At 68.0% G+C, this 112,003-nt stretch carries 107 protein-coding genes and 1 riboswitch (2 of these 108 only partly in view); of the genes, 44 read left to right on the top strand and 63 right to left on the bottom strand.

Features of this window, described 5'->3' with window-relative positions; translation table 11 throughout:
* The 3 genes from CDO44_RS12790 to CDO44_RS12780 form a co-directional block, all read left to right on the top strand.
* Positions 1-717 carry the 3' portion of a CaiB/BaiF CoA-transferase family protein gene (locus tag CDO44_RS12790; protein ID WP_087780583.1) on the top strand. Its footprint begins 423 nt before the window's first position, so only the last 717 of its 1,140 coding nucleotides appear in the window; the start codon falls outside the window, past its left edge; the stop codon is at positions 715-717.
* 166 nt (positions 718-883) lie between these two features.
* On the top strand, positions 884-1,153 hold the full coding sequence (locus CDO44_RS12785) for a helix-turn-helix domain-containing protein (protein WP_087780582.1): 270 nt from the start codon (positions 884-886) through the stop codon (positions 1,151-1,153).
* Complete coding sequence (locus tag CDO44_RS12780; protein ID WP_198951355.1) at positions 1,150-2,457, top strand: HipA domain-containing protein; 1,308 nt, start codon at positions 1,150-1,152, stop codon at positions 2,455-2,457. Before CDO44_RS12785 ends, CDO44_RS12780 begins: the two co-directional genes overlap by 4 nt.
* A 5-nt stretch (positions 2,458-2,462) precedes the next feature.
* Here CDO44_RS12780 and CDO44_RS12775 read toward each other — a convergent pair whose 3' ends face one another.
* The 7 genes from CDO44_RS12775 to CDO44_RS12745 form a co-directional block, all read right to left on the bottom strand.
* Entirely contained in the window at positions 2,463-2,804 is a 342-nt protein-coding gene (locus CDO44_RS12775; protein WP_087780581.1) for a response regulator transcription factor, read from the bottom strand.
* Between the two features lie 26 nt (positions 2,805-2,830).
* Entirely contained in the window at positions 2,831-3,817 is a 987-nt protein-coding gene (locus CDO44_RS12770; protein ID WP_087780580.1) for a Rieske 2Fe-2S domain-containing protein, read from the bottom strand.
* 213 nt (positions 3,818-4,030) lie between these two features.
* Positions 4,031-5,347, bottom strand: a complete 1,317-nt coding sequence (locus tag CDO44_RS12765; protein ID WP_087780579.1) for a TRAP transporter large permease — start codon at positions 5,345-5,347, stop codon at positions 4,031-4,033.
* On the bottom strand, positions 5,344-5,874 hold the full coding sequence (locus CDO44_RS12760; RefSeq protein ID WP_233146162.1) for a TRAP transporter small permease: 531 nt from the start codon (positions 5,872-5,874) through the stop codon (positions 5,344-5,346). Before CDO44_RS12760 ends, CDO44_RS12765 begins: the two co-directional genes overlap by 4 nt.
* On the bottom strand, positions 5,871-6,860 hold the full coding sequence (dctP, locus tag CDO44_RS12755; RefSeq protein ID WP_087780578.1) for a TRAP transporter substrate-binding protein DctP: 990 nt from the start codon (positions 6,858-6,860) through the stop codon (positions 5,871-5,873). Before dctP ends, CDO44_RS12760 begins: the two co-directional genes overlap by 4 nt.
* A gap of 149 nt (positions 6,861-7,009) precedes the next feature.
* Positions 7,010-8,614, bottom strand: coding sequence for an indolepyruvate oxidoreductase subunit beta family protein (locus CDO44_RS12750; RefSeq protein ID WP_087780644.1), 1,605 nt, complete (start codon positions 8,612-8,614; stop codon positions 7,010-7,012).
* A gap of 29 nt (positions 8,615-8,643) precedes the next feature.
* Positions 8,644-10,824: an indolepyruvate ferredoxin oxidoreductase subunit alpha gene (locus tag CDO44_RS12745; protein WP_087780577.1), complete on the bottom strand. Its 2,181-nt coding sequence runs from the start codon at positions 10,822-10,824 to the stop codon at positions 8,644-8,646.
* Between the two features lie 185 nt (positions 10,825-11,009).
* Here CDO44_RS12745 and CDO44_RS12740 point away from each other — a divergent pair, with 185 nt between their 5' ends.
* Entirely contained in the window at positions 11,010-12,023 is a 1,014-nt protein-coding gene (locus CDO44_RS12740) for a LysR family transcriptional regulator (protein WP_087780576.1), read from the top strand.
* Between the two features lie 28 nt (positions 12,024-12,051).
* On the opposite strand, the gene CDO44_RS12735 is transcribed toward CDO44_RS12740, so the two are convergent.
* Genes CDO44_RS12735 through CDO44_RS12705 form a run of 7 tightly spaced genes read right to left on the bottom strand, consistent with a single transcriptional unit; the run spans position 12,052 to position 16,815 of the window.
* Positions 12,052-12,798, bottom strand: a complete 747-nt coding sequence (locus tag CDO44_RS12735) for a 1-acyl-sn-glycerol-3-phosphate acyltransferase (protein ID WP_144389511.1) — start codon at positions 12,796-12,798, stop codon at positions 12,052-12,054.
* 20 nt (positions 12,799-12,818) lie between these two features.
* The gene (locus tag CDO44_RS12730; protein WP_087780574.1) at positions 12,819-14,111 is read right to left on the bottom strand and encodes a dihydroorotase; all 1,293 of its coding nucleotides are present in this window, start codon (positions 14,109-14,111) and stop codon (positions 12,819-12,821) included.
* Between the two features lie 4 nt (positions 14,112-14,115).
* A complete protein-coding gene (locus CDO44_RS12725; protein ID WP_087780573.1) occupies positions 14,116-15,063 on the bottom strand; it encodes an aspartate carbamoyltransferase catalytic subunit in 948 nt (315 codons plus the stop codon).
* Complete coding sequence (gene pyrR / locus CDO44_RS12720; RefSeq protein ID WP_087780572.1) at positions 15,056-15,595, bottom strand: bifunctional pyr operon transcriptional regulator/uracil phosphoribosyltransferase PyrR; 540 nt, start codon at positions 15,593-15,595, stop codon at positions 15,056-15,058. The genes CDO44_RS12725 and pyrR overlap by 8 nt, the downstream gene beginning before the upstream one ends.
* Positions 15,596-15,622: 27 nt before the next feature.
* Entirely contained in the window at positions 15,623-16,063 is a 441-nt protein-coding gene (gene ruvX / locus CDO44_RS12715) for a Holliday junction resolvase RuvX (RefSeq protein WP_087780571.1), read from the bottom strand.
* Positions 16,056-16,622 (bottom strand): YqgE/AlgH family protein, encoded by a 567-nt coding sequence (locus tag CDO44_RS12710; protein WP_087780570.1) that lies wholly within the window; start codon positions 16,620-16,622, stop codon positions 16,056-16,058. Before CDO44_RS12710 ends, ruvX begins: the two co-directional genes overlap by 8 nt.
* 28 nt (positions 16,623-16,650) lie before the next feature.
* Positions 16,651-16,815: a rubredoxin gene (locus tag CDO44_RS12705; RefSeq protein WP_087780643.1), complete on the bottom strand. Its 165-nt coding sequence runs from the start codon at positions 16,813-16,815 to the stop codon at positions 16,651-16,653.
* A 135-nt stretch (positions 16,816-16,950) separates the two neighbouring features.
* Between CDO44_RS12705 and CDO44_RS12700 the strand changes: the two genes are divergently transcribed.
* The 6 genes from CDO44_RS12700 to CDO44_RS12675 all read left to right on the top strand — a co-directional run bounded on the left by CDO44_RS12700 (position 16,951) and on the right by CDO44_RS12675 (position 23,498).
* Positions 16,951-17,841 carry a hydroxymethylpyrimidine/phosphomethylpyrimidine kinase gene (locus CDO44_RS12700; protein ID WP_087780569.1) on the top strand — a complete coding sequence of 297 codons (891 nt, stop codon included), beginning with the start codon at positions 16,951-16,953 and terminating at the stop codon, positions 17,839-17,841.
* Positions 17,838-18,545 carry a thiamine phosphate synthase gene (gene thiE, locus CDO44_RS12695; protein WP_233146161.1) on the top strand — a complete coding sequence of 236 codons (708 nt, stop codon included), beginning with the start codon at positions 17,838-17,840 and terminating at the stop codon, positions 18,543-18,545. Before CDO44_RS12700 ends, thiE begins: the two co-directional genes overlap by 4 nt.
* Before the next feature lie 2 nt (positions 18,546-18,547).
* Positions 18,548-19,831 carry a glutamate-1-semialdehyde 2,1-aminomutase gene (gene hemL, locus CDO44_RS12690; RefSeq protein ID WP_087780568.1) on the top strand — a complete coding sequence of 428 codons (1,284 nt, stop codon included), beginning with the start codon at positions 18,548-18,550 and terminating at the stop codon, positions 19,829-19,831.
* A 61-nt stretch (positions 19,832-19,892) separates the two neighbouring features.
* Positions 19,893-21,119, top strand: a complete 1,227-nt coding sequence (gene argJ / locus CDO44_RS12685) for a bifunctional glutamate N-acetyltransferase/amino-acid acetyltransferase ArgJ (RefSeq protein ID WP_087780567.1) — start codon at positions 19,893-19,895, stop codon at positions 21,117-21,119.
* Positions 21,120-21,380: 261 nt separating this feature from the next.
* Positions 21,381-22,277 carry an ATP-binding protein gene (locus CDO44_RS12680; protein WP_233146160.1) on the top strand — a complete coding sequence of 299 codons (897 nt, stop codon included), beginning with the start codon at positions 21,381-21,383 and terminating at the stop codon, positions 22,275-22,277.
* A 90-nt stretch (positions 22,278-22,367) separates the two neighbouring features.
* Entirely contained in the window at positions 22,368-23,498 is a 1,131-nt protein-coding gene (locus CDO44_RS12675) for a thiamine phosphate synthase (RefSeq protein ID WP_087780565.1), read from the top strand.
* A 14-nt stretch (positions 23,499-23,512) separates the two neighbouring features.
* On the opposite strand, the gene CDO44_RS12670 is transcribed toward CDO44_RS12675, so the two are convergent.
* A complete protein-coding gene (locus CDO44_RS12670; RefSeq protein ID WP_087780564.1) occupies positions 23,513-24,475 on the bottom strand; it encodes a tripartite tricarboxylate transporter substrate binding protein in 963 nt (320 codons plus the stop codon).
* 53 nt (positions 24,476-24,528) lie between these two features.
* Entirely contained in the window at positions 24,529-25,668 is a 1,140-nt protein-coding gene (locus tag CDO44_RS12665; protein WP_087780563.1) for an FAD-dependent monooxygenase, read from the bottom strand.
* Positions 25,669-25,825: 157 nt separating this feature from the next.
* Between CDO44_RS12665 and CDO44_RS12660 the strand changes: the two genes are divergently transcribed.
* Positions 25,826-26,734: a LysR substrate-binding domain-containing protein gene (locus CDO44_RS12660; RefSeq protein ID WP_087780562.1), complete on the top strand. Its 909-nt coding sequence runs from the start codon at positions 25,826-25,828 to the stop codon at positions 26,732-26,734.
* A gap of 6 nt (positions 26,735-26,740) precedes the next feature.
* Here CDO44_RS12660 and CDO44_RS12655 read toward each other — a convergent pair whose 3' ends face one another.
* The 3 genes from CDO44_RS12655 to CDO44_RS12645 all read right to left on the bottom strand — a co-directional run bounded on the left by CDO44_RS12655 (position 26,741) and on the right by CDO44_RS12645 (position 28,909).
* Complete coding sequence (locus CDO44_RS12655; RefSeq protein WP_087780561.1) at positions 26,741-26,956, bottom strand: DNA gyrase inhibitor YacG; 216 nt, start codon at positions 26,954-26,956, stop codon at positions 26,741-26,743.
* A 64-nt stretch (positions 26,957-27,020) separates the two neighbouring features.
* On the bottom strand, positions 27,021-27,776 hold the full coding sequence (gene zapD, locus CDO44_RS12650; RefSeq protein ID WP_087780560.1) for a cell division protein ZapD: 756 nt from the start codon (positions 27,774-27,776) through the stop codon (positions 27,021-27,023).
* A 167-nt stretch (positions 27,777-27,943) separates the two neighbouring features.
* Positions 27,944-28,909, bottom strand: coding sequence for a LysR family transcriptional regulator (locus tag CDO44_RS12645; protein ID WP_087780559.1), 966 nt, complete (start codon positions 28,907-28,909; stop codon positions 27,944-27,946).
* A 126-nt stretch (positions 28,910-29,035) separates the two neighbouring features.
* On the opposite strand from CDO44_RS12645, the gene CDO44_RS12640 reads away from it, so the two are divergent.
* Entirely contained in the window at positions 29,036-29,998 is a 963-nt protein-coding gene (locus CDO44_RS12640; protein WP_087780558.1) for a tripartite tricarboxylate transporter substrate binding protein, read from the top strand.
* A gap of 89 nt (positions 29,999-30,087) precedes the next feature.
* Here CDO44_RS12640 and coaE read toward each other — a convergent pair whose 3' ends face one another.
* Complete coding sequence (gene coaE, locus CDO44_RS12635; RefSeq protein ID WP_087780557.1) at positions 30,088-30,729, bottom strand: dephospho-CoA kinase; 642 nt, start codon at positions 30,727-30,729, stop codon at positions 30,088-30,090.
* Positions 30,723-31,574 (bottom strand): A24 family peptidase, encoded by an 852-nt coding sequence (locus CDO44_RS12630; protein WP_087780556.1) that lies wholly within the window; start codon positions 31,572-31,574, stop codon positions 30,723-30,725. Before CDO44_RS12630 ends, coaE begins: the two co-directional genes overlap by 7 nt.
* Before the next feature lie 192 nt (positions 31,575-31,766).
* Here CDO44_RS12630 and CDO44_RS12625 point away from each other — a divergent pair, with 192 nt between their 5' ends.
* Entirely contained in the window at positions 31,767-32,588 is an 822-nt protein-coding gene (locus CDO44_RS12625) for a copper resistance protein NlpE N-terminal domain-containing protein (RefSeq protein ID WP_087780555.1), read from the top strand.
* A 317-nt stretch (positions 32,589-32,905) separates the two neighbouring features.
* On the opposite strand, the gene CDO44_RS12620 is transcribed toward CDO44_RS12625, so the two are convergent.
* Positions 32,906-35,134: a TIM-barrel domain-containing protein gene (locus CDO44_RS12620; protein WP_087780554.1), complete on the bottom strand. Its 2,229-nt coding sequence runs from the start codon at positions 35,132-35,134 to the stop codon at positions 32,906-32,908.
* Between the two features lie 333 nt (positions 35,135-35,467).
* Positions 35,468-37,366 carry a bifunctional tRNA (5-methylaminomethyl-2-thiouridine)(34)-methyltransferase MnmD/FAD-dependent 5-carboxymethylaminomethyl-2-thiouridine(34) oxidoreductase MnmC gene (gene mnmC / locus CDO44_RS12615; protein ID WP_087780640.1) on the bottom strand — a complete coding sequence of 633 codons (1,899 nt, stop codon included), beginning with the start codon at positions 37,364-37,366 and terminating at the stop codon, positions 35,468-35,470.
* A gap of 73 nt (positions 37,367-37,439) precedes the next feature.
* Between mnmC and CDO44_RS12610 the strand changes: the two genes are divergently transcribed.
* The 3 genes from CDO44_RS12610 (at position 37,440) to CDO44_RS12600 (ending at position 39,482) form a co-directional block, all read left to right on the top strand.
* The gene (locus CDO44_RS12610; protein ID WP_198951353.1) at positions 37,440-38,312 is read left to right on the top strand and encodes an inositol monophosphatase family protein; all 873 of its coding nucleotides are present in this window, start codon (positions 37,440-37,442) and stop codon (positions 38,310-38,312) included.
* A gap of 109 nt (positions 38,313-38,421) precedes the next feature.
* The gene (locus tag CDO44_RS12605; RefSeq protein ID WP_087780553.1) at positions 38,422-39,138 is read left to right on the top strand and encodes a cysteine hydrolase family protein; all 717 of its coding nucleotides are present in this window, start codon (positions 38,422-38,424) and stop codon (positions 39,136-39,138) included.
* Complete coding sequence (locus CDO44_RS12600) at positions 39,135-39,482, top strand: cupin domain-containing protein (RefSeq protein WP_087780552.1); 348 nt, start codon at positions 39,135-39,137, stop codon at positions 39,480-39,482. The genes CDO44_RS12605 and CDO44_RS12600 overlap by 4 nt, the downstream gene beginning before the upstream one ends.
* 37 nt (positions 39,483-39,519) lie before the next feature.
* Here the strand turns inward: CDO44_RS12600 and CDO44_RS12595 are convergent, their stop codons facing one another.
* From CDO44_RS12595 to CDO44_RS12585, 3 genes are all read right to left on the bottom strand, one after another.
* On the bottom strand, positions 39,520-40,866 hold the full coding sequence (locus CDO44_RS12595; protein ID WP_087780551.1) for a phospholipase A: 1,347 nt from the start codon (positions 40,864-40,866) through the stop codon (positions 39,520-39,522).
* Between the two features lie 147 nt (positions 40,867-41,013).
* A complete protein-coding gene (locus tag CDO44_RS12590; protein ID WP_087780550.1) occupies positions 41,014-42,705 on the bottom strand; it encodes a long-chain-fatty-acid--CoA ligase in 1,692 nt (563 codons plus the stop codon).
* A gap of 41 nt (positions 42,706-42,746) precedes the next feature.
* The gene (locus tag CDO44_RS12585) at positions 42,747-43,922 is read right to left on the bottom strand and encodes an aminopeptidase (RefSeq protein WP_158213275.1); all 1,176 of its coding nucleotides are present in this window, start codon (positions 43,920-43,922) and stop codon (positions 42,747-42,749) included.
* Between the two features lie 170 nt (positions 43,923-44,092).
* Between CDO44_RS12585 and CDO44_RS12580 the strand changes: the two genes are divergently transcribed.
* Positions 44,093-45,298 carry a M20 aminoacylase family protein gene (locus CDO44_RS12580; RefSeq protein WP_087780548.1) on the top strand — a complete coding sequence of 402 codons (1,206 nt, stop codon included), beginning with the start codon at positions 44,093-44,095 and terminating at the stop codon, positions 45,296-45,298.
* Here CDO44_RS12580 and CDO44_RS12575 read toward each other — a convergent pair.
* Positions 45,264-46,547, bottom strand: coding sequence for a glycerate kinase (locus tag CDO44_RS12575; RefSeq protein WP_087780547.1), 1,284 nt, complete (start codon positions 46,545-46,547; stop codon positions 45,264-45,266). The genes CDO44_RS12580 and CDO44_RS12575 overlap by 35 nt on opposite strands.
* Positions 46,548-46,683: 136 nt before the next feature.
* Complete coding sequence (locus tag CDO44_RS12570) at positions 46,684-47,394, bottom strand: glutathione S-transferase N-terminal domain-containing protein (protein WP_087780546.1); 711 nt, start codon at positions 47,392-47,394, stop codon at positions 46,684-46,686.
* 110 nt (positions 47,395-47,504) lie between these two features.
* On the opposite strand from CDO44_RS12570, the gene CDO44_RS12565 reads away from it, so the two are divergent.
* On the top strand, positions 47,505-48,785 hold the full coding sequence (locus CDO44_RS12565; RefSeq protein ID WP_233146159.1) for a citrate synthase: 1,281 nt from the start codon (positions 47,505-47,507) through the stop codon (positions 48,783-48,785).
* A 3-nt stretch (positions 48,786-48,788) separates the two neighbouring features.
* On the opposite strand, the gene CDO44_RS12560 is transcribed toward CDO44_RS12565, so the two are convergent.
* Positions 48,789-49,688: an alpha/beta fold hydrolase gene (locus CDO44_RS12560; protein ID WP_087780545.1), complete on the bottom strand. Its 900-nt coding sequence runs from the start codon at positions 49,686-49,688 to the stop codon at positions 48,789-48,791.
* A 63-nt stretch (positions 49,689-49,751) separates the two neighbouring features.
* The gene (locus CDO44_RS12555) at positions 49,752-50,819 is read right to left on the bottom strand and encodes a tartrate dehydrogenase (protein ID WP_087780544.1); all 1,068 of its coding nucleotides are present in this window, start codon (positions 50,817-50,819) and stop codon (positions 49,752-49,754) included.
* A gap of 136 nt (positions 50,820-50,955) precedes the next feature.
* Between CDO44_RS12555 and CDO44_RS12550 the strand changes: the two genes are divergently transcribed.
* The 7 genes from CDO44_RS12550 (at position 50,956) to CDO44_RS12520 (ending at position 59,156) form a co-directional block, all read left to right on the top strand.
* Positions 50,956-51,876: a LysR family transcriptional regulator gene (locus tag CDO44_RS12550; RefSeq protein WP_087780543.1), complete on the top strand. Its 921-nt coding sequence runs from the start codon at positions 50,956-50,958 to the stop codon at positions 51,874-51,876.
* A gap of 261 nt (positions 51,877-52,137) precedes the next feature.
* Positions 52,138-53,514: an acyclic terpene utilization AtuA family protein gene (locus CDO44_RS12545; RefSeq protein WP_087780542.1), complete on the top strand. Its 1,377-nt coding sequence runs from the start codon at positions 52,138-52,140 to the stop codon at positions 53,512-53,514.
* 10 nt (positions 53,515-53,524) lie between these two features.
* Positions 53,525-53,839: a hypothetical protein gene (locus CDO44_RS12540; RefSeq protein WP_087780541.1), complete on the top strand. Its 315-nt coding sequence runs from the start codon at positions 53,525-53,527 to the stop codon at positions 53,837-53,839.
* Positions 53,836-55,434, top strand: a complete 1,599-nt coding sequence (locus tag CDO44_RS12535) for an acyl-CoA carboxylase subunit beta (RefSeq protein ID WP_087780540.1) — start codon at positions 53,836-53,838, stop codon at positions 55,432-55,434. Before CDO44_RS12540 ends, CDO44_RS12535 begins: the two co-directional genes overlap by 4 nt.
* Position 55,435: 1 nt before the next feature.
* On the top strand, positions 55,436-57,391 hold the full coding sequence (locus CDO44_RS12530) for a biotin carboxylase N-terminal domain-containing protein (RefSeq protein WP_087780539.1): 1,956 nt from the start codon (positions 55,436-55,438) through the stop codon (positions 57,389-57,391).
* 141 nt (positions 57,392-57,532) lie between these two features.
* Entirely contained in the window at positions 57,533-58,354 is an 822-nt protein-coding gene (locus CDO44_RS12525) for an IclR family transcriptional regulator (RefSeq protein WP_087780538.1), read from the top strand.
* Positions 58,344-59,156, top strand: a complete 813-nt coding sequence (locus CDO44_RS12520) for an IclR family transcriptional regulator (RefSeq protein ID WP_087780537.1) — start codon at positions 58,344-58,346, stop codon at positions 59,154-59,156. Before CDO44_RS12525 ends, CDO44_RS12520 begins: the two co-directional genes overlap by 11 nt.
* A gap of 7 nt (positions 59,157-59,163) precedes the next feature.
* Here the strand turns inward: CDO44_RS12520 and CDO44_RS12515 are convergent, their stop codons facing one another.
* From CDO44_RS12515 to CDO44_RS12465, 11 genes are all read right to left on the bottom strand, one after another.
* Entirely contained in the window at positions 59,164-59,940 is a 777-nt protein-coding gene (locus tag CDO44_RS12515; RefSeq protein WP_233146169.1) for an enoyl-CoA hydratase-related protein, read from the bottom strand.
* Between the two features lie 57 nt (positions 59,941-59,997).
* Positions 59,998-60,777, bottom strand: coding sequence for an enoyl-CoA hydratase/isomerase family protein (locus CDO44_RS12510; RefSeq protein ID WP_087780535.1), 780 nt, complete (start codon positions 60,775-60,777; stop codon positions 59,998-60,000).
* A gap of 36 nt (positions 60,778-60,813) precedes the next feature.
* Positions 60,814-61,776: a tripartite tricarboxylate transporter substrate binding protein gene (locus CDO44_RS12505; RefSeq protein WP_087780534.1), complete on the bottom strand. Its 963-nt coding sequence runs from the start codon at positions 61,774-61,776 to the stop codon at positions 60,814-60,816.
* A gap of 52 nt (positions 61,777-61,828) precedes the next feature.
* A complete protein-coding gene (locus tag CDO44_RS12500) occupies positions 61,829-62,329 on the bottom strand; it encodes a MaoC family dehydratase N-terminal domain-containing protein (protein WP_198951352.1) in 501 nt (166 codons plus the stop codon).
* A 22-nt stretch (positions 62,330-62,351) separates the two neighbouring features.
* Entirely contained in the window at positions 62,352-63,572 is a 1,221-nt protein-coding gene (locus CDO44_RS12495; protein WP_087780533.1) for a CaiB/BaiF CoA-transferase family protein, read from the bottom strand.
* Between the two features lie 712 nt (positions 63,573-64,284).
* Positions 64,285-65,019 carry an amino acid ABC transporter ATP-binding protein gene (locus CDO44_RS12490; RefSeq protein ID WP_087780532.1) on the bottom strand — a complete coding sequence of 245 codons (735 nt, stop codon included), beginning with the start codon at positions 65,017-65,019 and terminating at the stop codon, positions 64,285-64,287.
* Between the two features lie 31 nt (positions 65,020-65,050).
* A complete protein-coding gene (locus CDO44_RS12485) occupies positions 65,051-65,743 on the bottom strand; it encodes an amino acid ABC transporter permease (protein ID WP_087780531.1) in 693 nt (230 codons plus the stop codon).
* Between the two features lie 12 nt (positions 65,744-65,755).
* A complete protein-coding gene (locus CDO44_RS12480; protein WP_087780530.1) occupies positions 65,756-66,508 on the bottom strand; it encodes an amino acid ABC transporter permease in 753 nt (250 codons plus the stop codon).
* A gap of 132 nt (positions 66,509-66,640) precedes the next feature.
* A complete protein-coding gene (locus tag CDO44_RS12475; RefSeq protein WP_087780529.1) occupies positions 66,641-67,546 on the bottom strand; it encodes an amino acid ABC transporter substrate-binding protein in 906 nt (301 codons plus the stop codon).
* 208 nt (positions 67,547-67,754) lie between these two features.
* The gene (gene aspA / locus CDO44_RS12470) at positions 67,755-69,185 is read right to left on the bottom strand and encodes an aspartate ammonia-lyase (protein ID WP_087780528.1); all 1,431 of its coding nucleotides are present in this window, start codon (positions 69,183-69,185) and stop codon (positions 67,755-67,757) included.
* Between the two features lie 151 nt (positions 69,186-69,336).
* Entirely contained in the window at positions 69,337-70,248 is a 912-nt protein-coding gene (locus CDO44_RS12465) for a LysR family transcriptional regulator (protein WP_087780527.1), read from the bottom strand.
* 176 nt (positions 70,249-70,424) lie between these two features.
* Between CDO44_RS12465 and CDO44_RS12460 the strand changes: the two genes are divergently transcribed.
* Together CDO44_RS12460 and CDO44_RS12455 are read left to right on the top strand one after the other, a co-directional pair.
* Positions 70,425-70,796, top strand: a complete 372-nt coding sequence (locus tag CDO44_RS12460) for an acyl-CoA thioesterase (RefSeq protein WP_087780637.1) — start codon at positions 70,425-70,427, stop codon at positions 70,794-70,796.
* 251 nt (positions 70,797-71,047) lie between these two features.
* Positions 71,048-71,650, top strand: a complete 603-nt coding sequence (locus tag CDO44_RS12455; RefSeq protein ID WP_087780526.1) for a CoxG family protein — start codon at positions 71,048-71,050, stop codon at positions 71,648-71,650.
* Between the two features lie 7 nt (positions 71,651-71,657).
* On the opposite strand, the gene CDO44_RS12450 is transcribed toward CDO44_RS12455, so the two are convergent.
* A complete protein-coding gene (locus CDO44_RS12450; RefSeq protein ID WP_144389510.1) occupies positions 71,658-73,106 on the bottom strand; it encodes an MFS transporter in 1,449 nt (482 codons plus the stop codon).
* 124 nt (positions 73,107-73,230) lie between these two features.
* On the opposite strand from CDO44_RS12450, the gene CDO44_RS12445 reads away from it, so the two are divergent.
* Complete coding sequence (locus tag CDO44_RS12445) at positions 73,231-73,809, top strand: type 1 glutamine amidotransferase domain-containing protein (protein WP_087780525.1); 579 nt, start codon at positions 73,231-73,233, stop codon at positions 73,807-73,809.
* 30 nt (positions 73,810-73,839) lie between these two features.
* Here CDO44_RS12445 and CDO44_RS12440 read toward each other — a convergent pair whose 3' ends face one another.
* Complete coding sequence (locus tag CDO44_RS12440; protein WP_255407797.1) at positions 73,840-74,076, bottom strand: tripartite tricarboxylate transporter substrate-binding protein; 237 nt, start codon at positions 74,074-74,076, stop codon at positions 73,840-73,842.
* Between the two features lie 259 nt (positions 74,077-74,335).
* On the opposite strand from CDO44_RS12440, the gene CDO44_RS12435 reads away from it, so the two are divergent.
* The 5 genes from CDO44_RS12435 to CDO44_RS12415 all read left to right on the top strand — a co-directional run bounded on the left by CDO44_RS12435 (position 74,336) and on the right by CDO44_RS12415 (position 78,583).
* Positions 74,336-74,689: a YciI family protein gene (locus CDO44_RS12435; RefSeq protein ID WP_087780523.1), complete on the top strand. Its 354-nt coding sequence runs from the start codon at positions 74,336-74,338 to the stop codon at positions 74,687-74,689.
* Positions 74,690-74,813: 124 nt separating this feature from the next.
* On the top strand, positions 74,814-75,227 hold the full coding sequence (locus CDO44_RS12430; RefSeq protein ID WP_087780522.1) for a YciI family protein: 414 nt from the start codon (positions 74,814-74,816) through the stop codon (positions 75,225-75,227).
* 39 nt (positions 75,228-75,266) lie between these two features.
* The gene (locus tag CDO44_RS12425) at positions 75,267-75,674 is read left to right on the top strand and encodes a VOC family protein (protein WP_087780521.1); all 408 of its coding nucleotides are present in this window, start codon (positions 75,267-75,269) and stop codon (positions 75,672-75,674) included.
* Positions 75,675-75,678: 4 nt separating this feature from the next.
* Positions 75,679-76,971: an RNA polymerase sigma factor gene (locus tag CDO44_RS12420; protein WP_087780520.1), complete on the top strand. Its 1,293-nt coding sequence runs from the start codon at positions 75,679-75,681 to the stop codon at positions 76,969-76,971.
* 70 nt (positions 76,972-77,041) lie between these two features.
* Positions 77,042-78,583, top strand: a complete 1,542-nt coding sequence (locus CDO44_RS12415) for an MFS transporter (RefSeq protein WP_087780635.1) — start codon at positions 77,042-77,044, stop codon at positions 78,581-78,583.
* Positions 78,584-78,591: 8 nt separating this feature from the next.
* Here CDO44_RS12415 and CDO44_RS12410 read toward each other — a convergent pair whose 3' ends face one another.
* From CDO44_RS12410 to CDO44_RS12400, 3 genes are all read right to left on the bottom strand, one after another.
* Complete coding sequence (locus CDO44_RS12410) at positions 78,592-79,836, bottom strand: DUF445 domain-containing protein (protein ID WP_087780519.1); 1,245 nt, start codon at positions 79,834-79,836, stop codon at positions 78,592-78,594.
* A gap of 103 nt (positions 79,837-79,939) precedes the next feature.
* Complete coding sequence (locus CDO44_RS12405) at positions 79,940-82,498, bottom strand: PEP/pyruvate-binding domain-containing protein (RefSeq protein WP_087780518.1); 2,559 nt, start codon at positions 82,496-82,498, stop codon at positions 79,940-79,942.
* A complete protein-coding gene (locus CDO44_RS12400) occupies positions 82,495-83,151 on the bottom strand; it encodes a TetR/AcrR family transcriptional regulator (protein WP_087780517.1) in 657 nt (218 codons plus the stop codon). Before CDO44_RS12400 ends, CDO44_RS12405 begins: the two co-directional genes overlap by 4 nt.
* A 125-nt stretch (positions 83,152-83,276) precedes the next feature.
* Between CDO44_RS12400 and CDO44_RS12395 the strand changes: the two genes are divergently transcribed.
* The 4 genes from CDO44_RS12395 (at position 83,277) to CDO44_RS12380 (ending at position 86,053) form a co-directional block, all read left to right on the top strand.
* Positions 83,277-83,633, top strand: a complete 357-nt coding sequence (locus tag CDO44_RS12395) for a VOC family protein (RefSeq protein ID WP_087780634.1) — start codon at positions 83,277-83,279, stop codon at positions 83,631-83,633.
* Positions 83,620-84,291, top strand: a complete 672-nt coding sequence (locus CDO44_RS12390) for an HD domain-containing protein (protein WP_369824634.1) — start codon at positions 83,620-83,622, stop codon at positions 84,289-84,291. The genes CDO44_RS12395 and CDO44_RS12390 overlap by 14 nt, the downstream gene beginning before the upstream one ends.
* Before the next feature lie 73 nt (positions 84,292-84,364).
* Positions 84,365-85,054 carry a substrate-binding domain-containing protein gene (locus CDO44_RS12385; protein ID WP_087780515.1) on the top strand — a complete coding sequence of 230 codons (690 nt, stop codon included), beginning with the start codon at positions 84,365-84,367 and terminating at the stop codon, positions 85,052-85,054.
* Positions 85,055-85,102: 48 nt separating this feature from the next.
* Entirely contained in the window at positions 85,103-86,053 is a 951-nt protein-coding gene (locus tag CDO44_RS12380; protein ID WP_087780514.1) for a TIGR03571 family LLM class oxidoreductase, read from the top strand.
* 281 nt (positions 86,054-86,334) lie between these two features.
* Here CDO44_RS12380 and CDO44_RS12375 read toward each other — a convergent pair whose 3' ends face one another.
* From CDO44_RS12375 to CDO44_RS12355, 5 genes are all read right to left on the bottom strand, one after another.
* Positions 86,335-87,033, bottom strand: a complete 699-nt coding sequence (locus tag CDO44_RS12375) for an SDR family NAD(P)-dependent oxidoreductase (protein WP_087780633.1) — start codon at positions 87,031-87,033, stop codon at positions 86,335-86,337.
* Between the two features lie 10 nt (positions 87,034-87,043).
* A complete protein-coding gene (phhA, locus tag CDO44_RS12370; protein WP_087780513.1) occupies positions 87,044-87,931 on the bottom strand; it encodes a phenylalanine 4-monooxygenase in 888 nt (295 codons plus the stop codon).
* Positions 87,928-88,236, bottom strand: coding sequence for a 4a-hydroxytetrahydrobiopterin dehydratase (locus CDO44_RS12365; RefSeq protein ID WP_087780512.1), 309 nt, complete (start codon positions 88,234-88,236; stop codon positions 87,928-87,930). The genes phhA and CDO44_RS12365 overlap by 4 nt, the downstream gene beginning before the upstream one ends.
* A 90-nt stretch (positions 88,237-88,326) precedes the next feature.
* Positions 88,327-89,298 carry a tripartite tricarboxylate transporter substrate-binding protein gene (locus CDO44_RS12360; protein WP_158213274.1) on the bottom strand — a complete coding sequence of 324 codons (972 nt, stop codon included), beginning with the start codon at positions 89,296-89,298 and terminating at the stop codon, positions 88,327-88,329.
* 70 nt (positions 89,299-89,368) lie between these two features.
* Positions 89,369-90,799, bottom strand: a complete 1,431-nt coding sequence (locus CDO44_RS12355; protein WP_087780510.1) for a sulfatase-like hydrolase/transferase — start codon at positions 90,797-90,799, stop codon at positions 89,369-89,371.
* 217 nt (positions 90,800-91,016) lie between these two features.
* Here CDO44_RS12355 and CDO44_RS12350 point away from each other — a divergent pair, with 217 nt between their 5' ends.
* On the top strand, positions 91,017-91,514 hold the full coding sequence (locus CDO44_RS12350; protein WP_158213273.1) for a MarR family winged helix-turn-helix transcriptional regulator: 498 nt from the start codon (positions 91,017-91,019) through the stop codon (positions 91,512-91,514).
* Positions 91,515-91,562: 48 nt separating this feature from the next.
* On the opposite strand, the gene CDO44_RS12345 is transcribed toward CDO44_RS12350, so the two are convergent.
* From CDO44_RS12345 to CDO44_RS12325, 5 genes are all read right to left on the bottom strand, one after another.
* Positions 91,563-91,979: a putative signal transducing protein gene (locus CDO44_RS12345; RefSeq protein WP_087780508.1), complete on the bottom strand. Its 417-nt coding sequence runs from the start codon at positions 91,977-91,979 to the stop codon at positions 91,563-91,565.
* A 98-nt stretch (positions 91,980-92,077) separates the two neighbouring features.
* The gene (locus tag CDO44_RS12340) at positions 92,078-93,277 is read right to left on the bottom strand and encodes an acetyl-CoA C-acyltransferase (RefSeq protein WP_087780507.1); all 1,200 of its coding nucleotides are present in this window, start codon (positions 93,275-93,277) and stop codon (positions 92,078-92,080) included.
* A gap of 144 nt (positions 93,278-93,421) precedes the next feature.
* Positions 93,422-95,827, bottom strand: coding sequence for a 3-hydroxyacyl-CoA dehydrogenase/enoyl-CoA hydratase family protein (locus CDO44_RS12335; protein WP_087780506.1), 2,406 nt, complete (start codon positions 95,825-95,827; stop codon positions 93,422-93,424).
* A gap of 215 nt (positions 95,828-96,042) precedes the next feature.
* Positions 96,043-97,998, bottom strand: coding sequence for a bifunctional UDP-sugar hydrolase/5'-nucleotidase (locus CDO44_RS12330; RefSeq protein WP_087780505.1), 1,956 nt, complete (start codon positions 97,996-97,998; stop codon positions 96,043-96,045).
* 128 nt (positions 97,999-98,126) lie between these two features.
* Positions 98,127-98,687: a TMEM165/GDT1 family protein gene (locus CDO44_RS12325; protein WP_087780504.1), complete on the bottom strand. Its 561-nt coding sequence runs from the start codon at positions 98,685-98,687 to the stop codon at positions 98,127-98,129.
* Between the two features lie 46 nt (positions 98,688-98,733).
* Positions 98,734-98,871: riboswitch (yybP-ykoY riboswitch) on the bottom strand.
* A gap of 74 nt (positions 98,872-98,945) precedes the next feature.
* Between CDO44_RS12325 and CDO44_RS12320 the strand changes: the two genes are divergently transcribed.
* Both CDO44_RS12320 and CDO44_RS12315 read left to right on the top strand, forming a co-directional pair.
* Positions 98,946-99,725, top strand: a complete 780-nt coding sequence (locus tag CDO44_RS12320; RefSeq protein WP_087780503.1) for a M15 family metallopeptidase — start codon at positions 98,946-98,948, stop codon at positions 99,723-99,725.
* A gap of 44 nt (positions 99,726-99,769) precedes the next feature.
* Complete coding sequence (locus tag CDO44_RS12315) at positions 99,770-101,122, top strand: MFS transporter (RefSeq protein ID WP_087780502.1); 1,353 nt, start codon at positions 99,770-99,772, stop codon at positions 101,120-101,122.
* Here the strand turns inward: CDO44_RS12315 and CDO44_RS12310 are convergent.
* Positions 101,114-101,986 (bottom strand): endonuclease/exonuclease/phosphatase family protein, encoded by an 873-nt coding sequence (locus tag CDO44_RS12310; protein WP_087780501.1) that lies wholly within the window; start codon positions 101,984-101,986, stop codon positions 101,114-101,116. The genes CDO44_RS12315 and CDO44_RS12310 overlap by 9 nt on opposite strands.
* Positions 101,987-102,187: 201 nt before the next feature.
* Between CDO44_RS12310 and CDO44_RS12305 the strand changes: the two genes are divergently transcribed.
* A complete protein-coding gene (locus CDO44_RS12305; protein WP_087780500.1) occupies positions 102,188-102,748 on the top strand; it encodes an NADPH-dependent FMN reductase in 561 nt (186 codons plus the stop codon).
* A 196-nt stretch (positions 102,749-102,944) separates the two neighbouring features.
* On the opposite strand, the gene CDO44_RS12300 is transcribed toward CDO44_RS12305, so the two are convergent.
* Complete coding sequence (locus CDO44_RS12300) at positions 102,945-103,313, bottom strand: DUF423 domain-containing protein (protein ID WP_087780499.1); 369 nt, start codon at positions 103,311-103,313, stop codon at positions 102,945-102,947.
* A 53-nt stretch (positions 103,314-103,366) separates the two neighbouring features.
* Complete coding sequence (locus CDO44_RS12295; protein ID WP_087780498.1) at positions 103,367-103,789, bottom strand: VOC family protein; 423 nt, start codon at positions 103,787-103,789, stop codon at positions 103,367-103,369.
* 125 nt (positions 103,790-103,914) lie between these two features.
* On the opposite strand from CDO44_RS12295, the gene CDO44_RS12290 reads away from it, so the two are divergent.
* Entirely contained in the window at positions 103,915-104,805 is an 891-nt protein-coding gene (locus tag CDO44_RS12290; RefSeq protein ID WP_087780497.1) for a LysR family transcriptional regulator, read from the top strand.
* A gap of 75 nt (positions 104,806-104,880) precedes the next feature.
* A complete protein-coding gene (locus CDO44_RS12285) occupies positions 104,881-105,309 on the top strand; it encodes a VOC family protein (protein WP_087780496.1) in 429 nt (142 codons plus the stop codon).
* Between the two features lie 109 nt (positions 105,310-105,418).
* Here CDO44_RS12285 and CDO44_RS12280 read toward each other — a convergent pair whose 3' ends face one another.
* Genes CDO44_RS12280 through CDO44_RS12270 form a run of 3 tightly spaced genes read right to left on the bottom strand, consistent with a single transcriptional unit; the run spans position 105,419 to position 111,059 of the window.
* The gene (locus CDO44_RS12280; protein ID WP_087780495.1) at positions 105,419-106,837 is read right to left on the bottom strand and encodes an efflux transporter outer membrane subunit; all 1,419 of its coding nucleotides are present in this window, start codon (positions 106,835-106,837) and stop codon (positions 105,419-105,421) included.
* A 10-nt stretch (positions 106,838-106,847) separates the two neighbouring features.
* A complete protein-coding gene (locus CDO44_RS12275) occupies positions 106,848-109,931 on the bottom strand; it encodes a MexW/MexI family multidrug efflux RND transporter permease subunit (protein ID WP_087780494.1) in 3,084 nt (1,027 codons plus the stop codon).
* 18 nt (positions 109,932-109,949) lie between these two features.
* Positions 109,950-111,059 carry an efflux RND transporter periplasmic adaptor subunit gene (locus CDO44_RS12270; RefSeq protein ID WP_087780493.1) on the bottom strand — a complete coding sequence of 370 codons (1,110 nt, stop codon included), beginning with the start codon at positions 111,057-111,059 and terminating at the stop codon, positions 109,950-109,952.
* A 165-nt stretch (positions 111,060-111,224) separates the two neighbouring features.
* Between CDO44_RS12270 and CDO44_RS12265 the strand changes: the two genes are divergently transcribed.
* Complete coding sequence (locus CDO44_RS12265) at positions 111,225-111,851, top strand: metalloregulator ArsR/SmtB family transcription factor (protein WP_087780492.1); 627 nt, start codon at positions 111,225-111,227, stop codon at positions 111,849-111,851.
* A 121-nt stretch (positions 111,852-111,972) separates the two neighbouring features.
* On the opposite strand, the gene aspS is transcribed toward CDO44_RS12265, so the two are convergent.
* Positions 111,973-112,003: the 3' portion of an aspartate--tRNA ligase gene (gene aspS, locus CDO44_RS12260; RefSeq protein WP_087780491.1), read on the bottom strand. 1,769 nt of this gene lie beyond the right edge of the window; the window shows 31 of its 1,800 coding nt (coding positions 1,770-1,800); the start codon falls outside the window, past its right edge — the gene reads right to left on this strand; it ends in the stop codon at positions 111,973-111,975.

Below are 112,003 nucleotides of genomic sequence, written 5' to 3'. Positions count from 1 at the left end.
GCCATGGGCGATCCCGGGCATCCCCCGCCTCCGCCCTTGAACCTGGTCGCCGACTTCGGCGGCGGCGGCATGATGCTGGCCTTCGGAATCATGGCGGCCTTGTGGGAAAGCCGCCGCAGCGGACAGGGCCAAGTCGTGGATGCCGCCATGAGCGATGGCGCGGCGCTGCTGATGTCGATGCTGTACGGATACGCCGCCATGGAGCGCTGGCACCCGGGCCGGCGAGGCGGCAACTTCCTGGATGGCAGCGCGCCGTTCTATGCGGCCTATGCCTGCAAGGGCGGCGGCTTCGTTGCCGTGGCGGCGATCGAGGCGCCGTTCTATCAGGCGCTGGTCGAGGGTTGCGGCTTCGCCGATGACGAGGACTTCCGGCATCAATGGGACGAAGAGCGATGGCCGCGGCTCAAGCGCAAGCTGACCGCCGCCTTCCTGTGCAAGACGCGCGACCAGTGGCTCGCGGCGTTTGCCGGCGCCGATGCCTGCGTCACGCCCGTCCTGGATATGCGGGAGGCGCCGGGGCATCCCCACCACCTCGCCAGGCAGGCGTTCGTGGAAATCGAGGGGGTCGTCCAGCCCGCGCCGGCGCCGCGTTTTCTCCGGACTCCCGGGCAAGCGGGGACGATCCCGTCACCCGGCGAGCATGCCGATCTCATCCTGCGGGAACACGGCTATTCCGGGGACGCCATCGCCAGGATGCGCGAGCGGGGGGTCGTCTGACCCAGGGCAGGCCATCCCCAACGGAGGATGTCGATGGGTGAAATCCTTACAATCGCGAGGACTTCATACATGAAGGAAACTCGCCAACGAAATTCCGCACAATCTTGAGGATTTTGTTGTGCAGTTGGCTGACTTTTCATAGAATCCTCACTATCGTGAGGATTCTATGAAAATCACTCTCAAGAGTGCCGAGGAGCTCGGCCCTATCGTTCGCTCGGCCCGCAAAGCCCAGGGTATCCGGCAGGACGATGCCGCTGGCAGCATAGGCGTGAGCGAGAACTTTCTCGGCAAGATCGAGCGCGGCGGTGAAACCGTCCAGTGGGGCAAACTGTTCCAAGTGTTGAGGGGGTTGGGGATCGAAGTCATCCTCGACGTACCGGACGACACGGCGGAGCGAGTTGCCCGTGATATGGCGGCACGTGGAAACGGGCGATGATGCCGCGCACCCTGATCGTCAGCATCAACGAGTATCGTGTGGGCGAGCTTCGCGAACAGGACGGCCTCTGGGCCTTCCAATACAGCGAAGCCTGGCTGGCCTTTGGCGGACGGTACCCGTTGAGCCCGCATCTGCCCTTGCAGCCCGAGCCCTTGGTCGACGGAGCCACCGTACGCCCGGTGCAGTGGTACTTCGATAACCTGCTGCCGGAGGAGGGCCAGCGCACGCTATTGGCCGCGGACGCCCGGCTCGATACGGCAGATGCCTTTGGCCTGCTAGCCTACTACGGCGCCGAAACCGCCGGTTCGCTCGCGCTACTGCCTCCCGGCGCGCCACAGGAGGACACCGAAGATGCCCTGCGCCCCCTTTCCGACAAGGAGTTGTCGCAGCGCATCCGCCGGCTGCCGCGCGTCGCGCTGACTCATGGAGCGGTCAAGCGCATGTCGCTCGCCGGGGCGCAGCACAAGCTCGCCGTCGTCATACGCGACGATGTCCTGTATGAGCCCTCGGGCACCCTGCCGTCGCTGCAAATCCTGAAGCCCGAGCATCCGGATCCCGACTATCCCCACTGCGTCGTCAACGAATGGTTCGTGATGCGCCTAGCGGCCGAGTCCGGGCTGATCGTGCCGGCCGTACACCGACGCTACGTGCCGGAACCCGTCTACATCGTCGACCGGTTCGACCGCGCTTTGCGGGAAGGAAAGGCAATCCGCCTTCATGCCATCGATGCCTGCCAGCTTCTGGGGCTGGATCGCAGCTTCAAGTATGCGCAGGGGAGCATGGAAAACCTCGCCCGGCTGGCCGCCGCGTGCCGCAGCCCGGCCGTCGCGCGCACCCGGCTATTCAGCTGGCTGGTTTTCAATATGCTGACGGGCAACGGCGATGCGCACTTGAAGAACCTCAGCTTTCTGGTTTCGGCTACCGGCGTGCAGCCGGCTCCTCACTACGACCTGGTCAGCACCTCGGTCTACGAATCGCGCGCCTTCGACAAACAGGACTGGCCGCATGCCACCCGACTGGCATGGCCCATCCTGGATGCGCAGCGCTTCTCGCAAATCGATCGACGATTGATGATCGCAGCCGGAGGCGAGTTAGGAATAAATCGCGGTACATCGGAACGCCTGCTCGACACTTATCGGCGTCGCGTCGTCTCGGCAGCCGACAGCTTATGCAAGGCGTTCGAAGCCGAAGCAACAGGCGCGGACAGTCGCCGGGCTTTGGCTGCAGGGCGGGCGGGCGAAGCGCGCTGCGTGCGCGCGATCGTCCATACGGTGATACGAGAGATGGCCGGGCGCCTGGCCTGACCCGCCTACAACCCCGCCAGCCCCCGGGCCGCCACCACCGCCTCGGTCCGGTTGCGCACGTCGAGCGCGCGGAAGATCGCGGCCAGGTGGATCTTGACGGTTCCCTCGCTGATGCCGAGGTCGCGCGCGATGAGCTTGTTGGGCTTGCCCTGCGAGAGCAGGCGCAGCACGTCGATCTGCCGTTCGGTCAAGAGGCCGCGCAGCTGGTCCAGGGAGGTCGAGCGGCCGGCGCCGGGCGCCTCGGCGGACGGGGCCTGCGCGAAGGCAGGCTGGGCGGGCATGCCGGAGAGCATCATCTGCGGCACGAACACGCCGCCTGCCAGCACCAGCCGCACGGCCGACAGCATGACGTCCGGCGAATATGCCTTGGGGATTACCCCCCCACGGTGCCGCGCTGGACGAACTCGTTGATGCAGCCGTCCTCGAGCGCGACCAGCCCCGCCGCCCCCGTCAGGTTCGATTGCATGATCCGCATGGCCGACTGTTCCGGCGTATCCCGCTCGTAGCCCAGGAATATCCACATCAGTTCGGTCTTGTCCACGCCCTTGGGCACGAAAAAACGGATTGCCAGCGAATTCAGGGTGAACTGGAACACCACGTTGGGAAAGACGGTCTGGATGCTGTGCGTGATGCCGTCGTCGAACTCTTCCCACGCGTCCAGCAACTCGGGACCTTCGAGCGCGGAATCCCCGTGCTTGGCGCCGTACTTGGCCGAATGCACTTCGGCGGTGAGGTACTCCTTGTCCAGGTTGAACGTGGCTCGCTTCGAATAGCTGATGTGATGCCACTTGCGGTCCGAAAGGACGATGCCCCCGTAATTGCGCTCGATGAACGCGCTCATGCGCGGGCCGAGGAACTCGCCGAGGGGCGGCGTCTCGTCCGACAGCGTGCCGAATACCAGCCCGCAGAAGGTTTGCACGCGCACCGGCTGCAGCCGGTGCGCGGATACGTCGAAGTCCTCGGGCATGCCGCCCTTGCCGTTGACGCCCTTCTGGAAAGCGATGGACCGCAGCGATCCGTCCAGCCGGTACGACCAGGCGTGATAGACACAGGTCAGGTGCTTGACGCTGTCCCTGCTCTTGAGCGCGACCAGCGCGCCCTTGTGGGCGCAGCGATTGACCATCGCGTGAATGGCGCCATCATGATCGCGCGCCACGATTACCGGGGTCTCCCCCATCCACGAGGTCACGACGTCGCCCGGCTGGGGGATGTCCTGTTCGATACACAGGAACTGCCACACCGGGCCGCGGAAAATCCGCTGTTGTTCGCGCTCGTAGATCTCGCGGTCGGAAAAAACCTGGAACGGGACCCGGGCGACGCCTTCCTCGGGCCACCGGACCAGCACCTCTCCTGCCTCCATCGCGTTCTCCTATTCCGGAAACTTCTCCGGGACGAAGCGATGGTAGGCATTGGGGCGGTGGCGCGATAGCCACATAGCTGGAACTCATTATCCCATTAATGATGCAGATCGCATTCATTTCTGGGCCGCCACGGCTTGGCGGAGAATGTGGGAGGGACGGCCTGCCGGCGCTGCCCCCCAGGAGTCAGCGCCGGCAGGTGCCGGGCCGCGCCGCTACCCGATCCACTTCGGCAGCCAGGTCGCGATCCCTGGCACGAAGAACACCGCCCCAAGCAGCAGCAGGCTCATCACCACATAGGGCACGACCGCGACGAAGATGGTCCCCATGGACACCGTGGGCGGCGCCACGCCCCGCATGGTCATCAGCAGCAGGCCATGCGGAGGCAGCAGGAGCCCGAGCTGCATGCAGATGAGGAACATCACCCCGAACCAGACCGGGTCGATGCCGAGCACGTTGACGATGGGCATGAAGATGGGCAGCGTGATCATCATCATGCTGATCTGGTCGACGAAGATGCCGAGGAAGATCAGCATCAGCATCATGCCCAGCACGATCATGCCCGTGGACAGGCCCTGCCCGGTGATCATCTCCACCAGGCCGTTGCTCGCGCCCGAGAACGACAGTATCTGCGCGAACGTGGTGGCGCCCAGGATGATGAAGAGGATCATGCCCGAGATCGCCGCCGTGCCCTTGAGCGACTTGACCAGCGCCTCCCAGGTCAGCCGGCGGTACAGGACGGCCAGCAGCATGGTGGCGAACGAGCCGAGCGCGGCGCACTCGGTGGGCGTGGCCCAGCCCGCGGCCAGGGCGCCCACCACCACGCCGAAGATGGACAGCGTGGGCAGCACGTAGGCCACGAACAGGTTCCAGCGCTCCCAGCCGCGGCGCCGCTCGCCGGTATCGGCGGCGGGCGCCCAGCTGGGCGTGATGCGCACCCTCAGCACGATCCACAGCACGAAGGCCACCGACAGGATGATGCCCGGCATCACGCCGCCTATCAGCAGCTTGGAGATGGAAATGCCCGAGAGGGAGCCCAGCAGCACGGTCAGGGCCGACGGCGGTATCAGCATGTCGACCGCGCCGATGGCCATGATGGGGCCGGTCGCGATGCGCGGATGGTAGCCGCGGGCCAGCATGACGGGCAGCATCAGCGACCCGAGCATGGCGGTGGTGGCGATGGTCGAGCCCGAGATGGCGGAGAACACCGTGCCCGCCACGACGGCCACTACCGCCAGGCGCCCCGGCACCCGGGTGATGATGCGCTCGATGCCGTCGATCACCTTGAGGGCGAGCCCCGTATGGAACAGGACTTCGCCCATCAGCACGAACAGCGGGATGGGCGTGAGCGAGAAGGCGGCCACCGAGCTGACGCTGTTGCGCGCGAGCTGCATGAGCCCGATCTCGCCGCCCATGTAGAGCCAGGCGCCGACGATGTTGATAGTGATGAAGGTGAGCGCCACGGGCATGCCGATGAACAGCAGCACCGTGGATCCGCCCAGCAGGATCCAGGCCGCGATCTGCCAGCTCATGATGCGCTCACCGCTTCGTCGCGCGGGCCGATCTCGGCATGCCGCAGCCTGTGCATGCGGAACAGCATCTCGACCGCCAGCAGCACGAACACGACCGGCAGCGGCGCGAGCAGCCACCACTCGGGGGTGACCAGCGTCTTGATGTTGAGCGCGCCCGACTGGTAGCTGGCCCATGCCGACTGCGCGCCGTACCAGGCGATGGCGAGGCAGCACGCCAGGCCGATGAGGTCGCCGATCCACTCCAGGGTCCATGCCAGGCGGCGGGGAATGGCCTGCAGCACGATGTCGACCCGTATGTGCTGGCCCTGGCGCAGCAGCCAGGGAGCAATGCACAGCGTGAGCAGGTACAGCATGGCTTCGGAGACCTCGTTGCTCCAGGCCAGCCCGCGCGGCAAGCCGGGAATGGCGACGTTGCGCAACAGGACGTCGGCCACGATGACGAGCATCATGGCCAGCAGCAGGGCGCAGCCGGCGATGGCGAGCACCGCCAGCAGCCTGCCGTAGGCGGCGGACAGGCGTGCGATCATTGCTGGGTCCCGGGCACCTGCTTGGCCAGCAGCGACTTGAACCGCGCCGCCACTTCCGGGCTTTGCTTGGCAGCCGTCGCCCAGCCCACCTCGTAGGCCTGGGCGCGATAGCGCTTGGCGGTGGCTTCGTCGAACTTGATGGTCTGGATGCCGGCCTTGGCCTGGCGCGCGGTTTCTTCCTCGGCGTAGCGCGTCCAGAAGGTGTTCTGGGCCTCCAGCGCCAGCAGCTGCTTGTTGAGGTAGGCCAGTTGCGGCTGCGTCAGTTTCTTATAGGCCGGCAGGTTCATGATCAGCGAGACCTCGGCATCGTAGAAGCCGGGGTCGACGCGGAACTTGGTCTTCTCCTGCCAGTTCAGGTCGAAGATGCCGCCTATGGGCCAGCCGTAGCCGTCCACCACCCCGCGCTCGAGCGCGGTGTAGACCTCGCCCGGCGGCGTGGTGATGACGTTGGCGTTGAGCGCCTGGAAGAATTCGCGGTAGACCGGCGTGATGCGGATCTTCATCCCCGTCAGGTCCGGCTTGTCGATCTTCTTGTTGATGTACAGGTGGAACGGCTGGTGTTCGACCATGCGGGCAAGGTATTGCATGTTGCCCTTCTTGTTCCACACCTCGTTAATGGCCTCGAACGCGCCGTTCTTGCGCTGCTCGGCGATGGTGACCTCGCTGAGCTTGAGGAAGTCCGCCTCGGGCAGCACGTTGGTATAGAAGGCTCCGGTGTTCAGCGCGATGTCCACCACGCCGGTCTTGACGGCGTTGCCGACCTCGAACGGCGGCATGGTCTTGGGCCCGCCCAGGAAGTTGATCTGGAGCACGCCCTTGCCTTCTTCGTTGAACTTCTTGATCCACGCCTGCAGGTGGTGGACATAGATGCCGTTCTCGGGAAAGGCCGACACCAGGCGCAGCGTGCGCTCCTGCGCATGCGCGGCGCCTGCGGCCGCCGCGCAGAGCAAAAGTGTCGCGGCTGCCTTGAACACATGGAATTTCATGACTGTCTCCTGTCTGTTTTGTGGTTCATGAAGGCAACGAGCAGCCTCCCTGCGCGCCAGGCGCACCCCCCGGGAGGCGGCACCCGCGGAGCGGCAAGGCCGGCTCCGGGGCGCTCTGTTTCTGGGGTGGGCAGATCCATTTCGTAAGCCTAGATGGCGGCAAGCTTCTGTTCAAGGGCGCGCCCGGTATCGTCCGAGAGGGCGGCCTTGACCAGCGCCTGCAACCGCAAGTGCCCGTCGGAGGACGTCTTCAGCGCCGGCAACACGCCCATGATGCGCTGGAAATTGCCCCATCCGCGTACGTGCGTGTCTCCGTAGCCTTTGATGAGCCGCTGCGCCCGCGCGACCTCCAGGGCGAGCTCGGGCCGGCTGGCGGCCAGCGCGGCGATCTCCCGCAGCCACGACGCCATGCGCTCGCGTTCGACCTGGTAGCGCAGCGAACGGCGGCGCATGCCGCGCAGCGCGGCGACCATGTACAGCAGCAGATAGCCGCCCAGCGAACTGGTGCGCACTACCCTGCCCTTGCGCGTGAAGGCGCCCACGCAGGCGCGTGCCAGCCGGCTGCGCATCATCCACCGCCCCAGCGATGCCGGCATGGCGTCCGCCAGCTCCTCCAGGCGCGGGTGCATGAACTCGTTGATCTCCAGCTGCTGCGAGGGAGCCAGCCGCACCTCGGCGGCGACACGGGCAAAGCGGGCGCCGCGGGTCTTCAGGTCGGCCACGCGCGCCACGTCCTCGTAGGTCATCCACAGGGCGAGGTGGCGCGCTGTCTCCGACAGCACGTCGAGGCTTTCGGCGCCGCGATCGGGCAGCGCATCGAGCACCGGCCTGAGCCGGTCGAGGTACTCGCCGGCATAGGCGACGTCCTGATAGTCCGCGGCGCGTATCAAGCCCGCGCGCAGCACCGCGTGGCACTCCTCCGGGAACTCGCGGGCCATGCGCTCGTGCACGGCGGCCAGGCGCGGGCCGACGGCGTCCGGGAGGGAACGGCGGTCGTCCCGGACGGCCGGCAGCACCGCGCCGCCGTGTTGCGGCATGGCCGGCGAAGCGCCGCGGCGCACGGTCTTCTCGTCCATCACGGCGCCGGACCGCGCCGCGTTCGCCGCCACGTCGAAGCCCGCGGCGAATGCCCGCAGGCTGGCCTGCACGCCGACGCCGCCACGGCGGATGGCCTCTTCGAACTGCTCGCGCGAGAACGGCAAGGCGTCCGTGGCCGCCAGGGCGCCATAGAGCACCGGGCTGATGGGACCGCCGGCATCCTCCGCCATCCGGCTGAAGTCGGCGGCGACGAAACGGCGGGCGGCGGCGCGGCCGCCTTCGAGCAGGGCCGCCGAATCGACCCGGTCGTCGCCCATTGCCGTGCGCTCGGTCATGGAATACACCCGGTGCGTGGACGCGATGAGCGTGGTGCGGTCCTCGGACACCAGGCCGCGCTGCAGCGCCCGGCCGGCCTCCATCAATTCCGAGGCGATGACGATGTCGACCTCGCCCGGCACCGGCCCGAGCGCCATGACCGGGGCCTGCCCCTCCGGCACGTCCGCCTCGCGGAACATCTCGACGTAATAGACCGTGGCCCCCGTGCGCTGCGCCACGCCGGGCACCGACGTGGTCTGCGCCAGGTAGCCGTTGTGCTCGGCCAGGTCTACCAGCCAGTCGGCCAGCACCCCGCCCCCCTCGCCGCCCATGGCCAGGATGGCGATGGTGATGGCGCGCGGCGTGGCCGCCGCGGCGGCGCTGGGTTGCGCGGCATGCATGGCCGCCTGCGCCTGGACGTGATGGCCGTTCATGCCGCCAGCCCCTCCAGCCGCCGGTCGATGCGGCGCTGCAAGGCGCCGATGACGGCTTTCCTGATCCGCGCCCGGAACTTGTCCCAGGCGCTCGGATTGTTGATGATCTCGGCCCGGTAGAACGACGGGCACAACACCGCCGCATGCGATACCTCGCCGCACAGGCCGCAGCCGACGCAGCTGTCCACCACCGCCGCGACCGGATCGGTGCGCAGCGGATCGGGATTGTCGCGGATGGTGAGCGAGGGGCAACCGGAGAGCCGGATACAGGAGTGATCGCCGGTACAGGTGTCCGGGTCGACGCCGAAACGCTCGCGCACCACGCGCTTGCCCTCGCCTATCATCTTGCGCATCAGCGGCTTCACGCGCCGCTGCTTGTTGAGCATGCACTCGCTCTGGGCCACGACCACCTTGGGGCCTTTTTCCGGCGTGGTCAACGCCTCGCGCAGCGTATCGCGCATCTGCGCGACGCTATAGGTGCGCGTCACGGTCCGCACCCATTTCACGCCCACGCCGCGCACGGCTTTCTCAATCGGGTTGTTGGTGCTGCGGATGGGGTTCTCCGCCTTGGACGACAGCACGTCCTGCCCCCCCGTGGCGGCCGAGTAGCCGTTGTCCACCACCAGCAGCACGTTGTCGGTTTCGTTGAAGACGGCATTGCCCACGCCGCTGGTCAGTCCGTTGTGCCAGAAGCCGCCGTCGCCCATGATGGAAATCGTGCGCCGCGAGGTCTCGCGCGTGTTCAGGGCCGACGCGCCGGCCCATCCCAGGCCGTACCCCATGGTCGTCGCGCCCAGGTTGAACGGCGGCAGCACCGAAAACAGGTGGCAGCCGATGTCGCAGCTGATGTGGTGCCGCCCCAGTTCGCGCTCGACCAGCTTGATGGCGGTGAAGATCGGCCGTTCCGGGCATCCCGTGCAGAACGACGGCGGCCGTCCCTGCACCTGGTCGGCGGCGCGCTGGATGGCGAACGCCTTGGGATTGTCCGGCATGCGGGCAGGCGCGGCGGAACGGGCGGCCCGCGGCAGCGGCCTGCCATCGAGCAGCGCCGGCTCGTAGCGGCGCAGGTATTCCGCCAGCCCCTTGAGCAGCACCCCGCCCGTGTATTCGCCGGCCATCGGCAGCACGTCCTTGCCGTGCACGCGGGTGTTCAGGTCCGCGCGGCGCAGGATCGCATGGACCGCCTGCTCGATGTAATCGGGCTGCCCCTCTTCCACTATCAGGATGCTGCGCTTGCCCGCGCAGAAGCGGACGAACTCCTCGTCCACCAGCGGATAAGTCACGTTCAGCACGTACAGCGGTATCTGCGAACGGCCGAACGGATCGGCCAGCCCCAGCAGCTCCAGCGCCCGCAACACGCCGTTGTACATGCCGCCCTGCATGACGATGCCGACGTCGCGGGCGTCGGCGGCGAAGAACTCGTTCAGCCCATGGTCGACGATATAGCGCACGGCGGCCGGCCAGCGCTTGGCGATCTTCTCCTGCTCGTGCAGATAGGAGGCCGGCGGCAGCACGATGCGGTTGACGTCGCGCTCGGGATTCTCGATTGCGTCCTTGAGCGTATAGCCCGGGCGCTTGTTGGCCCGCGTCTTGAACCGGCCGTGCACGTGACAGGCGCGGATGCGCAATTGCAGCATGACCGGCGTGTTGCTGGCCTCGGACAACTCGAACCCCTGCTCGACCGCCCGCACCATGCTTTCCAGGTTCGGCCGCGGATCGAGCAGCCAGACCTGCGATTTCATCGCGAACGCATGCGAGCGTTCCTGCATGATGCTGGAGCCCTCGCCGTAATCCTCGCCCACGATCAGCAGCGCCCCGCCCGTCACGCCCCCCGAGGCCAGGTTGGCCAGCGCGTCGGAGGCCACGTTCGTGCCCACCGTCGACTTGAACGTGACCGCGCCCCGAAGCGGGTAATTCACCGACGCCGCCAGCGTCGCGGTCGCCGTCGCCTCCGAAGCGCTGTGCTCGAAATGCACCCCCAGCTCCGCGAGGATGTCATTGGCGTCGGTCAGCACGTCCATCAAGTGCGAAATCGGCGCGCCCTGGTAACCGGCCACATAAGACACCCCCGACTGCAACAGGGCCTTGGTGACCGCGAGTATCCCTTCCCCCCGGAACTCCTCGCCCTCGCCCAGCCTCAGCTTGCCGACTTCGTTCGCGAACGAACGCTCCGCCATTGTCCTGGTCTCCTCTTCATGGTGTCTGCGCACCATTCTTGTCCAGCAAGGCAGCCCAGGCTAATGGTTTTTTCGTATATTCCACATTGGTTTGGTGAATACCCCGTAGAATCCCTATAAGAATTATCCATTTAAGCCCGCCCCGGCACGGGCCGCCTCGAGAACCCGACCGGACGGACAGCAAAATGAACTTCCGACAACTGGACCTCAATCTGCTCCGCGTTCTGGTCGCCATCCACCAGACCCGCTCGGTCACCGCCGCCGGCAAGATGCTCGCCCTCTCGCAACCGGCCACCAGCAACGCCCTCGCCCGCCTGCGCTACTTTTTCGAAGACGAACTGTTCCTCCGCACTCCCCACGGCCTCATCCCCACCAGCGTCTGCGAACAAGTCGCCCCCGCCGTGGCCGCCGAACTGCGCTCCCTCGAAGCCCTCGTCACCGGCCGCGAGGAATTCGACCCCCGCCACAGCCACGCCGAATGGCGGGTCTCCATGTCAGACCTGGGCGAAATGACCTTCCTGCCCACGCTGGCCGCCGCCCTCCACGCCGAGGCGCCCCATACCCAGCTGACCAATGTCTCGGTCCTGGCCGACGACGTGGCCGCCGCCCTCGAAGCGCGCGAGATCGACTTCTCGATCGGCATCCTGCATCCCAAGCAGCGCGGCATCCAGGCCGACGTGCTGTTCCACGAACCCTACGTCGCCATTACCGCGCCCGACTGGACCCCGTTCCCCGAGCACAAAGGCAAGATACTCACGCCGAGCGAACTGGCATCGGCCTCGCTCCTGGTCGCCTCGCCCACCGCCACGTTCCACGACAGCGTGCGCGACATGCTGATGCGCATGAAACTCGACCACCGCATCGTGGTGCGGGCACTGCATTTCGGCGCCCTGCCGGAAGTCGTCATGAACTCGCGCATGCTGGCCATCGTGCCGACCACCTACGCGCGCAATGCCCAGGGCCGCTACGGCTTTAAGGTATGGACCCTGCCCTATGCGCCGTCCTACGACGTGCGGCTGATCTGGCACGCGAACACGGCGCGCGATCCGTCGCTGCAATGGGTACGGGCGCTGGTGCACCGGCTGTTCGCCCAGCCCATCCCGCGCAAGGGCAAGCGGGCCGCGGCAGGCAGCGAGGCGCCGGAGAACGTGCCCCGGCGCCGCCGGGCGCCGCGCGCGGAAGATCCGGCGCCTACGTGACGTGAACCGGATCGGGCAGCTCGCGACCCTACAGGCACACCTCGCGCCGAATGGCCTCCCGGACGCGGGCCGCCATCGCATGCCGATGGTCCTCGTCGCCCGCCTCGGGCAAGACGGGCGGCAGATAGACCACCTGCACGGCGACGCCGGTCGTGCCCAGCACGCGCCAGGCGTTGCCCAGCAGGCTTTCGTCCCCCACGTAGGCGGGCAGCGTGCTGCGTTCGCCATGCTGCAGGTAGCGCAAGGCGACCGGCTGCACCGGCACGCCGGCGCGGCGCGCGGGTTCGAACAGGCCGGCGTGGAAAGGCAGGACGTCCAGCCCGTCCGATGTGGTGCCCTCGGGAAAGAGCCCGATCAACTGGCCGCGATCGAAACGCTCGCGCATGGCTTGCGCCACGTAGTGCACCGCGCGCCGGCTGCCGCGCTCGATGAAGACGGTGCCCACGCCGGCAATCAGCCAGCCGAGCACGGGCCAGTCACGCAGCTCCCGCTTGCCGACGAAGATGGTGCAGCGCACGCTGCTGAGCGCGTAGATATCCAGCCACGACACGTGGTTGGCGATCAGCAGTGCCGGGCCATCCACCGGCGGCCGGCCGCTGACATAGACCCGAACGCCGCACCAGCGCAACAGCCAGCGTGACCACCAGCTGTTGATCCGGTCGCGCCGCGCCACGCTGAACCGCCGGAACACGGTGGCCAGCACGATGAGCCCGAATATCACCCACAGGGTGACGAGCAGGAAGCGCAGCGTGAACCGCAGTACGTGGACACTCAAAAGCAAGCCGGCACGCACGATCAGGCAGCCGTCTCATAGGCGACGTGGCCGGCCACGATGGTCGTCCGTACCTTGCCGGGCAACTCCATGCCGAGGAAGGGCGTGTGCTTGCCCTGGCTGACCAGGTTTTGCTCGCTGACCAGCCAATGCGCATCGAGGTCGACCAGGCACAGGTCGGCGAGCGATCCCACGCCCAGTTGTCCGCACGAGGCGAGCACCTTGGAGCCCAGCACGCGGGCGGGTTCGCTCGTGACCCGGGCGACAGCCCGGGAAACGGGCTGGTCCGTGTCCCGGGCCCACTTCAGGGCCAGCGACAGCAGCAGCTCCAGCCCGGTGGCGCCAGGCTCGGCCTCGCCGAACGGCAGCAGCTTGTAGTCCTCGTCCACCGGCGTGTGGTCCGAGCAGATGGCGTCGATGGTGCCGTCCGCCAGCGCGGCGCGGATGGCGTCGCGGTCGCGCTGGCCGCGCAGCGGCGGCGTCAGGCGGCAATGCGCGTCGAAATAGCCGATGTCGACGTCGGTCAGGTGCACGTGGTGGGCGCTGACGTCGCAAGTGACGGGCAGGCCCTCGGCGCGGGCCCGGCGCACCAGCTCGAGCCCCGCGGCGCTGGATATGCGGCACAGGTGCAGGCGCGCGCGGGTGGCGCGCTGCAGCTCGAACAGCGTGTGCAGCGCGATGGTCTCGGCCTGCTCGGGAATGCCCGAGAGCCCGAGGCGAGACGCCATGGCGCCGCTCGCCGCCACGCCCTCGCGCGCCAGCCACGGGTCTTCCGGCCGCAGCCACAGGGCGTAGTCGAAAGTGCGCGCGTATTGCATGGCGCGCAGCAGCACGTTGGTGTCGGTGACGGGCGCATCGGCCTGCGAGAACGCCACGCAGCCGGCCTCGGTGAGCTCGGCCATCTCGGTGATGACCTCGCCCTTCAGGCCGACGGTCATCGCGCCCAGCGGATAGACGTGAGACTGGTTGAGCTGGCGCGCGCGATGCTTGAGCATCTCGACCAGTCCCGGCTCGTCGAGCACCGGGTCGGTGTCGGGCGGCAGGACCAGGCTGGTCACGCCGCCGGCCAGCGCGGCTTGCAGCTCGGACTCAAGCGTGGCGCGGTGCTCGAAGCCCGGCTCGCGCAGGCGGGCCGACAGGTCCACCAGCCCCGGCAGCACGGCCAGCCCGCGGGCGTCGATGACCCGGTTGGGCACGAAGCCCGCGGGGGCCTGGCCGATGCCGACGATGCGGCCGGCGGCGATGTAGATGTCGTTGAGGGCGTCGACGCCGTTGGCCGGATCGATCAGGCGGCCGCCCTGGATGGATATTTTCATGGGGTCAGGCTCCTGCGACGATGCTCATGACGGCCATCCGGACCGCGATACCGAAGGTGACCTGGTTCAGGATGACGGCCTGCTTGCCGTCGGCCACCGGCGAATCGATCTCCACGCCCCGGTTCATCGGCCCCGGATGCATGACGATCGCATCGGGCTTGGCCAGCGCGAGCTTCTCCTGCGTCAGGCCGTAATGCTTGAAGTACTCCTGCGCCGAAGGCAGGAGCGCGCCGCGCATGCGCTCGTTCTGCAGGCGAAGCATGATGACCACGTCCACGCCCTTGAGTCCTTCCGCCATGTCGGTGAACACGCGCACGCCCATCTGCTCGAGGCCCGACGGCAGCAGCGTGAGCGGGCCGATGGCGCGCACCTCGGGCACGCCCAGCGTGGTCAGCGCGTGGATGTCCGAGCGCGCCACGCGCGAGTGCAGGATGTCGCCGACGATCGCCACCGTGAGCTTGGTGAAGTCCTTCTTGTAGTGGCGGATGGTGTACATGTCCAGCAGCCCCTGCGTGGGGTGCGCGTGGCGGCCGTCGCCCGCGTTGATCACGTGCACGTGGGGCGCCACGTGCTGGGCGATCAGGTGCGGTGCGCCGCTGGAGGCGTGCCGCACCACGAACAGGTCGGCCTGCATGGCCGACAGGTTGTTGATGGTGTCGAGCAGCGACTCGCCCTTGCTGGCGGAGGAGGCGTTGATGTTCAGGTTGTAGACGTCGGCCGACAGGCGCTTGGCCGCGATCTCGAAGGTGGTGCGGGTGCGCGTGGAGTTCTCGAAGAACAGGTTGAACACGCTCTTGCCGCGCAGCAGCGGCACTTTCTTGATGTCGCGGTCGGCCAGCGGCACGAACGATTCCGCGGTATCGAGGATGTGGTTCAGGATCGCGCGCGGCAATCCTTCCACGGTCAACAGGTGGGTAAGCTCGCCGTTGCTGTTGAGCTGCGGGTTACGCATGGGGCTGCTCCTGGGGCGGCAGGTTTTCGAAATCGATCTTGAACGCGTCGCCCACGCGCGACAGCACCAGGCTCTGGCCGGGCGGCAGCTCGACGGTGGCCGCGGCGATGTCGGCGGCCACCGGCAGCTCGCGCCCGCCGCGGTCCACCAGCACGGCCAGCTTGATGGAGGCCGGGCGCCCGTAGTCGAACAATTCGTTCATGGCGGCGCGTATGGTGCGGCCGGTGTAGAGCACGTCATCGACCAGGATGAGGTGCTTGTCGTCCACGTCGAAGGCGATGGCGGACGGCTTGACCTGTGGATGCAGGCCGATGCGGGCGAAATCGTCGCGGTAGAAGCTGATGTCGAGCTTGCCCGGCGCATCGGGCAGCCCGAGGTCGCGGTGCAGGCGGTCGGCGATCCACGAGCCGCCCGAATGAATGCCGACCAGGTGGGTGCGCCCGGCGGGCAGCGCGGCCATCAGGTTGCGCACGGCTTCGCGCAGCCGCGCATAGAGCGCCTCGGCATCGAGGTGGGTGGGGGTTGGGTTCATGGCAGTTCCGGGTGAAGAAAGCGGTCGTCAGCGCTGTTCGCCTGGAGGCGGGCGCGACATGGCGGGCGGACGGGCATCGAAATAGCTCTGCAGGATGATGGCGGCGGCCACTGCGTCCACGCGCAGGCCGCGGCCGGCCGCGCCCATTTCCGATTGCGCAGCGAGGCTGGTGCCGCGCTCGTCCACCAGTTCGACCGGCAATCCGTAGCGCCCCTGCAGCTGGTTGGCGAACCGGCGGCACAGGGCGGTCATGGGTTGCTCGCCGCCATCGGCGTCCAGGGCCAGCCCGACCACCAGCCGCGAGGGCTGCCATTCGCCCAGCAACTGTTCGATGCGGGCGAAGCGCGCCTCGCGCGTGGAATTGGCGAACACCTCGAGCGGACGCGCGTGCCCCGTCAACGTATTGCCGACGGCAACGCCGATGAACTGGGTTCCGTAGTCGAATGCGAGCAGCGTTTCGTCAGGCATGGCCGGCTTCGCCCGCCAGCATGATCGGGGCTATGCCCAGCAGCGCCAGCGCGGCGTCGAAACGCTCGCCCGGCGGCACGTTGAAGATGATGTCGGCGGTGGCCGACACGCTGAGCCAGGCATTCTCGGAGAGCTCGTCCTCGAGCTGGCCCGCGCCCCATCCCGCATAGCCCAGCGTGACCAGCATCTGGCCCGGCCCCTGCCCTTCGGACACGGCCTGCAGCACGTCGCGCGACGTGGTCAGGGCGAGATCCCCGACCTTGATGGAAGAGTTGTAGTCGCCCACCGGCGCATGCAGCACGAAACCGCGGTCGGTCTGCACCGGGCCGCCGAAGAAGACCGGCGACTCGGCCCGGGCGGAGTCGTCCAGCGACAATTCGATGCGCTCGAACAGTCCCGCCAGGGTGAGGTCGGTCGGCCGGTTGATGACCAGGCCCAGGGCGCCCTTGGGCGTATGTTCGCAGACGTAGATGACGGCGCCGGCAAAATTCGGATCCGCCATGCCTGGCATGGCGATCAGGAACTGATTCGTGAGATCGAAGTTGGCGCGCTCGCTCATACCGGGATTGTAATCGCCACTGAACGGCTCAGATCTCGACCATCTCAAAATCTTCCTTGCGGGCGCCGCACTCGGGACAAACCCAATTGGGCGGCACGTCTTCCCATTTGGTACCGGGAGGGATTCCCTCCTCCGGCAGGCCGGCCGCCTCGTCGTAGATCCAGCCGCAAATCAGACACATCCAGGTACGCATCATCGTCAATTATTACTGGGCCCCGCCCCCGCGAACCGGGAACCATCGGGCATCCATTAGAATCTCGCATCTTACCGAAACACCGTGGGCCGCGCCCGGTCCCCCGCCGGCGGGCCCGCTTTTCGAGATTTTTCGTTGCCAGCGCCCACGCCCCCCCTCGTTCTGACGTTCGCCCCCTCCGACCCCAGCGGCGGAGGCGGCATCCAGGCGGACCTGCTGACCTGTGCCAGCATGGGCTGCCATGCCTTGACCGTGCTGACCGGCTACACGGTGCAGGATTCGGCCGGACTGGAAGACGCCGAGGCCCTCGCGCCGGAGTGGATAGACGACCAGGCCCGCAGCCTCCTGGAGGACATGCCGGTACGCGCCTTCAAGATCGGCGGCCTGTTCTCGGCCGAGGCCGTGGCGGCGGTGGCCGAGATCCTGGCGGACTACTCGGCCGTGCCGGTCGTCCTCCACCTGGGCGCCGATCCGCCCGATGCGGACGACGCAGAGACCGAGGACTCGGCCGAGGAGATCATGGCCGCGACCATCGAGCTGCTGGTGCCGCAGGCCACCCTCGTCGTGGCCGACAGCCTGCGCCTGACGCAATTGGCGGCCGACGGACTGCTCGATACCGATACGCCCGACGAAACCGCGGCCCATGCGCTGCTGCGCCGCGGCGCGGCCTGGGTGCTGGCCACCGGCCTGCATCAGCCGGGCGAGATCGTGATCAATACCCTGCGGGGGGGCGGCGACACGGCGGCCGAACCTTCCGGCGAATACCGCTGGCCGCGCCTGCCCGGCAATTTCCGCGGCGCCGGCTCGACCCTGTCGGCGGCGCTGGCGGCACTGCTGGCCAGCGGCATGGAAGTGCGCGACGCCGTCCCGGAAGCCCAGGAATACACCTGGCAGGCGCTGGCGTCGGGTTTCCAGCCCGGCATGGGCCGCCTGCTTCCCGACCGGTTCTTCTGGGCGCGGCAAGGCGGCGACACCGCCGCCGAGACCGTCGAACCGAACGCCGGCCCCAGCAAGGACGCCTCATGAATCTGCCGGCCGAACCCGCCGCCACGCTGGCGAGCCCCATGCGGGGCCTGTACGGCATCACGCCCGAATGGGACGACACCGCACGGCTGGTGGCGGCCGTGGAGGCCGCCGCGCGCGGCGGCCTGCGGGCCGTGCAGCTGCGCCGCAAAGAGGCCGGGGCCGCCAAGCGGCTGGAGCAGGCGCGCGCCTTGCGCACCGCCTGCGACCGGCTCGGCGTGGTGCTCATCGTCAATGACGACTGGCGGCTGGCGCTCGATGCCGGGGCCGACGGCGTGCACCTGGGGCGCGACGACGGCGACATCGCCCAGGCCCGCCGCGCCGGGGGACCGGCGCTGCTGATCGGCGCGTCCTGCTATAACGAACCCGAGCGCGCCCGCGCCGCGCTGGCGGCAGGCGCCGACCACGTGGCCTTCGGCGCGGTGTTCGATTCGCCCACCAAGCCGGCCGCCGTGCGCGCGCCGCTGTCGTGCCTGGCCGAGGCGCGCCGACTGCGGTTGCCGGGTGACGGACAGCCGATCCGGCCCGCCATCGTCGCCATCGGCGGCATCACGCCGGCCAATGCCCGGCAGGCCGTGGCGGCGGGCGCGGACGCCCTGGCCGTCATCACCGCGCTGTTCGGCGCCGCCGACATCGAAGCGGCGGCGCGCGCCTTCGGCCAGGCCTGGACCGAAGACCCCGGCGGCAACGCCACTAGCAAGGCATGACCATGATACGCAACGCAGAACTCTTCGAACGCGCCTGCCGAACCATTCCCGGCGGCGTCAACTCGCCGGTGCGCGCCTTTCGTTCCGTCGGCGGCACACCGCCTTTCATCGAGCGCGCCGCCGGCCCGTACATCTGGGATGCCGACAAGAAGCAGTACATCGACTACGTCGGGTCCTGGGGCCCCGCCATCCTCGGCCATGCCCATCCCGAGGTGATCCGGGCGGTGCAGGCCGCCGCGGCCAACGGCCTGTCGTTCGGCGCCCCCACCGAGGCCGAGGTCGAGCTGGCCGAGATGCTGGTGCACCGCCTGCCCTCCATCGAGCAGGTGCGCCTGGTGAGCTCGGGCACCGAGGCCACGATGAGCGCGATCCGGCTGGCGCGCGGCTTCACCGGCCGCGCCAAGATCGTCAAGTTCGAAGGCTGCTACCACGGTCATGCCGACAGCCTGCTGGTCAAGGCCGGCTCGGGCCTGCTGACCTTCGGCAACCCGACCTCGGCGGGCGTGCCGCCGGAGTTCACCTCGCACACGCTGGTGCTGGACTACAACGACATCGCCGGGGTGGAAGCCGCCTTCAAGCAGTACGGCGACGACATCGCCTGCGTGATCGTCGAGCCGGTGGCCGGCAACATGAACCTGGTGCAGCCGGCGCCCGGCTTCCTGCAGGCGCTGCGCGACCAATGCACCCGCCACGGCGCGGTGCTGATCTTCGACGAGGTCATGACCGGCTTTCGCGTGGGGCCGCAAGGCGTGCAGGGGCGCACGGGAATCGTCCCGGACCTGACCACGCTGGCCAAGGTCATCGGCGGCGGCATGCCCATCGGCGCCTTCGGCGGCCGGCGCGACATCATGGCGCACATCGCGCCGCTGGGCGCGGTCTACCAGGCCGGCACGCTATCGGGCAACCCGGTGGCCGTGGCCGCCGGCATCACCACCTTGCGGCTGCTGGCCGAGCCGGGCTTCTACGACCGGCTGGAAGCCCAGACCGGCAAGCTGGTCCAGGGACTGCGCGCAGCAGCGGCCAGCGCCGGCGTGCCGTTCAGCGCCGACCACGTGGGCGGCATGTTCGGCCTGTACTTCCGCGACAGGGTGCCGACCTCGCTGGCCGAGGTCTCGGCCTCCGATATCGCGGCCTTCAACAAGTTCTTCCATGCGGCGCTGGCGCGCGGCGTGAACTTCGCGCCGTCGGCGTTCGAGGCGGGCTTCGTCTCGATCGCCCACGACGACGAGGTGATCGCCCGCACCGTTGCCGTGGCCGGCGAGGCCTTCGCCGAACTCAACCCCTGAAGACCCGGCGCGGGCCCGCCCGCGCCGACAGCGCACACCTTTTCGTTCCGCGAGGACACCCATGGCTGTCAATCTGCACATTCCCGCTCCCGAACAAGTCTTCCCGGTGGACGGCGTCGACATCGGCGTGACCGAGGCCGGCATCCGCAAGGCCGGCCGGCGCGACCTGACGGTATTCCGCCTGGCCGAAGGCACCCAGGTGGCGGGCGTCTTCACGCGCAACCGCTTCCGCGCGGCGCCGGTGCAGGTGTGCGAAGAGCACCTGGCGCAGGCCCTGCCGATCCGGGCCATGGTAATCAATACCGGCAACGCCAACGCCGGCACCGGCGAGCCGGGCCTGGCCGCCGCTCGCGCCACCTGCGAGGCGCTCGCCCGGCTGCTGCAGCTCGACCCGCGCCAGGTCCTGCCGTTCTCCACCGGCGTGATCCTGGAGCCCCTGCCGGTAGACCGCATCGAGGCCGGCCTGCCCGCGGCAGTCAAGGCCCTCGCCCCGGGCAACTGGACCGAAGCGGCGCACGGCATCATGACCACCGATACGCTGCCCAAGATTGTCTCGAGCAAGGCCAACATCGGCGGCCAGCAGATCACCATCACCGGCATCAGCAAGGGCGCGGGCATGATCCGGCCGAACATGGCCACCATGCTCGGCTTCCTCGCTACCGATGCCGCCATCGACGGCGCCCTGCTCAAGCGCATGGCGGGCCAGATCGCCGACGTCTCGTTCAACCGCATCACGGTGGATGGCGACACGTCCACCAATGACTCTTTCATCGTCGCCGCGACCGGCCGCGCCGGCCTGCGCATCGAGTCCGAGTCGGACCCGCTCTATCCCGAGGTGCTGGCCACGCTGAAGGCCGCGGCGACCGAGCTGGCGCAGCTCATCGTGCGGGACGCCGAGGGGGCGACCAAGTTCATCGCCATCAAGGTCGAAGACGCCGGGACGCAGGACGAAGCGCTCAAGGTCGCCTATTCCGTCGCCCATTCGCCGCTGGTCAAGACCGCTTTCTACGCCTCCGATCCCAACCTGGGCCGCATCCTGGCCGCCATCGGCTATGCCGGCATCGACGACCTGGACGTGGGCCGCGTCAACCTGTGGCTGGACGATGTGTGGGTGGCAAAGAACGGCGGGCGCAACCCGGACTACCGCGAAGAGGACGGCCAGCGCGTGATGAAGCAGGCCGAGATCTCGGTGCGCATTTCGCTAGGCCGCGGCGACGTGGCCGAAACCGTGTACACGTGCGATTTCTCGCACGAGTACGTGAGCATCAACGCGGACTACAGGTCGTAGGGCGCCTCCCTGCGCGCTTCGCGCCTCCCCGGGGTGGGGCTGCGGACCGGAGGAGCCGGATCCGCGGTGCCCTGGGTACGTCAGCTCCGCACCGCTCTGCGGTTGGCGCCTGGCCCCCCGGGCGCGCCATCGAAAAAAATGGTGCAATACCCGGTGCCGTAGACGGATTTCGATCGGGCGGCATCCCCCCGGGCCGAAATCCGTCGTTCAAGAACACGATCCGGGGCCGGCATGGCTCCGGCCGAAGATAGGAACGCCGCTGTGCCGAACGAGTCCTCCCCATCCGTCGATCTGGCCTCTTTCCTGAAACGCGCCGAGGGCGTCCTCGCCCAGCTCGAGGCGTGGCTGCCCCCCGCCCCGCCCCCCGTGGACTGGAGCTCCCACGCCTTCCGCTGGCGCAAGCGAGGAACGCGCGGCTGGCTGGAGCCGGTACGCCACATCGCGCGCATCGACCTGGACGACCTGCAGCACATCGATCGCCAGAAGGACGTGATCGACCGCAACACGGTGCAGTTCCTGGAGGGCAAGCCGGCCAACAACGTGCTGATGACCGGCGCCCGGGGCACCGGCAAGAGTTCGCTGGTGAAGGCCATGCTGGCCGCCTACGGCGATCGCGGGCTGCGCCTGATCGAGGTCGACAAGAGCGACCTGGGCGATCTGCAGGAAATCGTCGAGATCGTGGCCGAGCGGCCCGAGCGCTTCATCGTCTTCGCCGACGACCTGTCGTTCGAGGAAGGCGAGGCCGGGTACAAGGCCCTGAAGTCGGTGCTGGACGGCTCCATCGCCGCCTCCACCCAGAACGTGCTGATCTACGCCACGTCCAACCGGCGCCACCTGATGCCGGAGTACATGCACGAGAACCTGCAGGCCAAGCACCAGAGCGACGGCGAGATCCATCCCGGCGAGACGGTCGAGGAAAAGATCTCGCTGTCCGAGCGCTTCGGGCTCTGGCTGTCGTTCTACCCGTTCAAGCAGGACGACTACCTCGACATCGTCGCGCATTGGCTGCGCGAGCTGGGATGCAGCGAGGAGTCCATCGCCAGGTCCCGCACCGCGGCGCTGCAGTGGACGCTGGAACGCGGCTCGCGCTCCGGGCGCGTGGCTTGGCAATTCGCGAAGGACTGGGCCGGGAGGGAAGGCCCCCCCCCTACGCGCTGACGCGCGCCCCCCCGGGGGGGCGGCACTGGCGGACCGGCGGAGCCGGATCCGCGGTGCCCTGGGTCTGGATCGATTTTTTTGGGAAGGCGGATGGCGACGGTTGATTCTGGTTCGAAAGTCGTGGATGTGGCGGTGGGGGTGATGCTCCGGCCGGACGGCAGTCTGTTGTTGGGGCAGCGGCCCGAGGGCAAGCCTTATGCGGGATGGTGGGAGTTGCCGGGCGGCAAGCTGGAGCCGGGCGAGACGGTGTTGCAGGCATTGGCGCGGGAATTGAAGGAAGAGCTGGGCGTGACGGTGCTGGAATCGGCCACCTGGGTCACGCACGTGCACGCTTACTCGCACGCCACCGTGCGGCTGTATTTCTGCCGCGTGACGCGCTGGGAAGGCCAGCCGCATGGGCTGGAATCGCAGGCGCTGCAATGGGCCCGCATCCGCGCCGCCACGCCGGCGGAGATCGCGGCCGCGGCACAGGATCGCGAACGGCGGATCGCCGCGCTGCAAGCGCGCCTGGCGCGCGGCGAGCAACCCACTGACCTGGAGGCGGCCCAGGCGCGCGCGCAGGCGCCGGAAGATGCACTGGGCCTGGCCCTGGAGCCGCGCATCGGACCGCTGCTGCCCGCTACCCTGCCGCCGCTGCAATGGCTGCACGTGCCCGATACCTACGCGATCACGAACATCGGCTCGCACGGCAACGTCGAACCGTTCCTGAAGCGGCTCGATACCGCGCTGGCCGCGGGCATGAAGCTCATCCAGTTCCGCGAGCCGGGCTGGCCCGGCGGACCGGACGACCCGGCGCTGCGCGACGTGCTCAGGCAGGTGGTGGCGCGCGCCCGGGCGGCCGGCGCCCAGGTGCTGTTGAACAGCATCCACCCGGCCGCCTGGCGCGGCGAGGCCGACGGCGTCCATCTGCGGTCCGCGGATATCCCCGCGCAGCGTCCCGACCTGCCTCGCGGCGCGCGCTTGGGCGTATCGGCCCATAGCGCGGAGGAACTGGAACGTGCACGCCGCCTCGATGCCGACTTCGCGGTGCTCGCGCCGGTGCTGCCAACCGCTTCGCATCCGGGCCAGCCGGGCATGGGATGGGAGGCCTTTGCCGCCATGGCGCTGCATGCCGGCCTGCCGGTATTCGCGCTGGGTGGCCAGTCCTCCCTGACCCGGGCGACGGCCGTCGCGCACGGCGCCCACGGCATCGCGGGAATCGGCGCGTTCTGGGGCGATTGACCGCGGGGCCGGCGCTACTGGACCGAGATGCTGGCCTCCTTGATCACTTTCTCCCAGCGGCGCGCCTCGGTGTCGATCAGGCGCCGGAACTCGCCAGGCGTATTGCCCACCGTGATGCCGCCATGGGCCTGGACTTTCTCCCTGATGTCCGGCGACTTCGCAATCCTGGCCAGGGCCGCGGCGAGTTTCTCGACAATGGCGGGCGACGTGCCCGCGGGCGCCACCACGCCGTTCCACACCGTGGCTTCCAGGTCCAGCCCCTGCTCTTTCAGCGTGGGCAACTCCGGCATGGAAGCCACCCGCTCGTCGCTGGTCACCCCCAGGCCGGTCACGCGTCCCGAACGTATGGGAGCCATGCCCGAACCGGTGAAGGCGAAATGGATGCGGCCCGCATTGAGGTCGACCTCGGCGGAGGCCGTGGACTTGTAGGGAACGTGAATGGCATCGATGCCGGTCATGGACGCAAACAGCGCGCCCACGAGATGCGGCGACGTTCCGGACCCGGGCGAGGAGTAATTGAGCTGCCCCGGCCTGGACTTGGCCAGCGCCACCAGGTCCTTCACGCTCTTGATGCCCAGCGTGGGACTGGCCATCAGGTAGAACGGCAAGGCAGCCACCATGGAGACCGGCGCGAAGTCGCGCTTGGGATCGTAGGTGATGTTGGGATACAGGAAGGGATTGATGGACAGGGTCGTGACCGACGCCATCAACAGCGTGTAGCCGTCGGCCGGGGCCTTGGCCACGTAGTCGGCGCCTATCATCGTGCTGGCGCCCGCCTTGTTCTCGACGATCACCGGCTGCTTGAGCTCCTGCGCGAGCGCGTCGGCGAAGATCCGCGACACGGTGTCGGCGACACCGCCGGGACCGTGCGGCACGACCAGCTTGATGGGCCGGTCCGGATAGGCGGCGTTCGCCGGGCCGGCGGCCATGCCGGCAGCCGCGATGGCGCAGGCAGCGATACTTGCTCGTATGTTCATGCTGTCTCCTTGTTCGTTGACCGGGCCGCGCCCGGACCCGGGCCTGCCGACGCTCAATCGCCGAGCGCGACCTCCCAGGCGTCATAGCCATATACCCAGTCCGGGTTGGTCGCCTCCCGCATCCAGTTGTTGGCGCTGGACCCGGCCTGCACGGCCGAAGTGCGCGGCTTGCGGACCCGCTCGAACGTCCGGAAAGCGGCGTCGACGTCCGCGCCGCGCGCCTCGAGGCAACGGGCCAGCACGACCGCGTCCTCCAGCGCCATGGCCGCGCCCTGGGCCATGTAGGGGGTCATCGGATGGCAGGCATCGCCCATCAGCACGACGTTGCCCTCGCCCCAGCTGGGCAGCGGGTCGCGCTGGAAGATGGCCCATTTGTGCACGTCGGGGCACGCCGCCAGCACCGCGCGCACGTCGGGATGGAAGTCGGCATAGGCCTCGCGCAGCACGTTCAGGTCGCCCTTGGCGGACCAGGACTCCGGCGTAAGCCAGCCGGCGTCCTCGGGCTGGCTGGTGACGAAATAGACCTCGTCGCGCCGCCTGGTGACGTAGTAGATGACGATATGCCGGTCGGGCCCCCACCACTTCGTGCGCGACGGCCCGATGTCGAGCGAGCCCAGCCGGCTGGCGGGAAAGGTCGTCCGGTAGGCCACCCGCCCGGTAAAACGGGGCTTTTCCGCGCCCAGCAGCAGCTCGCGCACCTGCGAATGCACGCCGTCGGCACCGATGACGGCAGCGGCGTGCGCCTGCGAGCCGTCCTCGAATTCGAGCAGGACCGACCCGTCCCGCTGCTCGAAGCGGACCAGCTTCTTCCCGAGCGAGATGTTCTCTCCGGGCACGAGCCCGGCCAGCGCCGCATGCAGGTCGCCCCGGTGCATGGCCAGGAACGGCATGCCGTATCGCTCCAGGACCGCCTCGGCCAGCGGAAACTCGTTGGTCACCGCGCCCGTATCGTGCTGGCGGTTCAGCGACGACCGCGGCGCGAACGCGATCTCTTCCAGGCGGCCCCGCAAGCCGAGCCCATTCAGCACGCGCATGGCGTTGGGCGTCATCTGGATGCCCGCGCCGATGCGGGCGAACTGCTTCGCCTGTTCGTATACGTGGACATTCACTCCCTGCTTGCGCAGCACGGCCGCCGCCGCCAGTCCCCCTATTCCGGCGCCGATGATCGCGATCGGCAACTCCCGTTTCTTCATGCAATGCCTCCATAAGGCCGCCGCGGCCCGCGCGCCGCTCCATATGCGCGCGCGCACCCGGCGGAGGCGCCCATTATTGGCGGACGCCCCTATCGAGTAAATTACAGAACAGCACTAGCAGCTATAGAACTCTTCTATAGAGAAAGGAGTGTCCCGGATGGACATCAAGCAACTCGAGTACTTCGTCCAGGTAGCCGATGCGGGCAGTTTCACCCGGGCGGCGATGATGCTCGAAATGACCCAGCCCTCCCTCAGCAGGCAGATCCGGTTGCTGGAGGTCGAGCTGCACGAACACCTGTTCTACCGGAACGGACGCGGCGTCAGGCCAACGGAGGCGGGAGAACGCCTGCTGGAACATGCGCGGGTGGTCCTGGAGCGGCTGGCTCTCGCCCGGCAGGAGATCCACGATCTGAAGGCCATGCCCCAGGGCAAGATCGTGGTCGGCCTGCCGCCCCGGATCGCCCACCTGCTGGCTCCCAGGCTGGTGCGCGGTTTCCGGGAGCGCCTGCCGGGCGCCGCCCTGACGGTGACCGAAGGCTTGAGCGTGAGCCTGAGGGAATGGCTGCACGAGGGCCGGGTGGACGTCGCGCTGCTCTACGACCCCGCGCCCGGGGAGACCCTCGACTACGAGCCGGTTTTCAAGGAGGAATTGCTGCTGGTGGGACGCTTGCCCGGGCTGGGCGAGCGGCTGCCCGACTCGCTGCCCGTCGACGCCCTGACGGAATATCCGCTGATCCTGCCGTGCCAGCCCAATACCATCCGCGCGGTGGTCGACGCCACGTGCCGACGACGCGGCATTTCCCTGAACATCGTTGCCGAGGTCAATGCCGTCCACACGATGGTGGCGCTCGCCGAGAGCGGCGAAGGCTACGCGCTGCTGTCGGCGAGCGCGATCGGGCCGCAGTTGCGCGCGGGCACGCTGGCCACGGCGCGCGTGCATTCGCCGGCCATGCACAACAACCTCATCATGTGCACGGCACGGCTGCAGCCCTTGACCAGGCTGGCGCGGGAGACGATGCAGCTGCTTCGGTCGCTCGACATCCGCACGCTGCTGACCAACGCCTAGGGCCGCTCAGTTCACCGATTGCGGCGGAGGAAACAGGCGGCCCGAGGTATCTCCGGCCAGATCGTCGGTTTCCAGCGGGGCGCCGGGAATGGCGAATTTCTCGGCCGCCCATGCGCCCAGGTCGATCTGCCGGCAACGCTCCGAGCAGAACGGCCGCCATGCGTTGTCGGGGCTCCATGGCGCGGGCTTGGAGCAGGTGGGGCATTTGACTTTCTTGACCATGTCGACATTTTAGCGGCGTGGGCCGGCAAAGCCGCAAGCCGCGAGCCAGGGCGCGGGAGAAGGACTACAGGCTGTTGCAGAGGGTGAGCTGGAACGGCACGTCGGCCGTCACCGGCTGGGGCTTCATGTCGCCGCCCTGGGAGGAGAAGCGCACCGAAACCATGTATTTGTTGGCGCTGACTTCGGGAAAGACGCCGATCTCTTCATCGACATAGATGCGCAGCAACTGATAGGCCTTGCCGCCGAGCATCTGCTGGAAGGCGCCCCCTTCGGCCACCACCGCGACCTGCCGCCCCGATTCGCGCAGCATCTTCAGGACGATGGCCAGGCCATCGCGGATGGGCAGGAAGGGCTCGACCCACTGGACGAGATCCTGCACCCGCTGGCCGGCCGGCTTGTGCTTCCAGGCATGGTAGGAGGGCACGTCGAATTCGCAGGCGCCGCCCGGGATGGCCAGCCGGCTGCGAATGCTGGTCAGCCATTCGTTCTGCCGCAGCGGCATGCCGGTCTTGCCCTGGGCCACCAGCGAAGTGGTGGCCTGCTCTATGCTGGACAGCATGGCGTCCAGCGTCTGCCGGTCCACGCCGGGATGCTCGCGCAGCGAACTGAGGGATTGGCGATAGCGCTCGAGGTCCTGCAACAGATCGGACTTCAGGTCGGCACGCGCCGAAACGTCTAGGATTTCGAACAGCGTGGTCAATGCGACGTGATGCCCGCGGGCATCCGATTGCCGCACGAAAAAGAATAAATTATCGAAGAGGCTTTCCAGACGCAACAGCGTACGGACGCGCTCGTTGAATGGATATTCGTAAAGAACCACGTAGACCGTCCGGTATCGGAATTTCGTAGAACTATACCTGCACAGCCTGGACTGGGCGACTCTCGCCCTTCCCGCTTCCGAACCGGCCCTTGCCGCGGGCACACCTCGGAGCACCTCCCTGGTAGGTACGGACCCGGCGGAGGGAAATTTCCGCCGCGGTCCACCCGCTACTTTGAAGGAGGCAGCTCTTCAATGCGGTTTCGAGATGTGACGCCGGCACCGTCGGCCGCATCGCGCAGCGCCTCGGAAAACGCCCGGCTCAACGCGGTATCGGGAGCATCGCGATGGCGCAGCAGGCCGACCGTCCCCTGGCGCCGCGTCGGCAGATCGAGCGCCACCAATTGCCCTGAGGCCTGGAAGTGATCCAGCACCCGCCGCGACAAGGCGGTGAGAAGCTGGGCACGTTGCATGAGGGCCACCAGCATCGCCATGCCCACGGCCTCCATGCGATAGCGCGGCGCAGGCAGGCCCGCCAGCGCGAACTCGGCATCCAGCTCGCGCCGCAACGGATTGCCCTTGGGCGGCACGATCCAGCCGCAGCCCTCCAGGTCGGCCCAGCGAAGACCGCGGCGCCCGGCGAGCGGATGAGAGGGCGGCGCCGCCACCGCGATGCGTTCGCTGTAAAGCGGCGTGCAACGCAATCGGTCGTCGATGGCGTCGCCCTCGAGACGCGTCACCACGAAATCGAGCCGGCGCTCGAGCAGCGGCGGCAGCAGTTGGTCCAGCGTGGACTCGGTGATGCACAAGCGCGTTTCCGGCCGGCGGGCCGTCAGCAGCGCCACGCTGTCCGGCAGGAGGCCGGTCGAGACCGTGGCCGTGACGCCTATCGCCAATTGCCCGTCCGCGCCCTCGGCCATCAAGGCGATGGTCTGGTGCGTCCGCTCGACCTCGGCCAGCATGATGCGCGCATGCTCGGCCATCGCCGTGCCGAAGCGCGTGGGGACCAGCCCGCGCGAATGACGCTCGAACAGCGTCACGCCCAGTTCGGCTTCCAACTCGGCCAGCCACTTCGACAGGGCGGGCTGGGTCATGCAGAGGCGGTCGGCGGTATGGCTGAGATTGCAGGTCTCGGCCAGGCTGCTCAGCACCTCGAGTTGCCGTATGCGCAAACGCCGGGTCCAATCCATTGCCATGAATTTTAGATATGACAGTGCGGCATTTTATCATTTGAACGAGATACCTCCCCTTCCCATAATGCGAGCACGGCGTTTACAGATTGGCCCTGAAGCCAACCCGCCGCTCTCACGGAGACACCTCTCATGCGACCGCTTGCGCGCCTTTCTCTCGTTCTCGCCCTCCTCGCGGCCGCCCCCTGGGCGCAAGCGGCCGGCTATCCCGATCGTCCGGTCAAGCTGGTCGTCAACTTCGCCGCGGGCGGCCCGCTGGACACCGTGGCCCGGCTGATCGCCGAACAGGCCGCCCAGCGCCTGAAGCAGCCCGTCATCGTCGAGAACCGGGCCGGCGCGGCGGGCAACATCGGCGCCGAGTACGTGGCGCGCGCCCCCAAGGACGGCTACACCGCGCTGGTCAGCATCGACCACCTGCTGACGGTGAATCCGCTGGTCTACAAGGACATGGGACTGGACCCGTTCCGCGATCTCGTGCCCGCCGGCATTTTCGGGACCACCTCGCAGATGCTGGTCGCCCATCCCAGCCTGGGGGTGAAGAATTTCCGCGACTTTCTGACGCGCGCGGCGAAGGAGGACCTGACCTACGCCTCGGCCGGCCTGGCCTCGCCGGGCCACCTGACCTTCGAATTGCTGAAGGCCAAGACCGGCATCCGCGGCACGCACATACCCTACAAAGGCAACGCCCCCGCCCTGGCCGACGTGGTGGCCGGACACGTGCCGCTGGCCTTCGTCGCCTCGTCCAACACGCTCGCCTACGCCCGTTCCGGGGCTCTGCAGGCCCTGGCCTCTTCCTCTGCCGAACGCAACCCGCAACTGCCGCAGGTGCCGACCGTGCAGGAGCAGGGCGTGCCTGACTTCGACGTGCAGTTCAGCCAGGTCATCCTGTTTCCCTCCGGCACCCCGGCGGCCGTCATCGAGACCTGGGAAAAACTGTTGCGCGGAATACTGAACAGCCCCGAGGTCCGGCGCCAGCTGGACGTGATGGCGGTAGCGCCCTACTGGGCGGATGCGGCGCAAACCACGGCCTGGCTGCGCGCCACGCGGGAACGGTGGAAGGCGTTGATCGAGCGGTTGAATATGCAAATCAATTAGCCCCCTACGCGCTTACGCGCTCCCCCCAGGGGGCTCTACTTGCGGACGGCGGAGCTGGATGCGCTGTGCTCTGGGTCGGAGCGGGGGGCTTATGGGGATGGTAGCCGTTGCAGCCAGGCACGGTGCTGGGCCAGGGTCCGGTCCGCGAGCTGGGCGGGCGTGGTGCCGCCGTCGTTGAGAATGACGTCGTCGGCCACGGCCAGGCGCTCGGCGCGCGTGGCCTGGGCATTCATGATGCGGGCGATCATCTCTGGCGCAAGGCCGCTGCGGCGCTGCACGCGCTGCATCTGGGTGGCCTCGTCGCAATCGACCACGCAGATGCGGTCCACGCGTTCGCGCCAGCGGCCGGACTCGACCAGCAAGGGCACGACGAACACCTGGTAGACCCCTTGCCGCTCGGCCGCCTCGCGTTCGGCCTCCTGGCCGATAAGCGGATGGATCAGGGCTTCGAGGCGGGACTTGGCCTGCGGATCGGCAAACACCAGTTCGCGCATGCGGGCGCGGTCCATGGCGCCGTCGGCGCCGATCATGGAGGGACCGAATGCGCGCCGCAACGGCTCGATGGCCAGCCCGCCCGGCGCCGTCAGCGCGTGAGCGATCGCATCGGTGTCGATGATGGCCGCGCCTTGTGCCGCCAGCAGGTCGGCCACCGCCGTCTTGCCGGATCCTATGCCGCCTGTCAGGCCCACGCGCAAGGGCCGGCTGCCCGATGTATAGCCAGTGTTCACCATGCGAGGAGCTTAGCCCATAAGTCGCCTGCCAGCAGCGCGACGATGCCCGCGGCGGCGAGATAGGGTCCGAACGGCAGCGGCTGGTCGCGCCGCACCCGGCGGGCGACCATGAGCGTGCCCGCCACCGCGACGCCGGCAAGCGACGCGGCGACCATCACCAGAGGCAGGCTCTGCCATCCCAGCCATGCGCCGATGGCCGCCAACAGCTTGAAATCGCCATAGCCCATGCCCTCCTTGCCGGTCAGCAGGCGGAATATCCAGTAGACCGCCCACAGCACGCCATAGCCCGCCATGGCCCCGATGGCCGCGTCGTGCAGGGGCGCGAACACCCCCCACAGATTGACGAACAACCCTGCCCAGAGCAGCGGCAGGGTCAGGTCGTCCGGCAGCAGCGAGGTCTGCAGATCGATGACGGCCAGCGCCACGCATACCGCGCAGAAGGCCATCGCGGCCAAGGCCGTCCAGGCGATGCCGAAACCGGCCACGCAGGCGGCGAACAGCGCGGCCGTCGTCAATTCGACGAGGGGATACTGCCACGAGATGCCGGCGCCGCAATGCGCGCAGCGCCCGCGCAAGGCCAGCCAGCTCAATACCGGAATATTGTGGCGCCAGGCGATGGGATGCCCGCATGCGGGGCAATGGGAAGCCGGACGGGCCAGGTCGAACGGTTCGGCCGCGAGATCCTCGCCCTGCAGCTCCGCGCACTGGGCCCGCCATGCGCGGTGCATCATTTGCGGCAGGCGAACGATGACGACGTTGAGGAAACTGCCCACCACCAGCCCCAGCACGATGGCCGATGCATAGGCCAGCCATGGCGTGGCCGCGAGTATCTGCGCGAAAGACATAGAAAGGTAAAGAATCGCCGCACTGCGGCCCCACGCAAGCTTAACCGGCCCGCGGCCCCTCGCGGGCGACCCATGTGCGATAAATGTCAGCTTGCCTGGGCAACGCCAGGGAGGACGGCGGCGCGAGATCTCCGACATGCGGACAGGCGCAACAAGGTAGACTTGCGGTAAACCTCAAGAGCCGGAGCCGTCATGACCAACCCGCCCCTTCCGTCCCGCCCCTTTCCGTCCCGCCTCGCCAGCCTTGCCGCAGCGCTCGTCGTCGCCGCCGGCCTGGGTGCCTGCGCCATTCCCTTGCCGGACCGGCAGCGCACGAGCACGCCGAGCGAGGCCGACGCCGCCGTGCCTCCGCCTCCGGGCATGAGCCGGGAGCAAGCGGAGCAGGCGCCGACCATAGACCGCGGCGTGCCCCTCAGCCAGCCGCAAACCTTTCGCGGCGTCATTCCCTGCGCCGACTGCGCAGGCCAGCGCATTACGCTCACCCTGCTGCCCGACTGGACCTGGCGCATGCGGCGCGTGTATTTCGGCACGCGCGACAACAAGGACATGACCTTCGTCAGCGCCGGCCGCTGGCAGCGGCTGGTCGATTCCCCCGACCAGATCCGCCTCATCGGCGACCGAAACGAAGGCGGGCTGTATGAATTCATCTCCGGCACGACGCTGCGCATGCTGGACCAGAACGGCGAGCCCATCCAGTCGACGCTGAATTACGCGCTGACCCAGCAATTCGAGGTGGACTTCATTACCGAGACCTTCCCCATGCGCGGCAAGGTGGTATCGAAAGACGGCGAGACGACCTTCGGCATCTGCAGCACCGGCAAACGCTATCCGGTCGCCAGGACCGGGCAGGCGCAAGCGCTGGCGGACGCCTATGCCAAGCTGCGCGTGGCGCCCGGCACCCCTGTGCTGATGTGGATAGAAGGACACATTGCCCGCAACGGCGAACCGCCGCGCGAATCGGTGGTGGTCGACAAGCTCGCGCGCGGGACGCTGGACAGCCCCTGCGAGGACTAGCCCCCCCCTACGCCCTGACGGGCGCCCCCCAGGGGGCGATGCGAGCGGACTGGCGGAGCCAGATCCGCCGCATCCTGGGTCTAGTACCGCTTTCTTGGGTTGTGGCAGCTGCGCTTCGCTGGCTGCCAGCGCCAGCAAAGGTGTAGCGGCCTGAGAAATTCGCACTAGACCCAGGGCGCCGCGGATCCGGCTTTGCCGGTCCGCCAGCGCCGCCCCTTGAGGGGCGCGGCCACAGGCCGCGTGGGGTGGGTTCCCCCCCGCCGGTCCACCCGCATCGCCCCCTGGGGGGCGCCCGTCAGGGCGTAGGGGGGGGCTTTCTACCTTGCGCGCGAAATCCGCACCTCGGCGCCGCGCCGCTTCACTTCCAGCCCTTCGGACGGCAGGATCTTCAGGCCTTCCAGTCCCTTGGCGTAGCTCGATCCCTGCATCTGCATGACCCGGATCTTGTTGCGCATGACGCTGGGATTGTGCATGGGCATGCCGAACAGCCAGACTTCGTCCAGGATGCGGGCGGAGTTGAATTCGCCGGTGTGCTGGGCGGCCGGTCCCAGGCAGAGCATGTGCCCTTCGCGTCCGAATACGGGAAGGTGGTCCAGGCCGCACTCGAACGTCCAGGTGGTGCCGCCCTCGTAGCGCCAGCCGGTGCGCAGGTCCCACCAGGCCTCGCCCTTCGGGAAATAGACACGGATCTGGTTGCCGGGCTGAACCGCCGGCACCACCAGCAGGGCCGGCCCCAGCAGGTATTGCAGTTCGTAGGCGTGGGCCTCGGGATCCTCGGGGAACGACAAGGCCATGGAGCGCTGGACCGGCAAGCCGGTGCGGGCTGCGTCCTCGATCACGCCAAGCACATAGGGAATGAGCCGGTAGCGCCATTGCATCAGCGTTTGCGCATGCTGGAAGACCTCGTCGCCGAAGTCCCAGGGCAGAAGGCCCGGCACCGCGTGAAAGCGCAGGTGCGAACTGAACACGCCCGCCGCGAGCCAGCGCAGGTACAGCTCGGGCGTCATGGTGTCGAGCGGATGATCGGGCGAACCGATGTCGTGCGCATAGGCAGGCAGGCCGCTCGCGCCGGTGGTCAGTGCCGCGCGCAGGGACTCGGCCAGTCCTTCCCAGGTGTTGGGCACCGAGATGGACGCCTGCATGGGCAGGCGCTGCGCCGTGGGGAAGAGGTCGCGGCTCCATACCACGCCCTCGGGCGGCGTCTTGTTCCAGGCGGCGGCCTCGAACAAGCAACGCTTGGCCAACATGGGATAGACCGTACGCAGCCGGGAGCCGGTATCGCCGCTGCGGGCGCTCACCTCGTCGGGAATGTCGAGCTGAACGTCGCAGGAAACGGCATCGACGCCCTCGTCCATGATTTGCCGGATCTTGTCGCGCCAGAACGTCCAGACATCGCGATGGGTCAGGTCGAGCAGGCCGAAGGCCGCGCCCGCGCTCGCGGGAACGCCGGCAAAGACATAGGCCGAACCGGAATCGTCGGTAAGCAGCCAGCCTTTGTCTTCCAGTTCCGCGAACATGGGGCTGTGCGTGGGAACGCCGGGAAAGCCGGGGGCGCACACCTTGAGGTCCAGGTCCTTGAATTCGCCGAGACTCTGGCGCGGATCGGGAAAACGGCCGGCATCCCATTCGAGGTTCAGCTTGCCGCGCACTTCCCAGGCGGCGGGGGGCTGGAACGATACGGCGTCCAACGGCACGCCGCGGGCGCGCATCTCGCGCGCAACGGCGGCCAATTGCGCGGTATCGGTATTGGCGGCCTGGTGCAGCCAAGTCCCCATGCTCCACAGCGTGGGCTGCCCGGCGCGGCCGGTGAGTTGCGTGTACTGGTTGAGGATTTCCGCCGGTTCGCCGGCGAACAGGAACAGATCGAGCTGGGCGTCGGCAATGGTCAGCACATAGCTGGCCGGCGCGAAATCGTCGACGCCGATGTCATGGACGACCGATTCGGCGGTATTGACGTAGACGCCCCATCCGTTCGGGCTCCAGGCCAGCGGCAGCGCGCGCGAGGCCGGCTCGTCGGACACCACGCGCTCGGCGCGCCGGTCGAGCATGATCGTGCTTTCGCCCAGTCCGTAGACCGGTTCGGCGGGTTCGAGGTCGAACGACAGGGTCCAGGACGCCGGGGCGGCCGGATCCTCGGTGCCCAGCGGGAACAAGGACTCGTCGGCGGACGAGGCGAGCACCTTGCGCCCCTTGCGATACAGGGCCAGGCGCAGCGGCTGCGTCGCGATCTCGAGCGCGTTGTCGCCCTGGACGATGCGAAAGCCCGGCTGGCCGTCCAGTTCGACCTGCTCGACGGCGGCCTCGCCGATGGGTTCGTCCCGGGCCAGCAGGTCGTGCAGCGCCGCGGCGCGGGTGGCGGAGCCGGAAGCCGGCTTGCCGGTGGCCGCGGGCGTCCCCATGCTCAGCCTGAACACGCCCGGCGCGCTCGCTTCGACGAGCAGCGCCTGGCCCTGGTCCGTGGTGAAACGGACGGCAGCCGGGCTGGACGTGTTGAGAGACAGGGATTCCAGACGCTGGTAGCGGGAGGAGTCGAATTGAAGTGGCACAGGTTTCCCTCGATCGCTTTCGACAGATTGGCAATAGCAAAGACGCAACCTCGCGAGGCCCCGCTATCCGCCCCAAATGCTGCTGAACGCCGCACTTTTTCGCCAAAACCTCTATTTTGACGGATTCGGGGAGGCAAATAAACCATTGGGGGTCGCTCCCCCTCGCGCCGGCGCTCCTCTCGGGGGAGGCACAGGCGGACCGGCGGGCGGATCCGCGATGACCGGGCCGAGAAACGGCGGATGGCCAGCGGGGGAGAGCCGAGCGCCGCGCGCCCGCGGGCACGTCCTTTTTTTGCTGTTAATACCGCTATTTTCCCACGATTCGGCTCGCGCTCAGCGCCAAGCCACCATGCGGAGCAAATCCCCTTCCAGTGGCATGGGCTCTCCTTCCAGCACCGCGCCCATGATATCCCCGGCCAGCGCGGACCAGCTCAGCCCCCGGGAGGCATAGCCGGCGGCCACCCAGAGCCCGGGCGCTCCCGGCACTTCCCCGATGACGGGCAGGCGTCCGGGCAGCACGGCCCGCCAGCCGGCCCACCCCGCCAGCATTGCGGGGTCGAGCAGGCCATCCAGGCCAGGCAGCAGCCGGCCGGCCCGCTCCAGGTTGACGGCATGGCCTTCCTCGGTTGCCACGGCCCGGTCGGCGTCGTGCACGTAGGTGCTGCCGGCGACGCACCACCCATCCACCGGCGGCAGCACATAGCCGTCCCCGGCCACTACGCAGCGGGGCGCGCCGGCCAGGGCCTGCCGGGCAGGCAGCAAGGTGATCTGGCCCGCGATGCGTTTTTGCCCGAAAAAGCGCGCGGATACCCCGCCATGGCCGGGCCGGCCGCTGTCCGCGAGCAGGCGTGGCGCGTCTGCCGCATTGGCCAGGACCAGCACCTCGGCCTCGGCCAGGGTGGCGCCGCCGGCATCGGCGACGCGCCAGCGGCCTTCGGCCGGTCCCGGGGACGGGCAGGCCTCGATGCGGGCGACACGGCCGGCGCGCAGCTCTATGCGGGGCGCCGCCAGCAAGGCAGCGCACAGCAGGCGCGGTCTCACGCGCAGGCCGCCCGGAAAGAACACCCCTCCGCGCGCCATGGCGCAGCCGGCCAGGTCGCTTGCCTGCTCCCTGGTCACCGGCCGCACCCAGTCGGCGGGAAAGCGGAGCGTCTCCAGCATGGCATGCATCTCGGCTACCCGGTCGTCGGACTTGGCCTGCTGCACCGTCCCGCAACGGTCGACGATGCCGCCGTCCATCCAGGGCGTCCACCGTGCCGCGGCACGCAGCGCGCCGGCGCGTGTCAGCCGGGCGCGCGGACTGTCGTCCCTGGCCAGCAACGGAGTGAGCGCCGCCGCCAGGTGCCCGGGCTGCGCCGGCGGCTGTCCCGCGACGGCATCGAGCACGGTCACGCGCCAGCCGCGCAGCGCCAGGGCGTGCGCCACCCCGGCGCCCGCCACGCCGGCGCCCACGACCACCGCATGGCGCTCGGAAAAGACAGGCGGCGGAGCCGGGGCGTGGCGGCGCGGAAAGCGCGGAGCGAAGCGGGCCACCGTCATGTGGCGCTTGCCGCCGAAGCCCGGCCGCTTCTCCACCTCGAAGCCGGCGGCCTGCAAGGCCCGCCGCACGGCGCCCGCGCTGGTCCAGGTGGCGGCGGTCGCATCCGGCGCGGCCAGGCGGGCCAAGGCTTTCATGAGCGTCTCGGACCACATCTCCGGATTGCGGGCCGGATTGAAGCCGTCGAGGAAGAACGCGTCCGCGCCCAGGCTCAATTGCGGCACGAGCCGCTCGGCCAGGCCGAACGCCAGGGTCAGCGTCACCCGGCCTTCGTCCAGGTCCAGGCGATGCAGGCCCGGCAACAGCGGCGGCCACTGCGCGAGCAGTTGATCGGCCATCCCGCGCCAGTCCGGCGGCATTTGCGCCGCCAGCAATTGCGCCAAGTGCTCGCGGGCGAACGGATGGGCCTCCACCGAAACCACATGCAGCCGCCCGCAGCGCTGCGGATCGTCGCGCCAGGCCCGCCAGAGCGCAAGGAAAGTCAGCCCCAGGCCGAAGCCCGTCTCGCACACGGTGAAGCGCTCGCGGCCCCGCCACCGCGCCGGCAGGCCGTTGCCGGCGAGGAACACGTGGCGAGCCTGCTCGATCGCGCCCTGGGCGGCATGGTAGATGTCGCCGTAGCGCGGGCTGTAGGGCACGCCGCCCGGCTCGAACGCGGGCTGGGAGGGGATCAATGGCGTAAACACGGGCGCCATCATACCGCCGCCCCGTGTGCCGCCCGGCGCAACAAGTCTTACAGCGGAAGCAAAGTGGACGTACACTGATCGCATGAGCATCCCTGCCGCCCCCACCATGGACAAAGCCGCGCCGCTGGACCTGTTCAAGGCGCTGGAAGCCGCGGTCACCGCGGCGCACGCCGGCGCCGCCATCCTGCAGGCCTATGCGCACAAGCGTTCGGAGCTGGTCATCGACCTTAAGGCCCGCAACGACCTGGTCTCGCAGGCCGACCGCGAAGCCGAGATCGCCATCATCGAAGTCCTGCGGGCGCGCACGCCGCAGTTCGGCATCGTGGCGGAGGAAACCGGCGGCTCTCCCTCCGGGCCCGCGAGCTGGTACATCGACCCGCTGGACGGCACCACCAACTTCGTCCACGCCATTCCGCACTACGCGGTATCGATCGCGCTGGTGGCCCAGCAAGGATGCGGCATCGCCTTCGACGACGCCAAGGCCGAGCCGGGTCCGGTGGTGGGCGTGATCTACGATCCCTGCCGCGAGGAAATGTTCACCGCCGTGCGCGGCGTGGGCGCCTGGCTCAACAGCCATCGCATCCAATGCTCGCGCACCGGCACCCTGGCCGATGCGCTGCTGGCCACCGGCTTTCCCTACAGCGACATGTCCTTCACCGAGAACTACCTGCCCATGCTGCGCGACGCGATGCACGGCACGCGGGGGGTGCGCCGCAACGGCGCGGCGGCGCTGGATCTCGCCTGGGTGGCCTGCGGACGCTTCGACGGCTACTGGGAATTGCGGCTCAAGCCCTGGGACATTGCCGCCGGTACGCTGCTGGTGCGCGAAGCGGGCGGCCTCGCCTTCGACCCGTTCGAGCGGTCGCCCTGGCCGGAACAGGGCGACATCGTGTCCGGCGGCCCCGACGTCGCCCGGGCCCTGCATGCGCTGATCGGCCCCAACCTGAAGGCCTGACCGAACGGCCACCGCTGCCGTAACGGCAACACGGTGCTCATTATTCGTTGCTTGTTGATGCCGCCCGCCGCTGATTAACCTGCTAGCGGACGCCACCAGCGAGAACATCATGAGCGAATTCTTCCTATCCGCCGACCCATACCCGTGGCCGTTCGACGGCGATCTGCGGCCCGGGAACACGGCGCTGATCGTCATCGACATGCAGACGGACTTCTGCGGCCGGGGCGGCTACGTCGACCGGATGGGCTACGACCTGTCGCTCACGCGCGCGCCGGTCGAACCCATCGGCCGGCTGCTCGCGGCGATGCGCGGCGCGGGCTTCCACATCATCCATACCCGGGAGGGGCATCGTCCCGACCTGTCGGACCTGCCGGCCAACAAGCGCTGGCGCTCGCGCCGGATCGGCGCCGGCATCGGCGATCCGGGCCCTTGCGGGCGGATCCTGGTGCGCGGCGAACCGGGCTGGGAAATCATTCCCGAACTAGCGCCCCTGCCGGGCGAACCCATCATCGATAAGCCGGGCAAGGGCTCGTTCTGCGCGACCGATCTCGACCTCATCCTGCGCACGCGCGGCATCCGCAATCTGGTGCTCACCGGCATCACGACCGATGTCTGCGTGCATACCACCATGCGCGAGGCGAACGACCGCGGCTACGAGTGCCTCCTGCTCGAGGACTGCTGCGGCGCCACCGACCGCGGCAACCACGAGGCGGCGATCAGGATGATCAAGATGCAGGGCGGCGTGTTCGGCGCGGTAAGCGATTCGAGCGCTTTCCTGCAGGCGCTCGGCGTCGCCGTGGGGGAAGATGCGGAGGCGGCGCAATGAACCAGGCGTTGATACTGGCGCACGCGCTCAGCCGCGTGCCGGAAAACCTGGACTGGGGCATCTTGCGTCCCGGCGTCGCGGTGGCCTGGATTTATCGCGAGCCCGACGGCGGCCCGGCGGCCGCCTACCTGCGCTACGAGCCGGGCGCCTCCGTCCCCCTGCACCGCCATGCGGGGCTCGAACACATCCTGGTCCTGGAAGGCGAGCAGCAGGACGAGCGCGGGACCTATCCGGCGGGCACGCTGGTCGTCAATCCGCCGGGCACGCGCCACAGCGTGCAAAGCCCCAAGGGTTGCGTGGCGCTGCTGATCTGGAACCGGCCGGTGGAAATGATCGAAGCGTAACCCCGCGCCTTGGCGGCCTCTGCCCCGCCGGGGCCGGTCAGCGTATCACCATCAACCCGATGCGCACTTGCGACTTGGCGCGCACGTTGTAGTCCAGCAGGGTTTCGCCGTATCCGTTGAAGTATTGCACGTGCAGGAAACCGTTGAGCCTGCCGAGACCGAGCTTGCGCAGCGGATAGGCCATGTCGAGCTGCAGCGACCCCTTCTCGTGGCCCTTGCGCACCAGCGCCGACACCATCAGGCCATCGTCCTTGGCCCAGCGGAACTGGTAATCGACGTGGCCGCGGTAGTCGGCAATGTCGGGATTGCCCTTGCGCGTGGCGTAGTACTTGATCTTGGGGCCGAAGCTGAAGGTGCTGCCGTCGTCGAAGCGGTAGCGCAGCGTGGGCCGGGCATAAAGCGAATTGATCGCGCGCGAGGTGTCGCCGTCGCGGCCGTTGGACTCGTGCTCGAAGCCGCCGTCGAATCCCAGCGACTTGCGCCGGTCCTGCGATTCCCAGACGCGGTCGGACAGCCAGAAGACAGCGGGACGGTAGCTGCTGTCGCGAAACGGCGCCGAATTCGCGCCGATGTCCCACAGGGAGGTCTGGGTGTAGCCGAGATAGAGGTTGTTGAAGAAACCGGTCTCCTGGCCTTCGTCAGGCTGGAACAACCGGAACTTCAGGCTGATCTGGAAGCGCGCGTTGAGGTTGGGCCGCGCCCCGAGGCTGAAATACACCGGCTCGTAGGGGGACAGGGCGCTGCGGAAACGGTCCAGCACGGAATGTTCGTCGTTGGCCGCGGCAGGCGCCGGCCCTTGCATGGCGGTGCTGCGCAGCCCCTGGCCGCCGCTCAGGTCGCTCACACCCGCGAGCACGCCCGTATCCGGCACCTGTGGCGCCGAGCCCGGCGCGCGCGGATCGACGATGGGACCGATGGCCGGGGAACCGACGATCGCGCCTTTTTCGGCGGGCGTGGCGTCGAGCGCCAGCAGCACCGGCTCGCCCTCGATCGCGATGGCTTGCAATCCCCGGACGTCGGCAGGCACGGTCGCGGACCAGGACGCTCGCGAGAACTGTCCCACCGGAATCTGCAGCACCGCGGCGCCGCCATCAAGCCGGGCGGGGGTGCGCACCACGTGACCGGCGCTGTCCCGCCATTGCAGGATCAACTCGCGCGGCGCGTCCCACGTGGCGGTGGAGTTGCCGTCATTGAAAAACATGGCCTCGATACGGACGGTCTCGCCCGGGCCGGCCTGCAGGCGGTCCAGCCGGAACGTCACGCCGGCTTCGGCGCCATGCATCGGCGCCGCGGCCATCAACGCGCACGCGCCGATGGGCGCCAGCGCGCGGCGCAAGGCGCCATGCAAGGCCTTGCGATGATGGCCTGCCCTCTCACGTAGCATGAAGACTCCCGAACGGTGCCCGCAACGGGGCAAATGCCGCAATTGTAGGGGCAGCGCGCGGGAACCGGGGGCGAGATGCCCCACGCCAGGCCCTTCGGGCCGTCGTTGCGCCGAGGTGGCGCTTTTGCCTACGGGCTTCGCCCAGGCCTATGCGGCGTCGCTGCTCGACCGCAGCTCGCGGCGCAGGATCTTGCCCACGTTGGTCTTGGGCAGTTCCGTGCGGAACTCCACGTAGCGCGGCCGCTTGTAGCCCGTCAGCCGGTCGCGGCAGAACGCCTTGATGTCCTGCTCGGTCAAGGCCGGATCGCGCTTGACCACCACGACCTTGACCGCCTCGCCCGAATGCTCGTCGGGCACGCCGATGGCCGCGCACTCCAGCACGCCGGGGTGCTGCGACACCACGGCCTCGACCTCGTTGGGATAGACGTTGAATCCGGACACCAGGATCATGTCCTTCTTGCGGTCGACGATGCGGATGTAGCCGCGTTCGTCCATGATGCCGATGTCGCCGGTCTTGAAGAACCCGTCGGCCGTCATGACGCGGGCTGTCTCTTCCGGCATGTTCCAGTAGCCCGGCATGACCTGCGGCCCGCGCAACGCGATTTCGCCGCGCTCGCCGGAAGGCACGGGATTGCCGTCGTCATCGAGGATCGCGGCCTCGGTCGACGGCAGCGGGATGCCTATCGTGCCCGAGTACTCCTTGATATTGATGGGGGTGCAGCACGCCACCGGCGACGTCTCGGACAGGCCATAACCCTCGCACAGCGGCGAGCCGGTCACGGCCACCCAGCGGTCGGCCACCGATTTCTGCACCGCCATGCCGCCGCCCACGCTCACGCGCAGGCCGGAAAAATCGAGCGAGGCGAACTTCTGGTTGTTCAGCAGCGCGTTGAACAGCGTGTTGACGCCGGGAAAAAGCGTGAAGCGATAGGGCGACAGCGCCTGCACCAGTTCCGGGATATTGCGCGGGTTGGGGATCAGCACGTTCAGGCCGCCCGCGTGCATGCCCAGCATCCCGCACACCGTCAGTCCGAAGATGTGATAGAGGGGCAGCGCGCAGACGAAGATCTGCTGGGCGCGCAGCCCGTCGTCCGCCGCCGGCCGGTCGTCCGTCAGCAGCCAGGCATCGCATTGGAGGACATTGGCCGCGACGTTCCGGTGCAGCAGGATGGCGCCCTTGGCCACGCCGGTCGTGCCGCCGGTGTACTGCAGGAAGGCTATGTCGTCGGGCCCGACGTCGGGCCGCTCCAGCGGCCGCCCCGCGCCTTGCGCCAGCGCGCGCTTGAACGTCACGGCTCCGGGCAGCTGGAACGGCGGGACGAGCTTTTTCACGTGGCGCACCACCACGTCGACCACGGCGCCCTTCACGCCGCCCAGCAGGTCGCCCATGGACGCCAGAACGATGTGCCGGATGGCGGTGGACGGCAGGACCTTTTGCAGCGTGTGCGCGAAATTCTCGAGGATGACGATGGCTTCGGCGCCGCTGTCCTTGAGTTGATGTTCGAGCTCGGGAGCGGTATAGAGCGGATTGACGTTGACCACGGTATAGCCGGCGCGCAGCACCGCCGCGATGGCCACCGGATACTGCAAGACATTCGGCATCATCAGCGCCACGCGCGCGCCGCGCGCCAGGCCCAGCGACTGCAGCCATGCCCCGAATTGGCGCGAGAGCCGGTCGATGTCGCCAAAGGACAGCGTCTTGCCCATGCAGGCGAAGGCCGGACGCGCCGCGAACTGCCCGAACGCCTCCTCCAGCAACTGGACCAGCGACCGATAGCGTCCCGGATCGATGTCGGCGGGAATGCCCGGCGGATAATGCGCCAACCATGGTCTTTCCATTCGCGGTCTCCTGGTCTTGTCAACGCCGCATCGTCGCACGGCTATGGCGCCGATGATAGCCGAGTCCCCTGGACCCGTTCGGTTTCTTCGCGCAGCAGCCGCCGGCGCTCGGCGTACGGCAGTCGCGCGAGCGCACGCGCCTGTTCGAGGAAGGGCGCGAGGCTGCCGCTGCGGCACGGTTCGCAGCGGTCCGCCATGGCGCGCAGGGCCGGCACCCACTGGTGATAGGTGCCGATGGCCGCGAAGTGCGCATTGTTGAGGGACTGGGCGAACCAGCCGTCGTAGCCCGAAAAACCCTCCCATTTATCACGCTTGAGGCGCTCGTACCGTTGCCGCAGGTCCGCGATGATCTCCGCCTTGCGCGCCCGCCGCCGCTCGACCTCCTCCGGGGTCAGGTTGACGGGTTCGGGAGACGTGGGCGCCGGCCCCTGGCGGGCGCCGGCCTCGCCATAGGCCTGGGCCAGCTGGCGCCGCGTCTCCAGCAGCAGCTCGACGAAATCGCGCCGGCGGCGGTCGAAGGCCTCGTAGGCCGGCCGCAAGGCCCGGTGCTCCGGCTCGTTCAGCCAGCGCTCGACGCCGATCTGTTCGACCGCCGTCGCCAGGGACTCGTTGAAGGCCGTATCGTTCTTCGCATAGACGGCCTGGTGGGTCAGTTCATGGAATACCAGGCGCGCGACTTCGCCCGGCGGCAGCCGGATGAAGGTATTGACCAGCGGATCGGCGTACCACCCCAGGGTGGAATAGGCCGGCACGCCGCCCACGTGGACGTCCCAGCCCTGCTCGCGCAGGGCCTGCGCGGCCCGGCGCGCTTCGTCCTCGTTGTAGTAGCCGCGGTAGTCGATGCACCCCACGATCAGGAAGCAGGACGGTTTGAGGCGCAGCGACAGCTCCGGCGTGGCGAACACGTTCCAGACCACGTACGGGCGCTTGACGTCGGCATATTGGGTATAGCTGCCGTTGTCCGGCAGCCCCAGCTCCTGGCTGGCGTAACGGCGGGCGGACTGCGCATAGCGCAAGCGGGTGCGCAAATCGTCGGGAGTAGCCGGATCGGCCAGCACCTGGTCCAGCGGCCGCGCCGCCTGCAACAGCGACGAATGGCCGGCAATGGACTGTGCGTAATATTCCAGGTTGGCGCAGCCGGCCAGCGCCCATGCCAGAACCAGCGCGCAAAGGCCCCGCAGGCGGGCCGGGCGCGCCCTTCTCGTTACACTCGCCATATACAAGCTCATTGGTGATAATGAGTATGGTAACCGCCGGGCTATCGGGCACGAAGCCCCGGCGGCGCCGGACACGGCGCAGTCCCTTCGCCGTCCCGCCTTCGCGACCGCCTTGCACGAGGCGCGGCGCGCCCTGGCCGCGGGATGGCCACCATGCCAGGAGTTCCTAGATGCCCCTACTCGAACCCATCGTCGCGTTCCATGACGACCTTAAAGCGATCCGGCGCGACCTCCACGCCCATCCGGAACTGTGTTTCGAGGAACACCGCACCTCGGACACCATTGCGCGCCTGCTCGAAAGCTGGGGCATCCCCGTCGTGCGCGGACTGGCCGGGACGGGGCTGGTCGGCGTCCTGGAAGGCACCGACAAGAACGGCCCGGCCATCGGCCTGCGCGCCGACATGGATGCGCTTCCCCTGCAGGAACTCAACAGCTTCGCGCACGCCAGCGTACACCCCGGCAAGATGCACGCCTGCGGCCACGACGGCCATTGCGCGATGCTGCTGGGCGCGGCCCGCTATCTCGCGGCGCACCGGGATTTCCCCGGCACCGTCTACCTGATCTTCCAGCCGGCCGAGGAGGGCGAAGGCGGCGGCCGGGCGATGATCGAGGACGGCCTGTTCACGCGCTTCCCCATGGAGGCGGTATTCGGCATGCACAATTGGCCGGGCATCCCCGTCGGGCACTTTGCCGTGACGCCCGGCCCCATGATGGCCTCCAGCAACGACTTCCGCATCGTGGTGAAGGGCAAGGGCTCGCATGCCGCCCTGCCCCACCTGGGCACCGATCCGGTCATGATCGCGGTGCAACTCGCGCAGGGCCTGCAAACCATCCTGACCCGCAACAAGAAGCCGATCGATACCGCGGTCCTCAGCATCACCCAGATCCATGCGGGCACGACTACCAACATCGTCCCCGACGAAGCCGTGATGGTGGGGACCGTGCGCACCTTCACGATCGAGGTGCTGGACCTGATCGAGGCACGCATGCGGGAGATCGCGCAGGGCACCGCCCTCGCCTACGGCGCGCAGATCGAGGTCGACTTCCAGCGCAAGTATCCGCCCCTGATCAACCATCCCGAGGCAACGCGCTTCGTGACCGGCGTCCTGCAGTCGCTGGTGGGCCCCGAGCGGGTCGATGCCGCCACCGAGCCGACCATGGGGGCCGAGGACTTCGCCTTCATGCTGCAGGAAAAGCCCGGCTGCTACGTGTTCATCGGCAACGGCGACGGCGCGCACCGCGAGGCCGGTCATGGGCTCGGCCCGTGCACGCTGCACAACGGCAGCTACGACTTCAACGACGACCTGCTGCCGCTGGGCGGAAGCTTCTGGGTGAAGCTGGTCAAGGACTGGTTCGCGCAGCCTCGATCAGTATGACCCGGTAGTCGTTGACGTTGGTCAGCGTAGGGCCGGTCGTCACCAGCGTATCGAGCTCGCGGAAATAACCCCACGCGTCGTTGGCGTCGAGCCAACGCGCCGGCGTCACGCCGCGCGCGGCCGCCTTGCGCAGGCGATCGCTGTCCCACCAAGCGCCGGCGTTGTCTTCGCTGCCATCGATGCCGTCGGTATCGCAGGCCAAGGCGGAGATGCCGGCCTCGCCGCCGAGCTCGGCGGCCAGCGACAACAGGAACTCGGTACACCGCCCGCCCCGTCCGCCGCCGCGGACGGTGACCGTGCATTCGCCTCCCGACACCAGCGCCACCGGCGCGTCGAAAGGCTCGCCATGCCGCCGAATCTGGCGCGCCAGCGCCGCATAGACCTTGGCGACTTCACGGGCCTCGCCGGTAACGGTGTCGCCCAGCACCACCGCCTGGATGCCGGCGCGCCGGAGCACCCGGGCGCCTGCCTGCAGGCTTTGCTGGGCGGTGGCGATGATCCGGTTCTCGACCCGCGCGAAGACCGGGTCGTTTTCTTTGGGCGTCTCGGGATGGCGGCCCGCGGCGCCGCCCTCCAGCCAATCGAGCACCGGCCGAGGCGCCTGCACCTCGTGGCGCCGCAGGATGTCGAGGGCCTCGGCATAGGTGCTGGGATCGGGAACCGTCGGCCCGGATGCGATGGCCGAGGGATCGTCGCCGGCCACGTCGGACACGATCAGGCCCAGCACCTTGGCGCGTGTCGCCGCGGCCAGGCGGCCGCCCTGCAACTGCGACAAGTGCTTGCGCACGACGTTCATGGATTCGATCGGCGCGCCGCTGCGCAGCAACGACTGCGTCACCTCGCGCAGCGCCGCCATGGGCACGTCGGGCACGGGCAGGGACAACAGGCTGGAACCGCCCCCCGACACGAGGACGATCAACAGGTCGTCCGCCCCCAGTTCGGCGGCCAGGCGCAGGATGTCGGCGGCGGCCCTTTCCCCGGCGGCATCGGGCACCGGATGGCCGGCTTCCACGCAGGCGATGCGCTCCAGCGGCAGGCTATGCCCGTAGCGGGTGACGACCAGCCCGGCAAGCGGTGCGCCCGCCGGCCAGGCGGCCTCGACGGCCCGCGCCATGCTGGCCGCCGCCTTGCCCGCGCCGACGACGACGGTGCGTCCCCTGGGCGGGGCCGGAAGATGGCGGGCGATGATTTGCAGGGGGTCGGCGGCAGCGACGGCGGCTTGGAACGATTCCAGGAGAAGTTGGTGCATACGAGGGGAACGGCTGATGTCTCTTTTGTCGTCTCATTATGGCGGGTGGGCTCGGCTTGGCTAGCTGGATGAAATCCCTATTCCCACCCGCGCCATCATGCCGCCCGCATCCGCCGTGGCTTGTTGCAAGCCGCCGTCAAGCGGCCGGAGCCGCCGGGATGAGCAGCCCCCGCTTGACCGCGGGCCGCTCCACGAACGCGTCCAGCACGCGGGTCACATTCGGGAAGTCGGCAATTCCCACGAGATCGCCCGCGCCATAGAAGCCGACGAGATTGCGCACCCAGGGGAAAGTGGCGATGTCGGCAATGCCGTAGTCGTCGCCGAGGATCCAGGCCTTGCCATCCAGTTGCCGGTCGAGCACGCCCAGCAGGCGCCGCGATTCGGCGGCGTAGCGGTCGCGCGGACGCTTGTCCTCGTAGTCCTTGCCCGCGAACTTGTGGAAGAAGCCGACCTGGCCGAACATCGGGCCGATGCCGCCCATCTGGAACATCACCCACTGCAGGGCCTGGTAGCGGCCGGCGGGATCCTGCGGGATGAAACGCCCGGTTTTCTCCGCGAGGTAGACCAGGATCGCACCCGACTCGAACAAGGGCAGCGGCTTGCCGCCGGGCCCCTCGGGATCGATGATGGCCGGAATCTTGTTGTTCGGATTGAGCGACAGGAATTCCGGGGACATCTGGTCCTGGGTGTCGAACGCCACCCGGTGCGGCTCGTAAGGCAGGCCGGTCTCTTCCAGCATGATCGAGACCTTGACGCCGTTGGGCGTGGGCAGCGAGTAGAGCTGGATGCGGTCCGGATGCTGCGCGGGCCATTTGCGGGTGATCGGGAAAGCGGAAAGATCCGTCATGGGGCATCCTTTCTTGAAGTTGCAGCCGACACCGTACACTATCCGCGCAGAAAAAATCGATCCCCACCCATTCGCTCGATGCGCGGCAACGCCGCCGCGCCGGTAACCCGATGACCCGCACCCAGGAAGATGCGCCGCGCAAGGACTACCTCAGCGCCAAAGAGGCGGTCGCGCTGCTCGGCATACGCATGCAGACCTTGTATGCCTACGTCAGCAAGGGCTGGATACGCAGCGTCAAGCAGGCCGACACGCGCCAGCGCCTGTACCTTCACGAAGACGTCCTGCGGGTCAAAGCCCGTTCCAGCGCCCGCTCGGGGCACGGCGCGGTAGCCGCCTCGGCCATGAACTGGGGCGAACCCATCATTCCGACCTCCATCACCGAGATCCGCGCCGACGGCCCGCACTACCGGGGCCACTCGGCGGTGCGGCTGGCGCGGGCCCACGCCAGCTACGAATCGGTCAGCGAACTGCTGTGGACAGGCGTGTGGGACGATACGCCGCGGCGATGGGAAACCGGGCTGGCGCCATCCCAGCGCGCCGCGCTGCTCGAATCGCTGGCACCGCCCAAGTCCAACAGCGGCCTGCTCGAAATCATGGCGATCGTGACCCTGCGCCTGGGCATGTCGCGCGGTTCGGTGGAAGACCGGGTGCGCGGCGGCCACATGCACGAGGCGGCACGCCAGCTCATCAAGACCTTGGCCGGCTGTTTCGGCCTGGTCTCCCGCAAGCGCCGCTTCCACGCGATCCCCGACGAGGCCTCGATGGCGGAGGGGCTGCTGGCCGCGCTCGACATCCCGGCCAATCCCGCCAATCTCGAGGCGATGGAAGCATTCCTGGTGCTGTTCGCCGACCACGAACTGTCCCCCAGCACCTTCGCGGCCCGCGTCGCCGCCTCGGGCGGCTCCAGCCTGCACAGCTGCATGGCCTCGGCCATTTGCAGCTCCGCCGGCATCCACCTGGGCCGCATGTATGACCGCATCGAAGACTTCCTGCGCAGCGCCGACACCGCCGCCGGCCTCATGCAGCGGGCTCGCGCCCAGCACGGGCGCGGTTCGAGCATCCCGGGCTTCGGCCACCCGCTCTATCCCAAGGGCGACGAACGCGCGGCATTGCTGATCGAGCTGGCGCGCAAGCGGCCGCGGCAAAAAGCGGCGCTCGAGCAGATCTACCCCTTTATCGAAACGGTGGAACGGGAGTTCGGGCTGCATCCCCGCCACGAGCTCGGCGGCATCGTCCTGGCCATCGCGATGGGCGTGCCGCGCCAATCGGTGGGGACGCTGTTCACGCTGGCCCGCATGGCGGGCTGGGTCGCGCACGTGCAGGAACAGCGCCTCAGCGGCATGCTGCTGCGGCCGCGCGCCAAGTTCGTCGGCGCGGCCGGCGAGCCATGACGGTCAGGAGCCGACGGGCCAGAATGCCTTGATCTCGGCCCACAAGGCGTCGGGCGCCTCCTCGGCGATGTAGTGGCCGCTATCGAGAGCCCGCCCGTCGACGTCGGACGCCTGCCTGCGCCAGAGTTCCAGCACGTCGAAGTAGCGCCCCACGACGCCGCGTCCGCCCCATAGCACGCGCAACGGGCAGTCCACGCGATGGCCCTTGTCGCGATCGGCGCGGTCGTGCTCGAGGTCGATGGCGGCCGCCGCCCGATAGTCCTCGCAAATCGCGTGCGGCCAATGCGGATGGCGGGCGCAGCGTTCGTACTCGGCCAGCGCGCGCTCGGTGAACGGCGCCAGCCCCGCATGGCGGCCGCCCATGATGGACCGGACGTAGAAAGCCGGGTCGGCCTCGATCAGCCGTTCGGGGAAGGGCGCCGGCTGGATCAGCCAGAACCAGTGGTAATAGGCCTGCGCGAAACCGCGCGTGGTGCCTTCGTACATGTCCAGCGTGGGCGCGATGTCCAGCAGCATCATGCGCTCGACGCGCCCGGCGTGGTCCAGGGCCAGCCGGTGAGCCACACGGGCGCCGCGGTCGTGGGCCAGCACGCCGAAGGTCTCGTAGCCGATGCAGCGCATCACCTCCACCGCGTCGACCGCCATGGTGCGCTTGGAGAACGCCGCGTGCCCGGGGGGTTCGTCGGCCGGCATGCCGCTGTCGCCATAGCCGCGCAGGTCGATCGCCACGCAGGTGAAATGATTGGTCAGCCGCGCCCACAGCTTGTGCCACATGGCGTGGGTCTGCGGATGACCGTGCATCAGCAGCAGCGCCGGCCCCGTGCCGCCCACCCGCGTGGCGATATCGACGCCGTTCACATGGAAATGCTGCAGCCGGTCATTGAACAGGGAGATCTCGGACATGCCTCTTCCTTTGCGTGGAGACGATAAACCCGCGCGCCGGCCGGTGCCGCGCCAGACAACGCCCTAGGCGCGCGCGACGATTTCGGCCACGGCCTTGCCCACGTCCGCCGTCACCGCCTTGCCGCCCATGTCGGGCGTGCGCGGCCCCTCGGCCAGTACCGTTTCGATGGCCGCGAGGATGGCGTCGTGCGCGCGCTTGTAGCCGAGGAATTCCAGCATCAGGGCGCCCGACCAGATCTGCGCGATGGGATTGGCGATCCCCTTGCCCGCGATGTCGGGCGCCGATCCGTGCACGGGTTCGAACAAGGACGGGAAGCGGCGGTCGGGATTGAGGTTGGCGGACGGCGCGATGCCTATGGTGCCCGTGCAGGCCGGCCCGAGGTCGGAGAGGATGTCGCCGAACAGGTTGGACGCCACCACCACGTCGAACCAGTCCGGGTGGAGCACGAAGTTGGCGGTCAGGATGTCGATATGGAACTTGTCCACCCGCACGCCGGGATAATGGCTCGTCATCGCCTCCACCCGCTCGTCCCAGTACGGCATGCTGATGGCGATGCCGTTGGACTTGGTCGCGGACGTCAGGTGCTTTGCCGGGCGCGAGGCCGCCAGCTCGAACGCGAACTTCAGCACGCGGTCCACGCCCGTGCGCGTCATGACCGTTTCCTGCAGCACGACCTCGCGCTCGGTGCCCTCGAACATGCGGCCGCCCACGCTGGAATACTCGCCCTCGGTATTCTCGCGCACCACGTAGAAATCGATGTCGCCCGGCTGGCGGTTGGCCAGCGGCGACGGCACGCCCGGCATCAGCCGGACCGGGCGCAGGTTCACGTACTGGTCGAACTCGCGGCGGAACTTCAGCAGCGATCCCCATAGCGACACGTGGTCCGGCACCGTGGCCGGCCATCCCACCGCGCCGAAGAAGATCGCATCGTGCCCGCCTATCCGTTCTTTCCAGTCGTCCGGCAGCATCGCGCCACGCTTGGCGTAATACGCGCACGAAGCGAAATCGAAACTGTCGAAAGCGAGCCCGATATCGAAACGCGTCGCCGCCGCCTCCAGCACGCGCAAGCCTTCGGGAACGACCTCGGTACCGATACCGTCGCCCGGTATCACTGCAATGCGATGGACCATGGATGACACTTCCTCGTCGTAGTCGGACCCGGCGCAAGCCGATGCGCGGCGGGTGGATGGGATTAAGAAGAGTGTATCTCGCGCTTGTCCTTAATAATTGAACGAGATAAAAACCATTATTGAATCGAAGTTAATAATGGACACGATCTCAGATCTCGCCTTTTTTTCCCTGCTGCTGCGCCACGGCAGCCTGTCGGCCGCGGCACGCGAACTGGGCCTGTCCACGCCGGCCGTCAGCAAGCGCCTGCAACGCCTGGAGCGGCGCCTGGGAGTGCGGCTGCTCAATCGCACCACGCGCCGCATCGCCCTCACGCACGAAGGCGAGGTATACCTGCGCCAAGGCACGCGCATCCTGGCCGAGGTCGAGGAACTCGAACATACCGTCGGCCGCAGCCGCGACGAGCCCCGCGGCCTGCTGCGCATCAACGCCACCCTGGGCTTCGGCCGCCATCACATCGCTCCCGCCCTGTCGGACTTCGTCAAGCGCTTTCCCGCCGTGCAGGCCCAGCTCCATCTCACCGACCGGCCCGCGAATCTGCTGGATGAATCCTTCGATGTCTGCGTCCGCGTCGGCGACCTCCCCGACGCCCGCCTCATCGCCCGCAAGATCGCCTCCAACCGCCGCCTGCTCTGCGCCTCCCCGCTCTACCTGAAACGCCATCCGCCTCCCACCTCGCCCCGCGACCTGGCGCGCCATCCCTGCATCGTCATCCGGGAAAACGACAGCGCACACGGAACCTGGCACCTGCACTCGGGCAACCGCAAGGAAACCGTGAAAGTGCGCGGCCCGCTCAGCGCCAACGACGGCGAAAGCGCCCTGCTCTGGGCGCTCGAAGGCCACGGCATCATCATGCGTTCGGAATGGGAAGTCGGCGCGTACCTGCGCTCGGGGCGGCTGGCGGCCGTGCTGGAAGACTGGCATACGCCCTCGGCCGACATTTTCGCGCTGTATCCCGAACGACAGAACCTGTCGGCCAAGACCACGGCCTTCGTGGAGTTCCTCGCGGACCGCTTCGCGCACCGCCGGCGGGGCAAGGAAGACGGGCTGTCGTGGTGATGGCTGTCCTCTTCGAACCGGAAGCGAACCTGCGCCTGCCTTGACGGTCTCCGGCTTCGAGCTTGCCTGCGCCCGATGCGGGCAGGTCCACCCCTTCGCCGCGCCGTCATCAATCCATCGAAATCCGTCTCTTTACACTGGCTCGGTTTCTCTATAAATTAAAAAATAAAACGGAATTTATTTTAATAAAATGAAATTACAAAGTCCCGGCACATCGGCGCGCCCTTGCGCAAGCCGTTGCGGGGACAAGGAGCGGAACAAATGAAAGACACCGTCCGATTGGGCGCCGGATCCGGTTTCTGGGGAGACGCCATGGACCCGGCCATGGAATTGCTGGAAAAAGGCGCGCTCGACTATCTGTGCTTCGACTTTCTGGCCGAACTGACCATGTCGCTCTTGCAGCGGCAGAAGCTCAAGGATCCGGACAGCGGCTACGTCCCCGACGCCGTCCACACCATGAACGCCATGCTGCCGCTCGCGCGGGAGCGAGGCACCCGGCTCATTTCCAACGGCGGCGGCGTCAATCCCCGCTCGGCCGCGCGCAAGATCGTCGAGCATGCGCAGGCCACCGGACTACGCGGTACACGCGTCGCGGTGGTCGAAGGCGACGACGTGCTCGGCAAGCTCGACGACATCCTGGCCAGCGGGCTGACCCTGGCCAACCTCGACACTGGGGATGAAGACTTCGCGTCCATCCGCGCGCGGGTGGTTTCCGCCAACGTCTATACCGACAGCGCCGGCATCGTCGAAGGCCTGCGCGGCGGAGCCGACGTCGTCGTCGCGGGCCGCGTCTCCGACAACGCGGTCTACGTGGGGCCGTTGGCCCATGAGTTCGGCTGGACTGGCGACGCCGCCCACGTGGACCGCTACGCCGCAGCGGTAACGATGGGGCACATCGTGGAATGCGCGGCCGCATGCACCGGCGGCATGTCGTCGCGCTTCGACGAGATGCCCAATATGGGCCGCGTCGGCTTTCCGATCGTCGAATTCCGGCCGGACGGCACCGCCGACATCACCAAGCTTCCCGGCACCGGCGGACGCGTCGATCTCTTCACCGTCAAGGAACACCTTGTCTACGAGATCGCGGACCCCACCCGTTACCTGATGCCGGACGCCGTCGCCGACTTCACTTCCCTCACGCTTTCCGAATCCGGTCCGGACCGCGTCACGGTGCGCAACGTTCGCGGCAAGCCGGCCCCCGACCTGCTCAAGCTCGTCATCGGCTACCAGGACGGCTGGATCGGCGAAAGCCTGGCGTTCTTTCCCTGGCCGCGCGCCTACGACCGCGCGCTCAAGGCGCGCGACACCATGATGGAGCGCTTCGAGCGGCTCGGGCTCAAGGCCGAACAGATCCACTTCGACCTGGTCGGCCTCGACACCCTGCACGGGCCTGCCGCGCCGCGGCCGGCACGCGCCCAGGCCAACGAATTGAACGAGATCGGCCTGCGATGCGCCGTACATGCCCGCACGCGCGAAGAAGCCGACAAGGTAAGAAGGGCCGGCGCGCAACTCTGGATCATGGGCCCCGGCGGCACGTCCTTCGGCGCCCCGCTCAAGCCGCGGCCGGTCATCTCGCTGTGGCCGACGCTAGTGCCCCGTGAATTCGTCAAGCAGACCACCGACATCATCACCGCGTAGGAAACTGGCCATGACCCAGCTCAAAGACATCGCATACGTCCGGTCCGGAGACAAGGGCGACGTATGCACGATAGGCCTGATCGCCAAGCGACCCGAGGATTTCGACCGCCTGCTGGCGAGCGTGACGCCCGAGAAAATACGCGAGCTGTACGGGGATTGGGTACGCGGGGACATAAGCTGCCATCCCATGGCGAACATCCACGCCGTCGTCGTCGTCATGCGCGGGGCGCTGGGAGGCGGAGCCACGCGCACGCTGCGGCTCGACCAGACGGGCAAGTCGCTGGGCTACGCACTGCTTCGCCTGCCGGTGGAGCGCGCGGCATGACGACGCTCCACGCCTCGCTGCGCCCCTCTTCTCCCGACTTCGGCGACAATCTGGCGGTCTACGCCGGGCTGCGCGAACAGCACGCGCGGTTGCGCGAAACGGCGATCGCCGGCGGCGGCGAGAAGGCCAGGGAAAGGCATCTCGCGCGCGGCAAGCTACCGGCCCGGACCCGCGTGAATGCGCTGCTGGATCCCGGCACCCCGTTCATGGAGATCGGCCAGCTCGCCGGCCACCGCCTGTACGAAGACCCGACGCCGTCGGCCGGGATCGTCACGGGCGTGGGCATGGTGTCGGGCACGCCCTGCATGGTCATGGCCAACGACGCGACCGTCAAGGGCGGCACGTACTATCCGGCCACCATCAAGAAGCAGATCCGGGCGCAGGCGATCGCGCGCGAGAACGGACTTGTCTGCATCTATCTCGTCGACTCCGGCGGCGCCTACCTGCCGATGCAAGAGGATATCTTTCCCGACGAACATCACTTCGGACGCATCTTCAGAAACATTGCCGAAATGTCGGCGCTCGGCATAAAGCAGGTCGCCGCCGTCATGGGTTCCTGCACGGCCGGCGGCGCCTACATCCCGGCCATGTGCGATGAAACCGTGATCGTGAAGGATCACGGCACCATTTTCCTCGGCGGGCCGCAGCTCGTTCGCGCGGCTACAGGCGCCATCGTGGACGCCGAGACACTCGGCGGCGCCGACGTGCATACGCGACTGTCGGGCGTGGCGGATCACTACGCCGCCAACGACCGGCATGCGCTGGATATCGTCCGCGCCATCGTCGGCCGTCCGGCCCGTCACGCCGCCGTGGCGCCCCCGCGCCCCGTCCGGGAACCCTTGTACAGCCCGGAGGAACTGCCGGGGCTGATTCCCGCCAACGCCAAGCATCCCATCCCCGCCAGGGAAATCCTGGCACGGTTGATGGACGGCAGCGAGCTGCACCCCTACCGCGAACGCTACGGCACCACGCTCATCTGCGGCACGGGATCGATAGGCGGCTATCCCGTCGGCGTGCTTATCAACGATGGCGTGCTGTTCCGCGAAAGCGCGCAGAAGGCGGCCAACTTCATCGAGCTCTGCTGCCAGAGCGCGATTCCGCTCGTCTTCCTGCACAACATCAGCGGCTTCATGGTCGGGGTGGAGTACGAGCAGGGCGGCATCGCCAAGGACGGCGCCAAGATGGTGAACGCCGTCGCCACCGCGCGCGTGCCCAAGTTCAGCGTCATCGTCGGCGGCAGCTACGGCGCGGGCAACTACGCCATGTGCGGGCGCGCATTCGGCCCGCGGCTGATGGCGATGTGGCCCAATGCCAGGACCTCCGTCATGGGCGGGGAACAGGCCGCCACGGTCCTGGCCCTGGTGCGCGAAGAGCAGTTGGCGGCCAAGGGCGAGACACTGGGCAACGCGGAGGCGTTCAAGCAGCCGATACGCGACCACTATGCCGCCCACGGCACCGCCTTCCACGCGGCGTCCCGGCTCTGGGTCGACGCGGTCATCGACCCGGCCGACACGCGCCAGTGGCTCACCCTGGGGCTGGCCCTGGCCCACGGCGCGCCGGCGCAAGACACGCGCTTCGGCATCTTCAGGATGTGACATGTTCAAGCGGATACTCATCGCCAACCGCGGAGAAATCGCCTGCCGCATCGCCCGCACCTGCGCCCGGCTGGGCATCGAATACGTGTCGGTGTTCTCGTCGGCGGATGCCGCGAGCCCTCACCTGGACGGCGCCGTCGCGACCGCCTGCCTGGGCGACGGGCCGGCGCAGGACAGCTACCTGAACATCGCCGGGATCATCACCGCCGCCCGCGAGCACGGCTGCGATGCCGTCCATCCCGGCTACGGCTTCCTTTCCGAAAACCCCGGCTTCGCCACGGCGGTCGCCCAGGCTGGCCTGGCCTTCATCGGCCCCCGGGCGGATACGATCGCCGCGCTCGGCGACAAGGCCCGGGCCAAGGCACTCATGCGCGCGGCCGGCGTACCCACCGTCCCGGGAACGGACGAGGCGATCGACGACCCGGTCCGGCTCGCGGCCATGGTCCGCGCCACCGGACTGCCGGTCCTTCTCAAGCCTACCGCCGGTGGCGGCGGCAAGGGCATGCACGTCATCCGGACCGGCGAGGGACTGGACGAGGCCATCGGGTCAGCCATACGCGTCGCGCGCAGCAGCTTCGGCGATGGCCGGCTCATCGTGGAGAAATTCATCGAACGGCCACGCCACATCGAAGTCCAGATATTCGGCGACCGTCACGGCAGCGTCGTCCATCTGTTCGACCGTGAATGCTCGCTGCAGCGGCGCCACCAGAAGGTCATCGAGGAAGCGCCTTCCCTGGGACTCGACGAGACGATGCGCGCAAGGCTGCTCGAAGCCGCCGTCCGCGGCGCGCAAAGCATCGGCTACATCAATGCGGGCACGTTCGAATTCATCGTCTCGCAGGAACAGCAGTTCTATTTTCTCGAGGTCAACACCCGCCTGCAGGTCGAGCACCCGGTCACCGAGGCGATCACCGGCCTGGACCTGGTCGAATGGCAGATCCGGATCGCGGCGGGAGAACGCCTCCCGCGCTCGCAAGCCGACATCCGCGCCTCGGGACATGCGGTCGAATGCCGGGTCTACGCCGAGGATCCGGCCAACGGTTTTCGCCCCGCGCCCGGCCGCGTGGACCATGTCCGCTGGCCGGCCCAGGCCCGCGTAGATGCGGGCATACGCGCCTCGGGCGCCGTTCCGCCGTTCTACGATCCCATGGTCGCGAAACTGATCACTCACGCAGCGACCCGCGAAGACGCCCTGGCCGGCATGCGCGGCGCGCTGCGGGACACGGTCCTGCTGGGGCTGACGACCAATCTCGGATATCTGCGTCGGATACTGGAGGATCCGGCCGTCGCGGCGGGCGATATCCATACCGGCTATCTCGATACCCGCCTGGCCGACCTTGCCGCCCCCGGCGATACGCGGCTGGCCGCAGCCTGCGCCGCCGCCGCATCCGTGGACACGGCGGCGGCCGGCCCCTGGAGCGCGCGGGGCTGCGCCGGGCCGATGGACCGCGCGGCGCTGAACCCCGATGCGCCGCTCGGCGAAACGCAGGTCCGCGACGGCGGCACGCCCATCGGCGTCATGCTCGTCGCGCGCCGCGGCGAGCGTCTCGCGCTGCGCGTGGGCGAATGGCTGGTCGAAACGACACTGGCTCCCGCGGCCGACGGATTGCGCAGGGGCGAGCTGGGCCCGCTGCCATGGACGGCTCGCCTGTCGGAGGAAACGGTGGCCATGCAAATCGGCGGGGACGGCTATTGCCTGGATATCTCGCACGACGACACCGGCCGATCGCTCCTGGCCCCGGGCGCGGCGCGCGCCCCCATGCCCGGGGTGATCACGCTGCTGTCTGTCAAGGCCGGCGATACGGTACAGGCGGGCACGACGCTCGCGGTGGTGGAGGCCATGAAGATGGAAAACCGCGTGCTGGCCGACGTGGACGGCCTGGTGCGGGCCGTACGCTACGCCGTGGGCGACCATGTGGACGCGGGCGACCTGCTGATCGAACTCGAGCCGCTGTGAACCGCCGCGAGCGCCTGTTTCCCGATCGCATATTTTATTTCGCGCCGGCTTTCCATCTACTGGAACCTCTTTCGGAATCAGTCATTTCACGCAGCCCCTAATGGTATAAATGCACGAAATTCCATTTTGTCGCCATCACGCATGAACGCCCCCGGCCCGGCCTCCTCCTCCGCGGAAAACGTACGCGTACTCGCCCGCGGCCTGGCGGTGCTCCGGGCATTCGAACCCGCCAACGTCTGGCGCTCGAACGCCGAACTGGCGACGCTGACCGGTCTGCCCAAGCCGACGGTCTCGCGGCTGACGGCCAATCTCACGACCAGCGGCTATCTGGCCTATTCGCCGGAGCGAGGGCAGTATCGCCTGGGCGCCGCCGTCCTGGCGCTAGGCTACGCCGCGGCATCCAATCGCGACATCCGCAAGCTGGCCCGGCCGCTCATGCAAGCCGTGGCCAACCGCCATCACGCATCGGTGGTGCTTGCCTCCGCCGATGGGAACGCCATGACCTGCCACGAGGTGCGCCACAGCGAAGATATGCTGTTCACGCTAAGGGTACGGGCCGGATCGCGGCTGAATCTCGGCCAGTCGGCCCTCGGGCGGGCCTACATCGCTTCGATGGAGGCGGCGGACCGCGCCCGGTTCCTGGCCGCGCTCGCGGTGGCGGAACCGCAGGGATGGCCCGCCCGCCGCGCGCAGATCGACGCCGCCGTCCAGCAGATGGCCAGACATGGATACTGCACGGCAGCCGGAACGCTGGAAAGCGGCACCAACGGCATCGCGGTATCCATCGACACGCCGGCCGGCAAGAACGGCTACTCGGTAGGATGCGCAGTTCCCGCCGCCGTTTTCTCCACCGACCGCCTGGAGGCGGAAGTCGGACCGGATCTGCTCGCCCTCAAGCATCGGCTGGAACAGGACCTGCGCGGTTCCTCCGCCGCCACGCCTTTCTCCCCGCATGCGACGTAGAAAAATAGACGCCGGCGCTACCGCCCCGCTGGCCGAGGCCCTCGCTCCGACGCAGGTCGACTCCTTGCAGCGCGGCCTCGAGGTCCTGCGGCTTTTCGACGGCCGCCAGAACGCCCTGAGCATCAGCGACATGGCCACCCGGTTGGGCCTGACCCGGAGCACCACGGCCAAGCTCGTCGGCACCCTGGAGTCGTTCAATTTCCTGCGCCTCGACGCGACGGGCGAGGCCTATGAGGCGCATGCGGCATGCCTGGCCCTGGGCTCCGCGGCGCGCCAGGGGCTGGACGTGGTCCACGTTGCCACGCCGCACATGCGCGCCCTCTGCGAGCGATTCGGCGTGCACATCAGCCTGACCTGCCGCGACCGCCTGCACATGCTGGTGCTGGAGCACCTGGTTCCCGACGAGCAGCCCACGCTCGGCCTGCAGACCGGCGCACGCCTGCCCATGGCCGCGTCGGCTTCGGGGCGCGCCTACCTCTGGGCGCAAAAACCGGTCTTCCAGGCCGAGCTCATCCAGTTGCTCAAGCAGAGCGGCCAGGAAAGCGTCTACCGGTTCATGCCCGGCGTATACGCCGCCTTCCAGGAACTCGAGCAGAACGGCTGGTGCTTCCTCGCGTCCCCGGTCACGCGCCAGTCCAATTCCATCGCCACGCCGATCCCGTCGCCCACCACGGTCGACCATGTGCTGGCCGCCATGTCCGTGGGCGGCGTGGACGAGGAAAGGCGGCTGCGCGAGGACATCGGCCCCGAACTGCTGGCGGCGGCGGCGGAAATCGGTCGCGAGCTGGAAAGCATGGCCTGACGGCTGTTCATTCCGCACTGCCCGCGCCGGCGTCCGCTTCGCCCGACAACCGGCGCATGGTGGCGTCCGCGGCCGCACGATGCGCCTCGCTGACATGGGCAATGGCCTGGAACGCCGACACGCTTTCCAGATGCGTGTCCAGGCCGGTTTCCTCGGCGCCGCGCACGAGACGCTTGGCCATGCGCAGGACTTCGCGCGGATGGCGCGCGATCGACTCGGCCAAACGGCCGGCTTCGGCAAGCAGCGTGTCCGGCTGCAGCACTTGCGAAACCAGTCCGATGCGCAGCGCCTCCTGCGCATCGACCACGCGGGCCGTGAAGATCAGTTCCATGGCGCGCGACCGCCCCACCAGCCTCGGCAGTATCCACGCCCCGCCATCGCCCGGGATCAGGCCGATACGGGCAAAGCTCATGCAGAACGTCGCCTCGCTCGAGGCAAGCCGGATATCGCAATAGCAGGCGAGATCGCACCCAGCGCCATAGGCCGGTCCGTTCACGGCCGCGATGGTAGGGATGTCGAGCCCATGCAAGGCCCGCGGCAATTGGTGGATGGAACGCCGGTACCGCTCCTGGATCTCCTCGATGCTGCCGGCCGAGAAACCCTCGCGCTTCGCCATCGAGCGTATGTCTCCGCCCGCGCAGAACGCGCGGCCGGCGCCGGTCACGACCAGCACGCCGACCGAGGGGTCGTCGCCGGCCGCCCGCACCTGTTCGGCCAGCTCGACGAATTGGTTCTCGCTGTGAAACCGGTTCAATGAGTCCGGCTCATCCAGTGTCAGCGTCATCACTGGGCCACGCCGCTCGAGACGCGCGAAACCGCGCGGCACCGTCGCCATGGCCGCTTACGCGCCTATCCAGCGCGGCGCCCGCTTTTCGGCAAACGCCCTGGGCCCTTCGATCGCATCCATGCTCGCATAGACGCGCTGGTGCAGGCGTTGCGCCGCGTCGAGCCCGCCGGCGCACCCCAGGTCCATGGCCGCGTTGATGCTTTGCTTGGCGGCCCAGACCGTCAGCGGCGCATTGTCGCGAATCGTTGTCGCCAGTGCCCGCGCACGTTCGCGCACGCGCTGTGGATCCGGCTCGACGTAGTTGACGAAGCCGAAGTGGTGGAAGCGCTCGATAGGCTGCATTTCCCCAGAAACGGCCAGCTCCATCAGGAAGGGCTGCGGCAGCATCCACAGCATGGGCACCGCCCAGGGCGAACCGCGGCCCACTTTCGCCTCGGAAATCCCGCCGCGCGTACCCGCCAGGCCCACGCGCAGGTCGCAGTTCGCCGCCAGGACCATGCCGCCGGCCGTGAAGTGCCCCGTCATCGCCGCGATGATAGGCTTGTCGATCTTCCTCATGCGCTGATGGAAGGGATCGTCGAGCACCTCGAGGATGTCCCGACCGGAGTCCGCGCGTATCCTTGCCGCCTCCTTCAAGTCCATGCCGGCGCAGAAGGTGCCGCAATCGGCGGAAGTAAGAATGACGACCCGGACTCCCTCATTCCCGCCGATCTCGTCCCAGACTTCGCCCAGCCTGCGGCATACTGCCGTCGACAGCGCATTGCGCTGCGCCGGCCGGTTGATCGTGACGGTCGCAATCGCGCCCTCGTGTTCGACAAGCACTTCATCGGACATGGCTGGACTCCTCGTTGCATTGCCTGGCGGCTGACGTCATTCCGGCTGGATGCCGGCGTTCTTCACCAGCTCCGCGTACTGGGCCTTCTCGCTTTCGACGAAGCGGGAGAACTCGCGGGCGGACATCGGCTTGTTCAGTTCGTACCCGATGTTGTCGACCTGCGCCTTGACCTCGGGCAACGCGATGATCTGGTTGACCTCGCGGTTGAGCCGCTCGACGATGGCCTGGGACGTGCCGGCCGGCGCGAACAATCCCGCCCAGTTCCCCACGACGAAGCCCGGCAGCGTTTCGCTGACGGCCCTCACCCCCGGGAGCTTCTCCGAGCGTTGCGGCGTCAATGCCAGAGCCCGCAGCCGCCCCGACCGGATGTGCTGCAGGCCGGTGGCGAAGTCGATGAACATCATGTTGGTCTGGCCACCGAGCAATTCGGCCACCGCCTGCGGATAGGTCTTGTACGGCACGTCCAGGATGGCGGTGCCCGTCATCACGCGAAACGTGCTGCCCGTGATGCGGGTCGTACTGTTCGCGTGCGCGAACGCCACCTTCTCGGGATGGGACTTGGCGTACTTGATCAGCTCCTCGGTCGTAGCCACCGGCAGCGCCGCGTTCACCACGAGCACGTGGGGCACGCCCCCGACGATGGCGATGGCCTCGAAATCCGCGACCGGATCATAGGGAAGCTTCTTGAACAGCGCCGCGTTGGCGGCCTGGGTGGTATTGGTCGAGAACAGCAGCGTGTAGCCGTCCGGGGCGGCCTTGGCTACCTCCGAAGTGCCGATGATGCCCGATGCGCCCGGCTTGTTGACCACGACCGCAGGCTGTCCCAGGCGCGTACCCAGGTGCCCGGCAATGATGCGGACCAGAGCATCGGTCGGGCTGCCGGCGGCGAACGGCACCACCAGGTTGACGGGCTTTTCTGGATAGCCCGCGGATACGGCGGACTGGCCCCAGGCAAGCAGCATGGCAGCCGCCAGGACCTTGACGACGATGTATTTCATTCCTGTCTCCGTATAGTGGTTCTTGTCCATCGCGGCCGCCGAGGCCGCGCCTTCATGCGCCGCGGGGCCGGCTTTTCACCATGCGCAGCGGCGAGTAGGTAGCCACGACCTCGCCCCGTTGGTTCACGACCTTGTTGGCCGTTCTCATGAGCCCCCGCCCGGGCTTGCTCGTGGGCCTGGCCTCCACGACCTCGCATTCGACATGGATGGTGTCGCCCGCGACCGTCGGATGGTGTATGCGCAGGTCCGCCTCGAGAAAGGCCATGCCGGTCCGCTGCATCGTGCTCTGCATCAGCAGCCCCTCGGCGATGCAGAACACCAGCGAGCCCGGCGCGGGGCGAGCCCCCATCAGCGACTCGGCCGCGATGTACTCGAGGTTGGTGAACATCTCCTCGACCATGCCGGTCACGCCGACGAACAGCGTGATGTCGGTCTCGGTAATGGTCCGGCCCAGCGTGCGAAAGCGATAGCCGACCTCGACGTCGTCCCAATGCAGGCCAACCCCGAGTACGTCCATGCCCTGCGCATCCTTCAACTTTCCCGCCTCGCCCATGCCGGGGCCTCCTTCATCCAAGTCAGATCACGCCGCGCTCGCGCAGCCGTTCGATTTCGCCATCGTGAAAGCCGGCAACGCGCAACACGGCCTCGGTGTGCTGCCCCAAGGCGGGGGGTGCCGCATCGTGATGCAGCGGCGTGCCCGAAAAGCGGATGGGGTTACGAATGGACGGCACGCTTCCATAGACCGGGTGCGGGAGGTCGACCCGCATTGCCCGCGCCATGACGTGAGGATCGGCGAACACCCGGTCGATGGTGTTGATGGGGCCGCACGGCACCTGCGCGCTCTCGAGCAGCGCGACCCATTCGCCCACGGTGCGCCGGATGGTCGCCGCCTCCAGCCACGCATTCAGGCTATCGCGGTTCTGCACGCGGGCGCGGATGGTGGAAAAGCGCGCGTCGTCCGCGTATTCCGGACGCCCGATCGCATCGCACAGCCGCCGGAATTGCGTGTCGTTCCCCACCGCGATGATGATGTGCCCATCGCTTGCGGGGTAGACCTGGTAGGGGGCGATATTGGGATGGCCGGTGCCCATCCTGGAGGGCGCCACGCCGGTAGTCAGATAGTTCAGCCCTTGGTTGGCGAGCGTGCCCACTTGGCAGTCGAGCAGGCTGATATCGATATGCTGCCCGCCGCCGCCCTGGTCGCGGTGCCTGAGCGCGGCAAGGATCGCCACCGTCGCGTACATCCCGGCCAGCATGTCCGCCACCGCGACGCCCGCCCGCTGCGGCCCGCCACCGGGCCTGCCGTCCTGCTCCCCCGTCACGCTCATCAATCCACCCATTCCCTGGATGAGGTAGTCGTAGCCGGCCCTGTCCTTGTACGGCCCGCTCTGCCCGAACCCGGTGACGGAGCAGTAGACGAGCCCAGGATTGACGCCTTTCAACGAGTCGTAGTCGAGCCCGTATTTCTTCAATCCCCCGACCTTGTAGTTCTCGACCAGGACATCGGCACCGGCCACGAGGCGCCGGATCACGGCTTGCCCATCGGCCGTCGTGAAATCCAGCGTCAAGGACTGCTTGCCACGGTTGCAGCACATGAAGTAGGCGGCATCCCCCACCGAGCCGTCCCGCGGATCGGTCAGGAAAGGCGGCCCCATGTGGCGAGTGTCGTCTCCGCTTCCGGGCTTCTCGACCTTGATCACCTGCGCGCCCAGGTCGGCAAGCGTCTGCGTCGCCCATGGACCGGCAAGAATCCGCGACAGATCCAGCACTCGCACGTTGGCTAATGGCTTAGTCATGTTCTGTGGTCTCTTCCATTCTATCCATTCTATTTGAGCAAATTCCGTTTTGTCAAAGATTTATCCACTCACCAATTCACTAGTTCCTATTCCTTTTAATCTAAAAATCACCCACAAGTTGTTTGTCTGACATACATAAATTCCATTTTGATTGAATAAATTCCAAAAATAAAAAAGGACGAGCAAAACGTATCGGACGCGGTCGACAGGATTTCGCCACGGTGTCTACGATGAAGGAAGTTCTGGACCGACAGGGCATGCGCGGATGTCCCGCGGGCCAAGTACCGCGGCGGCGCGTATGGAAAGCGGCCGCCGGCAGAGAGCGCCGCATCGCCGATACCGTTACCGGCGTTGCGCGCGAACCGATTGAATGACAGCTTCTCGCCTAGGGCCCATTCACACTCAACCCCACCCACGCCCGGGACAAATCAAGGCCCCGCCTCGACTCCAACGCAGGGGGTTCGGCTCGGAAACCCCGGCCCATGACGCGCGAGATGACCAGCATGGCTACCGGGCAGGACTAAACGCCCCAAGAAACCCGCCCCGAGCCCAGGACACCGCGGATCCGGCTCCGCCAGTCCGTAAGTAGAGTCCACAGGGCCCGGCGCCGGGCCGCCCCAAGGCCCCCAGGCCCCGTTGGGGGGCTGCCGCGCAGCGGCTGGGGTCCACCATACGGGGCGCGCCGCGCGTCAGCGCGTAAGGGGGATCCCCATCAGTGCGGCAATATCTTCGACAGGAACTGCCGCGCCCGCTCCGACCGCTCGCTGCCCGGATCGAAGAACACCTCCTTGCTCGTATCCTCGATGATCCGTCCCCCGTCCATGAATACCACCCGATGCGCCACTTTGCGCGCAAACCCCATCTCGTGCGTCACCACCATCATGGTCATTCCCTCCTTGGCCAGATCCACCATCACATCCAGCACCTCGTTGACCATCTCCGGATCCAACGCCGACGTCGGCTCATCGAACAGCATCGCGATCGGATCCATCGACAACGCCCGCGCAATCGCCACCCGTTGTTGCTGGCCACCCGAAAGCTGCCCCGGAAACTTGGCTTCGTGCGCCTTCAACCCCACCCGATCCAGCAGCTTCTGCGCCCGCTCCGCCGCCTCCTCCCGGCCCCGCCCCAGCACCTTGACCTGGGCCAGCGTCAAATTGTCCAGCACCGACAAATGCGGAAACAGCTCGAAATGCTGGAACACCATGCCCACCTTGGCCCGCAGCTTGGGCAGATTCGTCTTCGGATCGCCCACCGAAATCCCATTCACGACGATTTCGCCCTCCTGGAACGGCTCCAGCGCATTCACCGTCTTGATCAGGGTCGACTTGCCCGACCCCGACGGGCCGCACACCACCACCACCTCGCCCGCCGCGACCGACGTCGTGCAATCCGTCAAGACCTGGAACGACCCGTACCATTTGCTGACATGCTTGATCTCGATCATTCGAGACTCCCTAGAAATACCCGAGCCGCCTTCAGCGGATGATCGCCACGCGTTGTTGCAAGAGCCTGACCAGCCTCGACGCGGCAAAGCAGATGATGAAATACACCACCGCCGCGAACACGTACATCTCGACCAGCCGCCCGTCGCGCTGCGCCACCTTGGACGCCGCGCCCAGGAAATCGGTGATCGACAGCACGTATACCAGCGACGTGTCCTGGAACAGCACGATGGTCTGCGTCAGCAGCACCGGGATCATGTTGCGGAACGCCTGGGGCAGGATGATGCTTCCCATGGCCTGCCAGTAGTTCAGGCCCAGGGCATAGGCGGCATAGGTCTGGCCGCGCGAGATGGACTGTATGCCCGCGCGCATGATCTCGCAGAAGAACGCGGCCTCGAACATCGTGAAGGTGATGACCGACGACCAGAAGGCCCCCACCTGGATGGGCGTGGGCGAGCCGATGATCCAGGCGCCGATGTAAGGCACCAGGAAATAGAACCAGAAGATCACCAGCAGCAGGGGCAGCGAACGCATCAGGTTGACATAGGTCGCCGCCACCGCCGACAGCCATCGGAAACGCGACAGACGCATCATCGCCAGCAGCGTGCCGAAGATGATGCCGCCCACCGTGGCCATCGCGGTCAGCGTGAGCGTGAACGTCATGCCCTCCTTGAACAGGTAGGGCAGCGAACGCCAGATGACGTCGAAATCGAAATCGCTGAACATGGCGCCGTCTCCTCAATGCGACCCGCCACGGGCCGGGCCGATGAACCCGGGCACCGCCACGCGCCGCTCGACCCAGCGCATGAAAGTGACGACGACGAGGCTGATGATCAGGTACAGGACGGTCGCCGCGGCAAAGGCCTCGAATACCTGGAAGCTGAACTCCTGCATCGAGCGGGCGCGGCCGGTCAGCTCCAGCAGGCCGATGGTCAGCGCGACCGACGAATTCTTGATGATGTTCATGAACTCGGAGGTGAGCGGCGGCAGCACGACCCGGTAGGCGATGGGCAGCAGCACGTAGCGGTAGGCTTGCGTCTCGCGCAGCCCCAGCGCCGTGGCGGCCATGCGCTGGCCGCGCGGCAGCGACTGGATGCCCGCCCGTATCTGCTCGGCCACCCGCGCCGACGTGAAAAAGCCCAGGCACAGCACCGCCGGCCAATATGCGCCCCACGGCGGCGCGATCTGCTTGACGGCCGTGCCCAGCGCCTCGGGCAGCAGTTCCGGCAGCACGTAGTACCAGAGGAATAGCTGGACCAGCAGCGGGACGTTGCGGAACAGCTCGACGTAGGCCTCCGCCAGCCGCGACGCCCACTTGACCTGTGTGGTGCGCACCACGCCGACGATGGAGCCCAGGATGAAGGCCAGCGCCCAGGCGGCCAGCGCCGTGGCGAGCGTCCATTGCAGGCCCGACAGCAGCGTATCCATGTAGGTGCCCTGCCCGTCGGGCGACAGCTCCCAGAATATCTTCCAGTTCCAGTTGTAGTTCATCGCGGCTCCGGCTTGGTTGCCCGGTCCGGCCGGCGGGCCGGGCCCATAGAAACAGGGGACCGCGTGGGTCCCCTGGTGTCTTGCGTAGTCATGCGCGGCGCATGTCCGGTTGCGTGGCCGGCAAGATCCGCGTCAGCGATAGGCCGCCGGATCGCCCGAGTCGGTCGGATTGGCGATGGCCTTCTTGAGCGAATCGCTCAAGGGCACCTTGAGGTTGACGTTGCGCGGCGGAATGGGCGAGTTGAACCATTTCTGGTAGAGCTTTTCGATCTCGCCCGATTTCATCAGCGCCACGACCGCATCGTCCACCACCTTCTTGAACGCCGGATCGTTCTTGGGCTCGATGACGCCATAGGGTTCGATCGTATAGGCCTTGCTGCTGACCATCCATTGGTCCGGGCTCTTGGAATTGGCCACCAGCCCGTACAGCAGGATGTCGTCCATGAAGAACGCCACGGCGCGCCCGCTGTCGACCATCAGGAAGGCATCGGCGTGGTCCTTGGCCGGGATGATCTGCATGCCCAGGCTTTCCTTGCCGTTGGTCTCGGTCAGCCACTTCAGGTTGCTGGTACCGGCGGTGGAGACGACCGTCTTGCCCTTGAAATCGGGAAGATCGTTGAGTTGCGAGCTTTTCTTGGCCACGAAGCGCGTGGCCGTGACGAAGGTCGTCGGCGCGAACGACACCTGCTGCTGGCGTTCGAGGTTATTGGTGGTGGATCCGCATTCGAGATCGACCGTGCCGTTGGCGATGAGGGGAATGCGCGTGGCCGAAGTGACCGGGGAAAGCGCGACGTTGAGCTTGGGCAGCTTCAGGTGCTCCTTGACCGCGTCGGCAATCTTGTAGCAGATGTCCATCGAGTAGCCGATGGGTTTCTGCTTGTCGTCGAGGTAGGAGAACGGAATGGAGGAGTCCCGGTAACCGAGCGTCAGCGTTCCGCTGTCCTTGATTTTCTTGAGCCGGCCAGTGAGATCTTGCGCCGAGACGGACGAAACGGCAGCGAGGGTCAGCGCGGCGGAGAGCAACACGAACTTCTTCATGGAATCTCCTTCCGTGAAAAGACCGCCCGAGTGTATCAATAAATTGGGCTCCCCCCTACGCGCTTTCGCGCGCCCCCCGGGGGGGCGGCACTGGCGGACCGGCGGAGCCGGATCCGCTGTGCCCCTGGGTAGCTCCCCGCGCGCGTCGCCCTGGCCGCAGCCGTGTCAGGAATCGTGACGCCGCTCTCTACGGGAAAACCACCAACGATCAGGCCGCCGCCTTCCTGAACCGGTAAGGCCGCGTCAGCACCTCCGGCTTGAGCACCTGCGCCAGCGTCTCCGCATCGAGCAACCCGGCCTCCAGCACCAGGTCGGCCACCGGCCGTCCTGTCCGCATCGCTTCCCGCGCGATACGCGTGGCCGCCTCGTAGCCCAGCACCGGATTCAGCGCCGTCGCCAGCCCCGCCGAGCGCTTCACCGCCTGCATCAACCGCTCGCGGTTGGCCGTGATCCCCGTCACGCAATTGTGCGTCAACGTGGTGCATGCGGCCTCCAGGTGCGAAATGCTCTTGACCAGGCTCCACGCGATGATCGGCTCGAAGGCATTGAGCTGCAACTGCCCGCCCTCGGACGCCATCGTGATCGTCATGTCGTTGCCGATCACCTCGAACGCCACCTGGTTCACCACTTCCGGAATGATGGGATTGACCTTGCCCGGCATGATCGAACTGCCCGCGGCGCGCTCCGGGAGGTTGATCTCGTTCAGGCCCGACTGCGGCCCGGACGACAGCAGGCGCAGATCGTTGCAGGTCTTGGAGAGCTTGCACGCCACGCGCTTGAGGACGCCCGACAACTGCACGAAGGCCCCGGTGTCCTGCGTCGCCTCGATCATGTTGGCGGCCCGCACGAGCGGCAGGCCCGTGATCTCGGCCAGGTACTTGACCGCCAGCGGACTGTAGTCGGGATCGGTGTTGATGCCGGTGCCGATGGCCGTCGCGCCCAGGTTGACCTCCACCATCAGGGTGCGCGCCTCGCCCAGCCGCGCCTCGTCCTCGCCCAGCATGACCGCATAGGTCAGGAATTCCTGGCCCAGGGTCATGGGCACGGCGTCCTGCAACTGCGTGCGGCCCATCTTCAGCACGTCGTCGAACTCCAGCGCCTTCGCCTCGAAGGCGCCGCGCAGTTCGGCCATGGCCGACAGGAGGCGCTGCAGCGAGAAGCACATGGCGATGCGCAGCGCCGTCGGATAGACGTCATTGGTGCTTTGCGAGGCATTGACGTCCTGGATCGGATGCAGGAGGTCGTAGCGGCCCTTTTCCGAGCCCAGCAGTTCCAGCGCCCGGTTGGCGATGACCTCGTTGGCGTTCATGTTGGTGGACGTGCCCGCTCCGCCCTGGATCACGTCGACGATGAACTGGTCGTGCAAGGCGCCCTCGATGATTTCCTGGCACGCCTGCACGATGACGCCGGCGCGGTCGGCCGGCAGGACGCCGAGGTCGCGATTGGCGCGCGCTGCCGCCAGCTTGACGCAGGCCAGCGCGCGAACCAGGTCGGCCTGGCCGCCGATGGTGGTGCCGGAAATGGGGAAGTTCTCGCGGGCCCGCAGCGAATGGATGCCCCAGTAGGCATCGGCGGGTATCTCCCGCTCGCCGAGAAGGTCGTGTTCGATACGGAAAGGGCCGGAAGCGGTGCTGCTCATGTGGATGTCCCATCGCAAGGGTCGCCGCACCATGCGGCGCCGATGGGAAACACTATAGGCAGGCGAAAACCGATAGCGCCAATGCCGTGTTCGCATTGGGCGATGTTTTTTTTGCATTGCCGGGAAGGCGGGCGCCCGCCCGGCGCGCGTGTCAGCGCGCCTGCGACAGGTATTGCCAGAGCTCGTCCACCAGCGGCTTGGGCGAAGCGCCGGCCGGCGGATGCTCGCGGTAGAGCCGGATTTCCATGGTCTCGGTGTAGGCCGCTCCCGCGCATGCCAGCCGGCGCGATGCGACCTCCCGGTTGACGGCGCTTTCCGGCAGGAAGGCTACGCCGTGCCCTTCCAGCGCCATGGCCTTCAGGCCTTCGGCCATGTCGGTTTCGTAGCGTTCGTCCAGGGCCGGCCGGGGCTGGGCGGCCGCCAGGATGAGGTCGGCGATGCGGCCCAGGTAGGCGTTGGGCGCATAGGCCAGGTAGGGCACGGAGCCGCCTTCGCCCAGCACGTATTGCGGCGTGCCGTCGGGATTGCTGCGCGCGTAGGGATAGACGGCCTCGGTGCCGAGCACGAGCATGTCGTAGTGGCGCGGATCGAGCTGCACCGGCAGGCGGGGGTGGTAATAAACCATGGCGAGATCGCTGCCGCCCTGCACCAGGCTCATTGCCGCGTCATGCACGTTCAGCGCCATCAGCCGGGCGGTGAACTCGGGCAGGCCCGCCTCGGTACGGATGCGGCTCAGCCAGCGCGGGAAAAAAGTCAGCGACAAGGTGTGCGGCACGGCGAAATCGAGCACCGCCTGCGAGGCCGGCCGCATGCCGCGCAGCATGGCGCGCGTCTCGTCCAGCTTCGCCAGCATGGCGATGGCTTCGGCGCGGAAGGTCTCGCCGGCGGGCGTCAGGCGGGTGGGGTAGACGGCGCGATCGACCAGGTCGGTGCCGACCCAGGCTTCAAGCGCCTGGATGCGGCGGGAAAAGGCGGGCTGCGTGATGTGCCTGAGCTCGGCGGCCCGCGAAAACGAACGGGTTTCGGCGAGCGCGATGAAGTCTTCGAGCCACTTGGCTTCCATGCTTGCAACCGTGGGGGAACCGGGAGAAATTGTACCGTGGGCCTGCGCCGGCGCGCCGGGGCGACTACACTTTCCCGGGCGGCCGCGCGCCGCATCGTCGTTTTTTCCTGGAGTCCAGCGTGACTGCTTCGCTACCGTATCCGCCCCCCGCCCCCAACTCGCTGCCCGAAGGCCAGATGCCCGTGCTGCGCGTCATCCCCATGCCCGCCGACGCCAACCCCTCGGGCGACGTCTTCGGCGGCTGGATCATGGCCCAGGTGGACCTGGCCGGATCGGTGCCGGCGCAGGGGCGGGCCAACGGCCGCGTGGCCACGGTCGCCGTGACGTCCTTCGTCTTCAAGGAACCGGTCTTCGTGGGTGACCTGCTCAGCTTCTACGCTCACATCGTCAAGACCGGCCGCACCTCGATCACGGTCGCGGTCGAAGTCTACGCCGAGCGCATCCGGCTCAATTCCGAAGTGGTGAAGGTGACCGAGGCCACGCTGGTCTACGTCGCCACGGACCACCAGCGGCGCCCCCGGCCGCTGCCCGATCTGCGTTCTTCCTGACCCCGCCGAGGCTCCGGGGGCGGAACGGTTCGTTACCTATGTTTCCGCCCGGCGGGCCAAGCGGCGCCGCGCCCTTGCCCGCCTCCCGGCCTGCCGCATCCCCCTTCGGCGCCCCGGCTTGCTGGACACTCCGGACGATTAGTGGCACATTGACCACAAGGACGTCAACGCCCTAGCCCAGCCGGCGCAGACCGGCCGGCCAGCCAACATGGCAGCGCGCAAGCCTGCCCCTACGGCGAAGGAGACTCATCATGGAAATTTCCGGTTCGCGCCTGATTCCAGCGTCTCAAGAACGTACCTGGAACAAGCTCATCGCACCCGAGACGCTCAAGGTCTGTATCAGCGGATGCGAGAAGGTCGAGCGGATCTCCGACCACGAATATCAGGTCAACCTGCGCGCCGAAGTCGGCCCGGTATCCGCCCGCTTCCAGGGCCGATTGCAGCTCACCGACATCCACCCCCCCCATTCCTACCACCTCACCTTCGAAGGTGAAGGCGGCGCGGCCGGTTCGGCCAAGGGATACGCCGATATCCGGCTCGCTCCCGAAGGCGACGGTACCCGGGTCTCGTACACGGCCCACGCCGATCTGGAAGGCCGGCTCAGCCAACTGCGGGCCGACCAGGCCGAGAAGATCGCGCGCAAGATGATGGACAACTTCTTCGCGCTGTTCTCGGTCTGTGCGTGCCGGGCGCTCGAGCGCCCGGAGCCGCGTCCGCCCCGCGCGCCCCGTTCGCTGGCGGCCGCCGGGGGGCATTCGCTGCATCTGCCTTCGCAATGGATCAACCGGCTGTCGTGGCTGGTCGCGCTGGGCGTGATCGCCGCGCTGGTGGCCTACCACACCTTCCTGCACTAGGGCCTATTCAGCGGCGCACGTTCTTCATCTTGATGCGCTGGGAAAGCGCCATCATCGCTGCGCAGAAGACGATGGCCATCACCATGCCGGCCTGGATGCCGGCGTTGACCGACGTGCGCGCGATGACGATGCCCACCAGCGCAGTGCCCACCGCGCTGCCCAGGGTGCGGGTGGTCTGGATCAGGGCCGAGGCCACGCCCACGTCGCGCCGTTCGGCGATCATCTGCATGAACAGCGTCAGGTTGGGAATGATGAAGCCCATGCCGATGCCGGCGAGCCCGAAGGCCGCGACGGCGAATACCATCGACGACCCCCGCTCCAGGAACATGACTCCCACGCATCCGATGGCCAGCAGCAGCGCACCGAACACCATCAGGCGCTGCGGCTGGCTCTGGCGCGGGAACAATCGCCCGTTGATGACGCTGCCCACCGGTATGCAGGCCACCAGCGGCGCCAGGATCATGCCCGCCTCGGTGGGGGTCAGGCCGACCTCGACCTGCAAGAGGAGCGGACCGTAGTAGATCAGGATGAACATCACGGCTCCCGTCATGACGCCGACGATGTTCAATAGCCGCGACTCCCTGGGTTCGAGCACCCGCAGCGGGAACATGGGCTGCTCGAGCTTGCGCTCATACCAGACCAGGAGGACGAGGGCCACGGCCGCCAGGACGACGAACACCAGCCCCAGCGCGGGGCGCGGCGGCGACGAAAACCCCAGCTCCAGCGCCGCCATCGGCGTGCCCACGGCCAGCGCCAGCAGCACGCCGCCCAGCCAGTCGATGCGCGGCGGCTGCTCGTGCCGGGGCTTGAGCAGCGGGAAATAGATCAGCAGCATGACGAAGGCCACCACCGCCATGACCGGGCTCACGAAGAATGCCGCGCGCCAGCCGAAACTCTCGGTAATCACGCCGCCCAGCATCGGCCCGACTCCGCTGGCCACGGCGAAGGAAGTCGAGATGAGGGCCTGCCAGCGCACCCGGCGCAGCGCGTCCGGAAACAGGTCCGCCGGCGCGGCGAACGCGGTGGCGATCATCATGCCGCCGCCTATGCCCTGCAGCGTGCGGGCGGCGATCAAGTGCGGCATGGATTGGCTGATGCCGCAGAGCACCGAGCCAAAGGCCACCAGGCACAGCGAGATCAGGATGAAATGCTTGCGGCCGAACAGGTCGCCGAGCCGGCCGAAGATAGGGATGACGATGGCCGACGCCAGCAGGTAGCCGGTACCGACCCAGGCGTAGAGGGGCATGCCGCCGAGTTCGCCCACCACGCGGGGAAGAATGGTGCCGACGATGGTGGAATCGAGCGCGACCAGCATGACGACGGCGCAGATCCCGATCAGCGCCAGCACCAGCTGGCGCTGGTCTTCTACCGGTGAAGCCAATTCCGAGGCATTGGACGCAGCAGTGCCGCCAGCTCGATCGGACGGGGTCGAGGTGGAACGTGGGTGATCGGACATTTGCGCATAATGATACTCGTTTTAGGGTATACCCGAGCCCCTTGCACGCGCGTCCCGCGTACGGGCACGCCGTTTGCTGCCTCCCCCGGCTTGAGCTTGGCTCTACACCCCAGGGAGAATATTCATGGCAAAGCCGTTGCAAGGATTGACCGTCGCGATACTGGCCACCGACAACTTCGAGCAGGTGGAATTGACCGGCCCGAAAGACGCCCTGGAACAGGCAGGTGCGACCGTGCGTATCCTGTCTGCCACCGCCGGCCGCATCCGGGGCATGAAACACGACGAGAAGGCGGACAGCTTCAAGGTGGACCTGAGCTGGGATGACGCGGAGCCTGGCGATTTCGCCGGCGTGGTGGTGCCAGGCGGAGTCTTCAACGCCGACGTGATCAGGATGGAGGAAGGCGCGCGGCGCTTCGTGCAGGCCATCCACAACCAGGGCAAGCCGGTCGCAGTCATATGCCATGGACCGTGGCTGCTGGTGTCCGCGGGCCTTGTGGACGGCAGGCAATTGACGAGCTGGCCGTCGCTGCAGGACGACATCCGCAACGCGGGGGGGAATTGGGTGGACGAGGAAGTGGTGCTGGACGGCAACCTGATCACCAGCCGCAAGCCGGCCGACTTGCCGGCGTTCAACGAGAAATTGATCGCCGCGCTGGCGACCGTGGAGAAAACGGACGCACCCTCGGCGTCGCAGGCAACGTAGCGGCGCGGACAGCCGAGTCGCGGAGGAAGTTCAGCTCGTTGGGCCGCGCGCCTGCGCCACCAGCTCGTCCAGCGAGCCGGCCTTGACCGGGGGATGCGCGAGAACCATCTGCGGCAGACTGACCCGTTGCGAGACCGGCGCCAGGTCGCGCAGCGCATCGTAGGGCAGCTTCTCGTACAGAAACGGATTGCCGGTAATGGTGGATTCGCTCTTCACGAGCAAGGTGTGTCCGCCGGGCGCCGCCTTGGCGACCGCGTTGGCCGATATCGATGCTGCGCCCAGCAGGGCGGCCGACGCCGGCGTGCGGCCTTGCCGGCAAGATACGACAGACTCGCTCGTATCAGTTGCGCATCTGAATGCGCGAACGTCCGCGGATCATTCGGACTCGCAGAAACGCAGGCGGTTGCCGAAGGGGTCAAATCCTGGCCGGACAGCTTACACATGGTCATGAAAAACCGGCCAAAATCTGCAAGAATCTGCGTCCCGCCCTCGTCGGCCCTCGCCGACCCTATCCGTGCGAGCTTCCATGGCCTATATGCTTCTCATCGTCGAACCCACCGGCCAGCGCGCCGAGCGCACCGAACAGGCCGGCCGAGACCTCTACGACCGCATGCTGGCGTTCGGGGCCGACCTGAAGTCACGAGGGATGCTCATGGCGGCGGAATCGCTGGCCTCGCAGGACCGCGCCGTGCGGATACAGAAACGGGACGGACGCACCCGGATGGTCGACGGCCCGTTCGCCGAAGCCAAGGAAATGATAGGCGGCTTTTTCCTCCTCGACTGCGCCACGCGGGAAGAAGCGGTGGCCATCGCGGAATCCTGCCCGGCCGCGCAGTGGTGCACGGTCGAGGTTCGCGAGATCGCGCCCTGCTACCAATAGTCCCGCCCGTCCTCGCGACTAGGTAGTTTCCCTAGATCGCATGTGCCGTGTCGATCCGGACCACGCTCGTTCGTCGTACCGACAAGAGCCCGCCCCCGGGCTCGCGATCACCGGAGAAACCACCATGCGATTCATGATCATCGTGCGCGCCACGGCCGATACCGAGGCCGGCGTCATGCCCGAGGAGCCCCTGCTGGCCGCCATGGCGGCCTACCACGAAGAACTGGCCAAGGCGGGCGTGCTGCTCGACGCCAACGGCCTGAAACCCTCCTCCCGCGGCTGGCGCATCCGCTACCGCGCGGGCAAAGGCACCGTCGTCGACGGTCCGTTCGCCGAGACCAAGGAACTGATCGCCGGCTATACGCTGATACAGGTCCGCTCGCGCGACGAAGCCATGGAATGGGCCCGCCGCTTTCCCGCGCCCATGGGCGAGACCGCGGACGGCGAGATCGAGGTCCGCGAGATATTCGAGCTCGAGGACTTCGAGCAAAACGCCGCGATCGAGCGCTTCCGCCAGCTCGAGACCGCCAGCCACTGACTCCCGGAATTCCACGTCCCGCCAACGAGAGGCCTCATCATGCACAAGCAAATGTTCGTGAATTTTCCCGTCGCCGACCTGCCCCGCTCCAAGGAATTCTTTGGCAAGCTCGGCTTCACCTTCAACCCGCAGTTCACCAACGACCAGGCGGCCTGCATGGTCATCGGCGAGAACCTCTACGCCATGCTGCTCACGTCGGAGTATTTCCGCTCTTTCATCAACAAGGAAATCAGCGATGCCACGCGCAGCACGGAGGTGCTGGTGGCGCTGAGCTGCGAAAGCAGGGCCGAGGTCGACGACCTGGTCAGCAAGGCCCTGGCGGCCGGCGGCACGGCGCCGCGTCCCGCCCAGGACCACGGGTTCATGTACTCCCATGGCTTCGACGATCTCGACGGCCACATCTGGGAGGTCTTCTACATGGACCCGAGCACCGTCGAGCAAGGCTGAGCCCGTGACGCAGGCGGCCACCCACCATGCCATCGAGGCCGTATGGCGCATCGAGTCGGCCAAGATCATCGCCAGCGTCGCGCGCATGGTGCGCGACGTCGGCCTGGCCGAGGAGCTGGCGCAGGATGCGCTGGTGTCCGCGCTCGAGCGCTGGCCCCGGGACGGCGTGCCCGACAATCCCGGAGCGTGGCTGATGACGACGGCGAAGAACCGGGCCCTGGACCGGCTGCGGCAGGCAGCCTTGCATGCCCGCAAGCAGGAGGAGTACGGCCACGAGACCGAACTGCTGCAGGACGGGTATGCGCCCGACCCGGCCGCGCAGTTCGAAGCGGCCCGCGAAGACGAGGTGGGCGACGACCTGCTGCGCCTCATCTTCACCGCGTGCCACCCGGTGCTGTCCACCGATGCGCGCGTGGCGCTGACGCTGCGGCTGCTGGGCGGGCTGACGGCGCAGGAGATCGCCCGCGCCTTCCTCGTGCCCGAGGCCACCATCGCACAACGCATCGTGCGCGCCAAGCGGGCGCTGACGGCGGCCAAGGTGCCGTTCGAGGTGCCGCGCGAACAGGAGCGCGCGGCGCGGCTCGCCTCCGTCCTCGAGGTGATCTACCTGATCTTCAACGAGGGCTATTCGGCCACCGCCGGCGACGACTGGATGCGCCCGGCGCTCTGCGACGAGGCGCTGCGCCTGGCGCGCGTGCTGGCCGGGCTTTCTCCCGACGAGAGCGAAGTGCACGGCCTGTGCGCGCTGCTGGAACTGCAGGCCTCGCGCATCCCGGCCCGCACCGATGCAGACGGACGCCCCGTGCTGTTGATGGAACAGGATCGCGCGCGCTGGGATCCGCTGCTGATACGGCGCGGCCTGGCCGCCCTGGCGCGTTCGGAGTCGCTGGGCGGGGCGCGCGGCCCCTATGCCCTGCAAGCGGCGCTGGCCGCCTGCCATGCGCGCGCCCGGCGCCCGCAGGAGACCGATTGGGAACAGATCGTGGCGCTCTACGACGCCCTGGCACAGGTGGCGCCTTCGCCGGTGGTGGAATTGAACCGGGCGGTGGCCGTCGGCATGGCGTTCGGTCCGGCGGCAGGCCTGGAGCTGGTGGACGCGCTGCAGTCCGAGCCGGCCATGGCGAACTATCATTGGCTGCCCAGCGTGCGCGGCGACATGCTGCTCAAGCTCGGCCGCCGTGCCGAAGCGCGCGAGGAGTTCCTGCGCGCGGCGGCGATGACGCGCAACCTGCGGGAACAGGAGCTCCTATTGGCGCGCGCGGCCGAAGCGCTTGCGCCAGAGGGCGGGCGGGCATGACAGGCCGCGCACCGCCGCACGCCTGTCATCCGCCGCCGCCATCATTCTCCATCTTCAAGCGTCCCGACTCATGACATCTTCTTCTCCCGGCAAGGCCACCCGCAAGGAATGGATAGGGCTGGCCGTCATCGCCCTGCCCTGCATGGTGTATGCCATGGACCTGACCGTGCTGAACCTGGCCGTACCCGCCATCAGCGCGCAGCTGAATCCCTCCAGCTCCCAATTGCTGTGGATCATCGATATCTACGGTTTCCTGGTGGCGGGGCTGCTGATCACCATGGGCACGCTGGGCGACCGCATCGGCCGGCGCAAGCTGCTGCTGATCGGCGCCGCCGCCTTCGGCGGCGCGTCGGCCATCGCGGCCTTTTCCGACAGCGCCGGCATGCTGATCGCCATGCGAGCCCTGCTCGGCATTGCGGGCGCGACCCTGGCGCCCTCGACCATGTCCCTGATCCGCAACATGTTCCACGACGAGCATGAACGGCAGCTCGCCATCGGCATCTGGATCGCGAGCTTCTCGCTGGGCAGCGCCATCGGACCGCTGGTGGGCGGGCTGCTGCTGCAGTTCTTCTGGTGGGGCTCGGTTTTTCTGGTGGCGGTGCCGGTGATGCTGCTCCTGCTGGTGCTGGGTCCGCTGCTGCTGCCGGAGTACCGCGACCCGGAAGCCGGCCGCATCGATGCGCTGAGCGTGGCGCAATCCCTGGCCGCGGTGCTGGCGATGATCTACGGGCTCAAGCAGATCGCCCAGCATGGCCTGGCCTGGGCGCCCGCGGCCGCTATCGTGGCCGGGCTGGCGGTGGGCGTGGCCTTCGTGCGCCGGCAGCGGTGCCTGCCTTACCCGCTGCTGGACATGAGCCTGTTCCTGCGGCCGGCCTTCAGCGCGGCCATCGCGGCCTATGCCTTGTCATGCCTGGCCATGTTCGGGGTCTACATATTCATTACCCAGTATCTGCAGCTGGTGCTGGGCCTGGACCCGCTGCGCGCGGGCCTGGTAACGGTGCCTTGGGCGCTGGGTTTCGTCGTGGGCTCGCTGCTCGCGCCGCGCCTGGCCCGGCGCGTGTCGCCACTCGCCATCTTCGTGGGCGGACTGCTGGCGGCGGCCGTGGGCTTTGCGCTGATCCTGCCCGCCGGCGGCCGGTTCGGGTTGGAGGTATTGATGGCCGGCATGATCGTCATGAGCCTGGGAATGGCGCCCGTGTTCACCATCGGCAACGAGATGATCATCACGTCGGCGCCGCCGGAGCGCGCGGGGTCGGCGTCGGCCATATCCGAGACCAGCGCCGAATTCAGCGGGGCGCTCGGCATCGCCCTGTTCGGCAGCATAGGCACGATGATTTATCGCGCCGGCCTGGCGCAGGCCATGCCGGACGGCATGCCGCCGGAGCTTGCCGCGGCCGCCTCGTCCACCCTGGGCGGCGCGGTGGCGGCCGCCCATTCGCTGCCCGGCCCCGCGGCCGAGGCCATGCTGGCGGCGGCCCGCGCGGCATTCGTGGATGCGCTGCAGCTTACGGCGCTGATCGGCGCGATCCTGGTCGTGTTCGCCGCCGCCGTCGCGGCACGCATACTGCGGGGCGGCAGACGCGCGCCGGCCTTGGGCGACGACGCTGCCTGAGCCGGGCCTCACCCGCCCAGCGTCACCACCAGCGCATGCAGCACCACGCCGATCAGCCCTCCCACCAGTGTGCCGTTGTAGCGGATGTACTGCAGGTCGCGGCCCACGCTCAGCTCCAGCTCCTGCACCAGTCGCCGCTCGTCCCATCCCTTGACCGTCTGCGCGATGTGTTCGGTCACGCCCGCCCGCAGGCGGGCCGCCAGGCTGCGGGCGCCCGTCATGACGTGTTCGTTGATCGCGTCGCGCAGCGCGGGGTTGCCCGCCAGCTGGCGCCCGAGGCCGAGCAGGCTCCGCTCCAGGTGCCGCACCAGGGGGGACGCGTCGCTGTCGAGATTCCTGCGCAGGGCGGCATGGATCTCTCCCCATAGACCCTGTACATAGTCGCGCACCGTGGGCTGGTCGATCAGCCTCGACTTGATCCGGTCGATCTGTTCGCGCAACGCCTCATCGTCGCGCAAGCGGGCCACGTAGGCCTCGACCCATTCCTCGTAGTCGCGGCGCAGCGGATGGTCCGGACGGGACAGCACTTCCTGCAGTTCGTCCAGCATGGCGCGGGCCAGCCTGTCCGCCAGGCTGTCGGCGATGCTGTCCACGGATCTCACCAGATTGACCGTCCCGACGATCTTGGGCCATTCCTTGCGCGCGTACTTCACCATCAGGCCCGAGACGCGCGCCTTGACGCCTTCGTCGTCCAGGTAGCCGCCCAGGCGCCGCAGGGCCTCGTCCAGCAACTGGTGATGGCGTCCGTCGCGGGTCAGGAGTCCCAGCACCTCGCCCGCGGTGGCGCCGGCGTCCCATGCGCGCAACCGCGACACCACGAATCCCTGGATGGCGTCGCGCACGGCGCGCTCGTCGAGCAGGTCCAGCGCCTCCGACAGCCAGGTGCGCACCATCGCGGCGACCGCCCGGGCCTGGGCCGGTTCGCTCAGCCACGTCCCTAGCCGGCTCGCCGGGTCGAACACCTTCAGCCGGGCGAGCAAGGCGTCGGGATCGAGGAAATGGTCGCGCACGAAAACAGCCAGGTTGTCGGCCAGGCGAGCCTTGTTGCTGGGGATGATGGCGGTGTGCGGAATCGGCAGGCCCAGTGGCCGCTTGAACAGCGCCACGACGGCGAACCAGTCCGCCAGCGCGCCGACCGCCGCGGCCTCGCAGAACGCGCGCACCCATGCCCAGGCACCCTGCCCGCCCATGGCGTGGCTGAGCGCGAACCCGGCCAGCGCGGCGGCCAGGAGGCCGAGCGCGCCGAGCTTCATGCGGCGCAGTCGATTCAGGCGGGGATCGGAGGACGTGGACGAGCTCAAGGGCGGCCGGGGAATCTGGGAAGGATAGTCACCACTTTACCCATCCCCGGATGTCTCATCCAGCGCGCGCAATCCTGCGCACCGTTCCTCCATGTCCATCCACGTCGAGCAGGTCGCCCGTCGCGACCTGCTCGAGTATGCCGGGCAGGTTGGCCACGGCGGGAATGCCGAACTCGCGCGCGACGATGGCGCCGTGCGACAGGTATCCGCCCGTCTCCATGACAAGGGCGCCGGCCCGCAGGAATAGCGGCGTCCATGCCGGGTCGGTGGAGGGCGCCACGAGCACGCTGCCGGGCGCCATGCCGACTCCGTCGCGCGGGCCCTTGGCCACGTGGGCGACTCCCCGCGCATGGCCGGTTCCCACCGGCGTGCCGGACCAGGCGTCGCCGCCACGGCCGCCGACGCGGCCATCGCCGGGCAAGGGGGCCACCGCCCCTTGCGCCGCTTCGATCAGCACTTCCGGCTCGCGCTGCGCCGCCCACGCCTCTCGCCGCGCACGTCGCCAGGCGGCCCTGACGGCCGCGTGCCTCGGCGCCAGGCTGCCTTCGAGCGCCGCGTAGATCTCGTCCAGCGTCAGATGGAACACGTCCTCGGGCCGCGCCAGGCCGTCGGGACCGGCCAGCATGCCTCCCGCCGCCAGCAGCTCCCGGCGCAGCACTTCCAGATAGGCCATGAGCGCGCTGCGGGCCGCTTCGCGATGATTGCTTTCCTGCGTGGAGACCTTGACCAGCCAGCGCACCAGCGGCAGCGCCCAGCCGGGAGCCCGTTCGCGCAGCCGGCGCCAGGCCTGGTCGGCGGCTTCGCGCTGGCGGCGGCGCTGCGCTTGCGGATCGTGGCCGATGAACCCCGCCACCATGTCGAACAGGTAGGCGGGGTCTTCGCGCCAGCGCGGGCTGCCTAAATAGCTTTCGGCAATGGCGCGATGGCCATAGCGGTCGAGGAAAACGGCGAAGGCCCGGCGGAAGGGCGAGTCCTCCCCGAGCTCGCGTGCCCAGGCCGCGGCATCGCGGCCCGGGTGGCGCAACCAGGCCAGGGCCGGAGGATCGGCGGCCGCGACGGCGGCCAATTCCATCAGCTCGTACGCCTGGCGGGCCGTCACGCTCGGTTCGCCGCCCGCCATCAGGGCCGCGACGAGCGCATGCCCTTCGCCAGGGCAATATTTCCCGACGAGGTCGACGAGGCCGGACAAGGTTCCACCGGCCGATCCTTGCAGGAAGAAGAGATCGTCGGCGCGATGCATGGCATCGAATCGTTCTCTCAGGCGATGAGCGAGGCCCGGCGCACCAGCGGGCAAAGGCGCCTGCCGCCATTGCGCCGCCTGGCGGCGGGCGGCATCCAGGATCCGGCCGGCGCGGCGACGCATCCCGCCGGCATGCCACATATAGCGCAGCATGCTTGCGCCGTGCCGCAGCCGCTGGCGCGCCGAGCGTGGAGGAACCGAGATTTCCGGCTGGGAGCCGCCGAGCAGGCGGTTGATGGCCTGGGGCGCGATGCCCAGCGCATCGTAGGCTTCCCATTGCATGACCGAGGCATCCAGGTACAGGCGTCCCCAGTGCAGCGCCGCGCGGCGAACCCCGGGCAGCGGTGTGTAGCCGCTGAGCACATAACCGCGCGTCAACATGCGGTCCACCATCCAGCGGTCCAGGCCCCATTCGAGCGCGGAAAGCGGTTCGGGCAGGACTTCCCGGGTATTGGCCCGCGACCACAATCCGGGCTGGCCCTGCAGCGCCGGGTAGGTATGGCGCCGCCGTGCCGTGACCGGACGCGCCTGGACAATCCAGAAACGCGTGCCGTCCCAGGTCCACTCCAGGTCGTACCAGGGGGCGGCGTAATCCAGCGCGCAGGCGGCCTCGCGTGCGAGCGCGCCCAGAGTCTCGGCCTGGCCATCGGTGAGCACGGCGCCGCTTGCCTGCTCGGCCGGCGTCGGCGCCAGTTCGGTGCCGCCTCGCGCGGCGGCCCGCGTCATGCGCTGCTTCGTGCCTCGCTGCTGCGCCACCAGCGCCAGCGGCTGGCCGGGCAGCCGTTCCTGCAGCCGGTATTCGTCGCCCTGCGCCTGTCCTCCCACCAGCGCCTCGCCCAGCCCCCAGTGCGCATGCACGACGACCTGGTCGTCCCGGCCGGAAAGAGGATCGCAGGTGAAGGCAATGCCGCTGGCCACGGTATCGAGCAAGGGCATGACCACCACTGCCATCGATACGTCGTCCCGCGAGATGCCGGCACGCTGGCGATAGGCCAGGGCCGGCTCTTCCCAGGCCGAGTCCCATACGGACCGGATGGCGACGGCCATCGCCGCCGGTCCGCGCACATTGAGGTGCGAACGATGAATGCCCGCGAACGAGGCGCTGCCCGAATCCTCCTGCGGCGCCGACGAGCGCACCGCCAACGGGCGCCCGGTCCAGCCGCGCCGCGCGATCTCGGCTTCGACCGCTGCCAATACGGGTGCGGGCACCGGCTGGCCGATGCCATGCGACCGGCTCGCCTCGGCCGCGATGACGAAGCCGTCCGGCACGGGCAGCCCGAGTTCGGCCATGCGGCCCAACTGCCAGCCCTTGCCGCCGGCGGCGCCCGGTCCGCGCTCCGCCGCCGCGGGCCAATCGAGGATGAAACCGGTCACTGTCCGTTCCCCCGCCGCCGCGCGGCATCCGCCCCGCCGGAAGACGCGCCGGCAAGGAAGAAATCGACCATGGCGTCGAACTCCGCCCGCAGGTCGAGTCCGGGCGTCGCCAGCCAATGCATCAGGGCGCCCAGGTGCAGATGCTGCAGGAAAGCGGTCAGCCGGTCGGCGTCCTGGCCCGGCCGCAGCGACCCGTCCTCCAGCCCCGACCGGATGAGCGCGCCGAACGCCCGGTCGATGCCGCTCGATGCGCCGCGATCGCCCCGGTAGCGCGCGGCCGCGTCGGGCCCGGCCAGCCTGAACTGCAGGTAATGAGGCAGGTAGTCGCGGCGGCCCTCGCACCATTGCGCCGACGCGGCCAGCAGGTAGCGCAGCCGCGCGGCGAAACCGGATTGCGCGGCGATGGCCTCGCGCAACGCCTCGAGCCCCGCCGCCAGCTCGGCATGGAACTGGTGCGCCAGCAGCGCCTCCTTGACGGGGAAATGGTTGTACAGCGTGCCCTTCGCCACGTCGGCATGCGATGCGACCGACTCCATGGTGACGGCATCGTATCCATGCGCCTCGAACAGGCGGAAAGCCGTGGCCGCGAGATGATCCATGGTGTGGTGGCGTTTGCGCTCCCTGCGGCCGGTTTCCGGGGACGGGGATTCCATGCGAACTTCCTGTCACTATATTGAACTAAGTTCATTTTTATACGACGTTCAAAAATTTTGCAAGAACCGGCTGGCACATCGGCGGCGATAGAATGCCGGAAGCGCCTTCCGTGAATCGCTCTCCCATGACAGTCCGCCGCATCGTTGCCAATCTCGCCGCTCCCGATCCCGCCCTGGCCCGCGCCTTCTATGAAGACTTGCTGGGATTGGAGATCGTGATGGACCACGGCTGGCTGCTGACTTTCGCGTCCGGCGGCAAACAAACGCCGCAGCTGAGCGTGGCCAGCGAAGGCGGCTCGGGCACGATGGTGCCGGCGCTGTCCATCGAAGTGGACGACGTGGACGAGGTCCACGCCCGGGCTCGCTCGCGGGGAGCCGAGATCGTCTATGGCCCCTGCGACGAACCTTGGGGCGTGAGGCGCTTCTATGTCCGGGACCCGTTCGGCAATGTCGTCAACGTGCTTGCGCATGCCCCGGGCTGAAGCGGGCATGGGCGGCGAGCTGGATGAGTGGCGCGCCCGTCTGGCCGCAATGGCCATGCCCGACGACGGGGCGGACGGCGCCCATGACGCCACGCACGTGGCGCGCGTATGGCGCGCGGCCGCGAGCCTGCTGGCCGAGCATCCCGAAGCGGATCCGCTGATCGTCCTCGCCGCCTGCCATCTGCACGACATCGTCAACCTGCCCAAGCAGCATCCCGACCGCGCGCGGGCCTCCCGCATGGCGGCCGAACGTGCCCGGCGCCTGCTGGCCGATGCCGGATTTCCGGCCGACAAGCTGGACGGCGTGGCCCATGCCATCGAGGCGCACAGTTTTTCGGCCGGCATCGCCCCGCGCACCATCGAGGCCTGCATCGTCCAGGATGCCGACCGCCTGGACGCGCTGGGCGCGGTGGGGCTGGCCCGCCTGTACTACACCGCGGGCCGGATGGGATCGGCGCTGGCCCACCCTGCCGACCCGCTCGCCCGCGACCGGCCGCTCGACGACCGGGCCTACGCGCTGGACCATATCGAAGCCAAGCTCGCCACCCTGCCCGCCACCATGCGGACCGCGGCCGGCGCCCGGCTGGCAGAAAAGCGCCTGGACTGGCTGCGTGCATTCCGCGACACCTTCGTCGACGAATGGGGGCGGGGTGACTGACCTCGCTGTGTTCTAATTCTCCGCAAGCGCGGGCCTCTCATGCCGCCGGCCCGATCTACAGGAAGCAAACCGCATGGCCTCCCAGATCCATATCATTTCTTCGATGGCAACCAAGCAGCTGCTTGCCGATCTCGTTGCCAAGTTCCAGCAGTCGCATTCGCAGCAAATCCTCGTGGAATCCGTGGGAGGCGTGGACGCCGCCAAGCGGGTGCAGGCAGGCGAAGCGTTCGACGCGGTGGTGCTGGCCGCCAATGTCATCGACCAGTTGACCGAAGCCGGCCGCATCGTGGCCGGCAGCCGGGCGGACCTGGTCAAGTCCGGTGTCTACGTGGCCGTGCGCGCCGGCGCACCGCGCGTGGACATCGGCTCGGAACAGGCGCTCAAGCAGGCGGTGCTCGACGCCCGCACCATCGGCTATTCAACCGGCCCGAGCGGCATCTACCTTGCCAAGTTGTTCGAACGCTGGGGCATCGCGGACCAGATCAAGGACCGCACGGTGCAGGCGACGCCCGGCGTCCCCGTCGGATCGCTCATTGCCAAGGGCGAGGTCGAGCTCGGCTTCCAGCAATTGAGCGAAATGATGAACCTGCCCGGCATCGATATCCTGGGCCCGCTGCCGCCCGAGATCCAGACGCTGACGACCTTCTCGGCCGGCGTGGCCACCGCCTCGGCCCAGCCGGAGGCCGTGCGCGAGCTGCTCGCCTTCATGGCCAGCGCCGATACCGCGCAGATCAAGCGCAGCAACGGCATGGAGCCGGCTTGAGGTGACGGCCCCCGGCGTTCTCCACCCGGCCGCCAGGCGGAGCGCCTGATGCATGAAAGTCCGCTGACGCCCGCGACGGCCCTGTTCCAGCCCGGCAGGCTGTCGATCGGGTTGGGCCTGCCGTGGGTCGAAGCGGCCGAATACAAGGGCGAACGCGAAGTGGATTTCCGCCGGCAACTGGAGTTGGCCGCGCAGGCGGAGGCGGCCGGGTTCGCCGCGCTGTGGGTGCGCGACGTGCCGCTCAACCATCCGGGGTATCCGGAATCGATCGGCCATCTGGATCCCTGGGTGTGGCTGGGCGCGCTCGCCGCCCATACCCATCGCATCGCGCTGGTGACCGGCGCCATCGTATTGACCCTCAGGCATCCCCTGCACGTCGCCAAGGGCGCGACCTCGGTCGCGGCCCTGGCGCCTGGTCGCTTCATGCTGGGGCTGGGCTCGGGAGACCGGCCGCCGGAGTACCTCGCATTCGGCCGCGATGCCGCCCGGCGCCGCGAAGACTTCCGCGCCCGCTGGGAACAATTGGCGGCGGCCCTGGAACTGCCGGCGCGGGTGCTGCCCGACCGGCTCGACGATCCGCCCATCGATTTCAGCCTGCGCCCGCGCGCAGCCATGCCCATTCCCATGCTGGCCGTTGGATCGGCGGGCCAGAGCCTGGACTGGATCGCCCGCCATGCCATCGGCTGGATGACGTACCACCGCGAACCGGAAGTCCAGCAAGGTCGGCATCGTTTCTGGCGGCAAGCGGTGGAACGCGCCGCCCCGGGGCGGTTCCGCGGCTTTGGCGTGGCCATGCGGGTCGAACTGCTGGACCGCTCCGACGCCCCGGCGGAGCCGATCGAACTGGGCTATCGCACCGGCTTGCGGGCGCTCGGCGACATCCTGTCGCGCATGCGCGAAGCCGGCACCCATCACGTAAGCTTGAACCTGTCGGCCGGACGGCGCCCATGGGCCGAGCTCATCGAGGAACTCGGCTCTTTGGGTGAGTTCACCCCTTAGCGACCTGCGGGCGCTAGGGCGTGTTAACGCTAAAAGGAGCCTCGCATGAGTACCCAAATGAGTGGCCATCAAGGCGCGAAGCGCAGTCGTGGCGGGACCACGGCGAGCATTCGCAACGCGGAGGGGCGCTCATTTGGGTACTCACCCTTCGGGCAGGCGGGCAATCGGTCGCCAGGCGTCGTTGCGCTCACCTTGCGTGGCACAGCCACGCGGCGGCGACCGCGCCTAGCCTGGCGACCGATTGCCCGCCTGTGCGAGGCTCCTTTTAGCGTTAACACGCCCTAGGACAGCCCGGTTACCGGAAGGGCCGCGCCGTGGATGGCTTTGGCGGCGGGCGAGGCGAGGAAGCGGATCACCTCGGCCAGGTCGGCCGGCCCCACCCAATTGGCGGGATCGGCATCGGGCATGTCGCGCCGGTTTTCCGGCGTGTCGATAATGGTGGGCATGACGCAGTTGACGTTGATGCCCTGCTCGCGCAGTTCGGCCGCCATCGCCTCGGTCAGGCGGACGACGGCGCTCTTCGATGCGCAATAGGCGCCCATGCGCGCCACGCCGTGCCGGGCGGCAAACGCCGCGACGTTGACGATCCGGCCGGAACGCCGGGCGATCATGCCCGGCACGACCGCCCGGGCGGCATGCACCACCGATCTGGCATTCAGGTCGAACAGGAAATCCCAGGTATCGCTGCTGGTCTCGTGCACCGCCTCGCCCATGCGGAAACCGCCCGCGATATTGCACAACACGTCGATCGCGCCGAAACGCTGGCGGGCCAGATCCGCGGCAGCCGACACCTGGCCTGCGTCGAGCAGGTCGACCGGCGCGACCAGGCAGGCCGACGCATCGATGCCCTCGGGCAGGCGAGGCTCGCGCCGGTCGAGCAGCACGAGATTGGCACCTTCGCCCGCGAAGGCCGCGGCCACGGCGCTTCCGAGGGTTCCCGCCGCACCGGTCACCATCACCGTGCGCCGTTCCGCATGCATGGATGCCACGCTAGTTCTCCCTTGCCCGGGCATGGTAGGCGCCCGTGCCTTCGGTCATGACTTCGTCCTGCGCCAGCAGCTCGCCCGGCTCGAGCTCGGGCAGCGTGCGGACTCGCTCGTAGACGGGCGCGAAATCCACCCGCGCCAGCTCCAGCAGTTCCTCCAGATCGTGCAGGACGAAATAGGTTTCCTGGAAATCGTCGATGCGGTAGCGGGTACGCATGACGCGCTCGAGATCGAACCGCAAGCGGTTGGGCGAGGGATCGTCCAGCGCGAACAGGCTTTCGGCATACGAAGAAATGATTCCCGATCCATAGATGCGCAGGCCTTCCGCCTGTCTGACCAGGCCGAACTCCACCGTGTACCAGTAGACGCGCGCCAGGTTGGGCAGCACGCCCATGCGCTGGGCCCGCAGCCCGCCCTCGCCGTAGGCCTGCACGAAATCCGCCAGGATCGGGTTCATCAGCATGGGCACGTGGCCGAAGACGTCGTGGAAGACGTCGGGCTCTTCCAGATAGTCGAGCTGGTCGGATCGGCGGATGAACTGCCCGGCCGGAAAGCGCCGGTTGGCCAGATGCTCGAAGAACACGTCGTCAGGCACCAGGCCCGGCACGGCCACCACCTGCCAGCCGGTGCGCTTGGCCAGCACGTCGCTCAGGCGGCGAAAATCGGGAATCTGGTCGGCGCCGATGGGCAGGCCGCGCATGCCCGCCTCGAACTCGCGGCACGCACGGCCAGGAACCAGCCGGGCCTGGCGTTCGAACAGGAATTTCCACACTGCGTGCTCTTCGGCCGTGTAGCGCTCCCAGCCCTGGTCCACGGTCCAGTCCGCCCGCTCGGGCCGGCCCGCCTCGCCGGCGGCCAGCCCGTGCTTGGGCGCGGTCGATGGGCGTTTCATCCCGCCCTCTTCGGATAGGCGCGGGCGGCCTCGTCCGCATGGCGCGCCAGCTCGATGTCGCGCAGCGTCAGGCCGTCCGCATCGTGGGTGGTCAAGGTGATGTCCACCCGGTTGTAGACGTTGGACCATTCGGGATGATGGTTGTTCTTCTCGGCATACAAGGCGATGCGCGTCATGAACGCGAAAGCCTGGCCGAAGTCGTCGAACTGGAACCGGCGCCGGATGGCGCCGCGGGCGGCATCCAGCTCCCAATCCGCCAATTGCGCCATGGCCTGTTCGATTTCCCGGGCGTTCAACTTCTGCATAGCGTGCTCCTCAGGCCGGGAGGTTCGCATCGGACCACCGGCCGCGCGGCCCGGCAGCCCGCGCGGCCTGGGCCCAGCCGTCAGCAAATGTTATTCCGTTGCCTTGAAACCGGAAACCCGCATGCGCTCGCTCCATATCCCCCGCTCTCGCTCCAGCCGCCGCTCCAGCCCCGCGGTGGGTTGGGCGGGCAGCGCGTAGCCCATGTCGGCAATCGCCTTCCTGTAGCCGGGGCTGGCCAGCACGGCGTCGGCGCGGGTCTGCCATTCGGCCAGCCGCTCCGCAGGCGTGCCGGCCCTGGCGAACAGCCCGAACCAGTCCACGGCCTCCAGTTGCGGCAGGCCGGACTCGCGGGCGGTCGGCACGCCGGGCAGCTTGGCGTTGCGTTGCGGCGACGTGACGAGCACGGCCCGCAGCTTGCCCTGCGCCTGGTAGGGCACGAGCAATTGCTCGGTCGTGATCAGCGCCGCCACCTGGCCGCCCAGGACGTCCGTCACGGCATTGCCCCCCCCGCGATAGGGAACGTGCGTCAGCGGCGCACCTATCTGCCTGGCCAGTTCCGCGCCCAGGAAATGCTGAGGTGTGCCCAGTCCCGGCGTGGCGTAGTTGGCCTTGTCCGGGTGGCTTTTGGCCCATGCGGAGAAATCGGCCAGGGTGGCGCCCTGGGCGGCCGGGCCCAGCGCCATGCCGAAACCATACTCGGCCAGGGCCGAAACGGCGGAGAAATCGCGCACGGCGTCGTAGTTCGCGGATTTCAGCACCATGGGCGTCAGCAGCAGCGAGCTGGACGGCATCACCATGAGCGTGAGGCCGCCGGCCGGCGCCGCCAGCACCGCGTCGATGGCCAGCTTGCCGGTCGCGCCCGCGCGATTCTCCACGACCACGTTGGCGCCGCTGGCCAGCCGCAAGTGCTCGGCGAATACACGGGCCACGGCATCGGGCGCGCCGCCGGCCGGAAAACCCACCAGCAGGCGGATGGCGCCTCCCGGCTGCGCCTGCGCCAATCCGGCTGCAAGCGCCAGCGCGACCGCGATCAGCTTGCCCAACCCCCTGGGGCGTTTCATGTCATGTCTCCTGCTTTTTGGCATGTGCGCGGCGGCCCTTGCGGCCGCATGAAGAATGGGAAAAAAGTGGTCATGCCGAGACGGGGGTATGGCCGCCTATGCCCGCCCCCGCCCGGATGGCTTCCGCGCCGCCGAACTTGCCTATCAGTTCGGCCTGGCGCGCCTTGGCGCGGCGATCCACCTCGTCCGGATCGCAGAATTCGGCCAACCGGTCGCGCCAGGCGCGCACCCGCCCAGGCGAGCGCGCCGCGATGTCGTCCAGCTCGTCCGGGTCCTCGTCGAGGTCAAACAGCTGAGGCGGATGGTCGCAATAGTGCACGTACTTGGCATGGGCATCGCGCAGCATGAATACGCCGGCGCGCGAGCCGACGGTGTGATACTCGGACAGCACGACGCGATCGCCGGGCAAGTCGCGCAACAGCGACCGCGATCGCGCCGAAGCCGTACTCGCCTCCGCGGGCACGCCGACGGCGTCGAGCACCGTGTCGTAGACGTCGATCTGGCCGACCGGCGTTTCCTCCACGCGCCCCGCCTGGATGCCGGCACCCGCCAGTATCAGCGGAATGCCGGCCGATTCCGCATACATCGTGCTCTTGCCCCACAGCCCCCTAGCCCCAACGTTGTCGCCGTGGTCGCTCAGGTACATGACCCGCGTCCCGTCCTTCAACCCGAACTCATGCAGCGCCGCCATCAGCCTGCCGACCTTGGCGTCCAGGAAGCTGACCAGGCCGTAATAGCCCGCCAGCGCGCGCCGCACGTCCGCTTCGTCGCGGAAGTGGACGTTGTAGCCGGTGGCGCGGGCGTACTGGCGAACAAATGGATGGGCTTTCTCGTCGATGCCGAAGCGGTAGGCCTTGGGCAGGCGAAGCGCGCGGCCGGCGTACAGGTCGAAGAACGGTGCCGGCACCGTCAGCGGAAAGTGGGGGGCCACGAGCGAGACCATCAGGACCCAGGGCTTGTCCGGCGGGGGCGAGGCCGCCTTGCGTTTCAGCCAATCGATGGCCGTTTCGCAGATGCGGTCGTCGTAGCGGTTGTAGTCGGACTCCCCGGCCTTGGCCGAAGCCAGCATGTTGGCGCCGTCCCCCAGGAAAGCCGGGGGATTGCGCAGCAGCATCTTGACCTCGCCCCGGCCGCCATGGATGTGCATGGGCAGCAGGCTGGCGGAAAAGCCGTAGTCCTCGCCCTCGGCGCCCCGATAGTGCAGCTTGCCGATGGAAACGACCTCGTGCCCCCGTTCCCGCAGCACGTGATGCCAACTCGGCACGGCACCGTCGTAGGCATCCACGTTGTCCCAATAGCCCGCTTCGTGGACCGCCCGGCCGGTGGCCAACGCCGCCCGGGCGGGCACGCAGATGGGGCTGGCGCAGACCGCATTCGAAAACCGGGTGCCGGAGGCCGCCAGCGCATCCAGATGCGGCGTGGCTACGTCGGGATGTCCGGCGCAGCCCATGACGCCCGGGCTGTGCTCGTCCGACAGGATGATGAGAAGGTTGGAAGCCATCGGACCGGGAATGGAAATGAAAGTTAGCGGAGACGATGCGCGCTTTTTGTTGTGTTGTCAATGATGTTATGACAACAAATGACACGGCCGGCCATCCTCTGTCAACATGACGCCTGATCGCATTTCCCTGTTTCTGGCCGATGAAACTTGCCGTCTTTGTGCCGTCCCGCCCAGCACCGGATTCTCGCGCCGGCGGGCCGGCCGCACGGAGCCCCCGATGAAGACCGCCCAGCGCCGGCGCGATGCCGCGCCCGTCGATTTCGAGCTGACCACGCTGCTCGGCTTCCTCATCTTCCGCCTGTCCTCGAGCCTGGGCAGCCTGGCCGAGCGCAACGCGCAGGAAGTGGCCGGGCTGACCCTGCCCGAGTACCGCTGCCTGGTGATACTGGCCACTCGCGGCAGCATGGGGGTCACGCCGCTTTGCCATGCGCTGCACATCGACAAGGCCTGGGTGAGTCGCACGCTGGCCAAGCTGGTACGGGCCGGCCTGGTCGGGTCGGTACCGGACCCGGCCGACGCCCGGCGCACGATCTTCAGCATTACGCCCAAGGGGCGGCAGACCAGCGAGGCGCTGATCGCCAGGGCCATGGAAAGGCAATCCCGTGTACTCGACGGATTCAGCGGCGCCGACGTGGAACAGTTGCTGGCGCTGCTGCGCCGGATGCAGGAAAACGCCGACCGCCTGAAACAAGACGAAGCGCCGGGCCGCCGGTAGCCTTCGCGGACTCCCGGCGCCCATCCCGCCCGGGCCGGTGCGCTGCGGTCAGGCCTCGGGCCGGCCGCCGCAGTCGGCGCACTTCATCGGCCCCTTGCGCGGCGGAAAGATGACGCTGCTCCAGTACAGCGTGACCAGCGCAAGGACGACCTGGCCCCAGTTCACGTCGCGCGTGAAGCGCGTGCCGCCGCAGGATGCGCACCGCATCCCGGTGGCGGGAATATCGAAGACTTCCTGCTGGTACTCGCCGCTGTTGCGCCGGTTCAGGATGGCCGTGGCACGCGTCAGCGCATTGGCCGGCACCTGCACCTGTACCCCGCCCAGCGCCAGCGAGAAAGGCCAGTTGGCCCAAACCTGGTGCTCGTTCTGCAGCAGGACCGGAATGCCCTCGCTTTCCAGCAGTCCCCGGGTGATGTGCGCATCCCAGGGATTGGTGTGGACTTCCAGCGTGACGAACTCGCTCATGGAAAGGCCCCCGCCGGCTACCGCGCCATGACCTGACTCCAAAGTACCGCATTTCCGGCGGCCGCGCGCGGCCGGCATGGGGCCAGCCGGATTCTTTTCTAGACCCGTTCGAAAATGCCGGCGGCGCCCATGCCCGTGCCCACGCACATGGTGACCATGCCGTACTTGAGGTTGCGGCGCCGCAGCGCATGGACCACGGTGGCCGAACGGATCGCGCCCGTCGCGCCCAGCGGATGTCCCAGCGCGATTGCCCCGCCCATGGGATTGACCTTGGCCGGGTCCAGGCCGAGATCGCGAATCACCGCCAGCGACTGCGCGGCGAACGCTTCGTTGAGCTCGATCCAGTCCATGTCGGCCAGCGACAGTCCGGCTTGCTTCAATGCGGCCGGCACCGCCTCCTTCGGCCCGATGCCCATGATCTCGGGCGGCACGCCGCGCACCGACGCGGTCACGAAGCGGGCCAGCGGCGTGAGGTTGAATTCCTTCAACGCCCTCTCGGACACCAGCACCAGCGCGCCGGCGCCGTCGGAAGTCTGCGAGCTGTTGCCGGCGGTCACGCTCCCCTTGGCCGCGAATACCGGCCGCAGGCGCGCCAGCGCTTCGGCGCTGGTATCGGCGCGCGGCCCTTCGTCCAGCGACAAGGTGCGCTTGCGGGTGGCGACCTGCTGCGCATCGAGATCGGGAAAATGCGCCACGACCTCGATCGGCGCGATCTCGTCCTTGAACTCGCCGGCCTGCTGCGCGGCCAGGGCCTTCTGGTGCGAGGCCAGGGCGAAGGCGTCCTGGTCCTCGCGCGACACCCTCCATTGCGCGGCCACTTTCTCGGCCGTCAGGCCCATGCCGTAGGCGATGCCGATGTTCTCGTCGCCCTCGAACACGCGCGGGTTGACCGACGGATTGAACCCCATCATCGGCACCATGCTCATCGACTCGACGCCACCGGCTATCATCACGTCCGCCTCGCCCACGCGTATGCGGTCCGCGGCCATGGACACCGCGGTCAGCCCCGACGCGCAAAACCGGTTGACCGTGACGCCGCCCACGCTCTGCGGCAGCCCCGCCAGCAGGGTGGAAATGCGGGCCACGTTCAGGCCCTGCGCACCCTCGGGCATGGCGCAGCCGATGATGGCATCCTGGATGCGCTGGGGATCCAGCCCCGGCACCTGCGCCAGCGCCGACCGGATGGCATGTATCAGCAAGTCGTCGGGCCGCACCGTCCTGAGCGCGCCGCGAGGCGCCTTGCCTATGGGCGTCCGGGCCGCCGCGACCACGTAGGCTTCCTGCAATTGTCGAGACATCTACATCTCCTGAAGTTATACCCGCTACGCGAGGGCCCACCCCCTCCGCGCTTCGCGCGTCCCCCTCAAGGGGGTGGGCTTTCCTTCCGGTCCACCCGCATCGCCCCCTGGGGGGCGCGCGTCAGCGCGTAGGGGGGGCCATTATCAATTACGAACGGGTTTGCCCGTCTGCATCATGCCCATGATGCGCTCCTGCGTCTTGGGATTGCCGAGCAGCGACATGAACGTCCGCCGCTCGAGCGCCATGATCCATTGTTCGTCCACCAGCGACCCCGCCTCGATCTCGCCGCCGCACAGGATCTCGGCGATCGCGCGGCCCAGATGGTAGTCGTATTCGGAAATGAAGCCGCCGTCGCGCATGTTGACCAGTTGCGAGGTCAGCGTGGCGATGCCCTCGCTGCCGGCCGCCGCGAACGGCTCCTTCCACGGCGCGCGCCAGCCGGTGTCGTGCAGCGCCTGCGCCTCGCGGACGGCGGCGTACAGAACCTCGTGCACGTTGAAGACGATGGGATCGTCTTCCAGCAGGTAACCCATGCGCCGCGCCTCCACGGCCGACTTGGAGACCTGTGCCGTGGCGGCCTGCAAGGCGTATTTCTTCAGGAACAGCAGCAGGGAGGTCTCGGGCGCCAGCGCGTGTTCCTGGGCGGCGCGCCGCGCGAGATAAGTCAGCCCGCCGCCGCCCGGAATCAAGCCCACGCCCACCTCGACCAGGCCCAGGTAGGTCTCGAAATGCGCCACCCGCCGGGTGCAATACACCGAAAGCTCGCATCCGCCGCCCAGCGCCATGCCGGCCAGCGCCGCGACCGTGGGAACCTGGGCGTAGCGCACGCGGAGCATCAATTGCTGCAGGCGCTCTTCTTCGGGCGCGACGGCCTGCACGCCGCCGCTCATGAACAAGGGCATGATGGCCTGCAAATCGGCGCCCGCCGAGAACGGTTCGCCCGCATTCCAGATCACCAGACCGCGGTAGCTTTCCTCGGCGATGTCGACCGCCCTCAGCAGCCCCAGCGTCACGGCCGGACTGATGGTGTGCATCTTGGTCTTGAACGAGGCGATGAGCACGTCGTCCAGGCCGGCGCGATCCAGGGTCCATAGCCGGATGGCTTCATCCTCGAAGACGGTCCGTCCCGCCGCGAGCGGCGCGATGCCTTCGCCCGCCAGCGGCGCGCGGAATATCTGGCGCTGGTAGACCGGCAGGCTCGAGCGCGGCTCGAACCGGCCGGCGGCCGGATTCCACGATCCCTCGGGCGTGTGCACGCCGCCCCGCTCGGCCACCGGGCCCGTGGTCACCCACGCCGGCAGCGGCGCGCTGGACAGGGTCTTGCCGGCGGCGATGTCGGCCTGCACCCACTGGGCGACCCGGGTCCAGCCGGCCTGCTGCCAGAGCTCGAACGGCCCGGTGCCATGGCCGAAGCCCCAGCGCATCGCGAAATCCACGTCGCGCGCGGTATCGGCGATATCGGCCAGGTGCACGGCGATGTAATGGAAGGTATCGCGCAGGATGGCCCACAGGAACTGGGCCTGGGGATGATCGCTGTCGCGCAGCGCCTGCAGGCGCTGTCCGGCGTCCTTGTTCTTCAGGATGCGGACCACGCCGTCGTCGGCCTTGCCGTCGGCGGGGACGTACTCGGCCTTGGCAGGATCCAGGCGCAGGATGGCCTTGCCTTGCTTGCGGAAGAACCCCGCGCCGGTCTTCTGCCCCAGCGCCCCCTCCTTGATCAGCCCGGCCAGCACCGGCGGCGTGCCGTAGTTGGCCGCGAAGGGGTCGTCGGGCAGGTAGTCCTCCATGGTCTTGATGACGTGCGCCAGCGTATCGAGGCCGACCACGTCGCCGGTGCGGAAGGTGCCCGACTTGGCCCGTCCCAGCTTGGCGCCGGTCAGGTCGTCCACCACGTCGTAGGTCAGTCCGAACTTCTCGGCCTCGATCATGGCCGACAGCAGGCCGAACACGCCCACGCGGTTGCCGATGAAATTGGGCGTGTCCTTGGCCCGCACCACGCCCTTGCCGAGCACCGTGGTCAGGAAGGCCTCGAGATGGTCCAGGATGGCGGGTTGGGTATGCGCGGTGGGGATCAGCTCCACCAGGTGCATGTAGCGCGGCGGATTGAAGAAGTGTACGCCGCAGAAGCGCGGCAGCAGACCGGCTTCCATGCCCTTGGACAGCTCGGTGATCGACAGGCCCGAGGTATTGGTGGCGAAGATGGCCTGCGGCCCGATGGCCGGCGCGACCTTGGCGTACAGGTCGTGCTTCCAGTCCATGCGCTCGGCGATGGCCTCGATCACCAGGTCGCACTCCTTGAGCTTGGCCAGGTCTTCTTCGTAGTTGGCGGGTTCGATCAGCGCGGCCAGCTCCGGCACGGCCAGCGGGGCGGGGCTGAGCTTGCGCAGGTTGTCGATGGCCTTCTGCACGACGCCGTTCTTGGGGCCTTCCCGGGCGGGCAGATCGAACAGCACCACCGGCACCCTGGCATTGACGCAGTGCGCGGCAATCTGGGCGCCCATGACTCCGGCACCCAGCACTGCGACTTTGCGAACGATGAAATTCGACATGGTCTTCCTGGCGATAAACGGGCCGGGGCGGCCGGCCCTATCTGGGGCATGCGCGGCAACGGCCGCGCACGGGCGATTCGGAACTACGGACTCGCGCAGCCGCCCGCAAGCACGGCAACTGCCTACCCCCATAGTCTACCGCTCTCCATGCCGCGCCAGACGCCAGGAAAGTCCCTCGCCCCCCTGCTCGCCCGAACCCCACCGCTCCGGCCGCGTCAGCGCGTCGCGGAAGTCCACATATCCCTATGCGACTTGGTGCTGTAGAGCCCCGCATCGAGCTTGCGCAGCTGCGGCAGGCCGTTGCCCGCCTTGGGCTGGGCCGCGATGTATTCCAGGAAGACATCGGCATCCAGCACGCCCACGTCCAGCCGCCTGGCCGCCGGCACGGCGGCCAGCGTGGCATAGCCGTCGCCGCCGTTGGCGTTGAAGCTCAGCACGAACAGTTTGTATGTACGGGTGGCATTGCCCAGGTCCAGCAGGGCCCAGTTGCCGGTGGCGCTGTCGCGCAGCTCGATGTTGCTGACGCGGCTGCCCTTGGGCTGGGTCGCATCCACGTCCCACCGCAGCCCGCCGGTATAGGGATAGGGGCCGGTGGCGCCCGAACCGCCATAGGTAGCCTCCAGGCCGTCCTCCAGCACGTTCTTGATCTCCGCCGCCGTCACTTCCAGACGATAGAGCTGATTGCCGAACGGCACCACTTCGATGGCGCGGCCCGCCGTGATGTCACCCTGCAAGGGCACCCGCACGCCGCCGCCGCTCTGCAGCGTCAGGTCGGCGCCGCCGTAGGACTTCTGCGCAATCTCCAGGAAGGCCTGGGCGACGATCTGCTGGATGTCGCCGCCGCGCCGCGTCACGTCGCCCAGCGCATTGCACGCCGCGCTCGATCGCCCGTAGTCGTTCCAGCCCGCGGTCTGGGTGGGAGACCCGCCCGGCACGCGCCGCGAGCACAGTTCCTCCGGCGCCTGCGCCACGACGGTCTTGTTGAAGGCATCCACCTGCTGCTTGAAGGGCTGGAGCAATTGCGCAGTGGCGGCGTCCGGCGCCGTCACCTTCAGGAAACCGCTGGCCTGCACGTCGGCCAGGATCGCGGTCCGGTCGGCCGCTCCCGCCGCCGTGCCGCCTATGGCGAAGTCGTCGCCGATCAGGACGTGGGGCGTGCCCTCGCACTTGCTGACCTCTCCCTTGGCGTCGAATTCAACCTTCAACTCGCCCACCACGCGGCTGTACTCCCACGCCTGCACCAGGCACACCGGCTTGCCTTGCTTGTCCGTCGCCCGGGTGGGATAGGCGCCTCCCGGCGTCGCGCCCAGGCCGTACGTAGCCGCCATCGCGTCGGGGCCGAGCAGCGTATGGGAATCGCCGCCCACCAGCACGTCCACGCCGTCGAGCTTGGCGACGATCTCCTTGTCGTACCCGTATCCGGTATGGCTGAGCAGGATGATCTTGTCGACGCCCTGCGCGCGCAGCGCGTCGATCTGGCGTTGGGCCGCCACCGCCTCGTCCTCGAACACCGTGCCCTTGTCCGGGCTGGAGGAAGCCTGGGTCTTGGCGGCGATCGTCAGGCCGATGATGCCGATCTTCTGGCCGTCGCGCTCGACGACCGTGGAGGGAGACACCGCGCCCGGCGCCCGCGAGGGATGCAGCGCCGACGACGCTGCGAAGCTGACGTTGGCGCTCAGCGCGGGGGTCTTGCAACTGCCGGCGTGGAGCAGGTCGAGGAAACTCTTCAGGCCGCTGTCGCCCTTGTCGAACTCGTGGTTCCCAAGCGCAAACGCATCGAAGCAGACCGTGTTCATCATGGCCGCGTCGGGCTCGCCCATCTTGCCGGCGCGGTTGAAATACAGCGTGCCGGTCAGCGCGTCGCCCGCATGCAGCTTCAGCACGTGCGGCGACTTCGCCGCCAGTTCGTCCATCGCGGCCTTGACCCGGGGGAAACCGCCCGCCGATACCGTCACGGCCTTGCGCGATCCGTCCGCCACCTTCAGTTGCAGCGTGGACGAGGTTGCATCCAGGTGGGAATGATGGTCGTTGATGTGCAGGATGGTCAGAGCCAGGGGCCGGGCCTGCGGCTCCGGCGCGGCGGGAACGGGATCGTCATCGCCCGACGACAGGCAGCCCGCCGTCAACAATACCGCAGCCAGCCCCGCGCCGCTGCTCAGGATTCTTTTCATGGTCGTTGTCCCTGTGTCCACTGAGGAACACGCAGGATGCCGGCCTGTCATGAAATGGTCGTGAAACTTGCATGAAGATCTCGTTGCACCGCCCCGGGGTCCAGGCCCCCCGGGGGATCCGCCCGCGGCTAGAACAGGCCGAACAAGGCGGCCAGGCCCAGACAGGCGAAGATCAGCGCGGCGATGCCGTGCACCAGCCTGACCGGCAGGCGATGCGCCAGCTTGTCGCCCAGCAGGACCGCCGGCACGTTGGCGATCATCATGCCCAGCGTGGTGCCGGCCACGACGGCCGAATAGGCATGGAACTGCGCCACCAGGGCCACGGTGGCGATCTGCGTCTTGTCGCCCATCTCTGCCAGGAAGAACGCCACCACGGTGGTGCCGAACACGCCGAACCGCAACCGGCCGGTCTCGGCTTCATCCAGCTTGTCGGGTATCAGCATCCAGATCGCCATGGCCAGGAACGACAGGCCCAGGATCCAGCGCAAGGCGTCCGGACCGATGACCTGCGTGAGCCACGCCCCCACGGCGCCGGCCAGGGCGTGATTGACGATGGTTGCGGTGAAGATGCCCAGGACGATGGGCCAGGGCCGCCGCCAGCGGGCGGCAAGACAGAGGGCGAGAAGTTGGGTTTTGTCGCCGATCTCGGCCAGGGCCACGATGCCGGTCGAGACGAGGAAGGCTTCCATGCTGCAAACGCTCCGGGCCGGACGGTTGACCGAATGATCGTGCACCAGCCCCGGCCCTCCGGAAGCTGCACGATCAAAGGTCTTGCCAAGTCCAGGACCGCCTGCGCCATGCCCGGAGGCAAGTATGTTGACGCAGACCCTTGCGCCCGCGAGCACAAGGAGGCTACTCCCCAATGACGGGGGCGAGTATAGCTCATCTGGCCCGCGGCGCGCGGCACGCCGCATAATATGCGCTGCTTGACCCGATGGAACGCCTGCATGAAGAACCGCACCCCCGACCCGGAAGACCGCGGAGGCGCCAGTCCGTTGGCCCAGGCCACGGGCGCCTGCCTCGCCGCCGCGGCCTTGCTGGCGCCCGCCGCCCATGCCCAGGACGAACCGCCGCCCATTCCGGTGGGCTTCGTCCACCTGACCGACGTGGCCCAGACCGTGCGGCTGGACATCCGCTATCACGGCAGCGCCAATTTCATGGGCCGGCCGGCCGCGGGCTACGACGCTCCCACCTGCATCCTGACCGAACCCGCCGCGCGGCGCCTGCTCGCCGTGCAGCGCGAGCTCCGCCCCCGGGGCTTGACCCTCAAGGTGTTCGATTGCTATCGCCCGCAGCGCGCGGTCAGCGACTTCGTCGCCTGGACCCGCGATGCCGCCAGCCAGCAGACCAAGGCCGAATACTTTCCGGGAGTGGCCAAGGAAGCGCTGCTCGAGCTCGGGTACATCGCCGAGCGTTCCAGCCACAGCCGGGGCAGCACCGTCGACCTGACGCTTGCGGCGCGCGACCCGGAACGTGCGCAATCACTCCCCACGCAGGGCCCGCTGCTGCCCAACGGCGAAGTGGACATGGGAACCCCGTTCGATCTTTTTGATGTAAAGTCGCATACTGACAATCCAGATTTACCCGAGGCTGTCCGGCACAACCGCCAGTTCCTCAAGGGCCTGATGGCCAGACACGGTTTTCGCAACCTGCCCGAGGAGTGGTGGCACTACACCCTGGATGACGAACCGTATCCGGACACCTATTTCAACTTCCCCGTACGCTGACCCGCGCCTTGCGCCCCGCGCGGGGGCGTGCCCACAATAAGAACATGTCTTCCCTGGACGGACTCCCCCCGCCGCGCAAATACTGGGCCTTGACAGCGACGATGCTGGCGATGGCGATGACGGTCCTGGAGACCACCATCACCAACGTCGCGCTGCCCTCCATCGCGCGGGATCTCGGCGTATCCCCCGCGCAGGCCGTGTGGATCGTCAACACCTACCAATTGGCCATCGTGGTCGCGCTGCTGCCATTCTCGTCGCTGGGCGAGATCCTGGGCTACCGCCGGGTGTTCGGCGCTGGCCTGGCCGCCTTCACCATCGCCTCGGCGGGCTGCGCGATGTCGCACAGCTTCACGATGCTGATCTCCTTCCGCGTCTTCCAGGGCCTCGGGGCGGCGGCCGTCATGAGCGTCACGCCGGCGCTGCTGCGTTTCATCTATTCGCAGAAGCAGTTCGGGCGGGCGATCGGCTACAACGCGCTGGTGGTGGCCACCTCGTCGGCCGCCGGCCCGATGCTGGGATCCCTGATCCTGTCCCTATCGTCGTGGCCGTGGCTGTTCGCGGTCAACATCCCGATCGGCCTGTTCATCCTGTCCATAGGCAGCCGCATGCTGCCCGAGACCGAACTGGCCAAGCGGCGTTTCGACGCGCTCAGCGCCATCCTCAGCGGCCTGACCTTCGGCCTGCTGGTGGTCGGCGTCGACCGCCTGCTGCCCGACATCAAGACCGCGGCCGTCCTGCTGTGCGGCGCGGCGATCGCCGGCGTCGCCCTGGTTCGGCGCGAACTCACGCAGGCCACGCCGCTCCTGCCGCTCGACCTGCTGCGCATACGGCAGTTCGCGTTCTCGGTAGGCGCGTCGGTATGCGCATTCTCGGGCCAGACCATTTCCTATATTTCGCTGCCCTTCTACTTCCAGCAGGTGCTGGGGCGCAGCCAGCTGGAAATGGGCATGCTGATGGTGCCTTGGCCGCTGGCCGTGGCGATCGCCGCGCCGCTGGCCGGCCGCCTGTCGGAAAGCATCGTGCCCGCCATCCTTTGTTCGGTGGGAGCCGGCCTGGTCGCCCTCGGCCTGGTCCTGATCGTCCTGCTGCCGGTGGACACGCCCAACGGCTGGGTCATGGCTTGCATGGTGGTATGCGGTACGGGTTTCGGCATGTTCCAGACGCCCAATAACCGCGTCATGCTGACCGCTGCGCCGCGCCATCGCAGCGGCGGCGCCGGCGGCCTGCAGGCAACGGCCCGCCAGTTCGGCATGGCGCTGGGGGCCGCGCTGGTTGCGCTGGCTTTCACGGCCGTGCCCGCGCACGGCTCGACCACCGGCCTGGTGCTGGCCTCCGTTTTCCTGGCGGCCGCCTCGGCGGTCAGCGCCGCCCGCCCCGGGACCCGCGTGTCAGGGTAGCTCCAGCTCGGCAAGCAACGGTGCGTGGTCCGACAACCGCGTCCACGGCCGCCCGTACAGCACGCTGGCCTGCCTGACCGAAAAACCGCGCTGGTAGATCCGGTCCAGCCGCAGCCACGGGAAGATCGCGGGGAACGTGCGCGGCGGTCTCGGCGCGAGCAGCTCATTGCCCATGCCGAGCTTGGGCGGGCTTGCCAGGCTCGCGCGAAGCCGCCATGGCGTGGCCTCGCCGCCTCGCAGTACCTTGCCGAGCATCCGGACCGAATCGCGCAGCCGGGGCAGCTCGACGTTATTGCCGCGCGGCGCCGTCGCGAACACCTCGTGCACCTCCAGGCGCCTGACGAGGATGTCGGACAGCACGTTGTTCCAATCGTTGAAATCGCCGGCGATCAGGATGGGAGCCCCGGGCGGCACGGCTTCCTCGATACGGGAAACCAGGGCCGCCACCTGCCGCGTGCGGCTGCCGGCGAACAGGCCCAGGTGCACCACGAAACAATGCACCTCGTGCCGGCCGATGGCTACGCACGCGTGCAGCAGCCCCCGCTGCTCCAGCCGGTGGTCGGAGATGTCCTGGTTCTGGTGCGACAGGATGGGGAATCGCGACAGCAGCGCATTCCCATGGTCGGTGTGCCGGTAGACGGCGTTGCGGCCGTAGGCGGCCTCCAGCCGCAGCGCGGCCGCCAGCATCTGGTGTTGCTCGTGCAGCGTGCCGGATCTGTCGTTGCGGCCCTGCACTTCCTGCAGGAAGGCAAGATCGGCTCGCAGCCCGTGCAGGCCCAGGCGCAGCTCCTGCACGGATTCGCGCTTCCCCAGGGCCGAGAGGCCCTTGTGGATGTTGTAGCTGACGATACGGACAACGGACATCGTGCACGGCAGGGGGCAGAAGGAATCCATTCTAGTGGATACGCGGCCGTGCACGCATGCGGATACAAGTGCATCGCCAGGAAACACCCCGCCCTGCGCTATCATGAACCGGCAGTCCTCGTTCCGGAACGACCGGCACGCGAGCGCAAGGCGCCACCGGGTTCCGGCATCCCCATTTTTCATCCAGATCCGGGAATCTTCATGAGCACCACCAAGATTGGCGTGATCATCGGCAGCCTCCGCAAGGACTCATTCAACCGCCAGCTGGCGAAAGCGGTATCCGCGCTCCTGCCCGCGCACATGCAGACCGAGGAAATCCCCATCGGCGAGCTGCCCCTGTACAACCAGGACCTCGACGCCGCCCTTCCGGCGCCGGCGGTCAAGTTCAAGCAGCAGGTGGAATCCGTGCAGGGATTGCTGTTCTTTACTCCCGAATACAACCGATCCTATCCGGGCGTACTGAAGAACGCCATCGACTGGGGCTCGCGCCCGGCGGGCAAGAGCTCCTGGGCAGGCAAGGCGGCGGGCATCATGGGCGCCTCGCCGAGCCAGGTCGGCACGGCCCTGGCCCAGGAACACCTGCGCATGGTGCTGTCGGCGCTGGACGTCGCCGTGCTGCCGCAGCCCAGCATCTTCGTCCAATACTCGGCCGGCCTGATCGATGCAGACGGCAAGATCACGAACGAGGCCACGGCCAAGTTCGTCCAGGGGTTCGTGGATCGGTATGTTGCGTGGGTGGAAAGGCTCCCCCCTACGCGCTGAAGGGAAGCCCACCCCCTACGCCCTCCGGGCGTCCGCCTCAAGGGGGCGACACGCGCGGGCCGGCAAAGCCGGATCCGCCGTGTCCTGGGGGACTACCAGGCCGGCATAGAGAGCGGCGTTCCTTTCTTTCCTTCTTTAGCGGAGCCGGAACCGGGGCCGGGGCCTTGAGCGCAAGAAAGGGATGTCGCTCGGCGGGTCAGCGTTCGGGGACGAGGGCGGCGATGGCGATGCCCAGCCAGCCTACGATCATGGCGCCGCCGCCGAAGGGGGCGGTGCCCCAGAGCAGTTTCATGCCGGCCAGCTGGCGCATGGCCAGGTCGACGGAGAACAGCAGCGTACCGGCGATGATGAGGGCGGTGGCGCCTACCAGAACGGGCCGGCCGCGCTGGAGGTGCGGCGCCATGGCCGCGAGGCCGGCAACCGCGGCCGCATGCAGCAGCAGGAACAGCGCGGCGGTGGACAAGAGGCCGCCGCCCGACAGGTGCGTGGCCATGGCGGCCAGCATCACACCCGCCGCTCCCATGGGAGCGGCGCAGCCCAGCAAGACTCGAGAAGATAACAACATGCAGCGCTTCCTTGAAAAACGGCCCCGCCCGGGTCGCGCGCTGCCGAGACGGCCTATTTCGCGAACACCTGGCTGAGGTCGCCAAATGCCTTGAACTCGAGCGCATTGCCCGAAGGGTCCATAAAGAACATAGTAGCCTGTTCGCCGACTTCGCCCTTGAACCGGACATGGGGTTCGATCACGAAGTCGATTCCCGCCCGGCGCAGCTTGTCGGCCAGCGCCTCCCATTCTTCCATGGGAAGGATGGCGCCGAAATGCCGGACCGGCACATCGTCGCCGTCGACGGCGCTGGTGTGGCGCGTGCCCGCCTCGCCGGGCGACAGATGGGCCACGATCTGGTGACCATAGAAATTGAAATCGACCCAGGCATCGGAACTGCGGCCCTCGGGACAGCCGAGCAGATCGCCGTAGAACGCGCGCGCCTGCGCCAGGTCGTCCACGGGAAACGCGAGGTGGAAAAGCGGAATGCCAGCCATGGAATGCTCCGGAATAGGCCCGTGTCACGGGCCGGTTCCTTGATTGTATTGAACGAAACTTCTAATATGAAACGAAAGTTTTTCGCTCTTGTCATAAATTTATTTGATATATTCCGCAGGAAGGCATGGTCATCCGCTACCTCCAGACCTTCATCGCCGCGGCTCGGTCCTCGTCTTTTTCCGCGGCCGGGGCGCAACTAGGCTTGACCCAGTCGGCCGTCAGCACGCAGATCAAGCGGCTGGAGGAGGACCTGGGCTGCCAGCTGTTCGAGCGCGCGGGCAAATCGGTGCGGCTGAGCGAGCGGGGGCGGCAACTGCTGCCGGAAGCCGAGCACATCGTCGAGCGTTACCGGGAAATGCGCGGCGCCGGCAGCCGGCCGGCGCCCGTCGCCGCCAGCATCGGCGCCATTTCCACGGCACAGCTCGGCTTGCTGCCCGGCGCACTGCGCCGGTTCCGCCAGGCCTATCCCTCCGTGCACGTGAACGTCGTGCCGGGCATGTCGGCGCAGTTGCTGGTCCAGGTGGACGAAGAGGAGCTGGACCTGGCCGTGCTGATCAAGCCCAACCTCAACCTGCCGCGACACCTGAAGTGGATCGCGCTGATGCGCGAGCGCTATGTCGGCATCGCGCCTCGCGATGCGCGAGGGAACTGGGCGCAGGTAGCGGCCACCCTGCCCTTCATCCGCTACAACCGCAGGTCGCACGGCGGACACCTGGTCGACCAGTTCCTGAGGCGCCACGCCGCTCACGTGGATGATTTCATGGAGCTGGACGAACCCGAGGTCATCTTGCGCATGGTCCGCGAAGGGCTCGGCTGCGCCATCATTCCCGGGACGCTGGTAAACGCGGCAAGCGATGCGCAGGTGCGCATCGTCGAGCTGCCGGGGACGCCGTTCTTCCGCGAAATCGGCATCGTCGCGCGCCAGCCCGGCGAGCAGCATGCGGCGCTCGGCACGCTGATCGACGGGCTCGTGGCGCAGGCGGCCGAACTGGAAGCTGCGCCGAACACGAGGTAACGGTTGCGCGGTTGTTCGCGGCGGGAAGCGCATGCTACGGTTCCCGGGATCACCATCCCACATCCGGAGGGTTTCATGGCGAAATCGACCATCATTCCGTGCCTGGTGTATCGCGATGCTCCCGCCGCGATCGACTGGCTGTGCCGGGCCTTCGGCTTCACCAAGCACCTGGTGGTGCCCGGCGAGTCCGGCGACATCGCCCATGCCGAGCTTGCGTTTGGAAACGGCATGATCATGCTCGGTTCGGGCAAGAGCGAACTGATGAGCAAAATCACGGCAATGCCGGCCGACATCGGCGGCCGCCAGACCCAGACGCCATACATCATCGTGACCGATCCCGACGCGCACTACGCGACCGCCGTCAACGCCGGCGCGATGGTGGTGCGGCCCATCCGCGAGGAAGACTACGGCGGCAAGGGCTACAGCCTGCAGGACCCCGAAGGCTATATCTGGCACTTCGGCAGCTACGATCCCTGGCAGGAGTCGGAGCTGAATCCGCCGTAGCGGCTAACGCAGGATCCGGAGCAACAGCAACAGGCCCAAGGCCGGCGCCGCCTCGAAAACGGCGAACAGCCAGCTCGCCCAGGATGCCTCGGCTATGGTCGGGGCGAACTCATGGATGCTCCCGCCCCGCATCGTCCATGCCCCACCCGAGCGCCTTGTACAACGCCACGGCGTTGACGTACGACGCGGTCTCGGCCTGGGCGGCCTCCTGGCTGATCTGGTAGTAGCTGCGCTGGTTCTCCAGAACGGCAAGATAAGGACCGGCGCCCAGCCGATAGCGCCTGGTGGCGATGTCGAGCGCGGCCTGCGCATGCGAGGCCGACTGCGCCAGCGCGGCCAGCCGTTCCTGCTCTCGAGCCAGCCGGGTCAACGCGCGCTCGACTTCCTCCTGGGCCTGCAACAGCACCTGTTCATAGCGCGCCGACGCGCCGGCGGACCGGGCCTGCGAGGCGCGCAACCGCGCCCTGGCACTACCCAGCCGGAAGGCTGGCCAATCCACCGTGGGTCCGACCTCGAAGGCGCGCGCGGCGCTGCCCAGGTCACCGCCGCGCAGAGCGAAAAAGCCGATGAATCCGCCCAGGCTCAGCCGGGGATAGAGATCGGCCGTCGCGGCGCCCACGTCCTCGGTGCTGGCCGCGAGCAAGCGCTCGGCACGCACCACGTCGGGACGACGACGGATAAGGAAATCGGCGTCGCCCAGCGGCAGCCGCCCTACCAAGGGCGCCTGCCGCTGCATCCCCTGCCCGACCGGTGTCTCGCCCGGCCGCCGGCCCAGCAGCACATCGAGCCGGTACCTGGTTTCCTGGGCGGACGCCAAGAGCGGCGCGATGGCGGCTTCGCTGCGCGCCAGGTTCGCGCGGGCGTTCTCCAGGTCCTCCCGCAGGCCCCGCCCCTGTTCGACGCCGGCCTGCACCAGGCGCACCGTCCGGCGCCAGTTCTCGACCTCGGCGCGCGCCACCTCGAGCCGGCGCTGCAATCCCAGGTACTCGTAGTGATAGCGGGCCACGTCGGCGGCGATGGCGAGCCGCATCCCGTCCAGCTCGGCCTGCGCGGCCTCGGCATTGGCCTGAGCCGAGCGGCTCAGGTGCGCCAGCCGCCCGAACAGGTCGATTTCCCATTGCGCGTCGAAACCGGCACGGAAGGTCTCGGCGGGCTTGCGCTCCGGATCGCCGCCGGGCGTGGCCTGTTGCTGGATGCTGCGGCGGTAGGATGCCTGCGCGGTCACGGCGGGGTAGCGATCGAGCTCGCGCTCGTCGAACACGGCGCGCGCGGCCAAGAGGCTGGCATATGCCTGCCGCACGTCGTGGTTGCCGTCCAGCGCGGCGCCGATCAGCCGCTCCAGTTCGGGATCCTCGAAAAAAGACCACCATGGAGACCGGGCGACGGAAACCGTGCTGAATTGCGCTTTCTCGGCGCTGGCGAGTTCGATCTTCGGCACCTCCGGCTCGGCATAGCGCGGCCCCACGGCGCAGCCGCCCGCCAGCGCCACGGCGGCCAGCACGGCAAGCGTGGCGTATCTTCTGTTCATGCGAATCTCCTCAATGCAGGTGCGGCGCCGCATCCGCCTGCGCCAGCTCGCGGCGGCGCGCCTCGCCCGTGGCGTGGTCGCGCGCGAGCACCGAGTACACGGTGGGCAGCACGAACAAGGTGAACAGCGTACCCACGATCATGCCGCAGACGATGACCGAGCCGAGTCCGAAACGGCTTTGCGCCCCCGCCCCGGAGGCGAACAGCAGCGGCACCAGTCCGAACACCATGGCCGCCGTGGTCATCAGGATGGGCCGCAGGCGTATCTGCGCGGCGCGCAGCACCGCCTCGGCCGGCGACAATCGCCCGGCGGCGCGCAACTCATTGGCGAACTCCACCATCAGGATGCCGTGCTTGCTGATCAGCCCGATCAGGGTCACCAGCCCGATCTGGGTATAGATGTTGAGCGTGGCGACACCCATGGCCAGCGGCACCAGGGCGCCGCAGATCGACAGCGGCACGGTGATCAGGATGATGAGCGGATCGACCAGGCTTTCGTACTGGGCGGCAAGCACCAGGTAGATGACGATCAGGGCGGCGGCGAAGGCGAGCGCCAGCGCGCTGCCCTCCTGCTTGTACTGGCGGGCGTCGGACTGCCAATCGTGGCTGAAGTCCGCGGGCAGGCCGGCCGCGACCGAGTCGAGGAAGGCCACCGCGTCGCCGAGCGTCACGCCGGGCGCCGGAATCGCCTGGAACGTGGCTGAATTCTGCTGGTCGAACTGAGTCAGCTTGTTCGGCTCGACCTGCATCGATACCGATACGACGGTCGACAGCGGAACCAGCGTATCGTCCGCGGTGCGCACGTACTGGCTGGCCAGCGCCTCGGGCGTCAATCGCCGCTCGCGCGTGCTTTGCGGGATGACGTCGTAGGAGCGGCCGTCCATGCCGAAGCGGTTGATGTAGTTCTCGCCCACCAGCACCGCCAGCGATTCGCCGACGTCGCGCATGCGTATGCCCAGGCTGTTCGCCTTGGCGCGATCCACCCGGATCTGCACCACGGGATTGTTGAAATCGAGGTCGCTGTCCACGACGGCGAACAGGCCGCTCTGGCGCGCCCGCTGCTTGATGTCCTCCATCGCATCGAACAGGGTGCGGTAGTCGAGCGAGCTGCGCAGCACCATCTGCACCGGCAGGCCGCCCGTGGAGCCCGGCAGCGCGGGCATCTGGAACACGAAGATGCTGCTGCCTTCCACGTCGTTGACCGCGGCCTGCAGGTCGGCCTGGACCTGCGCCGCCGACCGCTTGCGCTCGTCCCACGGAGACAGGTCGATGCCGCCTATGCTGGAAGCCAGCCCGTCACTGCCGTTGATGATCCAGCGGCCGGTGGTCTCGGGCAGGCTCTGGTAGACCTCGTCCAGCTTGCGCGAGAAATGTTCCACATAATCGAGATTGGCATGCTGCGGAGACTTGACTGCCGTCAGCACGCTGGCCTGGTCCTCGACCGGCGCCAGTTCGCGCTGCGGCATCGCGTACAGGATGGGCAGGCTGATACATACCGCCAGCGCGAGCGCGCCGGTTATCCAACGATGGCGCAGCGAATACTGCAGCACGGCCGCATAGCGCCTCGTCAGGCCGCCGAAGAAGCGCTCCGCCAGCCGCGCCATGCGGCCCTCGTTCTGCTGCGCGGGGAGCAGGAAGGAACTCATCACAGGCGACAGCGTCAACGCGATCACCCCGGACACCACCACCGATCCGGCCAGCGTGAAGGCGAACTCCTTGAACAGTGCGCCCGTCAGGCCGCCCATCAGGCCGATGGGCGCATAGACCGCGGCCAGCGTCAGCGTCATGGCGATCACCGGCCCCGCCACTTCGCGCGCGCCGATCAGGGCCGCCGCCGCGGGCGAACGCCCTTCCTCGATGTGGCGATGCACGTTCTCGACCACTACGATGGCGTCGTCCACCACCAGCCCGATGGCCAGCACCATGGCCAGCAGCGTGAGCAGGTTGATGCTGAAGCCGAACATCAGCATGAGCGCCGCCGCGCCGAGCATGGACAGGGGAATGGTGGCGATCGGGACCAGCACGGTTCGCAGGGAGCCCAGGCACAGGTAGATCACCATCACGACGATGATCAAGGCCTCGATCAATGTGTGCATCACCTCGTCGATCGAAGCCTTGATGAAACGCGAGGTCTCGAACGCAAGCTTCGCCTCCACGCCGGGCGGCAAGGTCTTGCGGATTTCTTCCAGCTGCTTGCGTATGCCGTCCACGATCACCAGCGGATTGCCGGACGGCGTGGCCGCCAGCCCTACGTGGATGGCCGGCACGCCGTCCATGGTGGCGCTGCTCTCGGTCGCGGCCGCGCCCAGCTCCACGGTGCCCACGTCGCGCAGCCGCACCAGCCCGTTGGCATCGCTGCGTATCACCATGTCGCGGAATTCCTCGACGCTGACCAGGTCGGTGTTGACGCGCACGTTGGCGATCACGTACATGCCTTTCACCTTGCCGGGCGCCGCCTGGTAGTTGTTGCGCCGCACGGCCTCGGCCACGTCGGCGGCGGTCAGGCCCCTCCCCGCCAGCCGGTCGGGATCCAGCCACAACCGCATCGCCAGGCGCTGCCCGCCGTAGACTGATACCTTGGCGACGCCCTCGATGGTGGAAAACTTGGGCTCGACCACCCGGCGCACGTAATCGCTCAGGGCCGGCATCGACAGCGTATCGCTGGCAAAACCCACATAGGCCACGTCGGTGGATTCGCCCGCCGACCGCTCGATCACCGGATCGTAGGCCTGCTCGGGAAGGCGATAGCGCACCTGGTTGACCTTGGCCATGACCTCTGCCAGCGCCTGGGTGGAATCGCGGTTCAGCTCCATGCGCAGCGTCACCACGCTGCGGCCCTGCACCGATGACGACGCCAGGTAGTCCAGTCCTTCCACCGAGGACACCGCCTGGGCGATCGGCTGGGTGACGAAGCCTTGCATCAACTCGGCGGAAGCGCCGGGATACTCGGTGGTCACGGTAATGGTGGAACTCTCCAGCAGCGGATACTGGCGGATCGGCAGGCGCGTCAGCGACAGCAGCCCCAGGAGCAGGATCAGCGCGCTCACCACCAAGGCCAGCACGGGCCGGCGGACGAAAATGTCTGTGAACTTCATGAGGGCACCCGTGGAGGTTCAGACGCCGGGCGCCGCTGCGGCCGCGGGAATACGCAGCGAATCGCCGGCCATGGCCTGGACCGGCATGCCGTCGCCGAGCCGCAACTGACCCGAGGTCACGACGCGGTCGTTCTCGCGCAGGCCCTCTTCGATTTCCACCAGGCCGTTGTGGCGGACGCCGACCTTCACCGCCACCCGCTTGACCACCAGCCCCTTGCCGTCCTCCTCGCGCGCGACGAACACGGTATCGCCATAGGCCGTGTACGTGACCGCGGTTTCGGGAATGGCCAGCACCGCGGGCGGCGTGTCCTGCCGTTCCACCCGCACGCTGGCGTACATGCCGGCCTGGAGCACGCCGTCCGGATTGGGCAGGCTGGCCTGGACCCGCACGGTACGGGACCGGGTAATCATCGGGTCCACCGCAGTGATGGCCGCCCGGAAGCGCCGGCCCGGGTAAGCGTCCACCTGCACCTCCACCGGCTGGCCGGGGCGCAGCCTGGGACTGGCCTGCTCGTCCAGCGAGAAATTGGCGCGCAGGGACGCCGCGTCCACCAGGCTGACGATGGGATCGGCAGGATTCAGGTACTGCCCCTCGTGTACCCGCCGTATGCCCAGCACTCCGCCGAACGGCGCACGCACGGTCTTCTGCGCGATGACGGCGCGGATGCGCTGCAGCTCGCCCTGCGCCATGTCGAGGCTGGCGCGCGCATTGTCCAGTTGCTCCTGGGTCGCGGCGTCTTCCGCGACCAGCTTGCGCACGCGGGCATGCAGGATTTCGGCATTGCGCCACTGCGCCTCCAGGCGCCGGGCCTCGGCCTGTTCGGGCGCGTCGTTGAGCTGCAGCAAGACTTGTCCCGCCTTGACCCGCTGCCCCGATTCGAACGCGATGCGGGTCACCCGTCCGCCAACCTCGGCCGCCACCATGACCTGCCGCGCCGCCTCGAGTTCTCCGACGCCGATATAGGCCCGGGGCAAGTGCACCCGCTGGACGGAGGCGAGAGCCACCTTGGGAGGGGGATAGGATGCGGAGGCCGCGGGAGCGTCGCTGTCGGAAGCGACGACACGAAGGCCGACGGCAAGGGCCGCCGCGGCAACTATCGCCGAGCCGACCATTATTCTTTTGCGCATGATGGGACCTTGAAGGGGGCGTCGGCCGCGCCTGGTATCCGGGTGATTGCATACGTCGGACATTGACTTTCTCGACACCGGGACCGGCAAGGCCTATTATCAAAGCAATTTCTTGCATATTAGAGAGCCACTTTTATTTATGCAAGAAAGGCCTTGGAAAATAGAATGGTATTTCCCACCGCCGACCGCATCCTCTTCTTCATCAAGACCCACGGGCCGGTCTCCACCGCCACGCTCGCGCGCAAGCTGGAACTGACCACCGAAGCCGCGCGCCAGCAGGTGCAGAAGCTGGTGGCCGCGGGCCTGGTGGAAGGCCGCCAGCAACCGGCCAGCGGCGCCGGCCGCCCGCGCCAGGACTGGGTGCTGACAGAAGCCGGAAACCGTCGCTTTCCCGACACACACGCCCAGCTCACGGCGCAATTGATCGATTCGATCCGGCAGCTGTTCGGCGAAGAAGGACTGGATCGCCTGATCTCGAAGCGGGAGGAGGAAGCCCGCACCGCCTACCTGGCCACGTGCACCGGAGCAAGCCTGCCCGAGCGCCTGGAGCAACTGGCCCGGGTCCGCTCCGTCGAGGGCTACATGGCGCGCGTGGAACGCGACGGCGCCGACTGGCTGTTCGTGGAAGACCACTGCCCCATCTGCGCGGCGGCCCAGGCCTGCCAGGGTTTCTGCCGCTCCGAACTGCAGCTGTTCCAGGAAATCACGGGCGACGGCACGCGCGTCGAACGCGAACAACACCTGCTCGCCGGCGCGGGCCGATGCGTCTATAGAATCCGCCCCGTAAGCTGAAGCGCCTTCCCGCTGAGGGCGCGACCATACGCCTTGCCGCAGGCGCCATGCGCGCCTCGACAAACAAAAAGGCCCCGCTTCACAAGAAAGCGGGGCCTCGCGGCAGAACGGATAGCGAGCGTTACTGCGCCGTCTTGACCTCCGCCGCACGC

This window comes from Pigmentiphaga sp. NML080357, from assembly GCF_002188465.1.
In the GTDB taxonomy this organism is placed as follows: Bacteria; Pseudomonadota; Gammaproteobacteria; order Burkholderiales; family Burkholderiaceae_B; genus Pigmentiphaga.
Note: the sequence above shows the minus strand (reverse complement) of the source record. Positions and strands in the feature narration are given on the sequence as shown.

Bases quoted from the DNA above. Each gene is read 5' to 3' on its own strand.
- CDO44_RS12785 (WP_087780582.1), top strand. From the start codon at position 884: ATGAAAATCACTCTCAAGAGTGCCGAGGAGCTCGGCCCTATCGTTCGC.
- CDO44_RS12780 (WP_198951355.1), top strand. From the start codon at position 1,150: ATGATGCCGCGCACCCTGATCGTCAGCATCAACGAGTATCGTGTGGGC.
- CDO44_RS12775 (WP_087780581.1), bottom strand. From the start codon at position 2,804: ATGCTGTCGGCCGTGCGGCTGGTGCTGGCAGGCGGCGTGTTCGTGCCG.
- CDO44_RS12770 (WP_087780580.1), bottom strand. From the start codon at position 3,817: ATGGAGGCAGGAGAGGTGCTGGTCCGGTGGCCCGAGGAAGGCGTCGCC.
- CDO44_RS12765 (WP_087780579.1), bottom strand. From the start codon at position 5,347: ATGAGCTGGCAGATCGCGGCCTGGATCCTGCTGGGCGGATCCACGGTG.
- CDO44_RS12760 (WP_233146162.1), bottom strand. From the start codon at position 5,874: ATGATCGCACGCCTGTCCGCCGCCTACGGCAGGCTGCTGGCGGTGCTC.
- dctP (WP_087780578.1), bottom strand. From the start codon at position 6,860: ATGAAATTCCATGTGTTCAAGGCAGCCGCGACACTTTTGCTCTGCGCG.
- CDO44_RS12750 (WP_087780644.1), bottom strand. From the start codon at position 8,614: ATGCATGCCGCGCAACCCAGCGCCGCCGCGGCGGCCACGCCGCGCGCC.
- CDO44_RS12745 (WP_087780577.1), bottom strand. From the start codon at position 10,824: ATGGCGGAGCGTTCGTTCGCGAACGAAGTCGGCAAGCTGAGGCTGGGC.
- CDO44_RS12740 (WP_087780576.1), top strand. From the start codon at position 11,010: ATGAACTTCCGACAACTGGACCTCAATCTGCTCCGCGTTCTGGTCGCC.
- CDO44_RS12730 (WP_087780574.1), bottom strand. From the start codon at position 14,111: ATGAAAATATCCATCCAGGGCGGCCGCCTGATCGATCCGGCCAACGGC.
- CDO44_RS12725 (WP_087780573.1), bottom strand. From the start codon at position 15,063: ATGCGTAACCCGCAGCTCAACAGCAACGGCGAGCTTACCCACCTGTTG.
- pyrR (WP_087780572.1), bottom strand. From the start codon at position 15,595: ATGAACCCAACCCCCACCCACCTCGATGCCGAGGCGCTCTATGCGCGG.
- ruvX (WP_087780571.1), bottom strand. From the start codon at position 16,063: ATGCCTGACGAAACGCTGCTCGCATTCGACTACGGAACCCAGTTCATC.
- CDO44_RS12710 (WP_087780570.1), bottom strand. From the start codon at position 16,622: ATGAGCGAGCGCGCCAACTTCGATCTCACGAATCAGTTCCTGATCGCC.
- CDO44_RS12705 (WP_087780643.1), bottom strand. From the start codon at position 16,815: ATGCGTACCTGGATGTGTCTGATTTGCGGCTGGATCTACGACGAGGCG.
- thiE (WP_233146161.1), top strand. From the start codon at position 17,838: ATGAATCTGCCGGCCGAACCCGCCGCCACGCTGGCGAGCCCCATGCGG.
- hemL (WP_087780568.1), top strand. From the start codon at position 18,548: ATGATACGCAACGCAGAACTCTTCGAACGCGCCTGCCGAACCATTCCC.
- argJ (WP_087780567.1), top strand. From the start codon at position 19,893: ATGGCTGTCAATCTGCACATTCCCGCTCCCGAACAAGTCTTCCCGGTG.
- CDO44_RS12675 (WP_087780565.1), top strand. From the start codon at position 22,368: ATGGCGACGGTTGATTCTGGTTCGAAAGTCGTGGATGTGGCGGTGGGG.
- CDO44_RS12670 (WP_087780564.1), bottom strand. From the start codon at position 24,475: ATGAACATACGAGCAAGTATCGCTGCCTGCGCCATCGCGGCTGCCGGC.
- CDO44_RS12665 (WP_087780563.1), bottom strand. From the start codon at position 25,668: ATGAAGAAACGGGAGTTGCCGATCGCGATCATCGGCGCCGGAATAGGG.
- CDO44_RS12660 (WP_087780562.1), top strand. From the start codon at position 25,826: ATGGACATCAAGCAACTCGAGTACTTCGTCCAGGTAGCCGATGCGGGC.
- CDO44_RS12655 (WP_087780561.1), bottom strand. From the start codon at position 26,956: ATGGTCAAGAAAGTCAAATGCCCCACCTGCTCCAAGCCCGCGCCATGG.
- CDO44_RS12645 (WP_087780559.1), bottom strand. From the start codon at position 28,909: ATGGCAATGGATTGGACCCGGCGTTTGCGCATACGGCAACTCGAGGTG.
- CDO44_RS12640 (WP_087780558.1), top strand. From the start codon at position 29,036: ATGCGACCGCTTGCGCGCCTTTCTCTCGTTCTCGCCCTCCTCGCGGCC.
- coaE (WP_087780557.1), bottom strand. From the start codon at position 30,729: ATGGTGAACACTGGCTATACATCGGGCAGCCGGCCCTTGCGCGTGGGC.
- CDO44_RS12630 (WP_087780556.1), bottom strand. From the start codon at position 31,574: ATGTCTTTCGCGCAGATACTCGCGGCCACGCCATGGCTGGCCTATGCA.
- CDO44_RS12625 (WP_087780555.1), top strand. From the start codon at position 31,767: ATGACCAACCCGCCCCTTCCGTCCCGCCCCTTTCCGTCCCGCCTCGCC.
- mnmC (WP_087780640.1), bottom strand. From the start codon at position 37,366: ATGGCGCCCGTGTTTACGCCATTGATCCCCTCCCAGCCCGCGTTCGAG.
- CDO44_RS12610 (WP_198951353.1), top strand. From the start codon at position 37,440: ATGAGCATCCCTGCCGCCCCCACCATGGACAAAGCCGCGCCGCTGGAC.
- CDO44_RS12605 (WP_087780553.1), top strand. From the start codon at position 38,422: ATGAGCGAATTCTTCCTATCCGCCGACCCATACCCGTGGCCGTTCGAC.
- CDO44_RS12600 (WP_087780552.1), top strand. From the start codon at position 39,135: ATGAACCAGGCGTTGATACTGGCGCACGCGCTCAGCCGCGTGCCGGAA.
- CDO44_RS12595 (WP_087780551.1), bottom strand. From the start codon at position 40,866: ATGCTACGTGAGAGGGCAGGCCATCATCGCAAGGCCTTGCATGGCGCC.
- CDO44_RS12590 (WP_087780550.1), bottom strand. From the start codon at position 42,705: ATGGAAAGACCATGGTTGGCGCATTATCCGCCGGGCATTCCCGCCGAC.
- CDO44_RS12585 (WP_158213275.1), bottom strand. From the start codon at position 43,922: ATGGCGAGTGTAACGAGAAGGGCGCGCCCGGCCCGCCTGCGGGGCCTT.
- CDO44_RS12580 (WP_087780548.1), top strand. From the start codon at position 44,093: ATGCCCCTACTCGAACCCATCGTCGCGTTCCATGACGACCTTAAAGCG.
- CDO44_RS12575 (WP_087780547.1), bottom strand. From the start codon at position 46,547: ATGCACCAACTTCTCCTGGAATCGTTCCAAGCCGCCGTCGCTGCCGCC.
- CDO44_RS12570 (WP_087780546.1), bottom strand. From the start codon at position 47,394: ATGACGGATCTTTCCGCTTTCCCGATCACCCGCAAATGGCCCGCGCAG.
- CDO44_RS12565 (WP_233146159.1), top strand. From the start codon at position 47,505: ATGACCCGCACCCAGGAAGATGCGCCGCGCAAGGACTACCTCAGCGCC.
- CDO44_RS12560 (WP_087780545.1), bottom strand. From the start codon at position 49,688: ATGTCCGAGATCTCCCTGTTCAATGACCGGCTGCAGCATTTCCATGTG.
- CDO44_RS12555 (WP_087780544.1), bottom strand. From the start codon at position 50,819: ATGGTCCATCGCATTGCAGTGATACCGGGCGACGGTATCGGTACCGAG.
- CDO44_RS12550 (WP_087780543.1), top strand. From the start codon at position 50,956: ATGGACACGATCTCAGATCTCGCCTTTTTTTCCCTGCTGCTGCGCCAC.
- CDO44_RS12545 (WP_087780542.1), top strand. From the start codon at position 52,138: ATGAAAGACACCGTCCGATTGGGCGCCGGATCCGGTTTCTGGGGAGAC.
- CDO44_RS12540 (WP_087780541.1), top strand. From the start codon at position 53,525: ATGACCCAGCTCAAAGACATCGCATACGTCCGGTCCGGAGACAAGGGC.
- CDO44_RS12535 (WP_087780540.1), top strand. From the start codon at position 53,836: ATGACGACGCTCCACGCCTCGCTGCGCCCCTCTTCTCCCGACTTCGGC.
- CDO44_RS12530 (WP_087780539.1), top strand. From the start codon at position 55,436: ATGTTCAAGCGGATACTCATCGCCAACCGCGGAGAAATCGCCTGCCGC.
- CDO44_RS12525 (WP_087780538.1), top strand. From the start codon at position 57,533: ATGAACGCCCCCGGCCCGGCCTCCTCCTCCGCGGAAAACGTACGCGTA.
- CDO44_RS12520 (WP_087780537.1), top strand. From the start codon at position 58,344: ATGCGACGTAGAAAAATAGACGCCGGCGCTACCGCCCCGCTGGCCGAG.
- CDO44_RS12515 (WP_233146169.1), bottom strand. From the start codon at position 59,940: ATGACGCTGACACTGGATGAGCCGGACTCATTGAACCGGTTTCACAGC.
- CDO44_RS12510 (WP_087780535.1), bottom strand. From the start codon at position 60,777: ATGTCCGATGAAGTGCTTGTCGAACACGAGGGCGCGATTGCGACCGTC.
- CDO44_RS12505 (WP_087780534.1), bottom strand. From the start codon at position 61,776: ATGAAATACATCGTCGTCAAGGTCCTGGCGGCTGCCATGCTGCTTGCC.
- CDO44_RS12500 (WP_198951352.1), bottom strand. From the start codon at position 62,329: ATGGGCGAGGCGGGAAAGTTGAAGGATGCGCAGGGCATGGACGTACTC.
- CDO44_RS12495 (WP_087780533.1), bottom strand. From the start codon at position 63,572: ATGACTAAGCCATTAGCCAACGTGCGAGTGCTGGATCTGTCGCGGATT.
- CDO44_RS12490 (WP_087780532.1), bottom strand. From the start codon at position 65,019: ATGATCGAGATCAAGCATGTCAGCAAATGGTACGGGTCGTTCCAGGTC.
- CDO44_RS12485 (WP_087780531.1), bottom strand. From the start codon at position 65,743: ATGTTCAGCGATTTCGATTTCGACGTCATCTGGCGTTCGCTGCCCTAC.
- CDO44_RS12480 (WP_087780530.1), bottom strand. From the start codon at position 66,508: ATGAACTACAACTGGAACTGGAAGATATTCTGGGAGCTGTCGCCCGAC.
- CDO44_RS12475 (WP_087780529.1), bottom strand. From the start codon at position 67,546: ATGAAGAAGTTCGTGTTGCTCTCCGCCGCGCTGACCCTCGCTGCCGTT.
- aspA (WP_087780528.1), bottom strand. From the start codon at position 69,185: ATGAGCAGCACCGCTTCCGGCCCTTTCCGTATCGAACACGACCTTCTC.
- CDO44_RS12465 (WP_087780527.1), bottom strand. From the start codon at position 70,248: ATGGAAGCCAAGTGGCTCGAAGACTTCATCGCGCTCGCCGAAACCCGT.
- CDO44_RS12460 (WP_087780637.1), top strand. From the start codon at position 70,425: ATGCCCGTGCTGCGCGTCATCCCCATGCCCGCCGACGCCAACCCCTCG.
- CDO44_RS12455 (WP_087780526.1), top strand. From the start codon at position 71,048: ATGGAAATTTCCGGTTCGCGCCTGATTCCAGCGTCTCAAGAACGTACC.
- CDO44_RS12450 (WP_144389510.1), bottom strand. From the start codon at position 73,106: ATGTCCGATCACCCACGTTCCACCTCGACCCCGTCCGATCGAGCTGGC.
- CDO44_RS12445 (WP_087780525.1), top strand. From the start codon at position 73,231: ATGGCAAAGCCGTTGCAAGGATTGACCGTCGCGATACTGGCCACCGAC.
- CDO44_RS12435 (WP_087780523.1), top strand. From the start codon at position 74,336: ATGGCCTATATGCTTCTCATCGTCGAACCCACCGGCCAGCGCGCCGAG.
- CDO44_RS12430 (WP_087780522.1), top strand. From the start codon at position 74,814: ATGCGATTCATGATCATCGTGCGCGCCACGGCCGATACCGAGGCCGGC.
- CDO44_RS12425 (WP_087780521.1), top strand. From the start codon at position 75,267: ATGCACAAGCAAATGTTCGTGAATTTTCCCGTCGCCGACCTGCCCCGC.
- CDO44_RS12415 (WP_087780635.1), top strand. From the start codon at position 77,042: ATGACATCTTCTTCTCCCGGCAAGGCCACCCGCAAGGAATGGATAGGG.
- CDO44_RS12410 (WP_087780519.1), bottom strand. From the start codon at position 79,836: ATGAAGCTCGGCGCGCTCGGCCTCCTGGCCGCCGCGCTGGCCGGGTTC.
- CDO44_RS12400 (WP_087780517.1), bottom strand. From the start codon at position 83,151: ATGGAATCCCCGTCCCCGGAAACCGGCCGCAGGGAGCGCAAACGCCAC.
- CDO44_RS12395 (WP_087780634.1), top strand. From the start codon at position 83,277: ATGACAGTCCGCCGCATCGTTGCCAATCTCGCCGCTCCCGATCCCGCC.
- CDO44_RS12390 (WP_369824634.1), top strand. From the start codon at position 83,620: ATGCCCCGGGCTGAAGCGGGCATGGGCGGCGAGCTGGATGAGTGGCGC.
- CDO44_RS12385 (WP_087780515.1), top strand. From the start codon at position 84,365: ATGGCCTCCCAGATCCATATCATTTCTTCGATGGCAACCAAGCAGCTG.
- CDO44_RS12380 (WP_087780514.1), top strand. From the start codon at position 85,103: ATGCATGAAAGTCCGCTGACGCCCGCGACGGCCCTGTTCCAGCCCGGC.
- CDO44_RS12375 (WP_087780633.1), bottom strand. From the start codon at position 87,033: ATGCATGCGGAACGGCGCACGGTGATGGTGACCGGTGCGGCGGGAACC.
- phhA (WP_087780513.1), bottom strand. From the start codon at position 87,931: ATGAAACGCCCATCGACCGCGCCCAAGCACGGGCTGGCCGCCGGCGAG.
- CDO44_RS12365 (WP_087780512.1), bottom strand. From the start codon at position 88,236: ATGCAGAAGTTGAACGCCCGGGAAATCGAACAGGCCATGGCGCAATTG.
- CDO44_RS12360 (WP_158213274.1), bottom strand. From the start codon at position 89,298: ATGAAACGCCCCAGGGGGTTGGGCAAGCTGATCGCGGTCGCGCTGGCG.
- CDO44_RS12355 (WP_087780510.1), bottom strand. From the start codon at position 90,799: ATGGCTTCCAACCTTCTCATCATCCTGTCGGACGAGCACAGCCCGGGC.
- CDO44_RS12350 (WP_158213273.1), top strand. From the start codon at position 91,017: ATGAAGACCGCCCAGCGCCGGCGCGATGCCGCGCCCGTCGATTTCGAG.
- CDO44_RS12345 (WP_087780508.1), bottom strand. From the start codon at position 91,979: ATGAGCGAGTTCGTCACGCTGGAAGTCCACACCAATCCCTGGGATGCG.
- CDO44_RS12340 (WP_087780507.1), bottom strand. From the start codon at position 93,277: ATGTCTCGACAATTGCAGGAAGCCTACGTGGTCGCGGCGGCCCGGACG.
- CDO44_RS12335 (WP_087780506.1), bottom strand. From the start codon at position 95,827: ATGTCGAATTTCATCGTTCGCAAAGTCGCAGTGCTGGGTGCCGGAGTC.
- CDO44_RS12330 (WP_087780505.1), bottom strand. From the start codon at position 97,998: ATGAAAAGAATCCTGAGCAGCGGCGCGGGGCTGGCTGCGGTATTGTTG.
- CDO44_RS12325 (WP_087780504.1), bottom strand. From the start codon at position 98,687: ATGGAAGCCTTCCTCGTCTCGACCGGCATCGTGGCCCTGGCCGAGATC.
- CDO44_RS12320 (WP_087780503.1), top strand. From the start codon at position 98,946: ATGAAGAACCGCACCCCCGACCCGGAAGACCGCGGAGGCGCCAGTCCG.
- CDO44_RS12315 (WP_087780502.1), top strand. From the start codon at position 99,770: ATGTCTTCCCTGGACGGACTCCCCCCGCCGCGCAAATACTGGGCCTTG.
- CDO44_RS12310 (WP_087780501.1), bottom strand. From the start codon at position 101,986: ATGTCCGTTGTCCGTATCGTCAGCTACAACATCCACAAGGGCCTCTCG.
- CDO44_RS12305 (WP_087780500.1), top strand. From the start codon at position 102,188: ATGAGCACCACCAAGATTGGCGTGATCATCGGCAGCCTCCGCAAGGAC.
- CDO44_RS12300 (WP_087780499.1), bottom strand. From the start codon at position 103,313: ATGTTGTTATCTTCTCGAGTCTTGCTGGGCTGCGCCGCTCCCATGGGA.
- CDO44_RS12295 (WP_087780498.1), bottom strand. From the start codon at position 103,789: ATGGCTGGCATTCCGCTTTTCCACCTCGCGTTTCCCGTGGACGACCTG.
- CDO44_RS12290 (WP_087780497.1), top strand. From the start codon at position 103,915: ATGGTCATCCGCTACCTCCAGACCTTCATCGCCGCGGCTCGGTCCTCG.
- CDO44_RS12285 (WP_087780496.1), top strand. From the start codon at position 104,881: ATGGCGAAATCGACCATCATTCCGTGCCTGGTGTATCGCGATGCTCCC.
- CDO44_RS12280 (WP_087780495.1), bottom strand. From the start codon at position 106,837: ATGAACAGAAGATACGCCACGCTTGCCGTGCTGGCCGCCGTGGCGCTG.
- CDO44_RS12275 (WP_087780494.1), bottom strand. From the start codon at position 109,931: ATGAAGTTCACAGACATTTTCGTCCGCCGGCCCGTGCTGGCCTTGGTG.
- CDO44_RS12270 (WP_087780493.1), bottom strand. From the start codon at position 111,059: ATGCGCAAAAGAATAATGGTCGGCTCGGCGATAGTTGCCGCGGCGGCC.
- CDO44_RS12265 (WP_087780492.1), top strand. From the start codon at position 111,225: ATGGTATTTCCCACCGCCGACCGCATCCTCTTCTTCATCAAGACCCAC.